We start from the raw sequence: 115343 nt of genomic DNA, 5'->3' as shown, positions 1-115343 counted from the left end.
CCCGGATGTCGTTGGCGACTCCCGCGATCGTCACCTCCTCGGACCGGCCACCGCTCGCACCGTGCGCACGCAGATCGAACCGCAAGCAGCGCACGCCCTCGCGGGCGAGCCCGGCGGCGAGCCGGGTGAAGAACCCGCCCTCCTGCCGGGTCACCCCGGCACCGTGCACGAGGACGGCCGCTCCCACCGCCGTGCGCTCGGGCACCGTCAGCGTTCCCTTTAGCGCAGTGCCGTCCAACGATCCGAACGCGACGTCCAACTCAGAGGTCATGGACAGATCGTAGAGAACACGCTCACCGGGGACGAGGGCGCAGAAGGATCCGCGGTTGCACGCGATCGAGCGGCTGCTTAGTCCTCGGTGACGGTTCGGGCTGCGGCGAGCAGCCTCTGCTCCGTGCGCTGGCCGACCTGGTAGCGCTCGGCGATCTCGGCGGTGGTCACCTGTTCCAGGAGGAGAAGGGCGGCTACCTCCGTGACGCGGGGGTCGTGCCGGTGGCGCGGGGAGCGGTTGCCGGGGTCGCCGGGCTGTCGGCCGGGGTTGTGGTGACGCTGGTCAGCGGAGTCGCGGCGGGCTTCGCCTCACAGTCCCGGACTCCCGAACCCTGTGAGGCCGAGCCAGCCGACACGGCAACGACAGTCAGCCACCCAAGCCCGTACTCCATGGCCTGGCCCGCTGCGTGCTGCGCACCTGACGTGGTGACGCTCAGGCCCAACTCCAGGAAATACGGGCGGCACCGTTCCTCTCGGGACTGCCGTTCCCCCCGGGACTGCCGCCCTGGCCGCCTGCGCCGCTGCCATCGCCCAGCTGGTTGTAAGCCAGACGGGAATCGCCGTCCGAGCACGGTTCGTAGATCGCCCCCCAGGGATAAAGACTCGCGCCCTGACCGCCGCCGCCACCACCACCACCGCCGCCGTAGCCCCAGCCGACACCGTCGTCGCCGCCGACCCCGCCGGCCCCGCCCGAAACGCCGGGGACGCCGGCGGCGCCAGCACCGCCGTTGCCGCCGGCCCCGCCGGCTCCGCCGGCGGTGTAGGCATTCCCGCCACCGATGGTGCCGTTGCCGCCGGAGGAGCCAGCGTAGAAGCCGGCGTAGCCACCACCGTTGCCGCCAGCGCCGCCAGGGCCTCCGGCGCCGCCGAACTTCCCATAGCCACCGCCGTTGCCGCCGGCGCCGCCGCCGCCCCCTCCTCCGGCGATGAGGTTGAACGCGTTGCTGTAGAAATAGGTGCAGTCGCCCGGGGCACCGATATGGACGCCGCTGGCACCTGGTACTGCGGTGGTTATCAGTGTGATATAGGCACCGTGGCCGCCCTCGCCGCCGGTGGCGCCGTGGCCGTCGTTGCCGTTACCGTTACCACCAGGTCCCCAAAGTTCGAGGGTGATCCGATTGGCTTCGTCGGGGATTGTGAATCTGGGGTCGCCCGGGTCGGTACACAGGGCCCCGCCATTACCCGGGGCGGTGACCCCGCTGAGGATGACTTCGCACCAGTTGGTGTTTTGGACGAAATAGCCAATGTCCTGGTACACGCCGTCCGGCTTCGCGGCGGTGACGACGTTTGTGGTGGCGGCCCAGGCGATGCCGTTGGTGAAGTCGGCGGTAAGACCGCTCCACGCGGTGCTGATAGGGACGGGATACTGGCTTTTGTCCCACTGGTAGTTGTCGTCAGCGACCGGTACGCATTGGGAACCATCGAAGAACCAGATTCTATGGTCATCCAGGGAGTACAGGGCAGCATCGATCGAACCGAACGCAAACACCTTCCCATTTCCATCACCGGAGTCGTAGCCGAAGACATCCTTGATGGAGCTGGTGAAACCCTGGGTCTTTAGCCGGCTTCCCGAGGGGTTGTTGATGGAGAAGGTGATGCAGTTCCCGCCCTGGAAGAGATAGACAGTGCTCACATCACCCAGGCACAGGGCGGCATCGACGGGCTTGCCGGCGTCCAGGAGGTTGCCAGTGCCGCCGTCGCTGAACAGGTCATACCCCCCGACCAGGTCATGCAGCGAGTGCGTGTCAACGGGCTGATCCCCCCACCAGGGCGCCGAGTCCCACTCATAGCGGTCACACATGACCTGTTGACTGTGGCCCGTCCCGTACAGGCAGTACAGACCAGGCAACCAGCGCTCACTGCCAGCGAACGGCGTATCAACAGCAGGGGCAGAGAAAGCCGCTAAAAGATTTCACGAGTAACACTCCTTTGGTAACCGGCCCCGCTTGACCAGCGCGTCCGTGACACCCTGGGAAGAGAGGCCAGGAGACAGGCGTCTCCCTTCTATCCGGGTTGTAGTCATGCCCGGACGGCTTCCCCTCGGCACATGGGGAAGCCGTGCACTTCTCCCCGACAGACCCAGGTGAGGTGACTCCCTTCATGTCACCAGGGCCAGGGCGACTCCGTTGCTCAATTGCTGGTCACGCGGTGAGTTTGGCCGCCGCCCGCCCGCTGCCTCCGGCTCCGGTCCCGGTGTCCCTGCCCCGGCCGGTGAGGCGCTGGGGACGCACGTATGTCGCGAGGCCGCGGCCCCGCCACGGCGCATTGGGCAGAGCGCGACGTCGTCCTTACTGCCGGGGCTCGCAGCGAGGGGTATCAGGCATCACCTGGCCTAGAAGGGAGGTGACGCCGGGTAGGTCGCGGGCCATCTGACGGATCACCGGCTTCGGGTCCGCAGCCCGGTACGCGGCAATCGCTCGCTGCCGCAACTCGGGCGGGTACTTCATCTGAGCAGCCATGACAAAGGCTCCCCTCTCATGGCCCATCAGGCCATCTCCGCAACCTTCCGCATCTCGGGGGAACCTCAGCTTGCCACGCGCCGCGTCAGCAGCGTGTTGCCCTGCGCGTCCATGACCAGGGTGTGGTGGTGGGTCTTGCCGCAGTCGGTTCCCGCCCATATCCGGCTCATCGCTCTCCATCAGGTCGTGTCTGCAGTACGCACCACGGACGACCTCGCCGGCATTGCCTTACACAGCGACTTGTTCGCACTTCCCAATCAGCGGCCCGGTCGTCGTGGGGTGCCGGGCGGCGAAGCATCTGAAGCCACGGAGGGCAGCCACTTGTCAGCCACACCCAGCACCCCTGGGTGACCCAACCCTACGAATGGCTCGGTCAACCCGTCCAAGAACGTAAGGCCACTTGTCACCCGGTCGCGGGCGTCGTCGGCGCAACGCGTTGGCGTAGGCCTGGCCGGAACTCCCCGCACCAGCGCCGGACCGTCTCGTAGGAGACGGTCACGCCCCGCTCCAGCATCATCTCCTCGATCTCGCGGAAGCTGAGGGGGAAGCGGAAGTACAGCCGCACAGAGTGCGAGATGACCTCCACCGGATACCGGTGATTCCTGTGCGACGGCACCACGTCGGACACAACGGCCCCTCCCCGGACACGACAACCTGAAGATCACCCCACCCCCGGCCAGACAACGTGACAATGCCCAACCACGGCATCAAAGAGCAGTGCACGGCGACAGCTCTTTAGGATTCCTTTACTAAAACATGCGAGGGGAGTCCGATTCTGGGCGACTAATCATTAGATGTAATACCGCACCCACCTGGCGGCGGAACGCGGACCTACCTGAATACCCGCTGGAAGCGTGGGGATGCCGACGCCGGACTCTCGCCGGGAAACCTGGGCGGTGGCCTGTATCGCGGTGGGATTAGTAACGCCCGCTCAAAGGCCCTGCCAGGCGATGGCCGCAAGTTCTGGCACGGTGGTTTATTGATCACGCCTGCCAGGATGGCGTGGCCGGGGGCTTCGAGGTCGGCTGCCGCCTTCCTGGCTGTCCAGGAGATGAGGTTGGCGAAACGCTGACCCTCAAATTGCCCAGTCCCGCAGCGAACCTACTGAACCGCCGCCACGAACCACTTGTGCAGCCCACATTCGCTAACCATGACCAGCTTTAACTGAGCGACATTGAGTCAATTTCCCTGCGGATAAACGATGTTGCGGTCCCGCAGGTCCCGATGTCGGCCGTGGGCATCTCGCGTCTTAGCCGGAGTGCTATCCAGACTGATCGACAACGGAGGGAACCCATGCGAAAGACTAACATAATATCTGGGATAATTTTAAATTTGGCCATTTTAACTCTTTTTTCCATTCGTGGCGAACCCGCTTCGGCAGCAGCTCCGGCGTGCGGGACGGATCGAATTATGAACATCGTTGCCCACGAGGATGACGACCTGTTATTCATGAGCCCGGACCTGCTGCGCGACGTAAGGCAAGGCGCTTGTGTCACTACCGTCTACCTGACCGCAGGGGATGCCGGGAAAGATGCAACCTACTGGGATGAGCGTGAGCGTGGCGCAAAGGCCGCCTACGCCAGGATGCGGCAGACAGCCGACAATTGGAGTGACGCCAAGGTGCCACTTCCCGATCGAACCCTCTCCATGTCGACTCTGCGCAACAACAGCCAGATCTCGCTTGTTTTCCTTCGGATTCCCGACGGATTTCGCGGCTCGGGATCGCCGCGATACCACCGGCAGAGCCTGCAGAAGCTCTGGGAGGGATCTCTCGCTGATGTCACGTCAGTCGACGGAGAATCCTCGTTCAGTAAGGTCGGGTTGCTGCGGACGTTGCAACAACTCATGGAGTATTTCCGCCCACTCGACATTCGCCTGCAGGATTACAAGGGCAGAATTGGAGTGATCGATGGTAATGACAGTGATGGCGACCATCATGACCATCACGCTGGAGCATTTTTCGGAGTTGAAGCGCAGAAGAGTTACCCGAGCGCTCACAGCGTCACCGGGTACCGGGGATATCCAATTTCCAGAAATCCAGTGAACGTTTCGGGCCGCGACTTAACCGAAAAAGTGGCGGCGTTCTACGCTTACGCTGAGCACGACAACGTGGTCGACTGTCACGACGACTATTCTTGCCACCACAGTGCGGCTAACCCGGCGAAGCCCTCAGTATATGAATCATGGCTCCGCCGGCAGTACACTGTGGAGAAAAATTCTGTTGGTACTGAGATCCGCGGCTATGGGGAAAAATGCCTTGATGTGCGGGATGCCAGTACCGCCAATGGGACGCCCGTTCAAATGTGGGACTGCGCCGGCGTAGCCAATCAGCGATGGACGCTGACCAGCGATGGTCGCATCGTTGGCTATGGGAAAAAGTGCCTTGATGTGCGGGATGCCAGTACCGCCAATGGGACGCCCGTTCAAATGTGGGACTGCGCCGGCGTAGCCAATCAGCGATGGACGCTGACCAGCGATGGTCGCATCGTTGGCTATGGGAAAAAGTGCCTTGATGTGCGGGGTGCCAGTACTGCCAATGGGACGTCCGTTCAAATGTGGGACTGCGTCGGCGTAGCCAATCAGCGATGGACCCTCGGAGTGACCGAGCGGATGACCTCCCTCTCCTGAGCTTGCTCCGCTTTGACGGACACCTTTGGTGTGTTGGTCAGGCCGCCAAGCCGGTTTCGTATTCGGCGGGACTGCGGTAGCCGAGGCTGCTGTGGAGCCGGTGCAAGTTGTACCAGCTCTCGATCCACTCGAATATCGCGGTGTGGGCGGCGGCCCGGGTAGGCCAGGGATGGGCGTCGCCCAGCTCGTTCTTCAGCGTGGAGAAGAACGACTCCGCGAGAGCGTTGTCCCAGCACTGGCCGGTGCGACCTACCGACAGCTTGATTTTGAACTGTGTTGCCAGTAGGGCGAGTTAGCGGCTGGTGTACTGGGCATCCGCGGTCGGAATGGAAGATCACCGGGCCGGCAGGGCGGCGGGTTCGGCAGGCGGCCGTGAGGGCATCGGCGACGAGTTCGGTTCGCAGATGGTCGGCCGTGGCCCAGCCGACCACGCGGCGGGAGGCGATGTCGATGACGGTCGCCAGGTAGAGCCAGCCCTCTTCGGTGGCGATGTAGGTGATGTCACCGCACCAGCGGGTGTCGATGGCGGCGGGGTCGGGCTGGAAATTGCGAAGGACCAGGTCAGGGCGAGTGCTTGCGCGTGGATCCGGGATCGTGGTGCGGTGTGGTCGCCTTCGGGTTCGGCCTTCGAGTCCGGCCTGGCGCATCAGACGGGCGACCCGGCGGCGTCCGCAATCGGTGCCCTCGCGCTTCAGGACGGCATGGACGCGCGGGGCACCGTAGGTGCCGAGAGAGCGCTGGTGCACGATGGTGATCTTCTCGGTCAGCTCGGCGTCCCGCACCTCGCGGGGCCCGGGGACGCCGGTGCGGCGAGCGTAGTAGGCGGTCCGGGAGACCTGGAGCAGTTCACACGCCCGCTTGACGTTGTGACCTGCGATTTTCTCCGCCTCGATGAACGGGTGCACCGTCACCGGGTCTCCGTCGCGAAGAAAGCCGTCGCACGCTTGAGGACCTCCACGTGCTCCCGCAGCCTGCGATTCTCCCGCCGCAGCGCGGCCCGCTCCTCACGTTCGCCGCTGGTCAGGCCGTCCTTCTCACCGGCATCGACCTGGGCCTGGCGGACCCAGGAACGGACCGCGGTCTCGGTCAGGTCGAAGTCCTGGGCGACCTGACCGACCGACCGGTCACCACGCCGGCACAGCTCAACGATCTCGGCCTTGAACTCCGCCGTGAACGAGCGCCGAGGTCGCGCCCTCTTCTTCCCCATGCTCTCCATGATGAACATCATCCTTCCGGGGCCCAAGCCCCTGATCTCCGATGTCCGTCAAAGCGGATCAAGCCCAGTGGTCTAGGTGGGCAGCCGGGAGGACAGCAACGGAGCGCTGTGGCTGAGCCAGCCACGACCACGGCGCTTGACACTCTCGACTCCAACCGTGCGGTGAGGACTCGCCCCCTGCACAGCCGAAGATCGGCGTTTCCGCAGGTCGCATGGGCTGCTTGCGGCATCGCCGCCTAATGGGTCCTCAAGCATCTGCCCTCTGCCGACGACGGCCCGCAGCACCGCGGCCGGACTGACCGGGCCTGGTGGTGGCAAGGGGGATGGAGAACGGGAACCGGAGCGCATCCCTCCGGCGGAGTACGCCGGATCAACCGCAGGCATGATCAGGCGTATGCCGGGTTCTGTCTATGCTCGTGGCTTCCGAAACAGACCGAAAAGGAACTTAAAGCATGCGAAAGTCTGTCATCGCTGTCTGTGCCGCATTAGCGGTCGCTGTCACCGCTACTCCGGCGGCCGCGATCATCGGCGGCGAGACCGCACATGACCAATACACGTGGATCGCCGATCTCGGCCATGACCCCGACGGCAGAGGCTGCGGCGGCGGGCTGATCGCACCCCAGTGGGTCGTCACCGCGAAACACTGCATGCCCAGGGCCGAGAGCACCGGAAAGATCCGGATCGGTTCCAACGACCGCACCCAGGGTGGTGAAATGGCCGCAGTGGAGAAGACCGTCGGAGGCAACTACGGCGACATCGCGCTGGTGAAACTCTCCTCGAAGGTCAGCGCCACGCCGCTGCGTGTCGGGCCGATGCCTGCGGGCGGCCCGGTCCGGCTCCTGGGCTGGGGCCGTGACGCACAGGAGAACCCCAAGTCGCCTCGGCTGCTCAAACAGCTCGACACCACGGTGCAGGGCCAGTGCGGCGGGGACGACGAGCTGTGCGTCGCGGTCACGAGGACGGCGACCGCCTGCTACGGCGACTCCGGCACCCCGGCCGTCGTGAACGGCGAGGTCGTTGCGGTCACCAGCCGTGGCTCGATCGGCGACTGCGGCGACGCCGGATTCGTCGTCTACACCGCGATCGCTCCGCATCAGGCGTGGATCGACAAGACCATCGCCGCCGGCTGAGGGGAGCGAGGGCGGCCAACGCAAGCACCATACGGCGAACTGCCGGACGGAGGCCACCGACACCTGCTCGGCGAAGGGCACCTTCGAGCAGGCCGTGTTCTCGCAGTACAGGCGGCGTATGGACAAGTCGACGCGCAGAGTTATGCCCTCGAGCGTGACGTCGGGTGTTGTCACGTTGTCGGTGGTGTGATCGTTTGATGGCGCGTCAGGGTGTGCCGAGACCCCGGTAGGGGTGTGGTTCAGGCGGGAACGGGCACACCGGCGGCGCCGGTGATGTGGTTCCAGATCGTGAACCTGATCGTCATTTCGAAGCGGTGGCGCCCGGCGCTCATCAGGTGTCGGTGGGGCCGGAAATGCGGCGAGATCCCCCTAAACGCGGACAGGAACCGCTGTGCCCCGCCGACGCTGCGGAATCCTTTCATCGCGCGTTCGCGCTGGCGGGTGGGCTGGTGGGAGTTCTCCGCCCGGTTGTTCAGGCCCTTGTGCGGTCGGTGTTCGGTCGAGGGCATCACCTCACGCAGGGCGGCCCCGTAGGAGCGGAGCCTGTCCGTGACGATCACCCTCGGCATCTGCCCGGTGGTGGTCAGGAGCCGGCGGAAGAAACACCTGGCCGCAGCCTTGTCACGCCGGTTCTGGACCAGGATGTCGAGGACGTTGCCGTCCGCGCCGACAGCCCGCCACAAGTACTTCTGCACCCCGTTGATCTTGATGAAGACCTCGTCCAAGTGCCACTTGTCACCAGGCCGCGGACGCCGCCGACGCAGCGCGTTCGCGTAGACCTGACCGAACTTCAGACACCACCGCCGGACCGTCTCGTAGGACACGGTCACACCGCGCTCGAGCATCAGCTCCTCGACCTCGCGGAAGCTGGGAGGGAAACGGAAGTACAGCCACACGCAGTGCGAGATCACCTCGACCGGGTACCGATGGTTCGCGTGCGACGGCACCACAGACGACACGACAGGCTTCCTCCCCGGACAGACAACCCGGAGATCATCCCACCCCCGCCCGGACAACGTGACAGCACCGGTCCGTCGGCTCTGGCGATGAAACAGAGTGAAGGCCAAGGATGTGCGGGACGTTCCGGCCGACCCGGTCTACATCAGGACCGCCAAGCGCATCGACTGAGCACCGCGGGCAAGGGCGGCGGCTGCCACGACACCTTCTATGCCGGAGGCAACGGCGCTGCCAACCCGACCGCGAACCCGCCGCCGTCCTCACCATCGCCAACGGCCTCACTTTGATCGCCGCCTACCTCCAGGAATCCCCCTGACGCGGTGAGGGGGGTGCGGGACTCTCGTCGAGGAATCCGCCCGACTGGTGCTGCCACAGCTTCGCGTACGTGCCTTCGCAGGCCAGCAGCTCGTGGTGCGTGCCCTGTTCGACGATGCGGCCGCGGTCGAGGACGATGAGCCGGTCCATGTGGGCCACCGTGCTCAGCCGGTGCGCGACCACGAGGGCGGTGCGCCCCTCCATGAGACGCCATAGCGCCTCCTGTACGAGGACCTCGCTCTCGGAGTCCAGGGCGCTGGTCGCCTCGTCCAGCAGCAGGATCGGCGCGTCGCGCAGGATCGCCCGTGCCAGTGCGACCCGCTGACGCTGCCCGCCCGACAGCTTGACCCCGCGTTCGCCGACCATCGTGTCGAGGCCGTCGGGCAGCGCGTCGGCGAACTCCGTGACGTGCGCCGCCTCGGCCGCGCGCCGGATCTCGGCCTCGGTGGCACCGGGCCGGGCGAACGCGATGTTCTCCCGCAGGGTGCGGTGGAACATCGCCGGGTCCTGCGGGACGTACGCCATCAGGTCGCGCAGATCGCGCTGGCGCAGCCTGCTGATGTCCCGGCCTCCGATCAGGATCCGGCCCGCGTCGATGTCCGTCATCCGCAGCAGCAGCCGGGTGAGTGTGGTCTTGCCGCCACCGGAGCGGCCCACCAGTCCGATCTTCGCCCCGCTGGGCACGTCCAGGTCGAGCCCCTCGAAGAGCGGCTCCGCGCCCGCGTGGGCGAAGCCCACCTTCTCGAAGCGCACCTCGCCGGCCCGGTCCGGCTCCGGCACCGGCTCGGGGAGGTGTGGGTCGAGTACGGTCGCAGGCGTCAGCAGCAGCTGCGTGAACTGCGCGGCCTCCGTCATCGAGCTCTCCAGACGACGGTAGATCTGGTTGAACTCGAACATTATCCGGGTGGCGTTGGAGAAGTACGTGAACGCGACCACGACCGCCTCCACCCCGTGCCCGCTTCCGCCCACGCCCTCTCCCCCGCCGCCGCCACTCCCGGCGATCGTGACGGCGATCAGCAGGCCCAGCGCGTTGGTCACGACGGACATCGGTGCGACCAGGGTGTCAATCCGCAGGTTGCCGTAGTCCCACGACCGCAGCGTGAGCGCGCGCGACTGCGCGACCCGGGACCGGTGCTCGGCCGCCTCACGCTCCTCCGCAGCGAACGCGCGGACCGTGTCCATGTTCATCAGACTGTCGGAGACGTGCCCCGACACCCGGGCAATCGCTTCCTCGCGCCGGGCAACGAGCGCCTGGCGGCGCCGGATCAGGGGCAGTACGCACACCCCCGTCACCGCGATCATCGCCAGGAGCGCCACGACGAGCAGCGGTTCGTAGTGCCAGAGCACCACCGACCCGAAAAGCAGCGGTACGAACCGGCCCACGACCGAGAAGGTCAGCGCGTCGACGAACTCCTCGAAGCGGGAGGCGAAGCTCAGCACCCGCTTGGTCAGCGACCCTGCGAAGTTGTCGTGGAAGAACGCGGCGTCCTTTGCGAACAGCTCGTCCATGCCGACGATGTACAGCCGCTCGATACCGAGGGCGTCGAGCCGGTTCAGGCAGTGCAGGCCGAGGCGCCACGCCGCCTCCGAGAGCAGCAGGACACCGGCGAAGCCCAGGACGTACGGGAGGCAGGCGCCGAGGCCGAGCCCGGCGCCGCCCGCGATGCGCCCGACCAGCTTCGCGACGACCAGCGGGGCGATGTAGCTGATGCCGATGTTGCCGAGGGCGGGCATCAGCATGGCGGGCGCGGTCAGCCACCGCAGCCGCGCCAACTCCCGCCCGTAGTAGCGGAGTGCGAGGACCACCGGCCCTCTGCCTGGCGGGCCCCCTCGTTCCAGAGACGCTTTCATGGACACCCTACGTATTCACTTGGTTACGGAGATCACAGTCTCCCGCGATGCCGTCCGCGCCGTCCAAGCGTTTTCCGTGTGGGTGACGACCGCCCCGTAACCGGCCGACGGCGGACCCGCCATCCGCCCGGGGAGAACGTCACCGGCAGGGTCAGCGGGCGCCCCGGCTCAGCACGGTCACGGTCTGGGTGGGATGCGGCGGCCAGACCGTCTCCGGCGGGGGGATCGTTCTGGTCAACGGCCGTCAGGTGCACCACGGTGGGCGGCGCGCCGACCGTCTGATGGCGACTGTGATGCCGGTCCCGTGGAGGACGTAGGCGCTTGTCGTAGCGGGTAGCGACGGCCCGGAGGTGTTTGAGCCGGTTGATGGTCCGTTCGACCTCGTTGCGGCGCTTGTAGAGCTCGCTGTCGAAGCCGGTGGGTCGGCCGCCGCCGCTGTCGCAGCGTTTGCAGTTGGTCCGCTGGTCCCTTGGTTCCGGGATGGTGTGCTTGATGTGGCGTCTTCGCAGGTGGCCGCTGTTGCGGCGTGAGCTGTCGTCATCGTCACGTGCACCTTGGTCGGAGCACATGATCAGACGAAGGCCGCCCCCACGTCCGGCGAATGCCCAGGTGAGCGACCCACCCACACCCCGGCCAGCGTCCACTTCGGCACCGCCGACGAGGTCCACGACCAGCGGGCCACCACCCTCGCCGAGGCATACGCCCGGCACCCCGAACGCTTCGGCCACCACTCCAGACCACCCCGCATCCCTCAACGCGCGTGGATCAACGACCCGGCCAAGCGCCGGGAACCCGCGCTACAAACCCCATAGCGACACAACCGTCTCACTTGACTTGAAGTCTTCCGGCCGGGCCGATGGTGACTCTGGGAAGCATGTGGGTTATCCGTGTACAAGGTGCTCCGGTGGGCAAGGCAGCCCGCCACGTAGCGCTGTCGAGAGCAAGGTCGACGCTCAGCCACCGTCTCCCGGGTGGGGCACGTTACGCAACCGCTCCTACGCAACTGTTCGACCTCGCCTGAGCCTCATCAGTCGTTGCACAGCTGCGTGGACACGCTGATCGACGAGGTTTTGGGCTGCTCAAGCCTCACTGTAACGAGCTGGTCATATTGCTCGGCAATATCAGGCTTCAACCAGGAGCAACGTGCCAGGATGCAAATCTACGCGGAGAGGGATCAACGTCCAGCGAACAACGATGAGTTGGCTGAACCTTGTACTCCCATCCGATTCCTGACGTCGAGGAGTCCTCGTGCTCGAAGGTGTGGCCGCCCTGGCCATGACAGGGGCGACAACCGTGGTGGCGACAATGGCCACCGATGCCTGGACGACGGCGCGCACACGCGTGGCTCTATTGTTCCGCCGCGCCGGAGTCGCCGAGCAGACAGCCGTCGAAGCTCAGCTGGACGGGCATGCCGCATTGGTGGCGCGGTCGGTGGATGCCGACAGCGCCCGGGAGGACCTGGTTCCCGTCTGGCGGCTGCAACTCGCGGAGTTCCTGCGCGAGCACCCTTGAGGTGATCCCCGTGGTGTGGACACACCTGACAATGGATCTTGTTGATCCTGGAAGGTGTAAATCCACGTGGCAAGGCCCTCGAAGTACAGTGCGGAGTTCCGGTCCGACGCGGTCGCGTTGTGGCGGGCCTCGGCCGGCAGGCGGACGTTTCGGGACGTCGCGGCCGATCTGAACGTCAACCCCGAGACGCTGCGGACCTGGGTGCGTGACGCCGAAGACCGTCCGGTCGCCTCCGGCGCGTCGCAGGACACCGAGGCCGAGCTGGCCCGGCTGCGGGCGGAAAACGCCAGGCTGGCCAAGGCGGAGAAGGAATGGCAGCTCGAGCGGGAGATCCTGCGACGGGCAGCCGCCTATTTCGCGCGGGAGATGAAGTGAGGACCGCCGCTTGGGACTTCGTCTCCGCCCACGCCGAGATGTACGGCATCAAGCGGATATGCCGGGTACTGGAAGTTTCCCGCTCGGGCTACTACCGGTGGATCGCCGGCGCCCAGGCGCGGGCCGAGCGGCAGGGAACCGAGGACGCCCTGGTCGCCGAGATCCGCGAAATCCATGCCGAACACCGCGGAAACTACGGCGCGCTCCGAGTCCATGCCCAACTGCGGGGCTTTGGGTACACGGTCAACCGCAAGCGCGTGGCCAGGCTGATGCGCAAGCACGGCATCGTCGGCCGCCACCTGCGGAAAAAGAAGCGCACCACGATCCCGGACCGCCTGGCGCCGCCGGTGCCAGACCTGCTCCAGCGGGACTTCACCGCCGGCACGCTGGACGAGAAGTGGTGCGGCGACATCACATACGTGCAGGTCGGAACCGCATGGCTCTACCTCGCTTGCGTCATCGACATCCGATCCCGCCGGGTACTCGGATGGTCGATGGCCCCGCACATGCGGGCCGAGCTCGTCATCGACGCACTCCAGGCCGCGGTCGCGACCCGCGGCGGCGACGTCACCGGAGTGATCTTCCACGCGGACCGCGGATCGCAATACACCTCGGCCGCGTTCGCCCAGGTCTGCGATCGGTACGGCATCCGCAGGAGCATGGGCCGGGTCGGCTCCAGTTACGACAATGCCCTGGCCGAGAGCTTCTGGCAGGGCCTGAAACGAGAAACGATGCACCGGAAGCTGTTCTCGACGTTCCGTCAGGCGAGGCTGGAGATCTTCCAGTGGCTCACCTACTACAACGCCCGCCGACGCCACAGCGCGCTGGACTACCTCTCCCCAATGGAGTTCGAACAGCAGCACCACAAGACAGTTAAACTCTCACTCGCAGCATGACCCCTGTGTCCACATTCCGGGGGTCACCTCATCATCACCCCTACTCCTGACCAGCGGAAACACCACAGCCACGACCGGAAAGACAACAACCACTTAGACGCATCGAGGCGTCCACGGGCTCGACAGGTGGTTGCGCAGCGGGTGCGTCGCGCTGGTTGGGCTCGGTCGGTGGGCCTCACGCCGGCTGCTGCGGCGCGCAGGTGGAGTCGCCGCTGCCCGCCGCTCAGCGGGTCGACGGCGTCAGAGTGGCGGCCGGCCAGGACTTCACGGCAGTTCAAAGAGCCCGGGCTCTCGCGCGGGGAGGTACGGAGGGTTTGGAGCGCCTCCCCGCGCGCTGGTCAGCGGCTTCCGTCGGTACCCGTTACCAGTGGATCACCGCGCACGGCTCCCCCTCCATTACGTTGAACTCGACACACAACCGCGTGCCGTGGGCAAACTTCTTGCCGCCCTTCCACTTCCAGCCGACCACGGAGATCTTGGTCAGGCCCCCGGTTACCGGGGTTGCGTCCTTCCACCCGGTGAGCTTCGACCGGTAGCCGTCCGGGTCGTACGTGATCAAGCGGGCGCGTAGCCCGGCCCTGTGGCCTTCCGTGGAGGCGGCTACGTCATCAACTCGCAGGCCCTTGCCCCGGACCGACAATCCGACCCCTCCGTCTTCGGCCCGCGTTGGCGTGCGCCGGTGTGGCAGCGAGCAGGAGGGCTGCCGCCGTCAGTGCGTAGATCGTCTTCCTCATGCCAGCTCAACCGGTGCGGGACGGGAAGGTCACCCGGAGGACGACCAGGGTCAGCTTGCGTCCTGTGGCGGACGGGATGCGGTTCGACATCTTGGGTCTTTCGTTTCTTCTCTTCGAAGCGCGCGAAGAGGGCTCTGCTCGTTTTCCGCTGTGCCGGGGGGCCTGCGATTCCGCCGGGCGGATCTGGCGGCGGGTACGGGTGGGCGGCCCGACGGCTTCTGGACGCCGGACGCCGGGGCAGGCACGGCGTCCGGCCGGGAGTTCCAGGGCGGGCGGCCGCGGCGACGATCCAGTTGCGGAACTCGACGGCGTAGTGCCGCAGGTGGTGGTCCAGGACCTCGTCCGGGCAGGTCACGGGGAAGTACACGGACAGGTTCGAGGTGAAACCGTCGGCGGTGTCGCCGAACTGGATCAGTGCCCGTCCGATGACGATGCCGTCGGTCAGGAAGAGGTTCGAGGACATCTTGCGCGGATATTCGGACTCCGGGAGGAGCTCGGCCGCGTCCTTGGCCCAGTCCAGGGCGTCGGTGCCCCAGCCGCCCACGTAGAAGGAAGCGATGTGGGGACCGATGTTCTCCATGTTCTCCACCACGCGCGCGCCGATCTCATCGGTGCCCATCGCGTAAAGCTCGGGGTGCGCCGCGAGGAGCGGCTTCTCGTCTCCGGCGAAGGCCTTGTCCATCCAGGCCAGGAACTCGCCCGAGGTCAGGCCCTTCGCCTGGAGCACGGTGGTGCCCCCCTTGAAGGCGCCGTCGGAGGTGCGGGCACTCTCGCGCAGGAAGGCGTTGCCTTCCTCGATGTCCGCGGCCAGGAGGTCGAGGAGCCCCTGGCGGCCCAGCAGGCTCCGGAAGCGGTCCACCGCGTGGCGGGCGTAGAAGAGCTCGAAGTCGTCGATGCTCCCGGCGCCGGCGGGTCCGGCTTCAAGCGCCGCCGACACGCCCCGTCAGGGTTGATCGGGGGCAGCGCCGAACAGGGAGTCGAGCGGATCACCCTCATAGCCGACTACGAGGCAGGCCGCCGCGACCGGTCCTCGGGAGAGCTCTGCGAGCCGGGCCAGGGCAGCCGCTTCGGAGGGCAGTCCAGCCGGATCGAGTCCGAGCGCCCGGGCCGCAAGGTCGCGTCGCCGGTCGAGGTCTGACATGTCCTGCCGGTACTCGTCGGCGATCTCCTGGAGTTCTCTGGCTGTCCGTCCGGGAGCATCCCGCCACCACGGTGCCACCAGACACAGCTGCACGAACTCCAGCAGTCCGACAGCAAGCGGTCCGGCCTCACCGTCAAGGCTGACGTACACCACGGGGCGTTCCTCACCGCCCTCACCAACGAAGCAGAACGCGTCCCCTGAACCCGCGCGTGCGAACTGCTCCAGCCGGGCCCCGGAGGCGAGCCGGACACCGTCTTCGAGCTCGTGATCGGCTGGGTTCGTCGCGTCGAGGTCCGCGACCCCGGCAAAGAAGTCGACGACTGGCTCGTCGGTAGCCAGGAGGGGCAGCAACGCGCCGGGGCGGGCCGGCACGCCGGCTGACGCATTCGATCCGTTCATCCGGCAACCGTAACTGCGGCATCCGACACCGGGGTGGCCTGACCTGTCCGTTCTCGTCCATCGTGCCCGGGAGCCATGTCGGCGAGCTGGGCAGTGACGACTGTCTTGAGACGGGACGGGCGAGCAATCCGGCTGGGATCAAGGGGCTTGGTCGTCACGGGGTCGGTGTCTCAATGGCCTTGTCAGTTCCGGTGAGCACCGACCGGGCAAGTGGCAGAACCACTGAGACTCCGCGTGGTGGATTCTCATCGATCCTGTCGGCTTTCCGGGTCAACGCTGCCTCATCGGAACGTGGCGTGGCCGCCGAACGGGCGCTCCAACGCGCACCGTGCGGCCTGAGCGGAGGTCGTCCAGCGGTGTCCTGCCGAACCGTGGTCCCTCTCGACGCGTGATGTGACGCCTACGGCTTGGCTGACGAGGTGATCGGCGATCCGGCCGGGGCTGCGGAGTCCGGCGTCCCCGCGTAGTCGGGCAGTTCGATGCCGTTGATCGCGCGCCCCACCAGCTCGGTGAACCATGCGCCGGCGAAATCGGGCGCGGCTCGGCGTCTGGCCCGGGGACGTCGCGGCTGCGGGCGTTCAATCGGCCGATCTCCTGGTTGGCCTCGACGAAGGAGCGCATCCGCGCCTCGTAGCGGGTGAACCCGGTGTCGGGGTCCCACTCGGCGGCGGCCAGCTCTCCGGCCAGCAGGTAGGCGCCGACCAGCGCCAGCCCGGTGCCCTGCCCTGACATCGGCGACGAGCTGAACGCCGCGTCCCCGAGCAGCCCTACCCGTCCGCTGGACCAGCGGTCCATCACCACCTGGGCGACCTGGTCGAGGTAGAAGTCCGGGGTGTCGTCCAGGTGCGCGAGGATGCCGGGGGCCAGCCAGCCCAGGCCCGCCATCCGTTCACGCAGCAGGCGCTTCTGGGCCGTGACGTCGCGGTGGTCGATGTCGAAGTCAGCCGAGGGGAGGTAGAACATGGCCATCGCACGGGTGGCGTCCTGGATGGGTCGCAGGAGGGCTGAGCGCCCGGACTCCTGGTCCTGGTACTCCAGCAGCCAGCGGTCCAGCCCGAACTCGTTGGGCACACTGTAGAAGGCCAGCACGTGCCCGAGGTGGCGGAGGAACCGCTCATGCGGCCCGAAGACCATCGTCCGCAGCTCCGAGTGCAGCCCGTCGGCCCCGACCACCAGGTCGAAGCGCCGCCGGTCGCCGCCCGCGAAGACCACGTCGACCCCGTCCGCGTCCTGGGCGAGCTCGGCGATCCGGTCACCGAAGATGTACTCGACGCCCTCGCGGGTGTCGTCGTAAAGCACCTTGGACAGGTCCCCGCGCAGGATCTCGATGTCCGCGATGAACCCGTCGCCACCGTCGTCGTCCGCGCGAAAGGTCTCCAGCACCTGCCCGTCCGCGTCCACGGTGTGCGCGCCGGCGGTGTCGGTGCACGCCGCGCGGACCGCCGCGTCCAGCCCCATGCGCCCGATGACCTCCTTGGCGACCCCGCGTGCGTCCACCGCCTGCCCGCCGGGGCGCAGCTCGGGAGCCCGTTCCACCACAGTCACCTCGGCCCCTCGCCGGCGCAGCCAGTGGGCCAGCGCGGGTCCAGCGATGCTCGCCCCCGCCACCAGCACCCTGGGACCGCTCACCCGCACCCCCGGCTCGCCCGTCCCGATCGTGCGCTCCTGCTCGGAGTCGTCGACGCCCATCACTGCCTCCATGTGCTTCCTCCCGCGCTGGACCGTTCCCGGCACGGGCCCACCGCTGTCGGTGGGGCCAGCAGTGTCGACTGCGGTTTCGCACAAGACTCATCGGTACGGCCGAAATCGCGTCCACGCTCCCGCAAACGCCCTGAACCCGGCATGCGCGCGCCGGGCATGGCCATGATCACCTCGACCTCGGCAGACATCGATGAGAAACGCCGGCTCCGATGAGACGCCCATCAGCCCAGACTGGTGTAGACCAGGCGACTCAGGTGGTCAGCCAGGCCGCCGCCTGAGACTTCGCCAGATCTGCGCGCAACACGGTGAGACTCGGAAAGGACCGGTGAGAACGGACATGACCTACAAGGTGGTGGTCAAGCTTGGCTGAGACGAACTGGGTGGTCGTCGAACTTCAGTGAGACCGGTCAAGGTCCGATGCGACAGGACACTTGGGCGCCCTGGCTGCTGATCGAGATGTGCGCTTCGGTCGCTGATTACGGAGATGACAGCGGGGTGTCCCTCGGGCCGACGGCAAGCCGTGTGGAACGAGGAGGGGTGGATGAACGAGCAACGAGCCCGGCTCTGGGCTGGCATCGACGCGTGTCAACGGACAGTAGGACATCCGGGTGAGCGGACAGCTCTGTTCCCTGCTGGCGGACAGTTGATCTCCCTGCCCGGTATGACAATGCTTCACCCGTGCAGCTCAACAACAGTGCAGCACGGAGGGGGAGCCATGACAGAAGTCGGTGGATGGATCTGGGAACGCAACCTGCGGTCGTTCCTGGAGCTGCTGTCGCACTACGTGGGCTACGGCTTCGATGCCACCGACTGGGAGACGGTGGCACTGGCGGTCGAGGGGACCGACGACGAGCGGTCCGACGGCTGGTACTCGTATCCCTTGGTCGGCGAGCATCGAGAGGTCGTGGTTCGGCTTGCCCGCGCAGTCGGCGGCCATGAGGTCATGCTGGCCGTGAAGGGAGCTCTGACTCCCGAACTGGAGGTCCGGGCGGACACTCTGCTGGCCGCATTCGCGGCTGGCTGACCCCATGCGAGGCAAGACCGGCCAGGACCGCACAGGCCGCGACCAGCAGCACCGACAGCAGAGAGTGACGACGCCCTCGACGGCCACGCGGGTCCGGCAGCGTCCGCAGCCGTCCCTCCAGCTCCACGATCCCACGTTGTTGACGCGTGGGTGACTTCACCAGGCAGACGGTGGCAGACTGACGACACACCGAAGCTCCGGTGATCAGACGACTTGGTAGGTCTCCCTGATCATCGGAGCTTCGTTGCATACGCACTGCCGTAATGAAAGTTCGTCACATTCCTGTGACCTGCTGGTTCTCCGAGCAGCCATGACTACGAATCAGCCCTGGGGGCTCGGTTCATCTGCTGTGTCCAGCATGTGGTTGCCGGGCGGTCAAAGCTCCACGCTACGCATCACAAGGATTGGATGGTCAATGTGACCGTTCCATTGTCGCTGGTGAGGCCTTGAGGGCTGTTGCAGGCGTTCTGCAGCACTTGGAGATTCGGTGCGATGCTGATGCGTTGAACGCTGCCACCAAGGTATTTGCCCTCGACTACCTTGCCTGTGGTGGTGGTGACGAGTGTGCCCAGGACGTTAGCGGCTGTGCTGCTCCACTCGTACCTGGTGATTTCGCCGGTGTTCCAGGTGACGGTGGTTGATCCGGTGACGGTGGATCCGAGGAGATCCACGCATGATGCCGCAGGCAGCAGCGCGTTGGTCAGGCCTGACGTGCCGGAGACCACCGCGCCACCGCCCAAGCAGTGTCCGCTGGGGGGACCGTAGGTATTGGAAGTGTTGTAGGTGACCTGCTGCGGAGTATAAGTCAGGCCAGGGCTGTAAGTGGTTGCGTATGAGCCTGTGCATGAGAGGAGGACCGGTAAAGCCGTCGCTGGAGACGCCTGGAAAAGGCAGGCCGAGATGGCGAGGGCGATAGTGACGAGGGCGGCGCGAATCTTGTTACGCCTTGCGGATATCCGGAAGGAAACGGGTGACTTACTTCTTAGCTGCATGATCGCAACTCCGATCTTTCTGGAACCCCTCAATTCCCTGAAGGATGAGAGGGGAGATGAGCCTTCATCCCTTTCTCGCACTTCAAGTTGCTAGTTCCCTGACGCCCGTCTCGAATTGACTGCTGGAGTCACGGGAAAATCATCGTGCGGCGAGGTGGTGTCCTTACAATGACAATGTTCATCAAGACCCCCGCGGGTGCCAGGGGGGTACACAGGGCGCGCGAGTCATTCAAGAGCGAGCTTGTGCTCCCAAGCGACCTGGCACGCTCCCTTCCCCCTTGCCCCCGATGATTGCTACCTGAGGCCGCAACTTCCGCTGAGAGTAATGCTGTTGCGTCGGACGTGTAGTCGGCCAGCAGCAGCGGCCGGCCGGGCTGGAGCCAGGAACGGTCGGCTGCAGGCGTGGAGGTGGGGCATCTGGTGGTCGCCCGGAGTACGTGCGCCGTGAGCGGCGTTCCGGCCTGTCCGAGGTGACAGCTGCTCCGGCGGTCGCCATCACCGCAGGATGTGACGGCGATGGGACGGCCGAGCCAGCTGATCAAGAGTGCAATGAAGTCCTGGCTGGAGAGTCTCGCCCGCCCCCGTCTTCCTGACCTTCCGCCCGCGACGGCCATCTCGAACCGGGTGCCGACGAATCCGTCTGTGATCAGCCGCCGGTAGGCACAGACGAAACCGGAGGTGCGCTCGTCCCCAGGCAGGATGGGGAACCTTGAGAAGCTCGGTGGGAAGCAGAACACGCTCGTGGCGTCGCAGAAGACACCCTCACCGAGCCAGGGGACCAATCCGCCCATCTTCCGGAGGCGTACCGGCCCGGTCGATCTGACGAACTCGCCCGGCTGTGCCGGCGGCCAGCACGAGTCGGCGAGTCTCCTGGGCCAGGAGAGGGCGCAGGTCGGCGATCGGGAATTGTGTCACCAGGAGCACCGGCGATCACCTCGTATGAAGGTCGCTGGGCTTCCCTCGAGTACGGCACGTCACCCTGCACAGTCCCGCCCGCCACCTTCCCGGTCGGCGACTGGGCAAGCACCTCGTCCGGGTGGGCTTCCTCGTAGGCCGCGATGGCGCGGAGCAGCCCGTCGTACTCGTCGTCACCGAGCCGGGGTTGGTCCCGTCGCCGTAGTACGCGGCCGACGCCGCCACGGCGGCGGTCACGGCCTCCGTGTAGGCGGCAGGGGAAGGCAGGGCCATGTTTTCGGTCATGAAGGTCATCATCCTGTCCCCCACGGACAACGCCGCCAGAGCTCGTCTTGCCACATCACGCAACCAAGCCGCTCCGGGTCACAGGGGAACGGCAACGGCGGTGAGCTAGCCTGTCCGGATGCGCAGACAGTTCACTGGCTGGCCTGAGCAGGCCATGGACGTGTTGTGGCAGCTCCAGGGCGAACCGACCCACGCGACCCGCGAGCGCTGTCGCGCGGACCGTGAACGCCTGGTCCGGCAGCCGATGATCGCCCTGCTCAACGCGGTCGCGGACACCGACCCCCGATACGAGGACTTCTCCGTCTGGCACTACCGCACCGACTCCTGGTGGTGGCAGCACCAGAGCGCGGTGATCCGGCTCGGCCGCAAGATCGAGATCGGTCTCCGGTTCTCCCTGGACGGCCTTCGGATCCAGGGCGCCTGGTGGTACCCAGATCCCGGCCAGGTGGACAGGTTCCGCAGGGCCGTTGCCTCGGAGGGGAGCGGCCGCGAACTGTCCACCATCGTCGAGGACGTGCGGAAGAAGGGCTACGACATCTCCGGGGATGTGATGAAACGTCCCCCGCGCGGCTATCCGACGGACCACTCCCGTACGAACCTGCTGCGCCACCGTTCTCTGATCGCCGCCCGTCCCCTCGGCTGCGGGGAATGGCTGCACACCCCCGAGACGGTCGACCGAGTCCTGTCAGCCGCCGCCGACCTGGACGCCCTGCTGATGTGGCTGGTCCGCCACATGAAGCAGACACCCTGACATCACGAAGGCGCCGCGCGGCACGGGAGCGTGGAAATCGTCTTTCCAGTGCTGGGTATCAGCTGCTGAGGTCGAACACGCCCCACGCGGTGAAGGGCTCGGCCTGGACGTAGATCCTGCTTCCTCGGCCGATGACCCGTCGGCGGCCCGGGGCGGTGCCATCGGGCAGGGTGAGCAGGCCGACGTCCGTTGGCTCGACCGATGATTCGGTGAGTTTGCCGTGAGCGAGTCGGTCCTGCTCCTCGCCGTAGCCGCCGTAGAAGGCCACCTGATCTCCGTGAACGGCCACTGCCTTGGCGCCCCGTACCTGGTTTGCCCAGACCCTCACTGACCGTTCGGGTCGGTCGGTGCGTATTTCGACGAGCGGGAAGTCCGTGTAGGTGCAGGCCCAGGCGGTGGTGCCCGACACGTTCAGGGCGTAGCAGTCGAAGAGACCGGGGATGTCGGCACCGTCCGACGTCCACAGGGGGTGGCCTGTAATGCTCCAGCGGCGGATGCCGGACGGGTTCTCGTCGAAGTGCCCGACCCAGATGCGGCCGGCCTCGTCCACGAGCAGGTGCTCGATGGCGTCTCCGACGGAGAAGGACGAGGTCTCCCGGCCCAGCGCGTCGAAGACCTGGACCTGGTTCCCGTCCTCGTACCGACGGGCGCGAGACGCGGCGACGACGAAGCCGCCGTCGGGCAGGCGGTCCAGGTGGGGCCAGCGGGCCCGCACGGCGCTCAGCTCGGTGAGTTCGACGTCGCCGCCCGGATCGACGGACACGACCAGGGCATCGAAGAGCACGCCATCGCCGCCGGGCTGCGGAGCGTGTTCGGCGAGCAGCCAGTGGGCGACACCGAATACGTCGACGGTACTGGTCAGGACGTGGTGCTCGTGGTGCGCTCGGGGGAGATGAGCGTAGGGAGTAAGGGCGGCCTTCTGCACAGGCGGGCTCTCCTGGGTGGGCGGTCACGGCCATCGGGCGCTGCCTTGAGCGGCGGCGCGCGAGCGATGGAGAGGGGAGCCTGGCGTCTAGACGGCATGGCCCTTTCTGGTCGTCATGAGGTGATCATCGTCAACGTCCCACCTCCTGACAAACCCTTTCGCCGCGCGGCCCCTATTGCGACTGCGGATCGACCTGGCCGGCCTCAGGGCTGGCGCACCAGCATGCACAGCCCGCCAGATCAAGTGCTCATCCGCCACCGGGACTGCGAACCCGCCCGGGATCGTGCGCGGGCACGGGCAGGTGGTGCTGTGACGCGTCACGAGGCGCATCACTGGTCACGGCAGCGGTCAGGCGATCGGCCGCGCCGTGGGGTTGTCTGCCTCAGCCCAAGGGTGAGGGGTCGGCGGGGACCGCTAGGGACTGGGGGCCGCAGCGCAGGCCCCAGCCCTTGCCCATGTCCTGTTCGTTGTAGGCGGCTTTGTTCTCGAAGACCTGGATGACGACCTTCTCCGGCGGGGTGTCGTCCATGGTTTTGGTGTGGGCGAGGGTGCAGACGAACTGGCTGAGCGCGATCTGGTCCAGTTCCCCGGTGGCCACGGACAGGGGCAGGTACAGGTAGACGGTGTTGCGCCCGGCGAAGGCCGAGGGCTTGCGGGGCAGCGGAGGGATGTGGTTGCTCAGTCCCCGGGCGCGTTCGGATGCGGTGGGGCCCTCCAGGAGCAGGGTCAGCGCCTGCTGTGCGGTGACGGTGCCGGTGGCGGGCCGGGAGGCCTGGCGGATCCCGTAGGGGCTGGCGAAGTACAGCTGGACGCTGCGGACCTCGCCCGTCTGTTGCGGTGCTCCGGTGGCCGGGCCACCCGCGCGGATCGGCCCGGTGGGAGTGATTCCGCAGCCCGCGAGGGACAGTGCCCCCGCCGCGGCGAACAACAGGCGGATGTGTCGGCGGTTCATACGGGCTCTCTCGGGGTCACGGGTTCCACGTCGGCCGGATCGTCCGGTGCGTCGTCGGACAGGGGCAGGGTGAGGGTGAACACGGCTCCGGCGCCATGGGTGTTGGCGGCCGTCAGCGAGCCCCCGTGCAGGCGGATGTTCTCGGCGGCGATGGCCAGGCCCAGGCCGCTGCCCTCGGACCGGGGGCGGGCGGAGTCCGCTTTGAAGAAGCGGTCGAAGACGTGTGGGAGCGCCGCGTCGGGGATGCCGGGGCCGGCGTCGGTGATGGTGAGTACGGCAGTGGCGTGCCGGGGGCAGGTCCGGCCGCGGACGGTGACCGGTGGGTGGCCGTGGTGGAGGGCGTTGGCGATGAGGTTGGCGAGGACGACGTCCAGGCGACGGGTGTCGATGTGCACGGGGAGTGCGTGAGGGATGTCCAGGGTGATGCGTGGGTCTGCCGCCCAGCCGCGCAGGCGCAGGGTGGTGGCGAGGGTGGTGCGCAGGTCGGTTTCCTCGGAGTGGAGTTCGGCGCGGCCGGAGTCGAAGCGGGCGACTTCCATGAGGTCTTCGACGGTGCGGGTCAGGCGCCGGGTTTCGGAGGCGACGAGGGAGACGGCCTCTGCGGTGTCCGGCGGCAGGACGCCGGAGGCGGCGTCTTCGTCGAGTACGTCGGTGACGGCGCTCATCGCGGCGAGCGGGGTGCGCAGTTCGTGGGCGACGTCGGCGGCGAAGCGGCGGGCGTTCTCCTCCAGGCGGCGCAGTTCGGTGTCGTCGTGCTGGAGTTTGGCGGCCATGGTGTTGAAGGTGGTGGTGAGGTGGGCCAGTTCGTCGTTGCCGGTGACGTCGAGGCGGGTGTCGAGGTGTCCGGCCGCCACCTGTTGCGCTCCGTGGTGCAGGCGGCGTACGGGGCGCAGGACGCGGCGGGCCGCGAGCAGGGCCGGTACGAGGGCCAGGGCGAGGGCCGGTGCGATGCCGACCTGTGCCGCCTTGACCAGGGCGGCGATGTCGGCGGCCTCCTTGTCCAGGGCGAAGACCGCGTACACGCGCAGGCCGGTGGGGTACGGGTGGCCGCCGACGGTGGCCTGGAGGGGGACGCCGACGGCGAGCCAGGGCTGCCCGTGATCCTCGAAGCGCTGGTAGGCGGCGTCGGCCCCGTCACGTACGGAGTCCCACAGCGCGTCGGGGACGGCGGGTGTGGCCGGGCTGACCCGCGCGGGAGCGGTGTGGTCGGCAACGGCCTGATTCTGTCCGGCGGTCACGGGAGCGGCGTCGCCGAGGACCGCGGTGACGGTCCACTCGCGCGAGCCGCCGACCAGGTCGAGCTGCTGGGTGAGGGTGCGCAGGTCGGCGGCGCTGGGCGGGATCGGCAGGTCGGGGGCGAGGGAGTTCAGCTGGGCGCGCAGGTCGCGTACGGCGGTGTCCTGGGTGCGTTGCAGGGTGCTCTCGCGGGCCTCGCGGAAGGTGAGGGCCGCGGTGAGCAGCGAGCCGAAGGCGGTAGCGAGGAGGAAGGCCACGACCAGGCGGGCCCGCAGGCCGCTGGTCCAAGTCGTGCGGCGGTGGCCGTTCACAGGGGGCCGAAGCGGTAGCCGAAGCCCCGTACGGTCTGGACCAGGACGGGGCGGCGGGGGTCGTCCTCCAGGCGGCTTCGGAGGCGTCGGACGCAGGCGTCGACGAGGCGGACGTCGCCGTGGAAGGTGTACTCCCAGACGCGCTCCAGGAGCTGCTGGCGGGTGTAGACCTGGCCGGGGTTGTCGGACAGGAACAGGAACAGCTTCAGCTCGGCCGGGGCAAGAGTCACCTCTGCGCCGTCCTTGAAGATCATCAGAGAGGCCCGGTCGACGGTGAGCGCGCCGTGGGTCTCGGGGCCTTCCTGGGTGCGGCGGGGAGCGGCTCGGTCGGGGTCGTCGGGTGCCGTACGCCGCAGGACGGCCCGCATCCGGGCCTCCAGGAGCTCGCCGCTGGCGGGCTTGACGAGGTAGTCGTCGGCTCCGGCCTCCAGGCCGACGATCATGTCGAGTTCCTCGCCCCGGGCGGACAGGATGACGATCGGGACCCGGGAGGCGGCACGGAGCCGACGGCACACCTCCAGACCGCTGATGCCGGGCAGCATCAGGTCCAGCAGGACGAGATCGGGGCCGAAGTCCTCGAAGGCATCCAGTCCCTGCTCGCCGGTGGCGGCGGTGGCGGTCTCGTGGCCGCGGCGGCGCAGTGCCAGTACGACGCCCCTGCGGACCGCGGGGTCGTCCTCGATGAGTAAAACGCGAGCCATGGAACCTTCCGGGTATTTAGGGATATTCATACCATTCTCGCTGATCGTCTTGGCCGGCTAGACCCCCTACGGGGCGACGACTGAGCCGGCCGTGCCCTCGTCCCCGGCGGAGTTCGCGGTGGCTTCGGCCGGGATCGGGCGGCCGGTCTGGAGGGCGTCCCAGACCAGCCCGGACTCCCGGGTGAGCGGGACGGCGCGGTTGGGGTCGCTGGTGTCCGAGGTCACCGGCAGGGTGACCATCTGCAGGTTGTCCGGGCCGATGCCCTTCAGGCTCTGGGTGAAGCCCATGAGGGACGTGATGTCGCCGAGCGCTTTGTCGGTGGTGATGGCCTTGGTGGCGGTGTCGGCGAGGTCGAGGAGCTGTTTGGGGTTGTCGAGGACGCCGATGCTCTTGACCTGCTGGATCAGGGCCTTGATGAAGGCCTGTTGGAGTTGTATGCGGCCCAGGTCGCTGCCGTCTCCGACGCTCTTGCGGGTGCGGACCAGGCCGAGGGCCTGTTCGCCGTCGAGTTTGTTGGTGCCGGCCGGCAGGTCGAGGTGGCTCGACGGGTCCTTGATCGGCTTGGTGGTCGTGACCTGGACGCCGCCGAGACTGTCAATGATCCCCTTGAAGCCGGTGAAGTCGATCTCCAGGTAGTGGCCCATGCGGATGCCCGACATCTTCTCCACCGTCGCGACCGCGCAGGCCGCCCCGCCGACGGTGTACGACTCGTTGAACATCTTGCGCGGGCCGCCCGGGTCGGTCCCGCCGCCCGATGTCTTACATGCGGGCCTGGTCACCAAGGTGTCGCGGGGTATCGACACGACGCTTGCCCTGGTGTGGCCCTCGTGGAGGTGGACGACCATCGCTGTGTCGGAGCGGGCGGAGCCGCCGTCATCGCGGCCGTAGTCACGGTTGGCACCGCCGCGGGAGTCGGAACCCAGGACGAGGATGTGCATCGAGCCGTTGTCGACGTTCGGCGGGCGGTCCTCGCCGAGAGCGGCATCGAGGTCGACCGTCTTGAGGTTGCCGTCGAGGGTGAAGTAGAGGACGCCTAGCGCCGCCCCGCCCAAGAGGGCCGCACCGGCGGTGGTCCGTCCGGCGATGGCGAGGGCTCTGCGGCGTACGGCCGGTTTGCGCCGGCGCCGGTTCGGGCGGGCTGCACTGTGGCCACGGTTCCTGTGGTGCTGACTCATGTTCTCCTGCTGCCCAGTGGTCCGTTGCCGTCGTGGTCGTTCGGCAGGGGTCAGAGGTTGGGGACTGCCGGGAACTCGTAGGTGTAGCCCTCCTGGTCGAACCAGTCCAGGAGTTCCTTCAGGGCGGCGACGCTCTGGGAGCGTTCGCCCCCGCCGTCGTGCAGGAGGACGACGGATCCCCGCTTGCCGATCTGCGCCTTCACGCGGTCGGCGATGACCGACGCACCCGGGCGCTTGTAGTCGTCGGGGTCGACGGCCCAGCCGATGTTCGCCATGCCGTGGTCGGCCGCCAGCTGTCGGGTCTCGGGGGTGAACGCGCCGCCCGGAGCCCGGTAGTAGGAGAGCGGGGCCCCGCCCGAGGCCCGGTCGATCATGGACTTCGCGTCGAGGATCTCCGCACTCTGGTAGGCGGCGTCCTTCTTGTCCATGGCCGTGTCGTGGTGCACCGAGTGATTCCCCAGACGGTGGCCCTCGGCGACGATGCGCTTGACGAGGTCGGGGTGGGCCTCGGCGTTCGGGCCGAGCAGGAAGAAGGTGGCCTTGACGTTGTGCGCGGCGAGGAGGTCGAGGACCTGGGGGGTCCACTTCGGGTCGGGGCCGTCGTCGAAGGTGAGGCTGACCCTCTTGTCGCCCGACTGGGTGCCGCTGCGGACGATTTCGGCGCCGACCGGCCCACCGACCGGTCCACCCGCTGTCTGGGAAGCGGACTGGGACACGGCTGTCGGGCGGGCCGGGTTGTCGGTGTCGGCGGCGGACATGGTCACGGCGGTCAGCACGAGGCCGGCCGACACGGCCGCGACGGCCATGCCCGTCGGGATGCCGCGCCGTGTGAAGTACGGGGAACGAGGGCGGACGGACACGGCTACCTCCGGAGGAGCATGGGACGGGGGGACGTCGCCATGCAAACACCACGAAATCGCTGTTCGGGCCTTCGTCATCGTCCCGTCACAGACCGGTGGAAGAGCCGTCAAATCGCACAGGGCGCGGTGCGTCGGCGCCGCTCCTCACATTGCCGCGGTTCGATCCGGCAGGGGTGCCCACGCAAATGCCCAGGGACCACCACCAGTGGGTACGGACACCCCGCGCATACGTCACTCCAAGCGGACTCGTGCGTTTCGGCCCGGGGCCACCGGAACATCCGGCACCCCACCGCTGCTGGCCCCGGCCACCGCACGCATCGTGGTCGAAGGCGCCAACAGCCGTGGTGAGAGCGACCGCATCACCGTCACGGTCCCCGTGCGCCGCTTCCTCCAGTCGAAGGTCGGCGAGCTCAAGGTCATGAGCTGGAACCTGTGGTTCGGCGGCACCAACGTCCGCCGCGCCAAGTGGCCGCGAGCAGCGCGTCGGCCAGCAGCAAGCCCCGGGCAGCGATCCGGTCCCGGCCCGACAGCTCCCGCCAGGCCGCCCGCACCCCGTCCATCCACACCCGGACGCACCGTCATCCGGGCGTTGGAGCCGCCCCGTCACCGTGTACGCGCCGCACCCTGGCCGGTACGGCCTGCCGCCCGTGGGCGGGGATCGCGGCTTCGGCCGGGGCCGGCACTCATAGGCGTCTTTGCCGGGCTGTTTCCAGCGGGGCCGTTACATCCCGCCGAAAACAGGCGCGACGCCATCCCGCCGATCCGCCTGCCGACAGCACGGCACGATCCGTATGGAAATGCGGTACGGCACCGCCTAGCATCCGGATCCCCTGCACAGACGGAGAGCCTGAGCCGTGTCAGGCGGAATCCGGGCCGGGCCGGGCACCGACAATTTTCAGACACACCAATGGACACATCGAACACTCCGCCGTCACTTCACCCCAGCAGGGCATTACGGAAAGTGATATTTTGCGGGTACATGAGATTTATCGAGCCGCACAAAAGAGACATACGGGCAAATAGAAGCCCTACCGCATGGATGGCAGGATATGTCCGCTGCACAGGTGTCGCATGCCACGATACGGACATTCCTTAACTCATCGAATATCGACAAAGGAATCGGCATGCGCAAGTCTCTGAGGTTCGCAGCTACTCCCCTTCTCGCACTTTCCCTGGCCGCTATTTCCTCGACCGCGATGGCCGAATCCAGGCCCGGCGAAGAGCAGGTGTTCTCGGCAGGCGGGGGGACTCGAGTACAGTCACTCGCGGAAGCCCGTAGGCAAATGCGAGAGTTCGAGTCGACCCATTCCGTACAGTGCACAGAGAGCTGGTCTGAGCAGCTTTTCCTGCCCCGCCACATGTGGGCTTCCTTCGTCTACGCCACGTGTGTGCCTGCGACTGACACGACCGCTTAGAGGTTGTCTCACGTGGGACAGGTTCCTGAGCTCCTTGCAGCAGGTCGGGGCGGTGACCACATCTGCACGGCTCCGCCAGTCACTGCGGACCGCGTACGGGATCTTGAGACCATGAGCAGCCCGTGGCAGGCTCGTGCCCCATGATCGATGAGTTCGCGAAGGACAACCTGCACAAGAGACTGCGGCGGGACCGTGAGGCGCTGCTCTGGAAGCTCGACGGCTTGTCCGAATACGACGCCCGCCGGCCGTTGACAGCGACCGGGACCAACCTCATCGGCCTGGTCAAGCACGTGGCCACGGTCGAGGCCAGGTACTTCGGTGAGGTCTTCGGCCGCCCTTCTCCGGAACCGCTGTGCCGGTGGCAGGACTCCGACGGCAGTGATCAATGGGCGGCCGAGAACGAGACACGCGATCAGATCGTCGGGTTCTACCGGCGCACGTGGCAACACTCGGACGCGACAATCAACGAGCTTGCCCTCGATGCCTCCGGCCACGTGCCCTGGTGGTCGGAGCCTTATCCGAAGACGAACCTGTTCGCCATCATGGTCCATGTCCTCGGCGAGACCATCCGGCATGCCGGGCACGCCGACATCCTGCGCGAGGGCGTCGACGGCCGGACCGGGATGCGCGCCGAAAACGAGCAGCCGATCGACGAGGAAGCCCGCGCGGCCTACTTCGCTAAGGTCGAGCAGGCCGCCAGGCCGACCGCACCAACCAAGGCCTAGAAGGCTGTCCCACGACGTGACGTGATGTTCGAGCGGCATGATGCCGGTCGTCAGTGCTGATCTGTCGAAACGTCTGGTTCCTGATGCACGCTGGGGGCAGGTTGCCTCGCTATTGCCGTCGTTCGCGACTCGAACGCAAGGTGGTGGACCGCTCCGTGTGACGAACGGGCCGTGTTCACGGCAGTGGTGTGAGTCCTGACCACTTGGTTGTGCCTGGCAACATCTGCCGCCCGACGCTCGGCACGTCCCCCGCCACCGCGCATCGGCGCTTCACGATATGGACCGAGGCCGGCTATGGCGTCGGCTCCACCGGGCGGTCCTGGACGGACTCGGGGCACAGGGCAAGGTGGATTGGATCTCGGCGCGACGCTGATCGTCAGGCGGCCGGCCCAGTACGAAGCCGCCGCACATCCCGCGCGAGCGTGTACAAAGCGCTGAGGAAGATCACAATCCCGGCCACGAGCCAGAGGACTGACGACCCCGAGCGGTACTCGCGAACGCCGAGAACGAGCAGCATCACGCTGGGAAGGACACAAAAGGCCGAGATCAGAGCACTGATGCGGTTGGTCACTGGGACATCATCAACGACAACCTCGACCAAGGGAACTGATCCAAACGAATCTGCCTAGTTGTCCCGCAGGCGTGCGTGGTACCTGGCCGGTTCCGCTGTCCGTGGCTCCCCGTAAGGTCTGCACATGGTTGATCAGCAGTGGAGCGGGGTCCTCAGCGTGTGCTCGCGTTGGGCGCCCAGCCATCGAGCGCCAAGGTGCCCGGCTCGCGCGGGCACGGATGGGTCCTAGAAGACCCGCTGGCGGATTACGGACTTGCCGAACTCGAAGCACAGGGAGTTGTGCGCCTGCCGGAGGATTACCGCAGCTTCCTCACCTGCGTGGGCGCCGGCGCGGGTTCTGCGTACGTCCTCTACCCCGGTCGCTGTGTCCAAGGTCGCTGGCGTTGGGAAGGAGACGGCGCAGATCGGGCCGATCTGACCATGCTCGCGCGACCCTTGCCTGACCGCGGCCCGGATCCCAAGGACCTCGACGCGCTTCTCGCTGTTCGTCCTGAGGAAGAGGACTTCGACGAGATCGCACGGCGCGTCGCCGTCGAGCTGTCCACGCCGCCGAGGAGTCACCACGAGCACCCCCGCCGCCCCGTCCACGCACGACAGACCGCAGCCTGCGACCTGGTCCCCCAGCCAGGCCGGAGCCTGCACATAATGCGGCGCTAACTGCACTATCGCCGATCGCGGCCTGCCCTGATCTACGCCTCTAGGAAGTGCGTGTCCCAGTACGCCGTTCTCGGGCCTGACGGGACCGCCGTCGCCACCGGCAGTGGCCGACTACACGTGCTTCCTGCATCGCGTCGAGGTCGCGGGCGAGACTCCTGAGCCGCTCGTCCGCCACCACTACGGGTCCCGCGTCCAGGCCGCCGTCGAGCCGGAGTTGTGCCGCCAGGGCGTACGGACCACGGTCATGGCGGAGAACGGGATGCGCGTCGACGTCGGCGGGCAGGAGACCTGGGCGCCGGTCGGGATCGCCCTGGCCCTGGCGGTGTGTGCCGTCGCCGGGCTCGTGCAGAGCGGATGGGCCAGGGCCGGCCGTCTCCTATCTGCCCGCCGCGTCGGGCCTGAGGCGAAGGCACGGGTCGGGCTGGCGGCCCTCTGCCGGATCGCCATACCCCACGAATCCCGGTCGGGAAGGCTCTGGCGGCCGGTTGTTGTCCAGCTCGAGCCCGGCGGTGGAGCGGGACCCCAGACGATCGGGCACCGCGTGGGTCTTGAGAGGATCGCTCCATGGCAGAACAGGATGATCAGCTGACTCAGGTTGCCTTCGGCGTGTCAGAAGCGACGGACGCAGCTCGCGACCGAGCCCTGACGCTGCTCAAGGCCGACACCGCTCTGCATTCGGAGTGGATCGTAGGGGTGGTCACGAATCGATCCGCGCCGGAGGTGATCCTGCGCCGCGTGTTCACACTCGACCCCCTGCCCGACGGCGTTCTGCGATGGCTCCGTCATGGCAGCCTTCCCCCCGTAGCGGTGGAGGCTGCCATCGCTCAGCCCGACCCTGAGCTCCGCAAGGACGTCGCTCAGAACCCCTTCCTGCCGCCGGACGCACTCGCCGTACTCACCGAGGACCCGCACCCGAAAGTGCGGTGGATCGCTGTAATGACGGCGGCCCAGTGCAACGTCACCCTGCCGACAGAGCTGACCGTTCGACTCGCCACGGCCCCCGAGGCCCGGGTACGGCAGGCCGCCCTCTGGCTTCCCGGCCTGCCGTACGAGACGCGGCTCTCACTGGTCGAGGATCCCGACCCCCGCGTCCGGGCCGCGGCCCTCGACTCCTGGAGCTGGCCCAAACTGCGCCCGGAGATCCGGGCCAAGGCCAAGGCGGACCCCGATCCCCTCGTACGTGAGGCGGCCGAGCGCGCCGCCCACGCCGATGCCGCCCTGCCGACGACGATCGCGGAGTTCCTCGAAGAGCCGGACGAACGCCGCCGCCACGACGCCGCATTCACCGCGCCCGTCGACGCGGCCCTGACCGCACACCTCGCCACGCACGACGACGACTTCCTACGCCACGGAGCCGCCCACAACCCGCACGTTCCCGCCGCGCTCGCCCTCACGCTGGCCTCGGACCCCGCGCCTTCCGTCCGTCTTGCCCTGTCCCTGCGCGCGGACATAACCGAGGAGCAGCGAGCTTCGATCGAATACACCGTGCCGGAACGCCGCTGCCCGGTACCCGCCTGGGTGGAGGAACGCTTCGACGACCTCGCTGCACTGCGAGAGATCTCGGCCTCCAGCCACGTCCTGCTGCGCCGGGCCGTCACGTGTGCACCCGAGCTCCCCACCGATGTGATCGAGCGGTTGGCGGCCGACGACGACTACTTCGTGAGACTGATGCTCTGCGAGAACGACCACGCCCCGCACGAGCTGCTCGTCGAGATGTACGCCGACTGGAAGGGGCTGAGCTGGGGGATGCTGGCCGGCCGCCGCAATTTCGCGCGCCCGGGCCTGGCCCGGTACGTGGACAACCCGAACTACCGGCTACGACTCGCGGCCCTGTCCGACCCACAGGCCACACCAGAGATCGTAGAGCGGCTCTCCCGCGACCCGGACGACATCGTGCGCCGCCAGGCGGCGGCCGACCCGCGCCTTCCCCACACACGGCTCGTCGAACTCCTGGGCAGCAACCACATGCCGTACACAGCAGCCCGCAACCCGGCACTGCCCGCCGAACTCATGCACCAGCTACTCGACATCGCAGGTGTCAAACGCTGAGCAGCGTGTGACGGCAACGTACGTGAACCCGTCGCATCGGCACAAAAAGAACGGCGCCAGGCCCGCTCATCGGGCACGAGGCCACGCCGCGGTGCATCAATGCGGGCAGGATGGCCGGACGCGGAGCAGCTCGGTCCGAAGCACGGGGGTGCCGTCGACCGGTGCCGGGGCCTCCGCGGTCGGCTCGATTCCTCCGGCGGCGACTTTGTCGAGTGTCGTCAGGCCGTCGGCGCCGACCGTGCCGAACACCGTGTAGTTCGGTCGCAGCGCGGAGTCGCCGTAGACGACGAAGAACTGTGAACCGTTCGTGTTCGGACCAGCGTTGGCCATCGCCAGCAGGCCGCGCCCGTAGAGGCGGCGCGCGCCGGTCGGATCGGTCGGAGCCGGCGGCAGGTCCACCGGCAGCTCGTCCTTGTACTTGTACCCGGGCCCGCCCTCGCCGGTAGCGGTCGGGTCGCCGCACTGCAGGACCTTCAGCGTCGGGTACGCCGTCAGACGGTGGCACACCGTTCGGTCGTAGAAGCCGTGCCGTGCCAGGTGCAGGAAACTCTGGACCGTGCAGGGCGCCTTGGCCCGGTCCAAGTGCAGCGGGAGCGGGCCCTGGCTGGTCGGAACAGCCATGTCGACCGTGCCACGACTGGGGGTGAGCCGCGGGTCGGGTGGCAGTGGAACAGAGCGCGCCGGCGGCTCGTCCGGGGTCTGTGCGTACTGGCAAGGGCCGTGCGTCGTGCGCGGCGGAGCACCATCGGAAGCAGTGGCGACACTCCCCCCGGACACGACTAACGCCACGGCCGCCAACGCGCTGATCAGTACCCGTTTCATCTCGCACACCCTCCCGATGATCGCCAAGTCCTGGAGCGGTCGCAGTCTAGGGCGTGGGCTGGTCCGCGGGAATAGTCAACGGCAGGAGGCTGGCCGGGCCGACCCCTGATGCACCGCCAACAACCGATGCCACCACCAGTCGTTCCGCAGATACCGAGAATCGCAGGGCATCAGCCGAATCTGTTGGCGGCTGTCAGCCCACCAGATCTTGAAATCGGCAACCGTGCCTTCCACTGGCCAGTACTCGATCTCGCCCGGCAGCCACAGTGCATCGACAAAGCCTCCGACGCTCAGGGGCTGGCGGGAACGCGAGTTCCCGCCAGCCCTGGTTGCTGCGGTTCGTGGGGCCGGACGGAGTCGTGGTCCAACGGCCGTGGCGGACCGCAGCCGGAGAGTCACGCCCCGTGGAAGACCTGAACGTGCGTAGTCGATCCTTCCCTCGGGGCCGGCGTGGGGCGGTTCGCCGGACGGGTCAGACGAGGTCGCTGCGGTACCAGTTCCAGGAGCTGCCGCGAGTGGCGCTGTCCCAGGCCATGGAGGGCGTGTTGAGGCCGGTGACGGAGTTGGTGAAGGTCCACAGGCCGGTGCGGTTGGTCCCCTGGGCGTCCTGGCCGTAGTTGTACAGCACGCCCACGCCGGTGCGGCCGTCGCCGTCGAAGTCCCCGGAGGTCACCCTGGAGGCGTCGGCGTTCCAGCTGTCGGTGCTCTCCCACTTCTTCACCGGTGCGCCGATGCCGATCCCGGTGCTGGTGAACGTCCACAGGGCCGTCCGGTAAGTGCCGTCCCCCTGCTCCCCCACGTTGTAGAGGACGCCGACGTCGCTCTTGCCATCGCCGTCGAAGTCACCAGCGGTGAGCCGCTTACGCAGGCGCGCAAGTGGCGCTGACCTGGGCGATCCACAGGTTCGACATGTGCCGCTGAGCGACCCGTTCAAACGTCCTCACGCACTCCACCGAGTTCGCCTCCTCGAACTCCCTCATCTGCTGACGGGCTTCCATCACCGACTCCAGGGGCGTCGACCGGGAGCCGCTGAACCACTGCTCACCGACGGTGCCCTGAGACGCCGCCATAGCGTTCGAGGAAATGCCGACCACCGAGAGCGCGAGAAGCGGAGCGGCCACAAACCTAAGAGAGTTGCGCATAGAGATTCCTTTGGTGCGATTTACCGTTCACAGACAGAACGCCGAAATCGTTGCATGCCACCCTCACAAGAGGTACATATCAGGCCAAGGAATCACTCACACATAACGCCCCTAAGTGCCCCGATCTGCACCCTTTTGGAAGCCTGGCGCGTTCGGACATCGGCACTGCCCGCAACACCTATGGCTGCAACGCAGAAAGCGGTCGGCGGCGCAGACGCTGGTTCGGGCGCGCTTGAGGCGCTGGCTCAGGGTGCTGGCGTTGACCTGCAGGGCTTCGGCGAGTGTCTTCTGTTCGACGCCCGCTTCGAGCAGGGCGAGGAGTACTTCGAGGGTGGAGCGTTACCTGAGCACGACTCCCGACAAATCGGCTGGGAAGCGCTGATGGCGCGATGGCACCGTGCTGTCGCCGATCCCGCCGTCCTGCTCGGGCACGATGAGCGGCACAATGATGGACAGGCCCAGGGTGTCGGGATGGGGTCGCAGGGTCCAGCCCACGTCCGGCACGATGTCCACGGGGCGGCTCGGCCGCGGGCCGGGGTGAAGTTTCCCCATGATCTTGAACATGTTGTTGTTACGCCGCGAGGGCTCGGTCTCGTCGGTAGCGCAGGCGTGTCTCGTGGGGCGTGAGGTAGTCCCAGTGGATGTGGTTGCGTAGGCGGCGTCTGTTGCAGAAGGTCTCGACGAAGTCGAAGATGTCGGCGCGGGCGGTGGCCCGGTCGGGCCAGAAGCGGGTGCCGATCCCCTCTTCGAGTACGCCCAGAATCTCTCCGCGGCGGCGTTGCCGAAGCAGCTCCCGGGTCCGTCCCACGCTCTGCCAGTGGTCCAACTCGTTGATTCTGTCGCGACGTTGTGCCGATGTGTATTCCGATCCGCGGTCGCTGTGGATCACGCAGCCGGGTTCCAGGCGGCCCAGTGCGGCGGCCATGTCCAGGGCGTCGAGTGATGTCCCCGACGATCTTCATGCCGGGGCGGACGGCGGTGAAGTATCGGCCGATCAGGTCCGGCGACGGGCAGCCTTGGTGTCGGCCTTGGTCAGGCTGCGGCGGCCGGTGCGCCGGCCGTTCCCGGCGATGCCGTTCTCCCGCAAGACCCGTGCCACCCGCTTGCGGTTGACCGGCCGGCCCTGCCGGCGCAGTTCGGCGGTGACGCGCGGGACGCCGTAGTTCCGCCGGGACGCGATATGGATCACCGTGGTCTGGTGGGCCAGGGCTCATCGGCCCGCCGCCTCGCCTCGCGGGCCTCGGCTCCGGCCCCGGAGGCGTATCTGGAAGGCCGAGCATCGGGCGGTGCGTAGCCTCGGCGATGACCTCGCCAACGGCCGGTGGGCCGAACGCAACCACGGCCTCGCCGACCTCAACACGGCAGACCTCGGCCTCCGCCTCCTGTCGGCTCCGGACCGCGGGCCGCCAGTTCGGCACATCCCACGACCCGCAACCTTCAACCCCGACAGATGCCCGCGGGCCACCGCCGTCGACAGCCCCGGAAGCGTCGGCGCACCCGGCGCACCGCCCTTCCCCTCACCGGACAGGGACGGCTTCGCGTCGGAACACGGAGTCCACCCGGTACGGCTGGTGGGCGTGTTTGAGGCGGAGGCAGGCGGGGCCGGGCTGCGGGCGCGGGAGTTGGCCGGGCGGCTGGGCCTGGAGTCGATGCCTGGCGAAGGTCGAGGGGGTGCGGTCGAGGGTGAAGCGGCTAGTGGAGCGGGGCTGGCTGGCCGAGGAGCGTCCCAGGGGGTTCACGCCGAGGCGGGCTGCCGGGTGACGTTTCGGCTCCGGTGGCGGGCGAGGCGGCGTCTCATGAGCATGGTCATCGACCACAGGACGGCGGCTTACCTGCTTTCGAGCCGGGTCTGGTAGTCCCGGGCAAGGCGCCGCGAGCGCATCAGCCAGCTCAGCGTCCTCTCCACCACCCACCTGCATGGAAGCACCACGAACCCGCTCACGTCGTCGGTGCGTTTGACGATCTGAAGGGTGAGCTGCTCTGGACGTCCCCTTGACCCCCATTTCCCTTCCTACGACCGTCTCCCATGGTGCAACGCGAGGGGAGAAGGCCGGATTCCAGGGTGGGGTGGACGTCGGGGTCCGTCAGACGAGGTGGATCGTGAAGCGCCTCACAACCTTGGGGGCCGTGGCGATCGTGTCGGAGTGGACCGAGCCGCGAGCCTTCTCGTACTTCCCGGTGCCGCCGGTGATCGCGTTGTCGAAGGGACCCTGGTCGAGGTAGTTGAAGTACATCCCCTGCACGGTGAGCTGGCCGCCCGGGAGGATGTAGGTCACGACGCACTGCTCCGCTTCATCGGCGCCGCCCCGGGTGGTGGTGCAGGTGCCGTGGGTCTCGCCGACCTTGTTGTGCGCCTCGTCGAAGAGGTCCGAGCGGACGACGACCTCATCGCCCTGCGAAACACTTCCGGGGGTGACGGGGAAGCGGGTCAGCTGCTGGACCTCGGCCAGGACGGTGATGATCCGGCCCTTGTCCCCGGCCTGGGCGGAACCGGTGTCCGTCGCGGCGGCCGCGACGGGGGTGCAGGCGAGGAGGGTGACCAGCGTGGCCGTGCCGAGGAAGGCCGCTCCAGTGGGGCGCATCATGCGACTCCTGAGGTTGATGTTCGGGAATGACCGGATAGCGAACTTCAATCCGATTCAGTTCGATTCCCTTCATAACCTCGACTCCGCCGCCGCACGGAGCACCCCGGCCCGAACCACCGGCACAACCAGCCGGTCGGACCAAAGTCAGCGCCGTACCCGCTCAGCGCTGATTCACGGGCGTCCCGACGCTGCACTCGCCCACCACCGCGATCTGGCACATGCTCACCGACAACGCCGCCTACCGGGAACTCGGCGGCACCTACTTCACCCAGCCAGACCCCGAACGCGCCACCCGCCGGGCCATCACCCAGCTCAACCAGCTCAGCTACACCGTCACCCTCAACCCCAGGGAAACCGCCGCCTGACGGCGGCAGCACCAACAACCCGGCGACCCAACAGCCACCGGGCACTCAGGCCTGCCCACAACCACGCTGACCTGCTGTTATTTACGCGTCAGACGGCTGGACCATTCCAAGCGTGCGCAGATTCACTGGTCCCCGACACCTGTCGTGGACAGTGAAACCCGTGTGGATCGCGAGCCAGAAGGCAGCTCGAGCAGGCGCAGCTCGCCCAATGTTGCCGACGGGCTTGGCGCGTCGCCATCTCGGCCGACGCTGCACGTCGGCACCGCGACTCGCGCCGGTCCGCGCCCCACAGACCATCAACATGTAGACAAAGATATTTTTACCAAAACATTCTTGATCGGCACGAAAAGTGGCAATTTATCCGAATTTTTCCTTGAGGTGTACCACGATCACCCCCGAATCCGCACAAAGAGCCGTGGTAAGCCTTCAGGGGGCGCTTGAGCCAGCTCACCGCTGGTGGCACTCCATCCACATCCGGAGCGATCAGGAGCTGGTCCGTGCTTCGCCCACCGAGCAAGCGGATCAGCATGAAGAAGGGCGCAGCATCATGACTTCCGTCCGAGTTGACAAACTCGAAGAGCGTCTTGCCGACAAGGAAGCCCCCAGAACGGCCCACGTTTCAGGCAAACGCGAGGGCTACCAGCGGGGCCTCGGCGCCCGTCAGATCCAGATGATCGCGATCGGCGGAGCCATCGGCACCGGCCTTTTCCTCGGTGCAGGCAAGGGCATCTCCAAGGCCGGACCCAGCCTGATCCTGGCTTACGCCATCGCGGGCTTGGTCATCTTCTTCATCATGCGCGCCCTGGGCGAGTTACTCATGTACCGTCCCGTGTCAGGCTCGTTCTCGGAGTACGCGCGAGAGTTCATGGGCCCCTTCGCCGGCTTCGTCACCGGGTGGACCTACTGGCTGTTCGGCGTCGTCGTCGGCATTACCGAGGTGGCTGCCGCAGCCACCTACATGACGTACTGGTGGCACATCCCCCAGTGGATATCCGCCCTGGCCTTCACCATTATCCTGTACGGCGCGAATCTCATCTCCGTGAAGCTCTTCGGCGAGCTGGAGTTCTGGTTCTCGATGGTCAAGGTCACCGCGATCGTTGGCATGATCCTGATCTGCGCTGGAATCCTCACGCTCGGTTTCTCCGACGCCGGCGCCACCGCCTCAGTCAGCCACCTGTGGGACGACGGGGGCTTCTTCCCGCACGGTGTCGGCAGCACGCTGATGACCTTGCAGGTGGTCATGTTCGCCTTCCTGGCGGTCGAACTGGTCGGCGTCACCGCCGGCGAGTCCAAGGACCCCGAGAAGACCCTGCCCAAGGCGATCAACACCGTGCCGTGGCGGATCGCACTCTTCTACATCGGCGCGCTGGTCATGATCCTGTCGGTCGTCCCGTGGCACGAGTTCCAGCCGGGTGTCAGCCCCTTCGTCGCCGCCTTCGAGAAGATGGGCCTGGCAGCGGGCGCAGGCATCGTCAACTTCGTCGTCCTCACCGCCGCCCTGTCCTCCTGCAACTCGGGCATGTACTCCACCGGCCGAATGCTGCGCGACCTCGCACTCAACGGCCAGGGCCCGAAGTCCTTCATCAAACTCACCAAGAACGGCACCCCGCTGGTGGGCACCACCTTCTCCGCCGTACTGATGCTGGTCGGCGTCTGGATCAACTACCAGTGGCCCGGAGAGGCGTTCAACTATGTGGTCTCCTTCGCCACCATCTCCGGCATGTGGGCCTGGATCGTCATCTTGATCTGCCAGATCCGCTACCGCCTCAAGGCCGACCGGGGGGAGCTCCCCCACTCTCCTTTCAAAGCCCCCGGCGGCATCTGGGCCAGCGCCTTCTCGCTCGCCTTCATCGGCATGGTCATCGTGCTCATGGGCATCGACAAGGACGCCCGCATATCGCTTTACTGCGCCCCGCTGTGGGCCCTGATCCTCGGGATCTCGTACGCGGCCCTCAAGGCGAGGAACCCGAATGTGGCGGCCTTCGCCAAACGCAGCTGAACCGCCGAAGCCTGGGCCATCGTCAAGGACGTGGTGCCGGGTATGGGGGTTCTTTGGGTGGTCATGCAGCGAGGGTGATGGTGGGAGTTCGTGTGAAGTCCCACGAGAAAGTGGACAGTGTGTACCGGACTGACCCTTGACGGTCCCACGAGATTTCCGAAGGTCTCGGCACGGCACTGTCACCCTGGTCGCTGGTCTGGGATGACCTTCGGGTTGACCCCTGTCCGGGAGGGGAGCCGGTTACGTCGTCCGGGGCGCCGTCGTACAGGAATCACCGTATCCCGTCGAGGTGATCTTTCACTGCGTGTGGCTGTACTTCCGTTTCCCGCTCAGTCTCCGTGTGGTTGAGGAGCTGATGCTGGAGCGCGGAGTCGTCGTCTCCAACGAGACCATCATTCGGTGGTGCCTGAAGTTCGGTCAGGCCTATGCCAACGCGTTGCGCCGGCGGCGCCCGCAGCCCGGTGACAAATCGCATCTTGAAGAGGTGTTCATCAAGATCCAGGGAGTCCAGAAGCTCTGCGCAGCGGTTCCTGTCCGTGTTCACCGGAATCTCACCCCACTTGCGTCTCCACCGCCACCTCATGACAGCCGCCCGCAACCGCTTCGAAATGGCCGTCGGATTTACGATCTGGAACCAGATCACCAGCGCCGCCGGTGTGCCCGCCACCGGCTGAACAGCGGGCCCTACCGGGCCCCCGGCATGCCCTGACTCACCATCAACCAGCGACAACGTGACAAGGCCGTTCAGGTCAAGACCCGCTCTCCGGCTTCCCCATGGCCTGGTCCATGACCCCGTCAAGTGGCAAGGAGTCCCCACCGCATACCTCGCCGGAACAAGGGGCACATGGACGACAACACGACTGCAATCCCAGCAAGACTCTCTTACCGTGACAACACAGGACAGACCCACATGGGTGGGGCAGAAGGTTCTTATCGTAGGGTGTGGTCATGGACCGTAATGAATCGGCGCCGTTGTTCGACGCCCACATGCACATCATCGATCCGCGTTTCCCGCTCGTCGTGAACAACGGCTACCTGCCGCCGTTCTTCACGGTCGAGGACTACCGGCATCGGACGGCTTCGCTGGGCATAGCAGGGGGCAGCGTCGTGTCGGGTTCGTTTCAGGGCTTCGACCAGGAGTACCTGCTCGATGCCCTACGACTGCTCGGGCCAGGATTCGTCGGTGTCACCCAGCTACCGGCCACCGTCACCGACGAGGAAGTGCTACGGCTCGACCAGGGTGGTGTGCGGGCGTTGCGGTTCAATGTGCGCAGAGGGGGCTCGGAGAGCCTCGCGCACCTCGACTCGCTCGCCCGGCGCGTCTTCGAGCTCGCCGGCTGGCACGTGGAGCTGTACCTCGACTCCGGGGACCTGCCCGATCTGGCGCCGGTCCTCACGGCCCTGCCGGCCGTGAGTATCGACCACCTGGGACTGTCGGAGGAGGGCCTGCCCCACCTCCTGCGCCTGGCCGAGCAGGGTGTCAGGGTGAAAGCAACCGGGTTCGGCAGGGTCGAGCTCGACGTTCCCAAAGCCGTCGGGGCCCTCGCTAAGGCCAACCCGCACGCTCTGATGTTCGGGACCGATCTGCCCTCCACTCGCGCACGGCTGCCGTTCGCCGACAGCGATCTGGGCCTGCTCGTCGACACCCTGGCAAGCGTCGACCCCTCACTCATCCGGGCGGTACTGCACGACAACGCCGCATCCCTCTACAGGACATCTGCGCGGTGACTCTCCTCTGCCCTCGCCTCCGGGGTCACCCTGAGCGCACCGCGGACCCCGAGCACCAGCACACGGCCGGCCTGGAGCTCCTGCGCGCCGCGGACCGCGACACGGGTCTTTCCGGACCCGGTCGCCATGATCACCTGTGTGCGCAGACCTCGGGCAGGGATTGGTGGCTGTGCTGGCATTTCCAGTGCGTGCAGTACCGCGTCCACTGCTTGACGCTGGTGAGGACGGCGTTCGTTGGCTATCCCCGTATCCTCCGTGGCGCGCTGACCGGGTTCGGCTGACTCTCCGCAGCACGCCAGAAACTCCAAAGCCTGAGTTACGCCGTTCTTTTGACCAGACCCTTCAGCCCGCTCGGCCGGCCGGCTGCTCGCTCGTCGCCAGCCGGAAGCCCACCGGGTAGAGCGGCCCAGGGAAGGCCCCATGTCGGCGGCGGGTGCGGGTGAGGTCGCCGAATCTCGAGAAACTGCCGCCCCGGGCGACCCGGTACCCGCCCATCGTCTCGACCAGGTGGTCGACGACGTACGGGCCTCCTGGGTACGGGACGTACAAGTCCGCCACATACTCCTCAACGTTGCCGCCCATGTCGCAGACGCCGTACGGGGAACGACCGGCCGGGAAGGCACCGACCGGTGAGGTGGTGTGGATGCCCGTCTCACGGGTGTTGGCCGCGTGCGGGCCGAAGGTGGCCCCCCAGGGGAACTCGCGCCCATCCGGTCCCTTCGCCGCGTGCTCCCACTCCGCCTCCGTCGGCAGCCGCCACGGATGCCCGGAGCGTTCGCCGAGCCAGGCGGCGTAGGCGTCGGCGTCCTCGGGGCTCAGCCCGGCCACCGGATGGTTGCTGCGCTCGTACGGGTACGCGCCGAGGTACCAGTGGCTCGGCCGCCCTTCCCGGCCGGTGTCCTCCAGGAAGTCCCGGTACTCACCGTTGGTCACGGGATACTTGGCGATCCAGAAGTCCTCCAGCTCCACAGTATGGGCCGGTGTCTCTTTGTCGATCCAGGACCGGACCACCCCTACGTCCGCCCAGTCGGCCACGACGGCCTCGACGGCTTCCGGCCGCAGGCCGATCTCCACCCTGCCGCCCGGCACGGCGCAGACAGTTGGGGCCAACGCGTCGATCCGCGGATCACCGGTCAGGGCCAGGATCCCGCCTGCCACGAGCCGCTCGGGCAACGGCACGGCTGGGTCCTCCACTCGGGCGGCCAGCCCGTCCGGCCCGAGCGCGGCAAGGGCCTGCGCGGCCTCCGGCGTCGGCCGCACCACGGAGGCCGACGCGAGGGCGGCGTGCTCCCTGAAGTGCGGGGAGTCGGCCACGTCGGACAGCTTCACTTCGCCCCTCCCACCGCGATGGTGTGGCCGCCGCGCAGCGCTTTGGCCTCCAGATAGCGGGCGTTCTCCGGGGTCACCCGGACACCCGTGGGGATGACCGACACCACGTCGACGCCGTCCCGCCGCAACTGAGCGACCTTGTCAGGGTTGTTGGTGAGCAGCCGGACGCGTTCAGTGCCCAGGGCGCGGAGCATGGCGCTCGCGACTCCGTAGTCACGTTCGTCCGGCTCCCGCCCGATCAGCTGGTTCGCCTCGAAGGTGTCCGCGCCCTGGTCCTGCAGGAGGTAGGCGTCGAGCTTGTTGTAGAGACCGATGCCGCGACCCTCCTGACGGAGATACAGCACAACACCGCCCTCCACCGCGATCCGCTGCAGGGCCTCGTCGAGCTGTGTACCGCAGTCACAGCGCGCCGAGCCGAGGACGTCCCCGGTGAGGCATTCGCTGTGCACGCGGACGAGGGGCACCTCGTTCCCTTGTCCAGGCACGACGATGGCAAAGTGCTCGCCTGGGTCCGACAGCCCGGAGAAGGTGACCAGTTCGGCCCTGCGGCCCTCGGCCCGGGCGAGCGTCACACCTACCTGCGCGCGCACCGTCACGGAGGGAAGAGCCACTGCCGGGTTCCGGGTGGGGGAAACGTTCATGCTGTCATGACCTCCTCGCGACTGCTGGCCAGGGCGGCCAATTGGTCGATGTGCCAGTCCTGCTGGATGCCTACCGTGCCGTCCGCGCCAATGCCGACGACCAGGATCCGGCCGTCCCAACCCGCGACCACGGCGCGCCTGCTGTCAAGCTGCGCCATGCACGAAAGTCCCTGGGCGAACTCGCTCAGCACCCGGCCCGAGGCCAGTGTCTGAGCTGTGGAGTCCCAATCGACATCCCACAGGTACAGGCCGAAGTCATACGATCCGGCGAGCACCACCGGGGCGTCACAGTCCCCCAGTATGCTCACGCACTTGACCGATTCGTCCGGCCCGAGGAGGGTCTGGACCGACCGGGTCCGCCAGGTGGCGCCTCCGGCCGCCGCGATCCGGCCGACCTTGACGGTGTGGTCGCGGGAGGCACTTGCCACCACCTGCCCCTTGAGCACCGCCACGGCGTTCACCAGATTGCCGTGCTCCCAGAGGGTGTCGCGTTCGTGGACAGTGCCTGCTGCGACCGTGCGGTCCGTGGACGCGGACAGGAAGCCGTCGTCCAGCGCGGTCAGGGATTTCACCGAGCCGCCGTGCGCGATGCGCCGGTCCTTGACGGTGAGGGTCAGCGGATCGAGCACGACCACTTCGCCGTTGTACGTGCCGGCCAGGAGCGAGTCGCCGTCGAAGCACAGAGAGGGCAGCGGGGCGCCGAGCTGCTCGCTGACGGTCCGGTGGCCGCCCCGCAGGGTGATCACGTGGCCCGAGTAGGTACCGGCGTGGACCGCGCCGTCACGGGCGGCGAGCGAGAGGACCGGGCCGTCTGTCATCGCGAGGGCTCGTACCCGTGGCCGGCCGGCCAGGCCGACGGGCGTCACCGCGAACACCGTCCCCGAATCGCAGCCGATGAACAGCTCCCCTTCACTGACGGCCATCGCGTTGGGGCCGTGATTCGCCGCGGCCGGTCCGGCGATCTCGGCGGCGTCGGCGAGCGCGTACAGGTGCGGGCCGTCCCAGAAACTCCCAGCGGCCACAATGCCGCGCGCCACGGAGACCGAGCGCGGCCAGACCCTGGCGTCGTAGACGCGGTGAGTGCGCTCCCCCGCGACGTCGAAGAAGTGCAGCGCGCCGTCGTACGCGCCCACGACGAGCGAGGCGTCGTCCTCGGCCCAGCCGACCGCACGGGCCGCGGCCTCGGACACCTCCAGCGTCCGCAGGTGCTCCAGCCGCCGCGTCAGCAGATCGACCGAACCGTCATCCCGGGCCACAGCCAGGATCTCACCCGAATGGGACCAGGCGCACCCCTCGATCGAGGAGTCGTAGTGCCGTACGGCGGAGTCCCCGTCGGTACCGGGGCGGGTCACCGCCACCATGCCGTCCTCGCCGACCGTGGCGACCAGGCCGTCGGCGCTCACCGATACCGCCATGCAGTGCGCGGTGTGTGAGCCGACCTCGGACAGGAACGCTCCGCTCAGTGCGTCCCACAAAGTGGCGCGTCCGTCCTCGGACACGCAGATGAGGCGCTCCCCATCGGGCATCCAGGCCACGGAGTTGATGTCGTCGGTGTGCCGGGCAAGGACGTTGATCAGTTCGCCCCGCCCCTCCTCCGATATCCGCCACACACCGACGGTCTTGTCCGCCGAGGCGGTCGCCAGCAACCCCGGGGCGGAAGGGTTCCACGCGGCAGCGTTGACCAGGCGCCGGTGCCGGAGCTGGGACAGCTGCCGGGGCTTCGCGGGCTCCGAGGTGTCCCAGATCAGGACGGTTCCGTCGTAGGAACAGCTCGCCAGGCGTACGCCGTCGGCACGGAGCGCCACGTGAGTGACCGGGGCGGCGTGGCCGATCGGGCCGGCGGGCAGGTTGATGGTGCGCATGGTCGGTCCCTTGCTGTTCGGCTACTTGACGACCGGGTCGGCGTTCGCGGGGCTGGTCGGTTCGGTGGCGTCCGCATCGCTCCAGTGCGGCCAGAAACGGATGAGGCAGATCAGTGACAGACCGGCGGCCAGACCCAGGAACAGCAGGACGGCAGTGCTGCCCCATGTCCGCTGCACCAGCGGGATCAGCAGCGGCGCCAGCAGGATCGGGGCCCCGCTCATGAGGTTGAACAGGCCTTCGGCCCTTCCGACGAACTCGGTCGGCAGGTACTTGATGATGATCATCGAGGTGACTGCCGTCATGGCCGACCTCGTGGTGAAGAAGGCTGCCATGCAGACCACGACGATCCAGGGAGAGGGCAGGGCCATGGCGAACAGCGCCGCCGTCATGACGACGGCCGACAGGGCCAGCACGACCCGGGGACGGGTACGGGCCCTGGCCGCGATGTAGACACTTCCGGCGAGTGCACCGACGTTCGCGACGGCCTGTACCGCGCTCACCTCCGTCGCGGGCATACCCCAGTGGTCGCGCAGGTAGAAGACCATGAACGCCAGGACTCCTACACCGCCCGCGAAGTGCAGCGGAAGCGAGGTCAGCTGTACGTACAGCACCCGCTTTTCGGCCCGCACGACCTGCCAGCCGTCCAGGATGTCGCGCACCAGGCTTGGCCGGGGGCCCACCCCCGCTGCCGGACCGCGCTTCCGCGCCGGCGGATGGATGCCGATCAGCCACACGGCGATCGGTGCCAGGAATGTGGCCGCGTTGAACCACATCAGCCCGAGGTATCCGATGAGCCCGACGCCCGCTGCGACGAGCAGCGGGCCCACGATGTTGGAGGTCACGAACAGACTGCTGAGGACGGCACGCGAACGGGCCGCGTTGTTCGGGAACATTCCGGGCACCCCGGTGATCCACCCCGCCCGGTACATCTCGCCGCCCAGTTGGACGAGCGCCGCCAGACAGAACAGCGCCGCCGTGGAGGAGTGCCCGGAGAACACGGTGAGGTTGAGCAGTACCGCGGCGGCGAGTTGCAGCAGCAGACCCGGGACGACGAAGACGCGAGGCCCCCAGCGGTCGACCACCGCGCCCATCCACGGGCTGAGCAGCAGCATCGCCGGGCCCAGTGCCGCGAGCAGCGACATGGTCAGGAGCGAGCCGGTGAGCTCGTACACGAAGAGCGGGAGCCCCACCTTGTACGCCGATTCGCCGAGGTTGTTGAGGAAGTTGCCGGTGGCGAAGACCAGGAAGCGGCGGTCCCTCCAGGGTGCGCTCGGCTGGTCGGCATGGGCTTGTGATGTCATACGAGCACCGTCTCAGCCGACCACGGTGTCGTGGTAATTCAGGGTGAATCGGGCAGCCCTGCGCGGGAGCCAGCGGTCCTCCAGTTTGGCGAAGGTACCGTCCTCGGCGGGCTTGTCCATCCGGTACAGGGACAGCAACCCGGTGCGGCAGCCGACGAGTAGGAGCGGATTCCCGGCTGTGTCGCGCAGGATGCGCAGGGCCTTGGGATAGTCGGGCAGGTCCTCCATGAACCCTACGAGCTCGCCGTCCTCGTAGGTGTAGGCGATCACCTGCATCCCGTACGAGCTGGCACAGACCATGCCGTCACTGACGGTGGCGTTCTCGGTGGTGTTCGACGCGAGTTCGGTCCACACCCGGGTCACACCCTGCCCGACGGCAATCTCCTTCACACCGCCATCGCCGACGACGTAGAGGTATCCGTCCTGTGCCCACATGCGCTTGGGGTACTCACCCTGGTCCAGCCGCCATACCGGTTCGCGGCCCTCCGCGCCGAAGACTGCGACGATGCCGTTGCGGGTCGCGAGCACCCGACTGCCGTCCGGCAGGTAGGCGGTCGCCCATACGGGAAGCCCGTCCACGCCCAGGGTCGAGACGACCTCTCCGCCGACGGTTTCGAGTTCCACCGCGCCCGCGTTGCCGGCGACCAGGGCCCGGGTGCCGTCCGGGGAGACCGCTACGGTGTGCAGCAGCGCCTCGGGCAGGTGCCGGCTCCAGGTGACCTCCCCGCCCCGCCGGGCCCTGAAGACCGTGCGGTCACGGCTGACGCCCAGCCAGCCGCCGTCGACGGCGGCGATCCGCCGGGTGAAGCCGAGGTCCGTCTCATGGTCCTCGACGAAGTGCAGGGTCGGTCCGCTCACGCTCTGGCGCACTTCGGCAACTGCCACACCGGAGTCCGTGGCGCAGTAGAGAACGGACGGGTCCTCGGCGGAGGGCTGGATGTCCCAGACCGCTTGCCGGGGAAACCCCATGGCCCGTACGAACGTGCCGTCCGCCGTGAGCTGGGTGATCTCGCCGTCCTGACAGAGCACGAAGACATCGCCCGCCGGGCTCACCGTGATATCGCTGAGCTGGTGGGAGAAGCCGGAGACCATGCGTTCCGCACGCAGCTCACGGTCAGAATTGTCGAAAATGTACAGTTCGCCGTCGAAACCACCCGAGTAGGCCCGGTCGAAGTCCGGCGAGAAGGCCACGAACTCGACATCGTCGCGGGCAAAGAGGAATTCATTCTCCCGGATACCGTCGAGCGAAACGGTGACCACACCGTTCGCGACGTCCGCGTTCTCCCCCTCCCCGAAGTCCTGGGTGCACCAGAACCGGTCGTGCCGGGCGTCGTAGCGGACCCGGTGGATATTCCCGTCGTCCAGTTTGACATGGTCCGGGAATTGCAGATCGGCGAAGCTCCCGAACCGGAGATTCCCCTCCTTGTCGGATACCGCATGGCGCGTCGGGTGATCCGTGGAGGCCCATTCCATCGGACTGCTTCCGCAGATGTTCGGCCGAATCTCCAACACATCGAAGCTTGCCAGATCGATGACCAGCATCTGGTGGTGGTAACCGCTGGTGACGAACACCCTGCCGCCCCACACTCCGATCCCGCGGGAGCTGACCGGGGACGGCTCCTCGCCTTCGAGCAGGGTCGCGGGGTCGCACACGGCAGCCGGATCCAGGCGGTTGAGCAGGTCGAGTGTATCGAGGGACCAGCGCAGCACGGCACCCATCCGGTCCTTGCCGATCACCCAGCCGTCCGCCACCGTCAGCCCGTAGAGCGGCCGGCCCTCGCGCACCCGGGGCGAGGACCGGATCACGTTCAGTTCCTCGTCGAGCAGGTGGACGCGGCCGAAAGAGTCCGAGACGAGCAGCCCCGAGCCTTCGACATACAAAATGCGCATCACGCGGTCCGTCAGCTTCACTGCGGCCTTCCTGCCCTTCAAATAACGTGTTCTCTATATTTTCTGCCGAATGCGACAGCCCGGCCGGCTGTTATCCGCACAGCCGGCCAGGCATCAGATCACTTGTTGTTGCGCACGTTGCGGCGAACCGGCTTCTTCATGTAAAAGCACCTCCTTCCGATAATCGGAGTGGATGTTCGGATAGAAGAATCACCAGGGGACCACTGCGCCAGCAAGACGATCAGCCAGTGATTAAGATCACGTCGATCTTGGCGCAAAACAGATGCTTGGCGGACTTGGCTGAAACACGTCTACGGAATTACTGGCTCCGGAAGAAAAGGTTTTGACCGGCGGCGTGTCACAAGAGACTGATGGGTAGGGTGAGCAGGATCCATGCCCAATGAAGATATCTCTGCAGTCAGTAGGGGGTAGCACGTGTCCCTGGAAATACCCGGACAGCTCTGGAAGAAGGCGACGAGCACCATCGGGCTCGTCGCCGTCCGCCATGACCACGGCGTGAACGTGATGTCCGCGGAGTGGTCGTATTTCGTCAACAAGGACCCGCTGTACGCGGCGGTCGTCCTGAGCCCTCGGGCGGACACTCGGGAACTCCTGCCGCTGCAAGGCGAGTTCAGCCTCACCCTGTGCTCCGAGGAGCAGGCGGAACTGGCGGACTTCGCGGGCAGCTTCTCTTTGGGTCAAGTCGACAAGACGGGCTCCGAGTTGATCGAATTCGGCACTCCCCAGGCCACCGACACCCCGTGGGTCACCGGCGGTGTGGTCGCCCTGGAATGCGTACTACGCGAAACGGTCCCGTTGCCGGTGCACACCATGTTCGTGGGCGAGGTGGTCGCCGCCCACCTCCCGGAAGCCGAACGCAGGCCGCTGGTGAAGCACGGTCCCATGCACGCCTTGGGCGCTCCCGTGCGCCGCACGGCCGTGGTGACCGCCGCCGAGATCACCCCGGACGGCACCCTTCGCGTCGCCGCCACCGGCCCCACGGCCCAGGGGCCGGACGTCTGGCGGGTGAGCCTGCTCGGCGCCGACGGCTCCTGGACGGACCTGGGCGAGCACCCGTCCGCCGAATACGGCGACTTCCTCGTCGACCTGCCCATGCCGGGCGGGCTACCGCCACTCCCCGGGGCCCGCGTCCAGGTGGAGCGCGCGGGTGCGAAGCCGGGCCATGCCCGCCTCCTGGACCGGCGCCCAACCGTATGAGCGGTTCCGTGACGGCCCTGCCCTCAGCCCCGTTGCGGCTCGCCGTCCTGCAGAGCCGGGCCACCCCCGGCGATGTGGCGGGCAACGCACGCGGCGCGGCCGAGCTGGTTCGGGCCGCTGCCCGGCGGGGTGCGGAGCTCGCCGTACTTCCCGAGCTGCACCTTTCCGCGTACGATCTGCCGACCTTGGCAGGCGACCCGGAGCGCTGTGAGGTCGCGGCCGACGGCGACGGCCGAGTCGAGGACGGCCGCTTGGGGCCGCTGGCCGATGCGGCCGCGAGCACCGGGACGTACGTCCTGACCGGAGCAGCGGTCCGCAGGTCCGACGGGCTGCTCGCCAACTCCGTACTCTCCGTGGACCCCGAAGGACAGGTCACTTCGGTCTACGACAAACAGCACCTGTGGCACGCCGACGAGGGCCGGATCTTCACCCCCGGCGACCGGGCGGGGACGGTCGAGGTCGCCGGCTGGCGGCTGGGCATCGGCGTCTGCTACGACATGTCCTTCCCCGAACACGCCAGGGCTGCCGCCCTGTCGGGCGCACACGCCTACCTGTGCCCCAGCGCTTTCGCGGCGGGAAACGAACACCGAGCGGCCGTCTACCTCGCCGCCCGCGCCCTGGAGAACACGGTCTACACGGTGTTCGCCAACCCTGTCGGAGGGCCGGAGAGCCGCCCCACCAACGGCGGAAGCGCCGTATACGCGCCTGACGGCACCCGGACGGAGGGCGAGATCGCCTCGGGTGAACAGACGATCCTCGCCGAGCTGGACCCCGCCCGAATGGCCCGCGTCAGGGGCTTCCTACACATGCTGGCCGAGGAGCGCGCCCGCTCCATCAGGGTGTGACGCGCCCCGTACTCGGCACGGCCCGCCCGTATGTATGCGGGTCTGGAAGGCGGCGGAGGAGACCCCCGAGGGGCTCCTCCGCGTCGTCGAATCCCAAGGCCGTTGGCCTCTCGAACCCGACTGCGACTCACACAAAGTGGGCGATGAGCACGTCGGTTCACCCTTCTCCTGCGGCCAGATTCGCGGAACCCGCGCGCCTTGGTTGGGCATGATCGCGCAGGTGGTCTGCCCGCCCTACAGGGCCATGGTGCGCGGTTTCAAAAGGGCGGTGAGGCCTTCGGGGCATGTTGCTGATGTCCTGATCACCGAACACGCACGAAGAACTCGATGGCAGCACCGTCTGGAAATATGCGAGTCCCCTTCTCCCAGATGGCCGATCGAGAAGACTGTGCGGCATGGCCAGGGCTGACCACCGTGCCCCGCCCCGCCGGCCCCGAACAACCTGCGCCCCTTGCGCTGCCGGCGGTTCAAGTGCTGCTGCTCGACCGCACCGTGAACGGCCGTCTCGTACGCAGGTGGTAGACCGACACCGGGGAGTGGATCTACGTGGTGGCGCTGCGCGCATGGGCCAGCCGCAGCGCCGCCACCGGCAGTGACCTCACCGAGGAATTCATAGAACTGCCCGTGCCCAGCAACCGTGTGCGGGCCGCCACCTGGCTGCCCAGGGACCTTGCTGGGGCGCGGTCATACGGTGGGAGATCCGGCGTACTCGTGCCGCTGATAGCCGTGTCCGTCGCCGTGCCAGTCCAGGAACAGCACCGAATCCGCGAGGGCGCCGGGCCCGGCGCGGTGGCTGATCGTCGGGTGCGGTAGCGGCCGTGGCTACGGTGGCGCCCGGAACTTCGGCGTGCAGAACATCCGATGCATGCCGAGGTGATACAGCTCAGGCTCGTTCCGGGCGACCCTCCGCTCCTACGCACGGGACCCGTCCTCCTGGACATCGACTTCAGTCCGCTGCGCGGCGATGTCCCCGGCGTGGACGGCTACGGCCAGGCGGCCTGACACACCTACTCCGTGGTCATCCCGTCACTTCCGCGGCCACGCCCGGTTGCGGCCGGGTCCGCATGCCCCAGCGGGCAAGCCAGGGGCCGGAAACGCCCAGCGCCGCGAAGAACAGCGCCAGCAGCAGCCACCCCGTGGTGCCGAGGCCGAGCACCACCGTGGTCAGGATGGCCGGGGCAAGGGCCTGGCCCGCGTTGAAGCCGAGGCCGAGGAGTCCTTGGTACTGGCCCTGGGCGTGGTCGGGGGCAAGACCGAAGCCGAGGGCGAAGCCCGCCGAGGACTCCCAGACCTCGGCCAGGCTGTGGACGAAGATCGCTGCCAGGACCAGTCCCGCAGCCGCCCAGACCGGGGTGTACGCCGCCAGCGCCATCAGCGGGCAGCTCACGAGGAAGAGCAGCCCCGCGGTACGGAACGCCCTGCCGCCGTCGTGCAGCGTTTCGATCCGGGAGCCGATCCTCGTCTGCATCAGCACGCAGAAGGCGGCATTGACCGCGAACAGCGCGGCGATCGTCCAGCGCGGCGCTTCGGTGTGTGCGGAGATCCAGATCGGCAGGAGCAGGGAGACCACCGGGTACTGCAGTCCCATGGCCCCGTAGAGAGCGGTGAACGTCAGGAACGGACGGTCCGAGAAGGCGATCCAACGACGCTGCTGCGGCGGCGCCGGCAGCACCGGATAGCGGGGCAGCAGGAGCAGCAGCGCCGCGCTCAGGGCGAAGCTCGCCGCGTTGCCGAGGATCAGCGTGACGTAGGCGCCACGGGTGTCCGCAGCCAGCGCCGCCCCGGCACCCACCGTTCCGAGGATGACGCCCAGATTGACGAAGGTGCGCAGCTTCGCCCGGAACAGGGCAGGGCGTTCACCCCCGACCCGGACCACGAGAGCGCCCCCGGCCGCCCCACCGGCCGCCGCGGCGATCTGGTCGACCGTCGCGATGATCGTGAACGCGGCCCAGCTCTCGACGAGGACGAGGGCAGCCATCGACAGCGCCTGGACCGCGAGGGCCACCATCATGATCGTGCGCGCCCCGCGCCGGTCGGCGAGATGCCCTCCCGGTATCCCCGCGCACAGGCCGATCAGCCCCGCGATGGTGAGTGCCGCGCCGACCTGCACCGCGGGCAGGCCCACGACCAAGGTGAAATAGAGCGCCGACGCCGCGTTGAACAGACCGTTGCCGACCCGGTTGACGAAACTGGCGGCGATCAGCACGCGCTCCGGCCTGCTGTCCCCCACCATGCCGCCTATCCGGCCTGCCAGGCCGCCCTTGATCATGGACGGCAGGCTAGCAGCGGTCGCAGAACCCGCCGCAGCTGCCCCAAAATCGCGCGCCCCTGGCTTTTGGCCTACCTCGGCGCTACCCCTTTCGGGCACAACGGCCCGCAGAGTCCATGCCGACCTGTTGCGGGAAACAGACACCACCCGATACGGCGTGACCCGCAGAACCGTGCTTCCACCGAGACTCACAAACAACAGGTAGTTCATCACCGCTGAGGTGACCCCCGGAATGTGGACACAGGGGTCATGCTGCGAGTGAGAGTTTAACTGTCTTGTGGTGCTGCTGTTCGAACTCCATTGGGGAGAGGTAGTCCAGCGCGCTGTGGCGTCGGCGGGCGTTGTAGTAGGTGAGCCACTGGAAGATCTCCAGCCTCGCCTGACGGAACGTCGAGAACAGCTTCCGGTGCATCGTTTCTCGTTTCAGGCCCTGCCAGAAGCTCTCGGCCAGGGCATTGTCGTAACTGGAGCCGACCCGGCCCATGCTCCTGCGGATGCCGTACCGATCGCAGACCTGGGCGAACGCGGCCGAGGTGTATTGCGATCCGCGGTCCGCGTGGAAGATCACTCCGGTGACGTCGCCGCCGCGGGTCGCGACCGCGGCCTGGAGTGCGTCGATGACGAGCTCGGCCCGCATGTGCGGGGCCATCGACCATCCGAGTACCCGGCGGGATCGGATGTCGATGACGCAAGCGAGGTAGAGCCATGCGGTTCCGACCTGCACGTATGTGATGTCGCCGCACCACTTCTCGTCCAGCGTGCCGGCGGTGAAGTCCCGCTGGAGCAGGTCTGGCACCGGCGGCGCCAGGCGGTCCGGGATCGTGGTGCGCTTCTTTTTCCGCAGGTGGCGGCCGACGATGCCGTGCTTGCGCATCAGCCTGGCCACGCGCTTGCGGTTGACCGTGTACCCAAAGCCCCGCAGTTGGGCATGGACTCGGAGCGCGCCGTAGTTTCCGCGGTGTTCGGCATGGATTTCGCGGATCTCGGCGACCAGGGCGTCCTCGGTTCCCTGCCGCTCGGCCCGCGCCTGGGCGCCGGCGATCCACCGGTAGTAGCCCGAGCGGGAAACTTCCAGTACCCGGCATATCCGCTTGATGCCGTACATCTCGGCGTGGGCGGAGACGAAGTCCCAAGCGGCGGTCCTCACTTCATCTCCCGCGCGAAATAGGCGGCTGCCCGTCGCAGGATCTCCCGCTCGAGCTGCCATTCCTTCTCCGCCTTGGCCAGCCTGGCGTTTTCCGCCCGCAGCCGGGCCAGCTCGGCCTCGGTGTCCTGCGACGCGCCGGAGGCGACCGGACGGTCTTCGGCGTCACGCACCCAGGTCCGCAGCGTCTCGGGGTTGACGTTCAGATCGGCCGCGACGTCCCGAAACGTCCGCCTGCCGGCCGAGGCCCGCCACAACGCGACCGCGTCGGACCGGAACTCCGCACTGTACTTCGAGGGCCTTGCCACGTGGATTTACACCTTCCAGGATCAACAAGATCCATTGTCAGGTGTGTCCACACCACGGGGATCACCTCACCGCTGCCCGGCCCACTTCCCCCAGCAGCACCCTGTCCCGGCCCGGGACAACCGGATTCAGGGCAGCGAGCGGAGAGCGGCGGCCCGCACGGACGGCGTACACCGCCCGCCAAGCGACATGAGGTCGAACGAGTCGAACGACAGGAAGCAGGGCTACGGACTCACCGGAGTACAGCGGCACCGTGGTAACACCGCCCTGTCGCTTGTAATCGATCTCCACCAGGGCGACCCAACCGAGCCTGACGACCTGGTCCAAGTCCACGCGGCGCACGCCCAGGCGCACCGCCCTCTGGTACGGGCCCAGGGGCACATGCCGGTCGAGGAGGGCGGGCAGGTCCCGGCGCGGCCGGGTAGCCGGATCGCACGTCCGTGTGACTGAGGGTCCTGTGTCAAGCGAACTTGGATCTTTGCCATCGAAGATTGATCATCAGTGGGTTCGTGTCACCGCAAAGAAGTCTGATCACCCTGTTCTTGGTCGCATGGTGTGGCGATCATGCTTCTGCTTGGCTCGTGCCATGCGCGAGAGAGTGCCCGGCTGGACCCGGCGAAGCCCGTCTCCGCCGCTACGGACTGGACTGCTACGCGCCTGATCGGGTCCAAGGCTCGCAAGTAGCGCGCTGGCCGTTACGGCGCGGCCTTCATCTCCTGCCATCCGAGCGGAGGGCCAGGCCCCGCTTTGTCATCTGCGCCATCCCTGGCATCCGCGCCAGCACCACCGGCACTAGCCGTGCGCCAGCGTGCAGGCAGGCAGGCAGGCAGGCAGGCAGGCAGGCAGTGACGTGTGCCACTCAAAGTTGGGTGGCACACGCTCAAAGATCGCTGTCACTCGACACTGAGCGTCGTACTTGGTTCTGACCGGGCTTCCGTGACGGGTACGCCGGACGGACAACCGCGTCCAGGCTGACAAGGCGTCACGTGACCACGTGAGCAGCGCGAACCGCCATGCTGAAAGCAGCCCTGGCCGGTGCCAGGACGGGCATTCACGGAAGCACGGTCACAACCAGGTACCCCGCCCAGTTCTCGGGCCGTCCCCGGTAGACCGGCAGTGGCAAGAGATCCCGTTTGCTCGTCGGGTCGGTGATCCTTTGAGTATGCGTGCCGCCCGTCTGATCCGTATGGCTCTCCTGATCCAGTCGAACCCCGGCCTGACCGCGGCCGCTCTCGCTCGTGAGCTGGAAATCTCCGAGCGGACCGTGATTCGCGACGCCCAGGCGTTGCAGGAGGCCGGCGTCCCCGTCCGGTCGGAGCGGGGCCGGGTGGGCGGGTACTTCCTCGCCGCGGGATACCGGACCCGGCTCACCACGCTCCATCCGAGCGAGGCGGAGACGCTCTTCCTGTCCGGTCTGCCCTCCGCGTTGCAGGATCTGGGACTGTCTGGCGCGGCCGAAACCGCGCGGCTGAAGCTGACCGCGACCCTGCTCCCGTCGGTACGCCAGGCCGCCGAGTCCTCGGTACGCCGATTCCACCTCGACGCCCCAACCTGGTTCCGCGAACCCGCCACTCCAGAACTGCTGCCGGAGCTGGCCCGCGCGGTGTGGGCGGACCGGGCCGTCCACCTGTCGTACGCGCGGCCGGGCCGGGCCGGCGCACCCCTGTCTCCCCTGGCGCGGGTGGTCGAGCCGTATGGGCTCGTGCTGAAGGCCGGCACCTGGTACGCCGTGGCCCGCATACCCGGTGAGCAGGAGGGTCAAGACGCCGGCTGGCGTACCTACCGTGTCGACCGGATCACCGCCCTCGGCCCCGCTCCCGGCGCGGAGGAACCGTTCGTGCGCGACCCGGCCTTCGAGCTGGCCGCACTGGGAGGCCAGCTCGGCCGCCTTCGCCCGCACCCTGCTGCGCACCACCGTCACGATCCGGCTGACCGGTCGAGGGCTGCGGCGGCTGCCTGCCGTCGTGGACGGGGCCGCCGTCGCGGACGCGCTCGCCTCCGCGAGTGCCCCGGACCCCGCCGGTCTGGTCACCCTGGACCTGCCGACGGAGTCCGAGGACGTCGCCTTCGACCAGCTGGCCCGGCTCGGCGCGGACGCCGAGGTGTTGGCCCCGGCCCGCCTGCGCGCCCGCTTCCGTGAGCGCGCGGCGGCCTTGGCCGCCCTCTACCGGGCCGACCCTCAGGACGCGGAAATCAAGGATCAGCGATAGTCCTCGGGGGAGCCTTCCCCGCCGCCGTGGACGACGTCCTCGAAGTAGGCCCAGGCGTCCGGCCGGCTGCCGTCCACGTCCGTCACCCCGTACACCCTGGCAAGCTCCCCGCTGGAGGTGGACTTGCCGTTCCACCGCTTCGCGCGGTTCGGGTCGGCGGCCAGCGCCGCGACCGTACGGGCCAGGTAGTACGGGGACTCCGCGATGGCGAACGCCGGCTCCTGGGCGATCGCGTCACGCCAGTTCTCCTCACTCACACCGAAGTGGGAGAGCATCTGCTCCGAGCGCAGGAAGCCCGGCGAGACCGCGACGGCCGCGCCCCCGTACTCAGCCAGCTCCTGGCCCAGCCCGAACGCGAGGCGGATCGGGGCGTTCTTCGCCAGGTCGTAGTAGATGTTCTCCCGGTAGCGGCGGTTGGAGTGCGCGGTGCCGTCGGTTACCTCCACGTGCAGCGGCGCGTCGGAGCGGATCAGCAATGGGAGCAGCAGCGCCGCCGTGATCACGTGCGAGCGCGCGCCGAGATCCAGGATCCGCAAGCCGTCAGCGAGAGGTGTCTCCCAGCTCTTCTTCCCGAACACCGAGGTGGCGAGAAGGTGCTCGCCGCCCCAGAGGTCGTTGACGAGGACGTCGAGCCGCCCGTACTCCCGGTCGATCCGCTCGACGAGGGCGTGTACCTGGGCTTCGTCGAGATGGTCGGTGGGAACCGCGATCCCGGTGCCGCCTGCTGCGGTGACGAGTTCGGCGGTCTCCTCGATGGTCTCGGTGGTCCGGCCGACCTCGCTGGCCCGGGCTCGGGTGGTACGGCCGGTGACATATACGGTCGCGCCGGCCCGGCCCAGCTCCACGGCCTGAGCCCGTCCCGCCCCGCGGGTAGCGCCCGCCACGAGCACGACCCGGCCCGCAAGCGGACCCGCCGAGCTCGGCTGAGCGATTTTCTGGGTGGTGATGCCCTCGTTGTTCATGTCATCCATCGTTCGTGTCAAAACTGACAGAACGCGTCACCCTTTACCGGGAGTGGCGCGCATCACCGCGACCACCGTGCACACACCGCAGGTGTGCGGGCATCGTCAACATGCGGGCCATCTAGAACGCGAATCGAGGCCAACCACGAGGTTCTGACCGTACTTCCGTGAAGACTCCTCCTGGCACCGGCCACGGCTGCTTTCAGCATGACGGTTCGCGCTGCTCACGTGGTTTCGTGACGCGTCGCCAGGGTGGACGTGTTCGTCCAGCCTGGCGTGCCCGTCACGGAAGCCCGGTCAGAACCTTGTAGTTGGCTCCTGTGAGCGTTCTAGTTGTCCTGCAGGCGTGCACAGCACCTGGCTGGCTCGCTGTCAGCAGCTCCTCGTACGGTCTGGGCATGGCTGATCAGCAGTGGAGTGGTGTCCGTCACTGTGTGGTCGCGTTGGGCGCGCAGCCGTCGAGCGGCGAGGTGTTCGGCTTGCACGGGCTGCAGACCGTCCGGTCAGAGTCCACCTCCACATTCTGCCGGGGTACGGGGATCCGGACACACCCCCACGAAGGCCGGTGCCCACCCGGGTAAGGGTGGGCACCGGCCTTCACGGTGTCACGGAGAGATCAGGGCCGGGAATCAGGGAGCCATCGAGGTGCCCTCGCCGATGCTGCCGGTTCCGGTGCCCCGGTAGAGGTGGAGGGTGCCGTCGGCCCAGCGGGCCACGATGTCGGCCTTGCCGTCACCGTTGAAGTCCCCGCGGTACAGGGAGTGCATGGTCCGCCAGGAGCGGTCGCTCCAGAACGGGAGGGAATTGCCCGCGAGCCCGCCCTGGGGCGTGCCGGGGTAGAGGCGGAAGGTCCCGTCGTTCCAGACGGCGGCGATGGAGGTGTTCCCGTTGGAGAGGAAGTCACCGGTGACCAGGTTCCACATGGTGCCCCAGGACTTGTCCTGCCACAGGTTGCGGGCATCAGGGGACAGGGTGCCGTCCGCACGGGAGTCGTAGGCGACGAGAGAACCGTCGCTCCAGATGGTGAGCAGCCCGTCCCGGCCGGTGGTGGGGTTCTTGGCGGGGGTGATGCGCGCCATGGTCCGCCAGGAGTTGTCCACCCACATGCGCTTGCCGGGCCCGAAGGCGCCGTCGGCCTGACCCGGGTACACCCAGATGGATCCGTCGTTCCAGAGGGCGACCAGGTCGCCGCGGCCGTCGCCGGTGAAGTCTCCGCCGATGATCTGCTTCATGCTGCTCCAGCTGGTGTCCGGCCAGAGCTTGCGGGAGTAGACGAGCGTGCCGTCCGGCCCGGGGACGTAACCCTGAAGGGTGCCGTCCTTCGCGATGGCGGCGATGCCGGTGCGGCCGCTGCTGTCGAGGGAGAGGGAGGTCATCCGCTCGGTCATCTGGTCGAAGCCCGGACGGGCCGCGATGCGGTCGGCGACCATCGTGCGCAGCCGCGGGAGTTCGGCGTGAAGGGAGTCACCGGGGCACGAGGTGGCGAGGACGTCACGATGTCCGGATATGACGTCGATGGTGGGATTGGTCCCTGCGGCCAGGGTCACCTTGGCCTTGGGGTCGAGCTTGTACTGGCTGCCCTTCCAGGCCAGTACGTCCGCCAGCCCGTTGAGGGCGGCATCGCCCACGGGCTCGTAGCCCGGCTCGCCAGGCTGGTGGTTGCCGAGCACGGCGACGGCGAGGGTGTCGGCGTTGTAGATGCCCGTGGCGGCGGAGTTGATGCCGACGTTCATCTTTCCGGGCCCCGCGTCGAGGCTGCCCTTGCGGGACTCCCAGACCTGACCGAAGCGGTCGGTGATGAAGTTGTAGGTGATGTCCTCGTAGCCGAGCGTGACGAGGTCGTAGTTCTGGATGTTGCGGAGGAGCTCGGGGACCTCCTCCTTCGCGTACGTGTTGCCGCTGACGGTGTGGTGGACGAACATCGCCTGCGCCGCGCCGGTCGGCTTGAAATCGATCGCAGTGCCGTCCGGCTTGGTCTCCTTGGCCCCCCACTCGGCACGGGTCTTGACTGCCGGTGCTCCCGCCGCGCCGAGCGCCCGGGCAGCCGGAGCGCCGCTGGACGGAGCGAGGCTCCGCGCGGAGCTCGAAGCCGGCACCTCGGGAGAGCCGAGCAGGGTCATCCGGAAGCCCTTGGGCGCCCGGTCGGTCCCCTTCAGCCGCAGCTCCACGCCCTTGGCCTGGCCCGTGAAGAACGGCACGGTGCCGGTACGGGTGCCCTCGGAGGCCCCGCCCTCCTCCACGTCGAGCGGTACGGGCTGCCAGTCGCTCCAGCGTCCGTTCTTCAGGAACCGGGCCTCCGCGGAGGCGTCGGCGGCGAGCTGCTCACCCTTGCTCCAGGACAGCCCGAGCAAGGAGAAGGGGTCGGTGGTCTGCTCGGACAGCTGTATCGCGCCGTCCTGGGCGGGCGCGGCGGCGGCGAGGCGCCCCCGGGAGTCCGCGATCTCCACGTCGGTGATGTGGGTGGCGTACTCCGAGGCGGGCTTGGCCACCGTCGCCACTGCGTCAGGGCGCGGCTGGGCCGGGCCCGAGGCGGAGGCAGTCCCGCCGCTCGCCCCGATGGCGAGCACAAGACCGGTGGCAGCGGCCATCGGTGCGCCCCGGAGCTTTCCTCTCACGTGCATGCGTGTTTCCTCCCCGTGGCGTCAGCCCATGAGGACTTCAGCCCGATTCGTCCCTTGTATCCCTCAACCCTGCTGACCGGCCCAGGGGGTTGTGCCCGAGCACGGTGGACAGACGGTCAACGATAGGCATGCCCGTTCGGGTGGCTGCGGGGAGGGTAGCCACAGATTGGTGCGGGTCACCGGGCGTCGGCGACCTCCACAGTGACCGGGGTCCCGGCTTCCTGGATCGTTCCGGGTTCGGTAGCAATGCCGCTCAAATAGCTGGGTTTGCGAGTTGAAGGATGGATAGTCCGGAATGTTGGTTGTTGATGTCGTAGGGGTATTTGATGCGGTGCGGGCTGAGGCGATGCCGTCCAACGGCACAGGTGCAGGTGCGGTGCCGGGCCGGGTTGGGCCGTTCGGCAATCTCGGCGAGAGCTCAAACCAGGGCGGTGGCCATGCGGTCAGGGGGAAAGTGCCGCTTGGTCCGTGACCAGGCGGCGGACGACGCGGAGACTGCGGATCAAGGACATCCGGTCCGGGTCGAGGCCGGCTCCATCAGCGGCTTGATGCATGAGGTTGCGAATCGCGTAATGCGTCGTCGGGCATTCCCCCGGCCGAGTCGGCATGGACCGGCCACCTCTTCAACCGCATCAGGAACCTCGTAGTGGAGAGATCGAGGTTGCAAGCCTGGCCGCCCGGGTACGCGAGAAATCTGCTGCAACGAATTTTTCTGCCCGCGGAGTATCCGACCGGGCATGGGCGAAGGAGGGAGCGCAACGGTTCGTCAAGGGCGCACTCTTGCAGCCGGACCGCGCTGATCCGGTTTACGTGATCCGTTGGGTATCCATTGCGAAAGTGCCCGCCCGAGACGGCAACCACAAGACCGTGGTGGAGTGACCTATCACCCCGCCTCCTGCTGACCACATCCTCGGAACCAGGGGCGTACTGGCCTGATGGAGGCCACGCTCGGCGCGTTCGCGCAGCCCCGGCCGCTCATCGACGGCGCCGAAGCGGCCGGCGACCCCATCGAGGTTCTTCCCGTCGTCCTCCACGCCCTGTGGCTCGGACAGCTGACGACACCGCTGCAAAGCCCTCCGCACGAACGCGTCCTCGTCGACCCGGGGAGCGTGAGCCGTTCCGGCACTTGAAGCCGCCCGAGCCGCCAACCGCGACCTGACCCGCGCCCTCGATCAGAAGAGCTGACGCAACTCCACACGGTATTCGCGGGCATTCGCCTGCGATGCCACGTCATTTCGGTCACCGTCCGAGTGCTCCGAGCGGCGCAACCAGTCGGTGGCCGTACTCGGTCAGAGCGAGTTGGCCGGTGCCCCGGGTCGGTGTCGAGGCATCGATGGACAGAGGGGTCAGCCCCAAGGCGCCGGCCAGCTTGGGCGCGAGGTCGAGGAACTCCCACATCCATTCGTCGGCGTCCTCCTCGGTGTCCACGTGGTCGGCTGCCAGAGCGGGGAGACCCAGCAGCGGCGCGCCGCTGCTGCTCGTACGCGAGCGGTTCTCCCAATTCCAGGTGCTGCACACCCTCGCCAGGGAAGTAGCCGAAGCGACGGACGACGACACCATCCTCGCCGATCAGGACAGCCGAGCCGCCCCTGTCAAGTGCAGCGCGTCGCAGGGGGCGGGCTCTGCGAGGCGGACAGTGGCGGCCTGGGAGATGGGTGACCCTTTAACTTCCCAAAGGGGTTGATTCGGGCAATCAGTATATTTAGCGTGGTACATAGCAGCGTTTCCGTGGCCGCAGGGGCGTCCAGCGGGGGATGCGCTGAGCAGGAGGCCCGGATGGGAATCCGAGAACCAATCCCACTTACCCCGGTGCACGACCCTGAGACCGGCCAGATCGTATACGTGGACCTCGAAGCCCGAGACGGGCGCCTCTATCCCACCAGCCCCGAGTCGGAAGACGGCTTGGCCGACTCCGTCCCCCTGAGCAAGCTGCCGGAAGGCACGATGGCAGGCGCCACATGGGAGGACATAGCGAAACAGCTGCGTGCGGCTGAGGAGGGCCGAACAGGAGGCACCGAGGTCGTACTGGGCCCCAAAGGCAGACTTGAAGTCGTCAAGCCTGAGCAGCCACGGCAGCCCTTGTCACAGCTGCCACCAGAAGTCATGGCCGCTGTGAATCCTGGACCCACCACTGCCGACACCGCGCTGCTGCGCCGCCTGGACCCGCAGAACGTCGAGGACTGGGAGCCGGTCACATCCGAGCTGATCGCCGGCTGGGTCTTCCGGTTCAACCCACCCTTCAAAGACTTGCCCCGGTTCGTCTTCTTCGCCTTCCGCTCACCGCCCGATGGAGGGCTCTATCGGATCTCCGTGCTACAGCCGGACATGGACAGCGAATTCGGCCACCTGCCCCACATGATCAATGCCTACCTCGGCGGACAGAAAATCCCCATCATCTGCGGCCCGAGGGGGAAGCCCGCCGCCGACCTTGCCGCAGTGCGCACCCAGGCAGCGAAATGGATGTTCTACACCGCCTGCAGAATGAGCGGGCTCAACCCGGGCTTCAGCCTATGAGTGCCATCGCCACCGACCGGCATGCGGCGCGGGCGACGACTGCGATCGTCCGTCTTACCGACGGTGTTCTCGATGCCATCTGTGCACGCCTTGCCGCGGTGCCGCCAGAGCGGGGTGGAGCCCTGCTGGCCGTCAGTGATCTCCTGTACCTTCTCGTCGAGGACACTCATGGCCGCTATACCGGAGTCAGTTGGCAGATCAGCCGCGAGCTCTCTGCGACTGTTGGCAAGCTTGAGGCGGCAGAACACGGAACACTCGCAGGGACTGTTCACTCCCACCCGGAAGGTGTCCCCGACCCCTCCCCCTTGGACGTTTCGACCACCACCAAAGCGCTCGCCCTCAATCCGCACCTGGATGCTCTGGTCATCGCAGTCGTCACCAGAGGGGCCCCGCGCGTGGCCGACCTGCCGGTAGGCGGCCAGCATCGGATGTCGCTGCACGTATTGCGCCGGGCCAACGAGGGTTCGCCCCAGCTCATACCAGCTCGTGGCGAGGTGGTGCCCATCGCTGCCGATCTTGCTGGTGGTGGCGTCGTACTGCCCTCGGCAACCGATGTACGTGCGTGGCTGCCGTCCCGGTATCCTCCGCGATCCCGGCAGCTAACACCACTTCCCACCGTGGTACGAGTGAACAGGCGACCGCGACTGGTCGTCCCCTTGGAAGCCGAGCGACCCGCCGCGCTGTTCATCGATCCCGATTACCCCCAAGTTGGCCCACTTGCGGTTGTCTCAACGGAGAACCACACCGACGAGCTTCCTGCCCTGCTGTCGTTGTCTTCTCCTTGGGATCCGATCGCCCCGGCCGCTCCACAGCTCACTGCCCTGGTCCGGACAGCCACCGGACGCCATATTGACGGAGCCACCGATCGTGTGTGGCCCTTGATCGGCACGCTCGCCGAGCGCCAGGTCCTTCTCGCAGGTGCGGGATCGGTCGGCAGTCGGATCGCCGAAGACCTGGTGCGCTGCGGCGTCGGCGCGCTAACCGTCATCGACCCGGATCTGGTCGAGCCGTCGAACTTGGCTCGCACTGTGTACTCGGCTGCAGACGTGGGCACAGCCAAAACGGACGCGCTCACCCGGCGGTTGTGCTCGATTGACCCTGCGGTCCGCGTCGCCGGGTACACAGAGCCCCTCGGTGCGCTCGACCTCCACGCGCTCTTGGATGGCGTCGACCTTGTCATTGCGGCCACCGACGACATGGGTGAGCAAGCACTGCTTGCCCACCACGCATAGGCCGCCGGCATCCCGCTCGTCTCCTGCGCGCTGTACAAGGTAGCCGCGGCCGGTGAAGTCGTGATCAGCGTCCCCGCTGCGAACACCGCTTGTTGGTCATGTGCGGTCGGCGAACGCAGCTCAATCACTGGTTATCGCCCGGACCCCGACTATGGCATGCATGGGCGGCTTGTTGGTGAAGCCGCTCTTGGCCCCGCAATCCACCTGGTCACCGAGGTAGCCGCTATGACCGCCATCGGACTGCTAGCCGGGCCGGACTCCCCCGCAGGAGCCCATCTCAAGCCATTGGTGGCCCAGGATCGCACTCTCGGCCTCATCTCGACCGTGCCCGGCTGGGAGTTCTTCCCCAAACTGTTTGACGGCATGAGTCATCAGCACGCCCCGCAAAGCGTTTGGGTGCGCGTACATCCTAATCCGGGCTGCCCAGTGTGCGGCACGAACAGAATGTCACCGCTGACCACTCAAGAGGGAACGGCCTTCGCAAAACTTCTCACCACTCTACGCTATCAGAAAGCCGACGCATGGGGCACAAAATCAGCCCTATCGATAGACCACGACAAGAGTTCGACGGCGCCTGACGTTGATCCCACACTCTGATCCATCCTCGAATAGCGAGGGTTTGGCACCGGATTTACCTGTGCCGCAGCAAAACCCATTGAGTCGCGAGTTGAGCAGGAGAGTAAGATGCACACTCCTCTCGACAGGATACGGGAACAGATCGGGCTAAGAAGCAGCCACCCCCGACAGCCGCCACAAGCACATCACGCACCTCAAGGGCGGCGGACGAGACCGGCAAGGCCATGGCTGTTCTTACTGATTGCTACAGCTCTTTTGGCTGGTGGATTTCTCTTTTTCACCGGGATACTGAACGGCGGATCCGAGACGGCAGTCCGCCACAATCTTCCGCCGGCAACTGCCTCCGCCAGCACGAAGCCAACGCAGTCCGCGCCATCCGTGTTTCTCTACGAGGGGGCCTGGCAAGGGACCGTGAAGCAGGGGGACAGCATCTACTACCCTGTGAAAGTCGTGTACTCGGGCGGCGCGGTCGGGGAGATCGTGGCAACGGTCAAATATCCCACGCTCGACTGCAGCGGCCACTGGGTGCTCATCTCGCGGACCCACGAGAGCCTGGCAGTGGAGGAACAGATTACCGCCGAAGGCGCATCCGACTGCGTCGACGTCAGAATCACTCTCACTCCGTCAGCGGACGGGACCCTGCACTATGCCTTCCATGAGCCGGAGAACGGTCAGGCCGCTCTCCGTCGGGGCTGACTAACCTGCCTTCTGTTTGTTAAAACTCAAAACGCCTGTGGCCATTTGACGGGCTCCATGCGGCGAAAGTCCCGAGTCGCGGAAAATGGCCGGATGAGGGTGTGAATACACACGCGAGGGCCGACCAGGAGAAGTAGATGGATACCCCACTGGACCGAATCCGAGAAAAGGTGGGGCTTAGGCACAGTAGGCCGTCAGAGAAGCCTTCCGGGCAGCCTCAGCAGAGAGCCAGACAGAGACCCCGAAAGGCGCCCTGGATCCTCATGGGCCCCCTAACCTCGGTGATGATTAAGGGACAAGTGGGCCAAAAGTGGCCACAGTGAATCCAGGCGCTCACAATCCGCCTTCCAACGCTGGGCAAGTATTTGCGGATCCCCTGACCTCATCCCACCACGACCCTAATTGGCCAATCAATGATTCCGGCTGCAAAATAGAAGCTGACGGCCTTCACATGGAAGGCGATGACGGAACGTGCCGGGGGCCAAACATATCCATATCCGACCGTGAGAATATCTCAGTCAAAGCCGAGTGGGTTAGTGGCAACTCTCCCGAAAAACTAGGGATAACCTTGTCGTCAGAGTCGATCGACGGCTACATATTTGCCATCTTGCGGTCTGGGGAGTGGCAAACCTACGGACCGAGTGCCGCAGAGCAGTCGGAACCCAAATTCAACTCAGCGATCAACCGTGAAATTGGCTCATCGAACAGTCTCATGGTCAAAGTGAGGGAGTCTCGCTTGATTTTCCTGGTGAATGGACAGCGAGTCACTTCGGTTGAAACCGGCCTTTCACAGTTCTCGGTCGGCTTGTTCGCCTATAACGGCGGGTATGGCGGGAACAACGAGGTGTCGTTCACTGATCTGTCAGTGGACGCTGCATAACTTGGCGTTGGCGCCTGCGGGGTCAGTCGGCGGGTGGCGGTTGCTGGGTAGGGAGATCCGGACGACGGGCGTGGGAAGACGTGAACTGCTGGCGCAGCGGACCGCTCGCCACGATGGCACGTCGTACGCCCGAACAAGGACTGCCCCCGTCGCCGTGCCAGTCCAGGAACAACACAGAGTCGCCCAGCGCCCCGGGGCCGACCCGACAGCTGACGTTGGCGAACGGTACAAGCCGCCTACGCGTCCGCGAGGTCCGGGACCACGCGAACGGGTGAACCGCGGGGCTCCTAAGCAGGTGCCAGCCTGGGGGCGCCACCAACGGCGGCACCCCCAGGCTCCCGGGCAGGCCATGCGGCCCGGGAACCCGCCGATTCGGCTAGCTGCGCGGGCGCCCGCCCCGGCCCCGGCGGAGCCGGAGGGCGACCCGTGCAGTCGCGGCCAAGGCCTGCGCCGCCTCGACGGCTAGTGCCGGCCACCCAGCCCGCCAGTAGGCGCCCACCGATCCGGCGGCGCGGAGTCGACTCCCGGGCCGACTCGGCCGCCGCCTCCTGGCCGGACTCGTCGCCCGTCGACTCCCCGCCCGTTTCGCGCACGCGCTACACCGCCGCACCTCAAGCCCCGCAACCCTCCCCAATGTGACCCGCGCCCCCTCTTCCGGCGACGTCACCGGTCGCCCGCGCCCGCCCTCGGGGTCCGCGAGGCGACTTCCCACAAAAATCGAACACACACCCCAATAGACGGGTGAGAGCGCCATCCCGTTTCCCCGACGATCTCCTTGCCCTCCAACGGGCGGAGCCGGCCGCCTACGCCGAACTCGCCCAGAGCGGCACCACGACCGGGACGACCACGCAGCGCCGCCGGCTGATCATCCTGTCCCGGCCTCTGCACACCCACCCGTACTGGGAGTCCCCCGCCGCGCAGCGCACCGGCGCGGTCGCGCTGCGCCGCGCGGCCCGCGCGCTCGCCCTCACGGAACGGAGAGCGGCATGAGCAGACCCGCGGAACCGCCGCGGCCACCCGTCGTGGTGGCCGGCTGGACGCCGTCGCGGCCCGGACCGTGTACGCAGTGGCGTGTTGACTGCACTTTCTGCGCATCGACCTGACCCTCGCCTTCCGCAGCGGGCAGGCCGACGCCTTCTGAATGATTCCGAGGCGCGTAACTTTGATTGATCAAATGCGTGTGAAGTGGGACGGCACCGGCTGCCGCACACAGATCCCTCGCAGTGTCTCGCGCCCCTTGCCCGTGTTGCTTCAGCACCTACTGAGGTTTTCAGGGTGGGGTCGGTGGGTTGATGGCCAGGCCGGTGGCGGTGAGGCAGCCGTCGATAAGGTGGGGTCGGAGCTGGATTCTGCGTAACTCGCGGCGGAGTTTGCGGTCGAGGTCGTCTGGGGTTCCGAAGGCGGTGTTGGCCGTGGCTCTGCGCACGAGGGACCAGACGGCTTCGACCGGGTTCAGGTCTGGTGCGTATGCCGGGAGGCGGATGGTGGTGAGCCAGTCGTGTTCGGCTTCGTAGCGTTTCAGCCCGGCGGCCAGATGGGTGTTGAGATTGTCCCAAATCACCACGATGGGTCCGCCGAGCTGGATATGTGCCCGTACCAGCAGGTCGCGGTAGTCCTGCCAGGAGAAGCTCTTGCGGGCGCCCTTGAGCAGGAGATGGTTGCGGGGCCGGTGGATGAGGCGGCTCGGCTCGCCGGGTTTGTAGCAGCACAGGGCGGCGACCGAGGTCCGGCGGCGGGAGCGGCCGCGGACGCGGATGACGGGGGTGTGTCCGCGCCGGCCCCAGGTGTGGGCACGCGGCGGAGTCATGGAGAAGCCGGCTTCGTCCTCGAAGACGAGCCATGCCCCGGACGCCGCCGCGAGGCTTTTACCTGCGGCCAGACCTCCTTCTTCCACAGCTCGATCGCGTGCTCGTCGCGCTCGAGTGCTCTGCGGGCGGGCGCCTGCCAGGACCAGCCGTGCCGTTTCAGCAGCCGCCACACCGTCGCGACCGACAGCGTCAGCCGCAGCCGGCGACGGATCACCGTCTGGACCCGGACCAAGGTCCAGCGTTCATCCTCGAAGCCGTGCGCTGAGGGGCCCTTGCCGAGTTCCTCCTCGAGCACGGCGAACTGGGTATTGGTGACGGTCGGGGAGTTTGCCGGGCCCGTCGAGCGCAGGGCCTCGATGCCGCCCTCGCGCCAGGCACGACGCCAGCGTTCCACCGACCGCACACTCACCCGCAGTTCCTTCGCGATCACGGCGGTCTTCTCACCCGCCACGAACCGCTCGCCGGCCTGAAGCCGGATCCCCTCACGAAACGCCCGACGCTCAGCAGTCAGGCCCCCACCCTCCGGATAACGCATACCACCTGCATACCGCAAGGATCATGAACCGTCACCACCCGACGACAACCCGAAATCCTCAGTAACCCCCTGATGACCGGATCGGTCCGCTGCCGGACCCGGTGCGGCCTGTCTCCCAGAGCCCACGCGGGGCAGGCTTGGGGACATGAACCGAGCACTGATCGTCATCGATGTCCAGGAGTCCTTCCGCGCCGAGCCGCTGTGGGAAACGATCTCCGACCCGAATATCGCCGAGAAGGTGAACCGCCTGGTCCGGCTCTCCCGGCAGGCCGGGGACCTGGTGGTGTGGGTGCTGCACTCCGAGCCCGGTACCGGCGATGTCTTCGACCCGGCCCTCGGCCATGTCCGGCTGATGGCGGAGCTGGAGCGGGTGGACGGGGAGCCGGTGATCCACAAGACCTCGCACAACGCCTTCACCACCACCAACCTCCAGCAGCTCCTCACCGGGCACGGCATCCGCGAGCTCACCGTCTGCGGGATCCGTACCGAGCAGTGCGCGGAGACGACTACCCGCGTCGCATGCGATCTCGGCTACGAGGTCACCTTCGTGATCGACGCGACCGCGACGCATCCCATTCCCCACCGCGACGCCCCCGCCGACCAGAGCGTCGCCGAGCTGCTTGCCGACCCCCGCACGCTGCCGTCCGCGGAGGTCATCAGGCGCACCGAGTACGCGCTCGCCGGACGCTTCGCCACCATCGCGACGATCGACGAGCTGGAGGCCACGGCGGAACCCGTACGATGACCGAATCGTGAGCCTCATCGTCTTCTTCCTGGTTCCCGGAGTCCAATTGCTGGACCTGGCCGGCCCTGCGCAGGTGTTCTCCACCGCGGCCGACTTCGGGCACGCCTACACGCTCGCCTACGTCGCCGAGCAGCCGCGGGTCTCCACCGCCCAGGGCCTGCCGCTGCTGGCGGAGCTCGAGTGGCCCGAGCTCGGGCCCGAGGATCTGATCGTGGTGCCCGGCTGGTGGCCGGGTGTCCTGGCCGATGGCCCCGCCATCGGCCAGGCCTCCCTCCAGGTCCTCCGGGACCACCACGCACGGGGTGGGACGGTGGCCAGCATCTGCGCCGGAGCCGACGCACTCGGCCAGGCCGGCCTGCTCGACGGCCGCCGCTGCACCACTCACCACGAGCTGCAGGACGAGTTGGCCCTGCGCCACCCCCGGTCGGTGGTCGTCCGTGATGTCCTGTTCACCGCCGACGAACGGGTGATCACATCGGCCGGTATCGCCAGCGGCATCGATTTGGCCCTGCACCTGGTCGCGACCCGGCACGGCCCGGCCGCCGCCGCCCAAGTGGCCCGGGACATGGTCGTCTACGCCCGCCGCAACGGCCACGACCCGCAGTCCAGCGCGATGCTCCGGCACCGGTCCCACCTCGACGACACCGTGCACCGGGCCCAGGACCTCATCGACACCCGCTTCGACCAACCTCTCCCCCTGCCGACCCTCGCCGCGGCCGCCGGCGTGAGCGAGCGCACCCTCACCCGCCTCTTCAGCCGTGCCACCGGGCTCACCCCCCTGCGCTACCAGCAGACCCTCCGCCTTGAACACGCCCAACACCTCATCAGCCAAGGTGCCACGATCGATGCCGCTGCCCGCGCGGTCGGATTCGAGGACCCCCGCATGCTGCGCCGCCTCCGCGCCCGCACGGCCTAACCTGCCAGCGAACCCAACGCCCCAGCGCACGACCACTGCCTCCCTGCCCACCTGCCGGGGCCGATCAGTGCAGAGAAGCCACAAAACGACCTGCCTTTACGGGACTGGGGCGTCACCGCCTTCTCTCGGGTTGGATCAGCTGTTGTGTGACGTTGGGTGAGGCCGGAAACCTTTCGATCCGCTCCTCGCCCCCGACCCTCGAAGCACGCCCCACGACGGTGTAGGCCATCGTTGACGTGTCGAGGTTGAAGCCCCGGTCTGTGGCTAGTTGCGCGCTGAGTGCAGGAGCTGGTTGAACGACTTCTTCTCGAAGAGCCAGCCGTACTGGGCGCTCGTGATTTGCGTACCGTCGATGGCGACCGTGGGGTACCAGGCCCACGTGGGGCGACGCCTCCGGCTGCCTCGTACGTCTTCTCCGATGCGGCGACGAAGTCGTTGTACTTCATCATCTCCACGGCGGAGTCGAAACTCTCGTTCCGTAGCCCTTGGACCTGGGCGGCCAGGTCCAGCAGGGAGGCCGTGGTGTATCCGCCTGCGCGTTCATTCTTCGCCATGTTCTCGAACAGCACGGCGTGGTACTCAGTGAACTTGCCCGCGTCGAGCGCCGCGCGCAGGGCGTTGACCGCCCTCTTCGATCCGTCGCCGCCCACGCGGTCGTCCCTGAAGGACGCGAGGGTGTACTCGGCCCTGGCCTCGCGGCGCAGCGTCATGGCACGGAGCGCTGGGGCGCCGGTTGCCTCGAATTCCTCGACGACCGGACAGCTGGGTCCTCGTACAGCTGGACGGTGGTTGTCGCGGCCGGGTCGCCCACCACGATCGTTGTGCCATCCGCTGCCAGCGCCTCCGGCAACTCTTCGACACCGGCGTAAGGCACCGGCCGAGGTGCGCCGGCAGCCTTGTCGTTCGTGGACTGCGGCTGCGGTGCACGGCCGGCCATCACGAGCACAGCAATTGCGACCGCGGTCGCGGCGGCCGGCCCTCCTACGTTCCTCACCGGTGAATTGCCTCCCCCTTGGTCGCGCAGACTCCACGCGCCTCAAGTCACGCATCGCACGCTGTTTTCGATCTTGCAGGAGCCGCTCAGTTGTGGTGCACGGTTCGTGTGGCGGTTACGTCTGTTTCGGGGTCGCGCACTTACGACCGGAATCGTCCCTGCCGACGAGTTGACCGTCGGTGTCGTAGGGATCGAATACGGGCCACTTCGGGGCGTTGGCACGCTCCTTCGCGAAGAGCGGGTGGAGGTAGCCGTCTTCCGGCACACGGCAGTCGTCGTTGGCAGCCCGCCATTGCGCTTCGCGTACGCTCAGGCGTCCCTCACTGCTCGCCACCAATTCCAGGCGCCGTCGGACGACGACCCGGGTGACCTCCTCGGCTCCCGGCACTACCTCTGTACCGCCCGATTGCTTCACCAGCGGATAGACGAAGGTGTAGTCGGCGTGCACCACCAGCTCACCCGCCGGCGAGGCCTCGTAGGTCATCGTGCCGCGCGTCTTGATCACGGTGTCGTGCAGTGCGACCTCCGCCGGGTCGAAGCGCGTGAAGAACCACAGCGGACTGCGCCTTCCACCCGACTGCCCGAGTACCTCCTCCACTTCCGCACCGGGCTGCGCGCCGAGCAGAGTGCGAGGGGTCAGGTTCGATTCGACCAGCAGCTCACGGGTCTTGCGCAGCACGTCACCCACCTGCACGGAAGTGAGCGTGCCGGCGGCCTTCGCCACCGGAAGATCGATACCGGCAGCGCCGCCGGCCCATGCGGCCGACGGCGAACCACGGAACGGCATCCGCACCGTGGCCGGCCATTCCGGCGGCCACATCTCCTCCTTCAGCATCTGCGCGGCATACGGCTCGTCGGCGGGCCGCTTGCCGGTCGAGTTCACGATCCAACCCCCGACGGCAGCGAGCGCGAGCGCGGCGGCCCCGGCCGCCAACACTCCCCGGCGGCGTCGAGTACGACGGTCCAGACGCAGAGCTTCACCACGCCCAGGAGCCTGCTGCTCCGCACGCAATCGGGCGACAAAATCCGACGGCTCGGACATGAATGCAGTTCCCTCCCCTTGGGCGCGAGCTCCCCACCCGTGCGCCGAGCGCCGACTCTCGCACAGGGTTGAAGGCGCTGGTCGGGCGGGGTGGGGGCAAGACGAGGAAAGGATCGTCCGCCTCTACCTCTGATCTTGGCCAGTGCTCTGCTTTAGGGCGGGGGTGAAGGCCATCCTTGGTCCGGAGGCGCGAAGCGCCTGAGTTCGCTGCGCCTCCGGGGTAACGGTCAGGTGGGCTGCTTCTGGTTGTCGATGTACTGCTTGACCACGGTAAGTGGTGCGCCACCGCAGGACCCTGCGAAGTAGGAGCCGGACCAGAAGTGTCCGCCCCACAGGTATCGGCGGACATGCGCGCTGTACTCCTGGCGCAGCCTTCGGGAACTGACGCCCTTGAGCGAGTTGACCAGCTTGGAGAGCTGGACCTTCGGCGGGTAGTGCACCAGCAGGTGCACGTGGTCGTCCTCGCCGTTGAATTGTTTCAGCTCGGCCTCGAAGTCGGCGCAGACCTCTCGCATGATCTCTTCGGTGCGGGTCAGCATGGCATCGGTCATGGCCTTGCGCCGGTACTTCGTGATGAAAACCAAATGGACATGCAGGTTGTGGACGACGTGTCGGCCGGTGCGTACGTCAGGGTTTGGGTTCCATCGTGGTGACATAAGCCAACTGTAGTACGGTGATCCACGTGCAACTCCGGTACAGCTTCCGCCTGTACCCGAACGGTCCTCAGCACATCGCTTTGGCCAGGGCATTCGGGTGTGCGCGTGTGGTTTTCAACGATGCGCTTCGCGTACGTGAGACCGCCCGCTCTGCGGGGCTGGCGTTCGTCCCGTCGGGTGAGCTGTCCAGGCAGCTCACGGCGTCAAAGAAGACGCCGGAACGCACATGGCTCGGCGAGGTTTCCTCCGTGGTCCTCCAGCAGTCCCTCCGGGACCTGGACACTGCATACCGGAACTTCTTCGAGGGCCTCAAGGGCAAGCGCCCCAAGACGGGACTGCCTCGGTTCAAGAGCCGTAAGGACAGCCGGCAGGCCGTCAGGTTCACCGCGAACGCCGGATGGAAGATCACGGCAAGCCAGAAGCTGCGGCTCCCCAAGGTCGGGGATGTGCGGGTCAAGTGGTCCCGCACCCTGCCCTCTGTGCCGTCCACGGTGACCGTGGTCAAGGACGCGGCCGGCCGCTACTTCGCCTCGTTCGTGGTCGATACCGAGACCGAGGCGCTGCCCATCACGGACGCCATGGTCGGAATCGACCTCGGTTTGTCGCACTTCGCGATCCTCTCCGACGGCACGAAGATCGACAGCCCCCGCTTCCTGCGCCGGGCCGAGAAGAAACTCAAGCGCGAACAGCAGCGCCTCGCCCGTAAGGCGAAGGGCAGCAGCAACCGGACCAAGGCCCGCATCCAGGTCGCCCGTGCTCACGCACGGGTGGCCGACGCACGGCGCGAGTTCCACCACCAGCTCCCCACCAGGCTGATCCGCGAAAACCAAGCGGTCGCAGTGGAAAACCTGGCGGTCAGGGGACTTGTCCGGACGCGCCTGGCCAAGTCCGTCCACGACGCCGGATGGGCCACGTTCGTCGCGATGCTGGAGTACAAGGCCGCCCGGTACGGGCGCACCTTCCACCGCATCGGCCGCTTCGAGCCGACCTCTCAGGTCTGCTCGCAGTGCGGCGTCAAGGACGGCCCCAAGCCCCTGCACGTCCGGGAGTGGACGTGCGAGGCGTGCGGGTGTGTCCTTGACCGGGACATCAACGCGGCGGTCAACGTCGCCAAGGCCGCCGGACTGGCGGTGTCAGCCTGTCGAGCGCAGGTAAGACCGGGACTTGTCCCGGCACAGCGCAGAGAAGCAGGGACCCACCCGGAGCCCCGCCGGACAACGGCGGGCCAGACGGGAATCGCCCTCCTTTGGGTGGGCGAGGATGTCAATGCAGCCCTGCACACCTAAAGATCACAAACACGACCGTGGCTGGCTGCACTTCAACGTTCAGGCCCGGGAAGTTCACTGCCGGCGATGGCGGATCGCCGCTCTCAGATGTGGAGGTCGGGCGGGAAACCGGTCCACCGCAGGTCGGCGGGGAGGTGGCCGGTGTCGTTGAAGAGGAGAACGGACGGCGGTCGGCCGGGCGCGTAGCGGATGACGGTGAGCGCGGCGTTGGCGTGGTTGATGCCCATCCAGCGCCACGTCGGTGCGACGAGGGCGGCCCGGATGAGCCAGCCGATGAGGAAGTTGTGGGTGACGACGAGTTCGTGGCACGGCTCATCGCCGGCGACGGGCCCCGTGAACCGTGCGAGGGCCTCCTGGGCCAGGCCGGGGCCCTGTTCGCGTTCCTCTGCTGGGAACCGGGCCAGATGACCGAGCATGGCGTCGGCCGATTCCGGCGGCAGCTCCTCGCGCTGCGGCATGTAGGGGATGTAGTCGCCGGCCGGTCCGGAACGCCGCAGGGGAACCCCGTCGAGCTGCTCGCCGACCAGCTGCGCCGTCTGCTCCGCGCGCGAGCGGGCCATGGTGGATCGCCGTGAGAGGGGCCCCGCGGAGCCGCTCTCCGAGCAGGACGGCCTGACGGCTGGGCGAGTCCTCCGTCAGGGGTCATGATCTCGTCAACGTCTGGATGGACGGCGGCAAGCGCCATGTGGTTGCGCAGCCGACGGACTCATCACCCTCCGGGTTCGGTTCTGAACTGGCTTCGGAGTGCACGAGGCGATGGTTGGTCCGCCCGTCCGTGCAGCCAGCCCTCACAAGAGTCGCCTGGGCCCCACCGAACCTGCCATGACGGCACTTCTTTGCGTGCGCTGCGATCTCCACTATGATCGATCATAAGTAAGTACTTACTTGCGAGGGGTGAGACATGGACAGTCGTACGCGCGTCGTGGCGGAGGCCATGCGGCTCTTCGGCGAGCGGGGCTACGCCAAAACGACGATCGCCGAGATCGAACGGGCCGCCGGGCTGTCGCCGGGTTCCGGAGCCCTCTACCGGCACTTCCGCTCGAAGGAGGAGCTGCTGGCCGAGGGTGTGCGTTCGAAGATCGCCGAGAACTCCGGACTCCTCACACTTCTCGGTGACATGCAGGCCGTAGCCGCGCTGCCGTTGCGCGAGCGGCTGGCGACACTGGCTCGCGCCGGTCTGCGCCGTCTGGACGAGGAGCGCGACCTCAACCGGATGGTAGTGCGCGACCTGGCCGCCTTTCCGGCGCTGCTGGACGAGGTCCGCGAGGGCGAGATGCGCCGTATCCACGCCGCGGTGGCGCAGTGGCTGCGGATGCAAGCCGGCCCCGCGGAACGGGACTGGGACGCGCTGGCCGTGGCGCTCGTGGGGGCCGTCTCGCACTTCTGGCTGCTGCGGGACGTGTTCGCCACCCACCCCAGCGGCCTCGACGAGGACCGCCTGGTGGCTGCCTTCGTGGACCTCGCCGAAGGGCTCCTCCAGCGGCCCGGCTCCTGAGCAGTGCCAGCACAACACATCAACCGGTACAGAAAGTCGGAGTAGCTCGATGAACATCGCATTGTGGATCGCGCAGGGTCTGCTGGCCGCCGTCTTCCTGGGCTCAGGATTCCTGAAGTCGACCCAGACGAAAGATGAAGATGATCGCGACGGGCCAGACCGGCGTCGCGCCTTTCCCCCTGCCGGTGATCCGCGTGGTTGCCGCACTGGAGATCGCGGCGGCGCTCGGGCTCATCGCTCCCCGGCTGACCGGTATAGCCCCGGTCCTCACCCCGATGGCCGCCGTCGGCCTCATCGCGGTCATGATCGGCGCGGCAGTCGCGCACTGGAGCCTGCGGGAGTACAAGCAGGTCTTCGGCGCCAACATGCTCCTCCTGCTCATCTGCCTCTTCGTGGCCCTCGGCAGGTTCTGAGCACCGGCACTCCCCAGACCTGTTGGTGCTCACCAGCACAGCTACGCGTTCCTCAGAAGCCGTATCCGTGTGCGGGTTGAAGGGCTGCGGGAGGAAGCCGCCCGGCTGGCCGGGGTGTTGGAGGTCGCCGAGATCGAGCTGGACCGGCGGGTGATCGCGCGGGAAGAGCTGGTCGAGGCCCCGGCAGCCTCGGCTGCCGAGACCACCGCCGCGACCGAGGCGGAGGCTGAGCGGAAAACCGTGCCCTCGCCCGCGCCGGTACCAGGCTCAATCGTGCCGCCCTGGCGCGAAGGATTGCCGGTGACGGTGCTGGCGCCGGACTACCAGCAAATTCTGGGCGTGCTCGACGAGCGGCAGCCAGCGGGTCAAGGACCGATGAAGGCCAAGGACATCACGGCGAAGCCTTCAGGCGACGTCGGCGAAGGTCGAGGGGGTGCGCTCGAAGGCCAGGCGGCTGGCGGAGCGCGGGTGGCTCATGCAGGAGACGTCGGGGATGTTCAGTGCCGGCCGGCGGCCCGTGGCCGTGCCAGGCGCCGCCCCATCCGCGTGACCATCGACCACCGGATCATCGCCTCGCTGCTGGCCGGCAACGTCTCGTAGTCCCGGGCCAGCCGGCGCGAATGCATCAACCACGCGAACGTGCGCTCTACCACCCAGCGCCTCGGCAGCACCACGAACCCCTCCATATCGTCGGTGCGCTTGACGACCTGAAGGGTGAGCGCGCGTTTGTCCCGGGACCAGTCGACCAGGCCGCCGGTGTAACCGCCGTCGGCCCAGACCAGGCAGATGTCACGGTGCAGGCGGCGCAGCCGCTGCAGCAGGCCCGCCGCGGCATCCCGGTCCCCGACGTTCGCGGCGGTCACCGCGACGACCAGCAGCAGACCGAGGCAGTCGGTCACGATGTGCCGCTTGCGGCCGCCCACCTTCTTCCCACCGTCGTAGCCGCGCGAGGCGGACGGCACCGAGGCCGCGGCCTTCACCGACTGCGCGTCGATGATCCCGGCCGTCCGCTCCGCCTCACGGCCCTCCCGCTCACGCACCTGTCCGCGCAGCCGGTCGTGGCACTCTGTGATCAGCCCGTGCTCGCGCCAGCGGCGGAAGAAGGCGTAGACCCGCCCCCAATCGGGGAAGTCCACGGGCATCGCCCGCCAGGAGATCCCGCCCGCGACCAGGTAGCGGACCGCGTCCAGCAGCCGGCGGTGGCAGTAGCCCTCGGGGCGTCCGCCCCGCCCGTTCAGCCAGGCCGACACCGGCAGCAACGGCCGGATGGCCGCCCACTCCGCGTCGGACATGTCGGAGGGATACCGGCGTTCCCGGTCCGGATGACCGGCCGCGTTGCCGTACACGTGCGCGAGGCAATCACACGATAGAGCAGCCGAGTTGAAGTGAACGGGCTCGGACGCGTACAACATAGACACCAGGGCCTCCCGGCACTGCTCGGTCAGATTCGCATCCCCGAGCTACCGAGAGGCCCTGTCTTCATGCGCGCACAACGGGAAGATCACCCCGGCGGGAAACCTGTTCGACCCGCACGTTCCATGATCGGTTGAGATACGGCTTCTCACGGCCCCAACCGCCTGGCTTACGCACTGCCAGCACCACTGGCATACCTCAACTCACCTGCCCCATCAACAACTTGATAACGCCTTTTGGAGGAATGTCCTGTCTCCGGCCGCCGCGAGGCGGCCGGAGACCTGGTCACAGGGTGGTGATGGTGCGAGTGAGATATTCGGTGGTGCCGGTCAGGCCAGGGGCGGTAAGGCATGCGGTGAGGCCGGCGATGGTGGGTCCAGTGGCGACATCGAGAACCTGCGCTCCCTGGAATCGCCCGGCCGTGACGGTACCCGTCCTGGTGACGACGGTGTTGCCGTCCACGGTGGCCACGGTCGACGTTCCGGTGATTGTGCTGGTGCTCCCGTCGTTCCAGGTAATGGTCGTAGTGAAGCCAACGCCGACGGCGCTCAGGCAGCTTCGGCTATTGGTAGCAGTGAAGCTGGTGTGGCCTGAGGTCACCTGGCCGCCGGTGCAGGCATAAGTGGTGTCGCCGGTCGTGGTGACCGTCTGGTTGAGCAGCCGTAGCCCTGGCGAGTACGTAATGTTTTGAGTACCTGTGCACTGGGCGTCGACCGTTACGGCATGAGCGGTGGTGCTCCATGGGACGGTAACGACTATGGCGAACACAGCTACAAGTAGCGCCTTGACGGCCCGATGGCACACATGCGGTATATGTCCTAGCAGTGACATGGTGGAGCCCCTTCCACGATGGAAAGCGTAAGGCGAGCCCGTCGGCACGCCGCCTGGCATAGCCACGAGCCTCATCCCCCGGCACAACACACACCAAACAGGCCAACACTCACTCACACATCGGTGATTACGTCCCTGCGCGTTGTCAAGTTATTGATGGGGTAGGTGAGTTGGGAAGCCGTATCTCAACCGATCGTGGAACGTGCGGGTCGAACAGGGTTCCTGATGGGGTGATCTTCCGGCGGTATGCGCATGAGGGCAGGGCCTCTCGGTAGCTCGGGGATGCGAATCTGACCGAGCAGTACCAGGAGGCCCTGTTGTCACATGTGTACGCCGTTGCGCCTGTCAAGTTCAACTCGACCGTCATGTCGTGCGATTGTCTCGCGCACGTGTACGGCAACGCTGCCGATCATCCCGGGCGGGAGCCGCGGTATCCGTCGGACATGTCGGACGCGGAGTGGGCGGTGGTGCGGCCGTTGCTGCCGACGCCGGCCTGGCTGGAGGGCCGGGGCGGGCGGCCCGAGGGCTACTGCCACCGCCAGATGTTGGACGCGATCCGCTACCTGGTCGCGGGCGGGATTTCCTGGCGGTCGATGCCCACGGACTTCCCCGCCTGGGCCCGGGTCTATGCCTTCTTCCGTCGCTGGCGCGAGAACGGGCTGGTCGCGGAGTTCCATGACCGGCTGCGCGGACGGGTACGGGAGCGCGAGGGGCGCGAGGCGGAACCGACGGCGGGGATCATCGACGCGCAGTCGGTGAAGGCCGCCGCGACGGTGCCGGCCGCCACACGCGGGTTCGACGGCGGGAAGCCGGTCAACGGGAGGAAGCGGCACATCGTGACCGACTGTCTGGGCCTGCTGCTGGTCGTGGCCGTGACCGCCGCGAACATCGGGGACCGAGATGCAGCCGTCGGCCTGCTGACCAGGCTGCGGGCCCTGCACCGGGACATCTGCCTGGTCTGGGCGGACGGTGGCTACACCGGCGGCCTCGTCGGCTGGGCGAAGGAGAAACTCACCCTGACGGTGGAAATCGTCAAGCGCACCGACGACATGGAAGGGTTCGTGGTGCTGCCAAGACGCCGGGTGGTAGAGCGCACGCTGGCGTGGTTGATGCACTCGCGCCGTTTGTGCCGGGACTACGAAACGCTGCCCGCGACCAGCGAGGCGATGATCCTGTTCTCGATGATCACGCGGATGGGCCGCCGCCTGGCCCGGCCACACGCCTGCGGCCGGCGCTGAACGCCCCCGACGCCTCCTGGAGCAACCAGCCCCGCTCGGCCAGGCGTCTCGCCTTCGAGCGCACCCCCTCGACCTTCGCCGCCACCGCCGCGTCGATGCCCATCACGGCCGCAATGTCCTTGGCCTGCAAGGGTTCCAGACCCGGCCGGTCCTGCAGCACATTCAAGATCCGCTGATTGTCCGGCGAGAGCACCGACACCTGAAGCCCCTCCCGCCAGGGCGGCACCACCGCCCCCGGAACCGACGCGGACGCAGGCGCGGGAACGGGGGCGGGCACCGTTGCGCCCTCGCCCTCGGCCTCCGTCGCGGCAGTGGTCCCGGCGGCGGATGCAGCCAGGGCGTCGACGAGCTCTTCCCGTGCGATCACCCGCCGGTCCAGCTCGATCTCACCGGCCTCCAACGCCACAGCCGCACGGGCCGCCTCCTCCCGCAGGACCTCCACCCGCTCGCGGGCAGACGCTTCCCGCGCCTCCAGCAACCCCAGCACCGACGCCATCACGCACCCCTCGACGAACAAGCGGAAGCAGAACGCCGGATGCCTCCCTCACCCCGACCGAAACCATGCCTGACCAGCAGGAATCAAGCGATCACGTTCGGTTGAGATACGGCTTCTGAGACCCGAAGGGAAGCGACTGGGCCCGCTGGGTAGATGCCTTGATCAGATGAGAGCCGTCAGCAGATGGGGAAGGACAGCCTCCCAAGGCCTACCAGGTGAGGACGACGAGGCCTGGCCCGCCGTCGCCGTTGTCGCCGCCGAGGCCTACCGTGGCAGCGTGCCCAGGCTGGTCGGTTCCGGCAGACTGCTTTCCGTTGCCACCCAGCCCCATGCAGTTCTCCCAGCCACCATGGCTACCACCACCAGCACCCCCGCCGCCACCGCCCCGCTGCCAAGGGTCATCCTGCGTGGGTCCGTTGAAGAGGGATTTGCCTCCCTGCCCGCCAGGTCCGCCCGCACGGGCTCCAGCCCCGCCGCTTCCGCCGTTCCCGGTACCATTCTGCGACCCGTGGCCTGGCGCCCCCGCCCCGCCAGTGCCTGCACCACCCCGGCCGCCGTTGGATCCCTCAGCGTCGCCGCCGTCTTCACTGCCGGCTCCAAGATCACCGGCAGTAAGGCCACCGGTCTGGGGTACACCATGAGCCCGCGATGCCCCCTCCCAACCGCCAGCGCCTCCATCCCCTCCCCGCATACTCGTCACACTCTGGCCGCCACCGCCGCCACCACCACCGCCTGCTCCCACGACCAAAGCCTGTCCCGTCCCCGACGTCGCAGAGGTCAGACCGCCCGCACCCCCTCCGGCCCCCGCGTCACCCGCGCTGCCCGCTTGCCCGTCCTTGCCGACGAGAACACTCACCGGTGTGCCCGGAGTCCAACGCGTAAGAAGGCCGGTCATGTAGGCGCCACCGCCTCCCTTACCTCCTGCACCGCCCTTGCCCTGTCCTCCCGCGCCTCCTCCGGCGCCCCATAGGCGTGCGGTGAGCCGCATGTTGCCATGGGGGAAGAAGGCGTACGTACCGGGCTCGCTGAAGGTCTTTTGTCGCATGTCGTGCCAGGTGTCGTTGGTGAAGGCGGTGGGTGGCCGGTTGCGTCCGGTGGTTCCGTCCTGTGCGGTGTGGTGGGGGTCGGTTTCGGCGTAGGTGTCGGAGGTGCCGTCGTTGCCGAAGAGGTAGAGGGTGCTGGCGTCGGGGTTGGGCAGGGCGTAGTCGACGCGTGCGCCGAAGTTCTGGCTGAGGAGGGGCCAGAGGTCGGCGATGTCGTACGGGCCGTCGGCGCTGCCGTCGTCGAAGCCGCAGCGGTAGACCTGCCGGCCGCCGAAGAGGTAGCACCGGCGCTCCGCGCCGCTGTCGCCCGCGCCGTCGAAGGCGACGGTGGAAGTGACGGCGAAGTCGGCTGGGACGGCACTGAACAGGTTGTCCGGGCCGCAGAGCGGCTGCGGATCGGCCTGCTGCAGCTGCTTGTTCTGGAAGTCGTAGATGATGTACATGCCGTTCTTGACCAGATAGATGTGTGCCGGGTTGTAGCCGCACGCGGCGTCGAGGTCACGGGAGTAGTCGTCCGGCAGCCCCGGCATCAGGTCGGCGATCCGGCCGAAGGCCGCCCGCTTCCCCTCCTGCCGGGCATTCGCGGTATCACCCGCGCCCCACTGGTAGCGCACATAAATGCCATCCGACAGGAAATACCCCGACGACACCGACCCACCCGGATCAGGAATCGTGAAGGCCGCATCAAACAACGCCCGAGACGTCATCACACACTCCTTGCATTCAAGGCGAAACAGATCAGTCCTTCACCACCTGTCTATGTCATCGCTTCTGCAGTACCCCTCGCCCGGGAAACAGTTCCTTTCGGTGGGCTTCCGTCCCTTGACCTCGGGCTGTGGTGGTGCCCCTTTCAATCGGTTCGGCGTGTGCGATGGCCTTTGGCCCGCCGGCAGTGGGGCCAGAGTGGTCGGCCGAATGGCCGCACATGCTGCGAGAACGCGCATTTGCGAATCCTTGCGCCTGATGGGTGTGGGCGGGTGGCTGCGCTCGACCGTGCGGGCCTGGGCGAATCACCAGGCCCGTGGCAGCAGACTGCGGGCATGGCTACCTTGAACGGGTCACCCGTCGGCCTCGCCGACCTGCAGGCCCTGGCGCTCACGAACTACGGGCACTTCACCACCATGGTCGTGGAGGACTGCGCGGTACGGGGGCTCTCGCTCCACCTCGACCGGCTGATCGGCGACTGCCGGACGGTGTTCGGCGCTGAGCTCGATCCCGAGTGGGTTCGGGAGTGCGTACGGCGGGAAGCGGGCGGGCACTCCGGCAGGCGTACCGTGCGCGTCACGGTGTTCGGCCCGGGGCTGGATCCGGCTGCCCCGGAGCGGGAGGCCCGGCCCCGCTTGCTGGTGACGACGCGGCCCGCGGGCGGCGCCGCGGACCCGCTGCCCGCACTGCGGGTACAGCGCCTCACCTACCGGCGTGACGCACCGGCGGTGAAGCACGTGGCGCTCTTCGGGCAGCTGCGGCTGCGGCGCTCGGCGCGGCTCGCCGGGTTCGACGATGTGCTGTTCACCGGTGCGGACGGGCTGGTCTCCGAGGGCTGCACCTGGAACGTGGGCTTCGTGGACGCGGCCGGGACCGTGGTGTGGCCGGAGGCCGAGGTCCTGCCCGGGGTCACCATGCGGCTGCTTCGGTCGGCCCACGGCCGGCATGTCACCGCGCCGATGACGGACGGTCTGCTGCGGTCGATGCGGGCCGCGTTCGCGACGAACACGGTCGTCGGTGTGCGGTCGGTGGGCTCGGTGGACGAGGTCGTCTTCCGCGGCGACGACCCGGTGGTCACCGCTCTGCGGGAGGCGTACGCGCGCGTGCCGCTGGAACGGCTGTAGTGCCATCGGGCGTCCGTCCCTACGAGTTTCACTAGCCCCGCCGTACATAGCCTCGAGACCTGGTCACCAGGAGAGGGGTGGTGTCATGGCGCCGGTCGAAGAAGCGGGCGTGCAGGGGCTGCTGGCCTGGGTGTGTGATCTGCACTCGCTGAACTCCGTACTCGCGTCGGCTTCCGCGCCCGTCGCCGTGCCGCTGCCGCCAGCGGAGCCCCCGCCGATGGCGGACGGCCCGCAGTGGGCCATCCATCTGATCCGTGTCTGGTCGCAGTTGGCCCCTCCTGCGAGCGGCCACGCAGAAGTGGGATCTACGTGATCAAGCGTATTCTCCCGCAGTGCGTGGTGGGTGTCGACGCCTTCGAAGATTTGCCGCAGGCGTCCCTGCACCCCCTGGAGGCTCTGGTCGTCCGGCATGCGATCGGCGCCCGTCGGCGGGAGTTCGCGACCGGTCGGTGGTGTGCGAAGCAGGCGCTCGCCGAACTGCACGTCCCGGAGGCGCCGTTGCTGCCCGGCCCGCACCACTCCCCCCGCTGGCCGGAGGGTGTGGTCGGCAGCATCACGCACTGCGCGGGGTACCGGGCGGCCGCGGTGGCCCGCAGCTCGGACGTGCGCCTGCTCAGCGTGGACGCGGAGCCCCATGCACCCTTGCCCGCAGGGGTGTTGGAGAGCATCGCGTTGCCCGAGGAGCTGGTCATGGTGCGCGAGTTGGGGATCGTCTCGCCGGGCGTCCACTGGGACCGCCTGCTGTTCAGTCTGAAGGAGACCGTCTACAAAGCCTGGTTCCCGGGGACCGCTCGTCGGCTCGAGTTCGAGGATGCGCGGATCACGATCGACGTTTCGGCCGCGGCCTTCTCCGCGCGGATCCTGGTGCCGTCGCCCTTGCGGCAGTGCGGCCGCCCGCTCGACCTGCTGAAAGGCCGGTGGCTGCTCAGCGGTGGCCTCCTGGTGGCCGCACTCGCGGTTCCCGCGGCGCAGGAGACGGCCGCCGGGCCCGCGGCCCCGGCCTCCCCCGTGCACACCCCGGTGCCGGCTACCTGACGAAGTCCTGGACGACCTTGGGCGGCCACACACCCACCTTCAGCACGCCCATGGAGTAGGCGCGCGAGACCAACGCCGCCCGGTTGGGCACCCGTAGCTTCCGGAACAGACAGGTCACGTGGTATTCGACTCCCTGCCGACTCAGGTAGAGCCGCGCGGCGAGCGGAATCGTCGAGACTCCGGCGGCGATGCCTTCGAGGATCTGGGCGTCGATCTCGCTCAGAATCTTCTTCCGGCTGGGCATGACCTCACCGTCCACCGGCTCGTCGCCCGATGCCATCATCACCCAGATCGCCGACACGTCGGGGGTGCCGCTGCGTACGGCGCACGCCGAGAGGGAGGCCGTGAAGGCCCGGCCATCGGGTCCGACGGCGAGCACCTCACTGGTGAAGCGGTCCCTCTTGCCCTCGGTGAGCCCGGCGAACTTCCGCAGGAGGGGCTGCTGGACGCTGGGGTGCACCAGGTCGGTGAACGGCCTGCCGCAGGGCTGCGTCGATTCCCCGCCGAACCTTCCGAAGAACTCCTGGTTCGCCTGCCGCACGGTCAGACTCCGGTCGAGGCAGGCCATGGTGAGACCCGGCCGGCTGAACAGCGGGTGCTCTTCGACGGGGCCCGTCGGACGGGCGGTGAGGTCTTCGGGCCTGGTCTGCGCCAGGTCCCCCGGCGCGGGTATGGAAGTCGCCATGGAATATCTCTGTCCTTTCATGGCGTGAGGTGTTTCGAACGACTGCTGCGAGCCCCCCGCGAGCCCAGCGGGACCTTTGTGAGAATTCTTTGTCCGGACTGGACTCCGCGGTGAACACTAGGTAGTCGACTTCGCCTTGGTCAACGCTGGAGGACCCCTTGAGGCCAACACCGTGGTGATCGGATCCAAGGGTTCGGTACGTCTCTTCCGCTTCGGTGGTTCGGTACGGTGCGGTCGCCCTCCGCCTCAGGTCAGACGGCATACGGGACGTGGCGGGGCTTTGGCGGGCGGGGTCGGGCGGTGCACCGAAGCGGTCTGCCGGGACACCGAACCATCCCCCCTCCACCGAAGCGTCACCGGTGCGGTAAAGGTTCCGCAGAGGTCTTCCCCGCGCCTCCCAGAATGGCCTTGAGTTGCGGCCGTCCGGAAATGCCGAGTTTTCGATAGGAATTCGTCAAATGCTTTTCCACCACCCGGGAACCGACCCCGAGTTCCGTGGCGATCTCCTGGTTGGTGCGGCCGCTGCCTGCCAGGGCCGCCACCCGGGACTCGGTGCGGGTGAGGGACGTTGGGGACGGAGCGCCGGCCTGGCCGGGTGTGCCCGAGCGGGCCCGCTCCGACTTCCAGGGGACCCCACAGGCCATCGCGAGCGCCGCCGACTCGCGCAGCAGGTCCCGCGCCTCCGGGGCATCGCGCACCGAGCGGGCCAGCGCCCGCAGGGCCCGGGCCAGTTCGAGCTCATTGGCCGAACCTCGCAGTACGTCCACGGCGTCCCGCAGCAGGGCCGTACCCTCGCTGTCGCCGCGGAGCCGGCCCCGTAGCCTCTGGGCGCGCCCGATCGCGACCGGAGCGCCCCAGATCCGGGCCTGTTCGTACTCCTCCTCGGCGAGCGCCCAGGCGGTGTCGAGGTCACCGCGACGGTGCATGAGGCGGATCGCCCAGGGCCGCCACGGGAACAGCACGGGGTTGCGCCAACCGGATGCCTCCAGTTGGCGGCCGCAGGCGAGGACCGTGTCCAGGGCTCGGTCCAGCTCGCCCCGTTGGGACTCCACCTGCACCTCCGTCAGTCGCAGCATGGTGGTGCAGAGCAGGTTTCCGGCGGCTCGCTGTCCGCCGGTCTCGGCCCTCACCCGCTCGCGCAGTGCCGGGTCCCTGCCCTCCAATGCCACGGCGGCCAGCACGGCGACAGCCATCGCGGCGCCGTCCGGCCAGTGGCCCGCGGCATCGTCGAAGGCCCGCTCGGCATGCTCCCGCGCGTGTGCCAGCCGGCCGCGGGCCAGGAAGACCATCGCCAGTTCGACCTGGACCAGCGGCTCCGGCCCGTCCCCGTCCCGGCGCCGGTGCTGTTCTCGTGCCGCGAGCCAACCGGCGAGGGTGTCCACTTGGTCCGCGCCGGTGAACACCGGCGCCAGCAGTGCCAGGACGGACGAGGATCCCGTCCCGGTGGCCGGTACCCGCTCCAGGATCCGCTCGGCCTGCCGGGCCGCTTCGTACGCGGGCATCCGACCGCTGAGCGTGGCCGCGTGCAGGACTACGGCGAGCAGTTCGCGTTCGGCTCCGGTGCACACGGCCGGTTCCTCGGGTCGCTCACGCAACCAGCGGACGGCTTTGGCGAGTTCGGTGGGGTCCCGACGGGCGCTGTGGCTCAGTCGGGCCTCCAGCCGCAGGGCCAGGCCGCGTGCCGATCCGGTCAGCCGGTCCGGGGCGCCGAGGTCGGCGGCGGCCTGTCGGAGGATGTCCGCGGCGGAGGGGCTGAGGGTGGAGAGGAAACCGGGTGAGATCTGCAGCGCGGCCACGGCCCGGTCGTGCGGCGTCTCCAGCAGGGCCATCGCCTGGGCGGTGTGGCGTTCGCAGGCGGCGTTGTCATAGGCGTTCTCCGCCGCCGCCAGGTCGATCAGCAGGCGCGCGCGGTCCTCGTCCTGTTCGGGGCTGTCGAGCAGGGCGCGGCGCAGGAAGCGGGCCGCCTGCCGGGGATCCCCCCGGCGCAGCGCCGCGTCCGCCGCGGTGCGTAGGACGGCGGCGGACCAGCCGTCGCCCGGGGCGGCGGCCGCCGTGAGCTGGGCCGCGACCTCTTCGGCGGAGTGTCCGGTCTCGTGCAGCAGGAGGGCCGTCCTTTCGTGCCAGCTGCTCCGTTCGGCCATGGTCATGGCCGCTTCGGCCGCGTCCTGGACCACCGGGTGGACGAATCTGGGGACGTCGTCGGCCATGAGCAGTCCGAGCCGGTGCAGAGCGCGCAGTGCTCCGGACGCTTCGATCGCGTCGAGTCCGGCCAGCCGGGCGGCGAGGCCGGGACCCCTCTGGTCGCCCAGGGTCGCGATCGCGGCGGAGAGGCATCGGACCGGCCGGTTCTGTGCGCGCAGGCAGCCGGCGAGCCGTTCGCGCAGCGGCGCGGGCCGCAGGGTACGGGCGGTTCCGGCGTGCTCGGCGGTGGGCCGCAGTCCGGCGGCGTCGAGGGCCGGCAGCAGTGAGCGCAGGAACACCGGGTTGCCGCCGGACGCCCTGTGGCAGGCCCGGACGAACTCCTCCTCACCGCTCTCGCCGAACTGTTCGCGCACCAGTTGCCCGGTCGCGTCGTGTGACAGCGGGGCCGGCCGCATCACTTGTGTGGCGGCATCGGTCACCGCGCACACCAGCGGGTGCGCCGCGCGTGCGTCGCCGTCGCGCAAAGTGCAGACCAGGACCGCCCGCAGGCCCTGCGGACGGCCCGCCAGGTGGGCCAGGCAGCGCAGCGACCAGGTGTCGGCCCACTGGAGGTCGTCGACGAGGATCAGCAGGGGCCGTTCACGGCCGAGCCGGGCCAGCATCTCGCGCAAGTCGGGGAGGGCCGCGTCGAGGGGCGCCGCCGGGTCCTGCGCACCGGTCGGCAGGAAGTGTTCGGCCAGGGCGTCCTCGTCGAACGGGGAGCCGGCCGCTTCTTCGCCCGACGCGGCGAGGGGCAGGCTGTCGAAGAGCTGACGTACTACGCCGAAGACGAAGTCCTGTTCCATGACGGCCGCATTGGCGCGCATGACGCACACGTCCTGGTCGGCGAAGCGTGCGGGCAGCTCCCTCAGCCAGGCGGACCTGCCGATGCCGAGGGGGCCGGTGAACAGGAGGAGCGAAGACCGCCCGTCGGCCGCCGCGTGCAGGGCCTCCCGCACCAACCCCGTCTCGGATGTCCGTTCGAGCAGCATCGCCTCATCGTCCTTCCATGTCGCACACGAGGGCGCGGAGTTCATCCCGGCTGCCGATCCGCAATTTGCGGTAGATCCTGCTCAGCCGGAGCTCGACGGCACGCCGCGACAGGGACAGCAGTCCGGCAATCTGGGTGTTGCTGTGCCCGTGGGCGGCGAGTGTCGCCGTACGGGCTTCGGGCGGGGAAAGCTCCGTCCATGCGGCGGCGGTCCCGGCTCCGCCGGGATTCCCGGTGGGCGCGAGTTCCGCCGCGATCCGCCGGGCACGCCGGGCCATCGGGCCCTGCGGGTGGGTGGCGGTGAGCGCCTTGAGCCGGGCGACGGCCGCGGCGGCGGCCTGCCGTCTGCCGCCCGCGGCGAGTTCCGCGGCGGCGAGGTCGGCGAGCGAGCGCTGGTAGGCCGGGCCGGCCGGGCCGCGGCCGAGCAGGTCCGTCGCGTACCGGGCCCGGGCCGGGTCCTTGTGGGCGGCGACCGGCCCGGCGTTCAGCTCGGCCCAGCCGACCGGGCCGACGGCGCCCCACCTGCGGGCCAGCCGCAGCTCCTCGGAGCCCAACCGGTGCGCCTCGGCTTCCTGCCCGGTCGACCTCAGGATCCTGGCGGCGGCCGATCTCCAGGGCAGCAGGGCGGGGTTGACGTGGTTGCGGTGCAGGAGCAGGCGGCCGCATTCGCGCAGCAGGTGCACGGCCTCGACGGGGTCGTGGTCGGCAGCGGCCACCATGGCGCGGGCGAAGAGCAGATGGGGCCAGTACGGGCTGTGGCGGGCGGCTTCCGGTGCCGGTTCGGCGGCGAGCGTCCCGGCTCGTACGGTCTCCCCCAGTTCGAGGTCGACGACGATGCGCACGGCCCGTAACTGTGCTGTCGCGGCGGGGTGCCGGCCGGACCGGGGCAGCGCCCGTTCGGCCTCGCCGATGTCCTGCTCGGCGGCGGCGAGCAGGCCGCGGCGCAGGTTGAGTTCCGCGCGTGCGGCGAGGATGTGGGGGCTCACGACCTGGCGGCCATCGGCCCGTGCGCCGCTCAGCAGGGCGCTCAGTCCGGCGTCGGCCTCTTCGTGGTCCCTGGTCAGGCACAGCGCCTTGCAGGCGGCGAGGTAGGGCAGGAGCGGGGTGCCGCGCGCCGGCCGGGCAAGGGCGGTGCGGGCGAGTTCTCTCGCCGCGGTCAGGCCGTCGCCGGCCAGGGCGAGTTGCCAGGCTCGGGGCCCGGCCTGGAGGGCGCCGGCCGGGTGGGCGGGCAGCGGGGGCATCTCGGGAACCGTGCGCTCGGCGTGTTCCCGGTCGGCCGGGTCGGCCGCCCAGAACAGAGCTACGAGGTCTTCTTGTTCCTCCGCGGCGACGACGGGGCGGACTTCGGCCGCGGCCCGGCGCATCCCGTCGGTGTCGCCCGCGGCGAGCCCCAGGTCCAGGGCGTGCAGCCGCAGGGCGGCCCGTCCGCCGTTGCGGGGCCGGGTGAGCTCGCCGAGCCGACGGATGCCGGCTTCGGGAGCGGTGACGAGTTCGGCGGCGGCGAGATCGAGGGTCAGCAGCTCGTGCCGCTGCTCGTCGAGCGGTTCGCGCAGGGCGCGGGCCAGGAAGGCCACGGCCCGGGCGTGGTCACCGTCCCGCTGGGCCGCTTCGCAGCTGCGGCGCAGGACCGGAACCGTCCAGGGCGTCCCGAGGGGGCGGGAGTTCAGCAGGAGTCCGGCGACCGCCCGGTCGCAGGCGCCCGCGTGGTGGGCGAGTGCGGCGGCGGCGCCGTAGAGGCCGGACCGCTCCGCCGGGTCCATCTCGGCCAGGATCCGCGGGCGCGCCTCGTCGACGACGTGGGTGTCGGCGCCGCCCGTACGGACGAATCCGGTGGCGTCCAGCACGGCGCGCAGCCGGGCCTCCCTGAGGTGGCCGAGTCCCGCGAGGGCGCAGACGCCCGGGAAGTCGAGGACCCGGCCGCCGACGGCGAGGGCGCGCAGCGCCGCGACGGTCTCGGCCGGGAATCCGCGCAGGACCCGGCCGATGTGGTCGTCGAGCACCGTACGGCCGATGGTTTCGAGTTCGGGAATCCGCCCTGCGACCGGGAGGTGACCGTGCCGTGCGAACTGCCGCAGGGTGGCGTGGAGTACGGCCGGGACCTCTGTCGACGCGCGCAGGGCGGCGGCGGTGAACTCCGGCTCGCCCTCGACACCGCACACGGTGCGTACGGTCAGTGCGGCGTCGGCGGGGGTCGGCGGTGCCAGCACCAGTTCGTGGGCGGCGGCCGGGTCCGGGGAGGACCCTGTCAGGGAACGCCAGTCGGGGCCGAGGGCGCAGGCGTCGCTGCCGCTGGCCAGCACGGCCAGCGGGGCGGTGGCGGAGCGCCGTACCAGCGCGTGGAGCCAGTACAGCGAATCGGGGTCGGCCCACTGGGCGTCTTCGAGGACCAGCAGGAGGGGGTGCTGCCGGGCGGCGCGCAGCACCGGAGCGAGCCGGTCGGGGAAGGGGGCGCCGAGAGTGGTCTGCAGCTGGGCGGCCGCTGCGTGGCGCAGCCCTGACTCGGACCGGACCGCCCGGGCGCTGAGCACCCGTGGGCCGCGGGACCGGGCGAGCCCGGCGGTCCAGCGGGCCAAGGCGTTCTGACCGTAGCCCGGGCGTCCGGTGAGGGTGACGACGGCCGACCGTCCCGCGGCGAGCCCGTCGAGCAGGTTGCTCAGGGTGTCCTGCTCACGGCTGTGGTGCGGCAACGGACCGCTGGTGGCGCGTGGTTCGGGTACCGGCCGGGCGACCGGGCGGCTGGGGTCCGGGAGTGCCGAAGGAGACATGGGTGTGCTCAGGTTCTGGGGTCGGCGGTGCGTGGAGTGCGCGGTCGGTGCGTGCGCATGGGCCGGCGCCGGTGTCAGCCGCTCCATGCGGGTGTGCGGGCCGCGACCGCGGCGGGGGCCGGGGTGCGGAGGGTGGTGGCCAGGGCCCCACGGCGGCTGACACCCAGTTTGCGGTAGACGCTGGTGAGGTGGGTCTCGACCGTGCGCAGGGTGACGCACAGGGACTGGGCGATCTCCCGGTTGCTGGCACCGTTCAGGACCATGCCGACGACCTTGCGTTCAGCGCCGGTGAGCAGGTCCTCCCTCGATCCGGTGAGCTCCGGCATGCGCCCGCCCGCGGCGATGAGCAGCCGGCGGGCCCTGTGCGCGAGGGACAGCGCGCCGCAGCTGTGGGCGAGGTCGGCGGCGGCGCGCAGGTGCGGGCGGGCCTTGGCCTGTTCGCCGTGGGCCAGCAGGCGTCGGCCGAGTTCGAAGTCGGCCCGGGCGTGTTCGGTACGGGCCGGCGAGACGGCCAGCAGGTCGGCGGATTCGGCGAGCAGTTCGACGCCCGCCCGGCCGGGGGTGATGGCTCCGCGGGCCAGGGCGGCGATTCCCAGGGCGTGCGGGGTGCCCCAGCGCTCGGCCAGCTCGGCGCCGTACTCGGCATGGGCGCGGGCTTCCTGCGGTCGGCGCAGGGCGGCGAGGGTGTGGCACGCCTCGGCCCACCAGGGGGCGAACACCGGGTTCGCGAGGCCGGCTTCCCGCTGTGCCCGGCCGGCGGCGAGCAGCAGCCGCAGCGCCCCTTCGCGGTCGCCGAGGGCGCGGCGGGCGCGGGCGCGGACCATCAGGTGGAGCTGCTGGTCGATGACGGGGCCTGCCGGTGACGACGGGGTGACGATCCCGGGGACCAGGTACTCGGCGCGGGCTGCCTCCCCGCGGTCGCTGAGGGCCGCCGCGAGGACCACGCGGGGGAGGGTGAGGTGCACTGCCGTGCGGCCGGCCGCGGCGAGGGCCGCGCGGGCGTCGGCCATCGACTCGGCGATCGCGCCGGTGCCGTACAGGACGAGCGCGCGGGCCGAGTGGGCGAGGGCGCGGCTCCAGCCGATGTCCGGGTCCTGTGCCTCGGCTTCGGCCTCGGCCCGTGCCACGGCTTCGTTCAGGGTGGCGAGGGCTTCGGCGGTCTCGCCGGCCAGGGCGAGCACGGTGCAGGAGGCGAGCACGGACCAGGAGGTACCGGGCCCCGGGACGTCCAGCGCGTGGCGGGCGTGGGTGGTCGCCGCCTCGCGCGAGCTGTCGTAGAGCGCGGTGACCAGGGCTCTGACGGCGTTCGTGTGGGCGGGCAGCGGCTCGGGCGCGCGGTCGGTGCGTCCGGGCGGCGTCGTGGTGCGGTCGATGCGGTCGGGCCGCGCAGTGGCGTCGGTGCGTCCGATGCGTCCGGGCCGCGTCGTGGCGTCGGTGCGGTCGGCGGATCCCATGAGGAGCAGGGCCGATTCCAGGGCCAGGGCCGGTTCCCGGAGGCCGGTCGCGGAGCGCAGTTCGGCCAGGACCTCGGTGGGGCTGTGGCCCCCGGGTACGCCCCGTCCGGCGGCCAGGCAGGTGGTGGTGTACTGCATGGCGACCGAGGCGCGGGTGCGCAGGTCGGGCGCGCGGTCGAGGGCGTCCCTCAGCAGCAGGATGGCGGCGTCCGGGTCGGTCTGGGCCACGAGGCCGGCCAGCCGGAGCCGCAGGGTGTCGTCCTCGGGCGTGGCTTCGAGCACGCGGCGCAGGTAGCGCGCGGCGGTGCCCGGGGCGCCGCGGTCCTCGGCTGCCGCGGCGGCGTCCCGCAGCAGCGAGACCATCCAGGGCCGGGGGGCGCCGGGGATGGCCAGCAGGTGTCCGGCGACTTCTTCGGCCGGGCGCCCGGCGTCGCTGAGCAGCAGGGCTGCCCGGGCACGCAGCCGGGCGAGGCGAGCGGGGCCGAGCGGTTCGAGCACCGCCGCGCGTATCTCGTCGCCGGCGAGGTCGGTGCGGCCGGGCGCCAGGACTTCGGCCTGGCGCAGTACGCGGACCGCGTCCTCGACCTGGACGGTCGCGACGCCGGCCAGGGCGGCAACGTGGTCGGACAGGTCCCCGCCGAGCACGGCCATCGCCGTGGCGACGTCCTCCACCCAGCCGGGATTCCTGTCGAAGAGGGCGCGGACGGACAGTGCGACCAGGCGGCCGCCGAGTGCGGTGACGCTACGGGCGCCTTCGTGGTCGGGCCGGACACCCGCGCGGCGCAGTTCCGTCAGGAGTCGGGACGCGTTGCCGGGGTTGCCGCCGCAGGCGTCGGTGACCCGGGCGGCGAAGGCCGGCTCGACCGGGCGGCCGAAGGTACGGCGGGCCATCTCGGTGACCGCGGCCGGGCTCAGCGGGCTCAGGGGCACCGTGGTGCACGAGGGGTGGGCGGCGAACTCCGCCCAGGGGGTGCCGTCGGCGGGCTCGGTCTCGGAACTGCGGGCCAGGACCAGCAGCAGCGGCAGCCCGTCCGCCCGGCGCAGCAGGAAGTCGAGCCAGCGCAGGGTGTGTTCGTCGCACAGGTGGGCGTCGTCCAGTACGAGGGCGAGGGGGCGGTGGGTGGCCAGGTTGGCGATGAGGCTGTAGAGCCCCTGGAACACCGGGTAGTCGGCATCGAACGCGAAGGGCCGGCTGTGCGCCCCGGGCATCACTGCGGGCAGGGCGCGGCGGGCGGCGCCACGCAGCAGCGGGTGGCGGGTGGTGCTCTCCCCCACCAGGCCGAGCGGGCGCAGCATGGCCCGGACCCCGTCGTAGGGAGTGGTGACGGTGTCCGCACCGCACACTCCGTGCAGCGCCGTCATTCCCCGCACTCCTCCGCCCGTTCCCCCACTTCCGCCGTTGCCGGGGTTCTGGAGGAACGCCTGAATGAGGCTGCTCTTTCCGATGCCGAGCGGTCCGGTCAGGACCACAATTCTCGAGTGGCCGGAGCGGGCCGCCGCGGCTTGCCCGGAGAGTGCGCGAATTTCGCCATCGCGGCCGAAAATAGTTCCGCACACAGGTGACGGACCCGGCAGGCCAGACAAAGAAACCCCCTCATGGAAGGGAAAGGACCGGACCCCCACCCGGCGCTCTTTTCCACAGTTATCCAAGCGGTCATCGAATCATGGAAGCGTACCTGAGCCAGACAACATGATCCGTACGAAATCCGTCAAGGAACGGAATGATGACGCCATCCTGGCGGCGTGAATCGTCATGCCTTCAGCATGCGCCTCGCAGCCGGCCTGCCCCGGCCCCCGGAGTCTAAGGATTTCCCTGCGCAGCCCATGAGACCAAGTAGGTGTGCAGCCAACCCCACCGGGCGATGACGCCCCCAGTAGCCCGATGAGCGCCACCAAGCGGCCGGTCCTCTTTGTCAGCCTTCCGGAAAGTGGCCTGCTCAACCCGCTTCTCGTCCTCGCGGCCGAGCTCGCGCGGCGGGGCGTGCCGGATCTCTGGTTCGCGACCGACGAGCCACGGCGGGCCGATGTGGCCCGTGTGTCGGAGGGCTCGGACGTCGGGTTCGCCTCGCTGGGCGAGGTCTTCTCCGAGCTCTCGGCGGTCAGCTGGCCGGACGAGGTGTACCGCGAGGTGACACAGGCCTCCCGTTTCAAGGCGCACCGCGCCGTGATTCGGCAGTCCTACCGACCCGACCTCCAGGCGGAGAAATTCCGGCGCCTGGATTCCCTCGTCGAGAAGATCAACCCGTCGCTGATGGTAATCGACTGCGTCGCTTCCTTCGGTGTCGACGTGGCACTTGCCCGCAACATTCCCTTTGCACTCAGCGTGCCCTTCCTGCCGACCAACGTACTCACGTCCCTCAATCCTTTCGGACCGTCCGGAACTCCCCGGGGTTTCCCTGTACCGCATTCCGGTCTGCCCTATTCGATGAATTTCCGCCAGCGCCTGCAGAACGAGCTCTTCAAATACCGGACGCTGGGCATTTTCCTCCAGCCCGCCATGGGCAAGGTCCTCTCCGAGGACGCCGGCATCCGTGCGGAACTCGGCCTGCCCAAGCCCAGTCCGATGACCAGAATCGACCGGGCCGAACTCGTCCTGTGCAATTCCGTCGCCGAACTGGACTACCCGTTCACGGTCCCGGACCGGATGAAGCTGGTCGGGGCCATGGTGCCGCCGCTGCCGGAGGCTCCGCGCGGCGAGGACGACGGCGGGCTCGCCGACTGGCTCGACGCCCAGTCCTCGGTGGTCTACATGGGTTTCGGAACCATCACCCGGCTGAACCCGGAGCAGGTCGCGTCCCTGGTCGAGGTGGCCCGCCGCATGCAGGACCGGCACCAGTTCCTTTGGCGGCTGCCGGCCGAGCAGCAGCACCTGCTGCCGGCCGCCGGCTCCCTGCCCGAGAACCTGCGGATCGAGAGCTGGCTGCCCTCGCAGCTCGACGTGCTCGCCCACGCGAACGTCCGGGCGTTCTTCACCCACGGCGGCGGCAACGGCTTCAACGAGGGCATGTACTTCGGCAAGCCGATGGTGGTCCGCCCGCTCTGGGTGGACTGCTACGACCAGGCGGTGCGCGGCCAGGACCTCGGCCTGAGCCTGACCCTGGACCGGCCGCGGGAGGTCGACCCCGACGACGTCGTGGACAAACTCACCAGGGTCCTGGCCGACCCGCGGTTTCGTGAGCGCGCCGAACGGATCGGGAAGCTCCAGCGCGCGGCCGGCGGGCGGCAGGCCGCGGCCGACCTGCTCCTCGGCCTGCCCGCCCTGTCCTGACCGGCCCCGCCGGGCACCCCCGCACCCCCTGCTCCTCCACCTCCCACTCCGAGCGAGGATGACATGTCCGTCAAATACCCCGTTTCCCGGCCCAGTCTGAAAGGCCAGGAACTCGCCTATGTCACCGAAACAATCACCGACGGCTGGATATCCTCCCAAGGGCCTTATGTCCGGCGCTTCGAGGAAGCGTTTGCCAAGTACAGCGGAATCGCGCACGGCGTCGCCTGTTCCTCCGGGACCACGGCCCTCACCCTGGCGCTGCGCGCCCTCGGCATAGGCGCCGGCGACGAAGTGATCGTCCCGGAATTCACCATGGTGGCCTCGGCCTGGGCCGTGAGCTACACCGGTGCCACACCGGTGTTCGTCGATTGCGCCGATGACCTCAACATCGATCCCGCCAAGATCGAGGAGAAGATCACCCCCCGGACGAAGGCCATCATGCCCGTCCACGTCTACGGCCGCCGCTGCGCCATGGACGCCATCATGAATATCGCCTACGACTACAACCTGCGCGTGGTGGAGGACTCCTCCGAGGCGCACGGCATTCCCGTGGTGGGTGACGTCGCCTGTTACTCGCTCTTCGCCAACAAGATCATTACGGCGGGCGAGGGCGGCATCTGCCTCACCGACGATCGCCGGCTGGCCGAGCAGATGGCCCATCTGCGCGCGATGGCGTTCACCAAGGACCACAGCTTCCTGCACAAGAAGCTGGCCTACAACTTCCGCATGACCGCCATGCAGGGGGCCATGGCGCTCGCCCAGGTGGAGCAGCTCGACGACTTCCTCGCCCGCCGCCGCGAGATCGAACGCCACTACGACCAGGGTCTGAAGGACATCCCCGGCATCACCGTGATGCCGCAGCGCGACGTGCTGTGGATGTACGACGTACGGGCCGAGCGGCGGGACGAGCTGCGCACCTTCCTGGACGCCGAGGGCATCGAGACCCGGGTGTTCTTCAAGCCGATGAGCCGCCAGCCCGGCTACCACGACCCCATCTGGCCGTACCTCAACGCCAGCCGGTTCAGCGACGACGGGCTCTACCTGCCGACGTACACCGAACTGACCCCTTCGGACCAGGAATACGTGACCGGAAAGGTCCGCGCCTTCTACTGCGCGGCCTGAGCCCGCACCGACAGACGGAGGACGAAGACCATGGCCGGCACCGCCGAACCGAAAGTTGTCCCCTTCCCGCTGCGGGTCCCCGGCGAACCCTTCCCGCCGCCCCGCTACGAGGAGTACCGCCGCAGCGACGGGCTGGTGCTGACCCATCTACCGAACGGCAACCGGGTCTGGCTGGTGACCCGGCACGCGGAGGTGCGAGCGGTCCTCACCAGCAAGAAGATCAGCGCGAACCCCGACCGTGCGGGCTTCCCGCACATCAGCGACACGATGGGGGTACCCCGCCAGGAGCAGATCCCCGGCTGGTTCGTCGGCCTCGACTCGCCCGAGCACGACCGGTTCCGCAAGGCCCTGATCCCGGAGTTCACCGTGCGTCGCGTGCGTGAGATGCGCCCGGCGATCGAACGCACCGTGGACGGGCTGATCGACTCCATGCTGGCCGCCGGCGGCTCCGCCGATCTGGTGGCGGACTTCGCGCTGCCGGTGCCCTCCCTGGTGATCTCGTCACTGCTCGGCGTACCGCCCGTGGACCGCGACTTCTTCGAGTCCCGCACCCGCACCCTGGTCTCCATCCGCACCTCCACCGAGCGGCAGCGCGACACCGCCGCCAAGGAACTGCTCCGCTACATCAACCGGCTCGTCGGCATCAAGGCGATGTGGCCCGGCGACGACCTGGTCAGCAGGCTGCTAGCCACCGGCGCCATCAGCACCCAGGAGATGACCGGGGTCCTGATGCTGCTGCTCATCGCGGGCCACGAGACGACGGCGAACAACATCGCGCTCGGCGTGGTGACCCTGCTGCTCAACCCGCAGTGGATCGGGGACCCGCGGGCAGTCGAGGAAACGCTGCGCTTCCACTCGGTCGCCGACCTGGTGTCCTTGCGCGTGGCCGTCGAGGACGTGGAGATCGGCGGCCGGCTGATCCGGGCCGGCGAGGGCATCATTCCGCTGGCCGCGGCCGCCAACCACGACACGGAGGCGTTCGCCTGCCCGCACGCCTTCGATCCGGGCCGCGTCGAACGCCATCACGTGGCCTTCGGCTACGGCGTGCACCAGTGCCTGGGACAGAACCTCGTCCGGACCGAGATGGAGATCGTCTACCAGCGGTTGTTCGAGCGGATCCCGACCCTTCGGCTCGCCGTGGGGGCGGAGGACCTCCCGTTCAAGTACGACGGCGTCCTGTTCGGACTGCACGAACTGCCCGTCCGCTGGTAGGCCCTGCCGCCCGGTCCCGCCTTCCCGAAAGAGAACCCATGCGTATCACCGTGGACACCGACCGCTGCGTCGGCGCCGGACAGTGCGTGCTGTCCGCACCCGGCGTGTTCGACCAGGACGAGGACGGAGTGGTCCACGTCCTCGACTCCCACCCCGCACCCGGGGAACACGCCGCCGTGTGGCAGGCGGGCGACCTGTGCCCGGCCCACACCATCACCATCACCGTCGCCGAGGACTGATCCCCCGGCGTCGCCCCGTACCCGCCGGCCCCGCACCCGCCCGGCCCGTATCCGCCCGGCCCCTCCCCGTCCTCCCCCTTTGCTCAGAAAGGACCGCGCCTTGAACAGCACGGACCACTCCTCGGCCCTGTGGCTGCGCCGCTTCCACCCGGCCCCGGACAGCCCCGTCCGGCTGGTCTGCTTCCCGCATGCCGGTGGGTCCGCCAGTTTCTTCCACCCGGTGTCGGCGCGGTTCTCCCGCGCCGTCGACGTCATCGCCCTGCAATACCCCGGCCGCCAGGACCGCCGCAAAGAGCCCTGCGTCCAGGACATCGGCACGCTGGCCGATCTCGTCGTCGACGAGCTGCTGACGCTGGACGAGAAGCCGACCGTGTTCTTCGGGCACAGCTTGGGCGCCGTGCTCGCCTTCGAGACGGCCTGGCGGCTGGAGCAGAAGGGCGCCCACGAGCCGAGGTCCGTGATCGCCTCCGGCCGCCGGGGCCCGTCCACCGTGCGCGCCGAGACCGTGCACCGCCGCGACGACGACGGCATCATCGCCGAACTGCGGCTGTTGAACGGCACCAGCCCGGACCTCCTCGGCGACGAGGAGATCCTGCGCATGGCGCTGCCGGCCATCCGCGGGGACTACGAGGCCATCGAGAAGTACGGCTGCCCGCCCGGCCGCAAGCTCCGCTGCCCGGTCACCGTGCTCACGGGCGACGCCGACCCGCGCACCTCGTGGGCCGAGGCCCGGGCCTGGCAGGAGCACACCGAAGGCGCCTTCCGGATGGAGGTCTACCCCGGCGGCCACTTCTTCCTCACCCACCACATCAGGGCCGTGGGCGACGAGATGGCACGCGAACTCGGGATCCTGTGATGCGCACCCTCCTCGTCGACAACTACGACTCCTTCACCTACAACCTCTTCCACTACCTCGCCGAGGTCAACGGCCGGGAGCCGGAGGTGATCCTCAACGACGACCCCGCCTGGCGGGAGGGACTCCTCGACGGGTTCGACAACGTCGTGCTGTCGCCCGGCCCCGGCACCCCGCACCGCCCGGCCGACTTCGGCCTGTGCGCGCGGATCGCCGAGGAGGGCCGGCTCCCCGTGCTCGGTGTGTGCCTCGGCCACCAGGGCATGGCGCTGGCGCACGGCGGCGAGGTCGGTCCGGCCCCGACACCGCGCCACGGCCGGACCTCCCTCGTCCGGCACGACGGCACGGGACTGTTCGAGGGCGTCCCCGACCCGTTGGAGGTGGTGCGCTACCACTCGCTGGCCGTCACCTCGCTCCCTCCCGCGCTGGAGGCGATCGCCCGCAGCGCCGACGACGACGTGGTCATGGCCCTGCGCCATCGCACCCTGCCGCTGTGGGGCGTGCAGTTCCACCCCGAGTCGATCGGCACGGGCAGCGGCCATCGCCTGCTGGCCAACTTCCGTGACCTGACGTACGCGTACGGACGGCGTGGCCGTGCGCGGCGCCCCGCCCGAGCGGCGCTCCCGGCCCCGTCGTCCCCGCCCGCGCCGGCGCGGGTCCGGCGGCTGCGGGTACTCGCCGAGCAGCTCGGCACCCGCTGGGAGGCCGAAGCAGCCTTCGACCGGCTGTTCCGGGCCGGCGAGCACCCATTCTGGCTGGACAGCAGCCGTACCGACGCCCGGCTCGGGCAGATCTCGGTCATGGGCAACGCCTCCGGGCCACTGGCCCGCACCGTCACCGCCGACGTGTCCGACGGCACCGTGACCGTCACCGCGAACCGGCGGCCACGGACCGTTCGCAGCCCGTTCCTCGACTGGCTGGAGCAGGATCTCGCCACGCTGAGCAGCGAAGTCCCCGAGCTGCCCTTCGAGTTCGCGCTGGGCTGGGTGGGCTGCCTGGGCTACGAGCTCAAGGCCGAGTGCGGTGGCGAGACGGCCCACCACTCCCCCGACCCGGACGCCGTGATGGTCTTCGCGGACCGGGCCGTCGTCCTCGACCACCGTACGGACACCACGTACCTCCTCGCGCTCGCCGAGGACTGTGACGAAGCCCCGGCCCGCGCGTGGCTGCGCACCACGGCGGTCGAGCTCGCGCGGCTCGTGGAACAGGCGCCCGTTCCGTGCCCCGCCCCGGCCGGACCCACCGGGCCGGAGCTGCGGCCGCGCCACGACCGCGACGCCTACCTCAAGCTCATCGACGTCTGCCAGGAGGAGATACGTGCCGGCGAGACGTACGAGGTGTGCCTGACCAACATGATCGAGGCACCGACCGCCCTCGACCCGTGGCAGGCCTACCGTCACCTGCGCCGGGTCAGTCCGGCTCCGTTCGCCGCGTTCCTCGGTTTCGGCACCCTCTCGGTGCTGAGCACCTCGCCGGAGCGGTTCCTGCGCATCGGCGGGCAGGGGCTGATGGAGTCCAAGCCCATCAAGGGAACCCGTCCCCGGCACGCCGACCCGGTCGAGGACGCCCGGCTCGCCGCCGACCTCGCCTCGAACGAAAAGGACCGGGCGGAAAACCTGATGATCGTCGACCTGGTCCGGCACGACCTGGGCCGGTGCGCCGAGGTGGGCTCGGTCGTCGCCGACCCGGTCTTCCAGGTCGAGTCGTACGCCACCGTGCACCAGCTCGTCAGCACCGTACGGGCGCAGTTGCGCGCCGGAACGAGCGCGGTGGCGGGCGTCCGCGCGGCCTTCCCCGGCGGTTCCATGACGGGCGCGCCGAAGATCCGCACCATGGAGATCATCGACCGGCTCGAAGGCGGCCCCCGCGGCATCTACTCGGGGGCGATCGGCTACTTCTCCCTGACCGGCGCGGCGGATCTCAGCATCGTCATCCGCACGGTGGTGCTCAGCGAGGGCACCTTGCGCTACGGCGTCGGCGGTGCGGTGATCGCCCTGTCGGACCCGGCGGCCGAGTACGAGGAGACGCTGGTCAAGTCGGCGCCACTGCGGGCGCTGCTCTCGCCCGATCCGTCTCCGGACCAGGTCTAGGGCTTTTCCCGGTGGGCTCGGGCCGAGCATGGAGCGGCAACACGCCCCACGGCCGGCCTTCTCGGGAGTAATGGTGTCCGTCCATGTCGATGACTACGCGGTCGAACCGGCCGCCGGGCCGCTCGGGGCGCTGCGCGGCCTGACGCTCCCGGCCGTTTTCCGGGCCGCCGCGCAGGTGGAACCGGAGGCCGTGGCCCTGAGCGACGGGGACCGGCACCGGACCTGGCAGCAGTGGGCGGCGGAGGTCGACGCGCTCGCCCGCGGACTCCAGGAACTGGGCGTCGGCGTCGGTGACGTGGTCGCGGTCCAGCTGCCCAACTGCTGGGAGTACGAGACCCTGCACCTGGCCGTCGCGGCGATCGGCGCGGTCATGATGCCCGTGCACCAGGGCCACGGCAGCGCCGACGTGCTCGCGCTGGTGGAACGGGTGGCGCCGGTCGCGATGGTGCTGCCCCCGGACTCCGCGCACACGGCGGACGCACCCGCCCTCGCCGCGCTGCGGTCGGCGGTTCCTTCGCTGCGGTCGGTCCTGGTGGCGGGCCCCGACTCCGGCCGAGGGGGCCTCGTAGGCGTCGACGCGCTGCTGGAGCGGTGGGCGGGCGCGGCCCCGCACCCGGCCGAGGTACGGCCGGAGATGCCGTTCGTGCTGCTGCCGTCCTCCGGGACGACATCCGCCCGGCCCAAGATCTGCCTGCACAGTCACGACGGGCTGCTGTCGAACACGGCGGCCGTGACGGAGGAAGCGGCCGCCTCCTTCGGCGGCGCGGTGCTGACCGCGTGCCCGCTCACCCATCTCTTCGGCCTCCAGTCCCTGCACTCCGCCCTGTTCGCCCGCTGCCGGCAGGTGCTGCTGCGCGGCTGGGACCCGGACCGGTTCCTGGAACTGGCCCGTCGGGCGCGCCCCGGCGTGGTCTTCGCGGTGCCGGCACAGCTCCACGACGTGGTGGCCCGGCTCGCGGACACCGGGGAGCGGGCCGGATTCCGGCCGCGCGAGGTGCGGACGGCCGGAGCGGCGGTTCCGGCCGCGCTGGTGACGCGGGTGCGCGAGGTCCTCGGCAGTCCGCTGGTCGTGGTGTGGGGCATGTCCGAACTGGGCACCGGCACCTGCACGTCCGCCGCCGACCCCGTCGGCGTGGCCGCGCGCAGCGTGGGCCGGCCGACCTTCGGCGCGAGCGTGCGCGTCCTCGGCGAGGACGGCGCCGAGTCCGCGACCGGCGAACCGGGCGAGCTGCACTACCGCAGCCCCGGCATGTTCCGCGGCTACTACGGCGAGCCGGAGCTGACCGCGACGGCGGTCACCGGGGACGGCTGGCTGCGCACCGGGGACCGGGCGAGCGTGGACGGCGACGGACGGGTCCGCTTCCTGGGCCGTTCCGCCGAGCTGATCAACACGGGTGGCCGGAAGTTCGACGCGACCGAGATCCAGGGGCTGCTGGCGGACATGCCGGGCCTCGGGCCGGCCGCCGTGGTCGCGCGCCCCGACCGGCGCCTGGGCGAGTACCCGTGCCTGGTGGTGAGCGGGCGCGCCGAACGCGCCGTCACGCTGGAGCGGGTGACCGCGTTCCTGCTGGAGCGCGGGGTCGCCGACTACAAGATCCCGCTGGAGCTGGTGGTGGTCGAGGAGCTGCCCCGCACCCCGGCCGGCAAGCTGCACCGGCGGGCGCTGGAGGCCCTGCTGGCGGAACACGGACCGGCCGTCGCGGCGGGCGGCGGCTCCGTGCCCGCGTCCTACGCGGCGGCCCTGGAGCTGGTCCGCACCTGCGTCACCAAGGCACTGGAGCCCGTCACCGGAGCCGCGCCCATCGGAGCCGGCACGACCTTCCGCGGCCACGGCCTGGACTCCGTGCGCAGCATCCGGCTGCGGAATCTGCTCGCCGAGGCGACCGGTCTCCCGTTGCCCGCCTCCCTCGCCTTCGACTTCCCCACGCCCGACGCCGTGGCCCGCCACCTGCGGGGCGAGGCGGTTCAGGACACCGTGCCGCCCTCCCCCGCGGTGCCCCGGCCCGTTGGGTGCGACGATCCGGTCGCCGTCGTGGGCATGGCCTGCCGGCTGCCCGGCGGGGTACGCGGCCCCGAGGACCTGTGGGACCTGGTGACGGAAGGCCGGGACGCGATCGGGAGCTTCCCCGAGGACCGCGGCTGGGACCTGGACCGGCTCTTCGGCGACCCCGAGCGCCCCGGTACCTCGTACGCCCGCGAGGGTGGGTTCCTGGCCGGCGCGGGTGCGTTCGACGCGGGGTTCTTCGGGTTCTCCGACCGGGAGGCGCTGGCCGCCGACCCGCAGCAGCGGCTCCTGCTGGAGACCGCCTGGGAGGCCCTGGAACGGGCCGGAGTCGACCCGTCCGCGCTGCACGGCTCGCACACGGGGGTCTTCGTGGGCGCCATGTACCACGACTACGCGCAGTCGGTTTCCGGCGGCGACCGCCCGGAGTTGGAGGGGCTGCTCGCCCTGGGCACCGCCGGAAGCGCCCTGGCGGGCCGGATCTCGTACACCTTCGGTCTCCAGGGGCCCGCGCTGACCGTGGACACGGCCTGCTCGTCCTCGCTGGTCGCGCTCCATCTGGCGTGCCGCTCGCTGCGGTCCGGCGAGTCGTCCCTGGCGCTGGCGGGCGGTGTCGCCGTGATGGCCACCCCGGCATCGTTCACGGAGTTCTCCCGGCTGCGCGGACTGGCCCCCGACGGCCGCTGCAAGTCCTTCGCGGACGCCGCCGACGGTGCGGCCTGGTCGGAAGGGGTCGGCCTGCTCGTACTGGAACGGCTGTCCGACGCCCGGCGCAACGGGCATCCGGTCCTCGCGCTGGTCCGCGGCTCGGCGGTGAACCAGGACGGTGCCTCCAACGGGATGACCGCCCCGCACGGGCCCGCGCAGCGGCGGGTGATCGGGCAGGCACTGGCCGACGCCGGGCTGACCGCCGCCGACGTGGACGTGGTGGAGGCGCACGGCACCGGAACGAAGCTCGGCGACCCGATCGAGGCGCAGGCGCTGCACGGCACGTACGGCGCCGCGCGCGATGCGGCCAGGCCCCTGTGGCTGGGCTCGGTGAAGTCGAACATCGGGCACGCTCAGGCCGCGGCGGGCGTGGCGGGCGTGATCAAGAGCGTCATGGCGCTGCGGGGCGGCGTACTGCCCAGGACCCTGCACGTGGACGTGCCGACCTCGCACGTGGACTGGTCGGCGGGCACCGTGCGACTGCTCACCGAGGCCCGGCCGTGGCCCCGGGAGACCGGGCGAGCGCGCCGGGCGGGGGTGTCCTCGTTCGGTATCAGCGGGACCAACGCGCACGTGATTCTGGAGGAGGCCCCCGAGGAGGCTCCCGAGGGGTCCGCCGGCGAACGGCCGGCGGCCGGCTCCGGCCCGGTGGCGTGGGTGCTGTCGGCGCGCAGTGCGCCCGCCCTGCGCGACCGGGCCCGCGGGCTGGCGGCGCATGTGGAGTCCCGGCCCGGACTACCGGCCAGGGACATCGCCTACTCGCTGGCCGTGAGCCGCGCCGTGCATCCTGAGCACCAGGCGTTCGCCGTCGGTACGGACGCGGGTGAACTCCTCGGATCGGTCCGGGCATTGGCGGAGTACGAGTCCTCGGCCGCTGACCGGAGCGACGGCGATCTGGCGTTCGTCCTCGCCGGGCAGGGCAGTCAGCGGCCCGGCATGGGCCGCGAACTGGCGCGCACGTACCCGGTGTTCGCAGCGGCGCTGCGGGAGGTGTGCGGCGTGCTCGATCCGCTGCTGGACCGGCCGTTGACCGAGGTGATGTGGGCGGCCGACGCCGCGCTGCTGGACCGTACGGAGTACACGCAGCCGGCGCTCTTCGCCCACGGGGTGGCCCTCCACCGGCTGTTGGAGTCGTGGGGTGTTGCACCCGGCCGGCTGGTGGGGCATTCGGTGGGCGAGATCACCGCCGCGCACCTCGCGGGGGTGCTCTCCCTCGCGGACGCGGCCCGGCTGGTCGCCGCCCGGGGGCGGCTGATGCAGCGGCTGCCGGAGGGCGGCGCCATGCTGGCCGTACGGCTCCCGGAGGCCGAGCTGGGCCCGTGGCTGGAGGTCCTGCAGGGTGGTCCGGTCGTAGTGGCCGCCGTCAACGGTCCGCGTTCCGTAGTCCTTTCCGGTGCGACCGAGCCTCTGGAGGAGCTGGCCGGGAGGCTGGCGGCCTCCGGTGTCCGGGCCAAGCAGCTCGCCGTCAGCCACGCCTTCCACTCCCCGCTGATGGATCCGATGCTGGACGAGTTCCGGGAGGTCGTCGCCGGGCTCGCCTTCGCCGCCCCCGCCGTACCGGTCGTCTCCTGCCTGACCGGGGCGCCGCTCACCGCCGCCGAGGCGTGCGATCCGCATTTCTGGGTGCGCCACGTCCGGGAGCCGGTCCGCTTCCACGACGCGGTCGGCCGGATGCTGGCCGACGGCTCCGGGGTGTTCCTGGAACTGGGCCCCCAGCCCGCGCTGACGCCGATGCTGGAGGAGTGCCTGGCCGTACGTCAGGTGCCCGGGGCCGTCATCGCGGCCGGCGGCGCCGCCGAGGAACGTTCGATGCTCGCGGCGGTCGCGGGGCTGCACCTGCGCGGGGTGCCGGTGGCCTGGAAGTCGGTGCTGCCCGGCGCGGTGGCGGTGCCGCTGCCCACGTACCCCTTCCAGCACCGCACCTTCTGGGCCGCGGACGGTCCCCCCGCCGCAGCTCCCGAGCCGACCTCCACGGTGCTCGCCGGCCGGCTCGCCGGGCTGGGCGGGGCCGCACAGCGGGCGCTGCTGACCAGGCTGGTGCTGGACGAGACCGGATCCGTGCTCGGCGGCCGCCGTCTGACCGCCGGCGACGCCGACGTGTCCTTCTCCGACATGGGCATCACCTCGGTCAGCGCGGTCGAGCTGCGCAACCGGCTGCGGGCAGCCACCGGAACGCGGCTGCCGACCACCCTCGTGTTCGACCACCCGACCCCGGCGGCCGTGGTCCACCTGGTACGGCAGGACCTGGCGGGGGAGCTCACCGGGCCGGCCGGCCGTACCGTGTCCGGCCTCGTGGCCGAGCTGGACGCACTGCTGTCCGCGGGCTCGGAGATCGACCCGGACACCGCCGCCCGCCTCGGGGCACTCGTACGCGACCTGCGGTCCGTGCCCCTCGCCGACCACTCGGCGGCCACACCCTTCGACCTCGACAGCGCCAGCGACGCGGACCTGTTCCGGCGCTTGGACGGCGTCGACCGCTGACGGACCGGCTCGGTCCCACACCACAGCCGACCGGCACCCGTGCCGGTCGGCTGTTCCCTTTCCCGAACCCGACGACCCTGGAGAACTCCCATGAACGGGCTCCCCATCGAGCCTCCCGAGAACATGATCGAGGCGCGGGACCTCAGCAAGACCTTCGGCCCGGTGCGCGCATTGGACTCGGTGGACATCTCCGTCCCCCGGGGGTCCGTACTGGGCCTGCTGGGCCACAACGGCGCGGGCAAGACCACCCTGGTGGGCATCCTCACCGCCGCGCTCCCGCCCACTTCCGGTACCGCCACGGTCGCCGGGTACGACGTGACGCGCCGACCGCGCGAGGTACGTCGGCGCATCGGGCTGACGGGACAGTTCGCCTCGGTGGACGGCCGGTTGAACGGCCGGGACAACCTGATACTGATCGCCCGGCTGCTGGGCGCCGGCCGCCGGGCGGCCCGGGGGCGCGCCGATGAACTGCTGGAGCTGTTCGCGCTCCAGGACGTGGCCGGGCGCCGCGCCCGCACGTACTCCGGCGGTCTGCGCCGACGGCTCGACCTGGCGGCGAGCCTGGTCGGCCGTCCGGAAGTGGTCTTCCTGGACGAGCCGACCACCGGTCTGGACCCGGCGGCCCGGCTGGGCCTGTGGGAGATCGTCGAGGGCCTGGTGGCCGAGGGCGCCACGGTGCTGCTCACCACCCAGTACCTGGAGGAGGCCGACCGGCTCGCAAACTCCATCACCGTGCTGTCCGGCGGGCGGGTCATCGCGAGCGGTACGGCAGCGGAACTGAAGGCGGCCGTGGGCCGCCGCACCGTCACCGTCACGCTCGACGCGGCGGCCGACCGGGAGAGCGCGGTCGGGGCGCTGCGCCGGTCCTCCCTGGACCCGGCAGTGGACCCGCAGAGCGGCTGCCTCGTCATCCCGATCGACACGTCGAAGGACGTGGCCACGGTGGTCCGCGCCCTGGACCAGGCCGGGGCCGAGGCCACCGAGCTGTCCTTCGGCGAACCCACCCTCCACGACGTCTACCTCGCCCTGGCCGGACGGACACCCGTAACCGCCGAGCCCCCTGTCCCCCATGTGCCCGCGCTGTCCGCTCCGTACGGAGGACCTGCCGCATGACCGCCACCGCCGTCACCACCACCACGCCGCCACGGTCCGTGTGGCCCGACAGTTCGGTGTTCCTCCAGATCCGCGTGCTCACCGCGCGTTCGCTGCGCTCGATGGCCACCGACCCGGGCGTGATGCTGTTCGGCCTGCTGCAGCCGGTGATCATCCTGTTCGTGCTGACACAAGTGTTCAGCAAGATGGGTGCACCCCCGCATTTCCCCGCCGGAATCACCTACCTCGACTTCGTGCTGTCGGCGGTGCTGGTCGACAACGCGGTGCAGTCGGCGGTCCAGTCGGGCGTCGGTCTCGTCGACGACCTGAAGAACGGGGTGGTGGCCCGCCTCCGGTCGCTGCCGATCATGCCGTCCTCGCTGCTGATCGCCCGCAGCCTCGCCAACCTGGTGCGCAGCGCGGTACAGGCCGGAGTCATCCTGGTGCTGGCGATCGGTGCGCTCGGCTACGCACCGCACGGCGGAGTCGCCGATGTGGCGGCATCCGTGGGGCTGACCCTGTTCATGAGCTGGTCCCTGGGCTGGCTGTTCATCGCAGCCGGGGCCTGGCTGCGGCGGGCCGAGCCGATGCAGAACCTCGCGGTCATCGCGGTCCTGCCGCTGATGTTCGCGTCCAGTGCCTACATGCCGGTCAAGGACCTGCCGGACTGGCTGGCCGCGGTCGCCGGGGTCAACCCCCTCACGTACGCGATCGACGCGACCCGCGCGCTCGCGCTGGGCATACCGGGCACGGACGCGATCGTCCCGGCTCTGGTCATCGGCGGTGTGATCGCCGCCGTGGGCGGCGCCCTGGCGGTGGTCGGGTTCCGCCGGCCGATGCAGTAGCCGACGCCGCGGAACGGCACGGAGCCCCTGGGCCCGGACATCCTTGGAAGTCCGGGCCCAGGGGCTCCGTCCTGACCGGCGCCTACAGGCCGAGCTGCTTGTCCAGCAGGTCGAACACCTCCTCGTCGGAGGCCGTGTCGAAGTCGAACCCGCCCTCGCCTTCCGCGGGTTCGCCCGAGCCCGCGGCGCGCAGCGCGCCCCACTTCTCCTTCAGGACGTCGAGGCGTCCCGCGACCTGCGCGAACACCTCGTCGCTGACCTCCGTCTCCGTGAAGGCCAGTTCCAGTCGGGCCAGTTCGGCCAGCAGGGCGACGGAGGCGTCGGGCCGCCCCTGCGGTGCCAGGTCGAGAAGCGCGTACAGGTGGTCCACCAGTTCCCCGGTCGTCGGGTAGTCGAAGACCAGGGTGGCGGGCAGCCGGGTCCCGGTCAGGACTCCGAGGCGGTTCCGCAGCTCGATCGCGGTCAGCGAGTCGAGGCCGAGGTCCTGGAACGAGCGCTGCGGGTCCAGGTCGGCTGCCTGCGCGTGCCCCAGGACCGCCGCGGCCTGGCCGCGTACCTCCGCGAGCAGGGCCTCGTACCGCTCCGCCTGCGGCAGGGCCGCGAGCCGGTCGGTCAGCCCGCCGCTCCTCCCGTCCGTCGCCGCGACGCGGCGTACGGTCGTCCGGATCAGGCCGCGCAGCAGTGCCGGCACCTCCCCACGGGCGCGCAGCGCCGCGAGGTCGAGCCGGACCGGCAGTGCGGCCGGCTCGGCGCCGCCCGCCAGCGTGTCGAACAGTTCGAGGCCCTGCTCCGGGGTGAGCGGCGGGAGGCCTGCCCGCGCCATGCGTTCCGCCTCGGCGTCGGTCAGTTCGCCGGTCATGCCTCCGGTGCGCGTCCACGGACCCCAGGCCAGGGAGGTACCGGGCAGGCCTTGGGCGCGCCGGTGCCGGGCGAGCCCGTCCAGATAGGCGTTTGCCGCGGCGTAGTTGGCCTGGCCGGCGTTGCCGAGGGTTCCGGCCGCCGAGGAGAACAGGACGAACGCCTCCAGGGCCAGGCCCCGAGTCGCCTCGTGCAGGTTCCAGGCCGCGTCCGCCTTGGGACGCAGGACCTCTGCGAGCCGCTGCGGAGTCAGGGATCCGACGACACCGTCGGCCAGCACGCCCGCGGTGTGGATCACCGCGCGCAGGGGGTGGCGGGCGACGAGCCGTGCCACCGCGGCCGGATCCGCGACGTCGCAGGCCTCGACCACCGCGCGGGCACCGGACCCGGCGAGTTCGGCTACGAGTTCGGCCGCTCCTTCGGCGTCGGCGCCGCGCCGGCTGACCAGCACCAACTCGCGTACGCCGTGTTCGGCGACCAGGTGCCGGGCCAGGAGTCGGCCCAGGCCGCCGGTACCGCCGGTGATCAGGACCGCGCCCTCGCCGGCCCAGGCCGGGGCGGCCGGCGCCCGGTCGGGGATCCGGGCGATGCGGGCGGCGAGTACGGCACCGCCGCGCAGGAGCAGCTGCGGCTCCCCGGTGGCGAGGGCCTGCGGCAGCAGGGCCGCCGTGTCCGTACCGTCGAGGTCCACCAGGCCGAAGCGGCCGGGGTTCTCCGAGATCGCCGAGCGCACCAGCCCCGAGACGGCCGCGGCCGCGAGGTCCGCGCCCGAGGCCGCGCCCCGGGTGAGGAACACCAGGCGTGCGTCGGCGAACCGGTCCTCGGTCAGCCATTCCTGGGCCAGTTCCAGGGCTCGAACCGTGTGGCCGTGCACCGCTTCAGGCGCACCTCCACCCGATCCGCCGTCCGCTCCCCCGTCCGTCAGCGGTACGAGCACCACGTCCGGGACCGGGTGCGTCTCGTCGGCGGCCAGCTCGGCCAGGCCTGCGTAGACCGGGAAGTCGCCCGGGATGGACGTGACCGCGTCACCTGACGTGGTGAGCACCACGGTCCGCGGGGTCCCTCCGGCGTCGCTGTCGATGTCGATGTCGACGGGTGTCCAGTCCAGGTGGAAGAGGGAGTCCCGGACGCCCCGGCCTGCCGCGCCCAGCTGTTCGGCGCCGAGGGGCCGTACGACGAGGGACTCCACGGAGGCCACCGGCGCGCCGGTGGTGTCCGCGAGGACGAGGGACACCGCGCCACCCGTACCGGACCGGCTCAGCCGGGCCCGAACCGCCGAGGCGCCCGAGGCGTGCAGCGAGACACCGGTCCAGGAGAACGGGACCCCGCCGCGTTCCTCGGCGGCGCCCCCTTCGCCGCCGCCCAGCGCGAACGCGTGCAGGGTGGCATCGAACAGCGCCGGGTGCAGGGCGAAGGCCGATCCTTCGACGCCGTCGGGCAGGGCGACCTCCGCATAAACTTCGTCGTCGAGCCGCCAGGCCGCGCGCAGCCCCCGGAACACCGGGCCGTACTCGAACCCGGCCCCGGCGAACCGCTCGTACACCTCCGCCACATCGAGGGCCTGTGCTCCGGCCGGCGGCCAGACCGCGGCGTCGAGCGGCGTACCGGAGCGGGCGGGCCCGTCGGCGAGCACCCCACTGGCGTTGAGCGTCCACGGCTCGTGGACGCCTCCGGCGGCGGGCCGGGAGTGCACGGTGAGTGCACGGCGCCCCGAGGCGTCGGGCGCGGCCGCGACCACCTGCAGTTGCACGGCGCCGCCCCGTTCGGGAAGGACCAGCGGCGCGGCGAGGGTCAGCTCCTCGACGGTTGGGCAGCCGAGCTCGTCGCCCGCCCGGACGGCGAGTTCGAGCAGGGCCGTACCGGGTACCACCACCGAACCCATGACCGTGTGGTCCGCCAGCCACGGGTGGGTGCCCACCGAGAGCCGGCCGGTGAACAGGAACCCGTCGGATCCTGCCAGCTCCACCGCCCCGGAGAGCAGCGGATGTTCGGCGGACCGAAGCCCGATCGCCTCCGCCCCGCCCCGGCCCGCGGGTGTCCCGGTAGGCCAGTAGCGGCGGCGCTGGAAGGCGTACGTCGGCAGATCCACCGAACGGGCTCCGGTGCCCGCGAAGAGGGCGGTCCAGTCGACCTCGGCGCCGCTCACGTGAAGCCGGGCCAGAGCCTGGAGAGCCGATTCCTCCTCGTCTCGGTCCCTGCGCAGGACGGGGACCAGCACGGTCGTGCCGTCCGGGACGGATTCGGCGGCCAGCGCGGTCAGGACTCCGTCCGGTCCCAGTTCGAGGAAGCGGGTGACGCCGAGGCCGGTGAGTGCGCGGATGCCGTCGGCGAAGCGGACCGTGTCGCGGACGTGCCTCACCCAGTACTCCGGGTCGCACACCCTGTCCGCGTCCACGGTCATGCCGATCCGCGGAGTCGCGAACGACAGGCCCGACACCACCGCACGGAACTCGTCCAGCATCGGATCCATCAACGGCGAGTGGAACGCGTGCGAAACACGCAGACGGGTCGTCTTGCGCCCCGCGCCCTCGAAGTGCGCACGGATCGCCTCCACCGCGTCCTCGGCCCCCGAAACCACCACGGCCGACGGACCGTTCACCGCCGCGATCGACACGAACTCACCCAACAGTGGCCGGACTTCGTCCTCCGTTGCCGCCACCGCGAGCATCGCGCCGCCCTCAGGCAGCGCCTGCATCAGCCGCCCGCGCGCCGCGACCAACCTGCACGCATCGGCCAGCGAGAACACCCCGGCCACGTGCGCCGCGGCCACCTCACCAATGGAATGACCGGCCACGAAGTCCGGCGTCACACCCCAGGACTCCACCAACCGGAACAACGCCACCTCGACCGCGAACAGCCCGGCCTGCGCGAACACCGTCCGGTTCAGCTCATCGGCATCCTCGCCCCAGACCACATCCCGCACCGGCACGTCCAGCTCCGCGCAGACCGCGTCGAAGGCCGCCGCGAACACCGGGAAGCGGCCATACAACTCCTGGCCCATACCCAACCGCTGCGAACCCTGCCCGGAGAACAGGAACGCCGTCCTGTCAGCGCTCGCCCGGCCCTCGATCACCTGCTCGCCGTTCAGCACCACCGCGCGGTGGGCGAAGACCGACCGGCCGAGAGTGGACAGACCCACATCCACCGGCCGCAGCCCCGCCCCCTCCACGTACGAACACAGCCGCGCGACCTGATCCTGAAGAGCCTCTTCCGTCTTGCCGGACACCAACCACGGCACCACAACCGGTACCGGCGAGGGCTCCTCGGCCTCCGGGGCCGCCAACTCCGGCTGTTCCAGTACCACGTGCGCGTTCGTCCCGCTGATGCCGAACGAGGACACACCCGCCCGGCGCACTCGGCCCGACTCCGGCCAGACACGCTGCTCCGACAGCAGCTGCACCTCGCCCGCCGCCCAGTCCACGTGCGAGGACGGAGCATCCACGTGCAGGGTCTTCGGCACGACGCCGTGGCGCATCGCCATGACCATCTTGATCACACCGGCAACACCCGCAGCCGCCTGCGCATGCCCGATGTTCGACTTCACCGAACCGAGCAACAACGGCAGTTCACGATCCTGCCCATAAGTCGCAATCAGAGCCTGCGCCTCGATCGGGTCACCCAGCGTCGTACCCGTACCGTGCGCCTCCACCACATCCACATCCGACGTGGACAGACCACCACTCGCCAACGCCTGCCGGATCACCCGCTGCTGCGAAGGACCATTCGGAGCCGTCAAACCATTGCTCGCACCGTCCTGGTTCACTGCCGAACCACGCACCACCGCCAGCACCCGGTGCCCATTCCGCACCGCATCCGACAACCGCTCCAGCACCACCATCCCCACGCCCTCGCCCCAGCCCACACCATCGGCGGCCTCGCCGAAGGCCTTGCAGCGGCCGTCGGCGGCAAGACCCCGCTGGCGGGAGAACTCGATGAACGAGGTCGGGGTGGACATCACAGTCACACCTCCGGCAAGCGCGAGCGAGCACTCGCCCGAGCGCAACGCCTGCGCCGCCAGATGCATCGCCACCAGCGACGACGAACACGCCGTGTCCACCGTCACCGCCGGACCCTCAAAACCAAAGGTGTAAGACACCCGACCGGAGGCGATGCTGCCCGCGCTGCCGCTGCCCTGGTGGCCCTCGAACTCCCGGCCGCCGAGCAGACTCGCGTAGTCCCCGTACATGACACCCGCGAAGACACCCGTCTGCGAGCCGCGCAACGACACCGGATCGATCCCGGCCCGCTCCACCGCCTCCCACGTCGCCTCCAGCAGCAGCCGCTGCTGGGCATCCGTGGCCAACGCCTCACGCGGGCTCATCCCGAAGAAGCCGGGATCGAAGTCCCCGGCGCCTGCCAGGAAGCCACCGGAGCGGGTGTAGCTGGTGCCCAGGTGGTCCGGGTCCGGGTGGTAGAGCGACTCCACGTCCCAGCCGCGGTCGGCCGGGAAGCTGCCCACGGCGTCCACACCGTCGGCGACCAGCTGCCACAGGTCCTCGGGCGAGGACACCCCGCCCGGGTAGTGGCAGGCCATACCCACGATCGCCACCGGATCGTCCGCGATCGGCGCCGCTGCCGCCCGGGTGGCGGGCAGCTCCCCGGCCGCGGCGGATTCGTTCCCGGACAGCTCGTCGAGCAAGAAGCGCACGAGCACGTCGGCGTTCGGGTAGTCGAAGACCAGCGTGGCCGGCAGCCGCAGCCCGGTCGCCGCGTCGATCCGGTTGCGCAGCTCGACCGCCATCAGGGAGTCGAAGCCCAGGTCCTGGAAGGCCCGGGCCGGATCCACCTCCGCCGCGCCCGCGTGCCCGAGTACGAGCGCGATCTGCGTCCGTACGAGATCGAGCACCGCCTCGTGGCGCGCCTGCGGGTCGAGACCCCTCAGCCGCTGGGTGAGTCCGGTGTCGGCACCGGCTGCCGCTGCCGAACGGCGGGCGGGCTTGCGGATCAGGCTGCGCAGCAGCGCCGGCACCTCACCCTGCGCCCGGATCGCGGCCAGGTCCAGGCGGACCGGCAGGACGACCGGGCGTTCGGCCGCGAGAGCGGCGTCGAAGAGTGCCAGCGCCTGCTCCGGTACCAACGGGGGCATGCCCGCACGCGTCATGCGTTCCGTGTCCGTCGCGGTGAGGGCGCCGGTCATGCCGCCGCCCGCACCGGCCCACGGTCCCCAGGCCAGGGAGGCAGCGGGTAGACCCAGGGTCTGCCGGTGCCGCGCGAGGGCGTCCAGGAAGGAGTTTCCGGCAGCGTAGTTGGCTTGACCGGCGTTGCCGAACGTGCCCGCCGCGGAGGAGAACAGGACGAAGGCGGCGAGGTCGTATCCCGTGGTCGCTTCGTGGAGGTTCCAGGCCGCGTCCACCTTGGGACGGAGTACGGCGGCCAGCCGCTCAGGGGTGAGCGAGCCGAGCAGCGCGTCGTCGAGCACACCCGCGGTGTGTACGACGGCCCGGACCCGGTGGCGGGCCAGCAGCCCGTCCAGGGCGACCCGGTCCGTGAGGTCGCACGCCTCGACGAACACGTCCGCGCCCGCCTCGGCGAGCTTTGCGACGAGCTCCGCAACACCGTCCGCCTCGACACCCCGCCGGCTGACGAGCAGCAGGCTGCGTACGCCGTGCTCGGCCACCAGGTGCTGGGCGACGGCCCGGCCCAGAGCACCCGTGCCGCCCGTGATCAGGACTCGTCCCTCGCCGTTCCACTCGGGGACGGACGGGGTTGCGGGCTTCGCGACCCGGACCAGCCGGGCCGCCAGCACATGGCCGTCCCGGACGAGCAACTGGGGTTCCCCGAGGGAGGCCAGCGACTTCAGGGTCCCGGCCTCGGGTTCCACCCCTGTCACGTCCACGTCCACGAGCACGAAGCGGCCCGGGTACTCCGACTGCGCCGACCGTACGAGGCCCCACACCGCTGCCGCGGCCGGGTCCTGGCCCGAGACCGCGCCCCGGGTCACGACGACCAGCGGGGCGCCGGAAGCCGGCCGCTCCTCCTGTACGAGCTCCAGCGCCCGCGCGGTCAGCGCGTGCGCCGATCCGACGACATCACCGGAGTCGGCGGAGTCGGCGGAGTCGGCGGCTCCGCCCAGCCGGACCAGTTCCACATCCGGCGCCGCGATTCCGGCCACATCGATCGGTGTCCACTCCACCGCGAACAGCGCATCGCGCGCGGCCGCCCCCGCCTCCCCCAACTGCCCTGCCGATACTGGTCGTACGGCGAGCGAGCGGACGGAGGCGACGGGCGCCCCCGTCCCGTCCGCGAGCGCCACTGACAGTGCACCGTCACCGCTCGGGGTCAGCCGGGCCCGCAGGGCCGACACCCCGGACGCGTACAGCGACACGCCGGACCAGGCGAACGGCACTCCGCCGCCCGCCGCCCCGGCCGCCCCCGCCGCGGCGGCGGCCGCATGCAGGCTCGCGTCGAACAGGGCCGGGTGCAGACCGAACACCCCGCCGTCCACGTCCTCGGGC

Annotated in this window: 90 protein-coding genes and 9 pseudogenes (2 of these 99 cut by a window edge); 44 read left to right on the top strand and 55 right to left on the bottom strand. The window is 69.0% G+C overall.

Annotated features, from left to right (window positions below; genetic code table 11):
• From AC3IYJ_RS38575 to AC3IYJ_RS38565, 3 genes and pseudogenes are all read right to left on the bottom strand, one after another.
• Positions 1 to 271, bottom strand: partial view of an alpha/beta hydrolase gene (locus AC3IYJ_RS38575; RefSeq protein ID WP_489399160.1) — the 5' portion only. 545 nt of this gene lie to the left of the window's left edge; the window shows 271 of its 816 coding nt (coding positions 1–271); the start codon lies at positions 269 to 271; its stop codon lies beyond the left edge, outside the window.
• A 432-nt stretch (positions 272 to 703) separates the two neighbouring features.
• Positions 704 to 2119: a hypothetical protein gene (locus AC3IYJ_RS38570; protein WP_489399159.1), complete on the bottom strand. Its 1416-nt coding sequence runs from the start codon at positions 2117 to 2119 to the stop codon at positions 704 to 706.
• Positions 2120 to 3125: 1006 nt separating this feature from the next.
• Positions 3126 to 3357, bottom strand: a pseudogene (locus tag AC3IYJ_RS38565) (IS6 family transposase); the annotation flags it as partial.
• A 782-nt stretch (positions 3358 to 4139) separates the two neighbouring features.
• Here AC3IYJ_RS38565 and AC3IYJ_RS38560 point away from each other — a divergent pair.
• On the top strand, positions 4140 to 5357 hold the full coding sequence (locus AC3IYJ_RS38560; RefSeq protein ID WP_489399158.1) for an RICIN domain-containing protein: 1218 nt from the start codon (positions 4140 to 4142) through the stop codon (positions 5355 to 5357).
• Here the strand turns inward: AC3IYJ_RS38560 and AC3IYJ_RS38555 are convergent.
• Together AC3IYJ_RS38555 and AC3IYJ_RS38550 are read right to left on the bottom strand one after the other, a co-directional pair.
• Positions 5309 to 6268: an IS3 family transposase gene (locus AC3IYJ_RS38555; protein WP_489399157.1), complete on the bottom strand. Its 960-nt coding sequence runs from the start codon at positions 6266 to 6268 to the stop codon at positions 5309 to 5311. The genes AC3IYJ_RS38560 and AC3IYJ_RS38555 overlap by 49 nt on opposite strands.
• Positions 6265 to 6564 carry a transposase gene (locus tag AC3IYJ_RS38550; protein WP_489399156.1) on the bottom strand — a complete coding sequence of 100 codons (300 nt, stop codon included), beginning with the start codon at positions 6562 to 6564 and terminating at the stop codon, positions 6265 to 6267. Before AC3IYJ_RS38550 ends, AC3IYJ_RS38555 begins: the two co-directional genes overlap by 4 nt.
• Before the next feature lie 461 nt (positions 6565 to 7025).
• Here AC3IYJ_RS38550 and AC3IYJ_RS38545 point away from each other — a divergent pair, with 461 nt between their 5' ends.
• Positions 7026 to 7703: a S1 family peptidase gene (locus AC3IYJ_RS38545; RefSeq protein WP_489399155.1), complete on the top strand. Its 678-nt coding sequence runs from the start codon at positions 7026 to 7028 to the stop codon at positions 7701 to 7703.
• A gap of 239 nt (positions 7704 to 7942) precedes the next feature.
• On the opposite strand, the gene AC3IYJ_RS38540 is transcribed toward AC3IYJ_RS38545, so the two are convergent.
• The 3 genes and pseudogenes from AC3IYJ_RS38540 to AC3IYJ_RS38530 all read right to left on the bottom strand — a co-directional run.
• Positions 7943 to 8662 (bottom strand): IS6 family transposase, encoded by a 720-nt coding sequence (locus AC3IYJ_RS38540; RefSeq protein WP_489399154.1) that lies wholly within the window; start codon positions 8660 to 8662, stop codon positions 7943 to 7945.
• 292 nt (positions 8663 to 8954) lie between these two features.
• Complete coding sequence (locus tag AC3IYJ_RS38535) at positions 8955 to 10826, bottom strand: ABC transporter ATP-binding protein (protein WP_489399153.1); 1872 nt, start codon at positions 10824 to 10826, stop codon at positions 8955 to 8957.
• 244 nt (positions 10827 to 11070) lie between these two features.
• Positions 11071 to 11386, bottom strand: a pseudogene (locus AC3IYJ_RS38530) (IS5/IS1182 family transposase); the annotation flags it as partial.
• Here AC3IYJ_RS38530 and AC3IYJ_RS38525 point away from each other — a divergent pair.
• The 3 genes from AC3IYJ_RS38525 (at position 11381) to AC3IYJ_RS38515 (ending at position 13609) form a co-directional block, all read left to right on the top strand.
• Positions 11381 to 11638 (top strand): hypothetical protein, encoded by a 258-nt coding sequence (locus AC3IYJ_RS38525; protein ID WP_489399152.1) that lies wholly within the window; start codon positions 11381 to 11383, stop codon positions 11636 to 11638. The pseudogene AC3IYJ_RS38530 and the gene AC3IYJ_RS38525 overlap by 6 nt on opposite strands.
• A gap of 436 nt (positions 11639 to 12074) precedes the next feature.
• Complete coding sequence (locus AC3IYJ_RS38520; protein WP_489399151.1) at positions 12075 to 12338, top strand: hypothetical protein; 264 nt, start codon at positions 12075 to 12077, stop codon at positions 12336 to 12338.
• 66 nt (positions 12339 to 12404) lie between these two features.
• A protein-coding gene (locus tag AC3IYJ_RS38515) for an IS3 family transposase (protein ID WP_489399112.1) occupies positions 12405 to 13609 on the top strand; the annotation gives its coding sequence in 2 pieces (ribosomal slippage) (positions 12405 to 12645 and positions 12645 to 13609; 1206 coding nt in all).
• 361 nt (positions 13610 to 13970) lie between these two features.
• Here the strand turns inward: AC3IYJ_RS38515 and AC3IYJ_RS38510 are convergent.
• The 4 genes from AC3IYJ_RS38510 to AC3IYJ_RS38495 form a co-directional block, all read right to left on the bottom strand.
• Positions 13971 to 14168, bottom strand: coding sequence for a hypothetical protein (locus AC3IYJ_RS38510; RefSeq protein ID WP_489399150.1), 198 nt, complete (start codon positions 14166 to 14168; stop codon positions 13971 to 13973).
• Between the two features lie 41 nt (positions 14169 to 14209).
• Positions 14210 to 15280: a hypothetical protein gene (locus AC3IYJ_RS38505; protein WP_489399149.1), complete on the bottom strand. Its 1071-nt coding sequence runs from the start codon at positions 15278 to 15280 to the stop codon at positions 14210 to 14212.
• A 6-nt stretch (positions 15281 to 15286) separates the two neighbouring features.
• Positions 15287 to 15883, bottom strand: coding sequence for a hypothetical protein (locus AC3IYJ_RS38500; RefSeq protein ID WP_489399148.1), 597 nt, complete (start codon positions 15881 to 15883; stop codon positions 15287 to 15289).
• Between the two features lie 270 nt (positions 15884 to 16153).
• On the bottom strand, positions 16154 to 17584 hold the full coding sequence (locus AC3IYJ_RS38495; RefSeq protein WP_489399147.1) for an FAD-dependent monooxygenase: 1431 nt from the start codon (positions 17582 to 17584) through the stop codon (positions 16154 to 16156).
• A gap of 715 nt (positions 17585 to 18299) precedes the next feature.
• Between AC3IYJ_RS38495 and AC3IYJ_RS38490 the strand changes: the two genes are divergently transcribed.
• Positions 18300 to 18608, top strand: coding sequence for a hypothetical protein (locus tag AC3IYJ_RS38490; protein WP_489399146.1), 309 nt, complete (start codon positions 18300 to 18302; stop codon positions 18606 to 18608).
• A gap of 395 nt (positions 18609 to 19003) precedes the next feature.
• Here the strand turns inward: AC3IYJ_RS38490 and AC3IYJ_RS38485 are convergent, their stop codons facing one another.
• Together AC3IYJ_RS38485 and AC3IYJ_RS38480 are read right to left on the bottom strand one after the other, a co-directional pair.
• Entirely contained in the window at positions 19004 to 19333 is a 330-nt protein-coding gene (locus tag AC3IYJ_RS38485; RefSeq protein ID WP_489399145.1) for a hypothetical protein, read from the bottom strand.
• Between the two features lie 395 nt (positions 19334 to 19728).
• A pseudogene (locus tag AC3IYJ_RS38480) lies at positions 19729 to 20460 on the bottom strand (hypothetical protein); the annotation flags it as partial.
• A gap of 458 nt (positions 20461 to 20918) precedes the next feature.
• Here AC3IYJ_RS38480 and AC3IYJ_RS38475 point away from each other — a divergent pair.
• Positions 20919 to 21551 (top strand): DUF2461 family protein, encoded by a 633-nt coding sequence (locus AC3IYJ_RS38475; RefSeq protein WP_489399144.1) that lies wholly within the window; start codon positions 20919 to 20921, stop codon positions 21549 to 21551.
• A 58-nt stretch (positions 21552 to 21609) separates the two neighbouring features.
• Here AC3IYJ_RS38475 and AC3IYJ_RS38470 read toward each other — a convergent pair whose 3' ends face one another.
• The 6 genes from AC3IYJ_RS38470 to AC3IYJ_RS38445 all read right to left on the bottom strand — a co-directional run bounded on the left by AC3IYJ_RS38470 (position 21610) and on the right by AC3IYJ_RS38445 (position 27712).
• Positions 21610 to 22476, bottom strand: coding sequence for a hypothetical protein (locus tag AC3IYJ_RS38470; RefSeq protein ID WP_489399143.1), 867 nt, complete (start codon positions 22474 to 22476; stop codon positions 21610 to 21612).
• A gap of 382 nt (positions 22477 to 22858) precedes the next feature.
• Positions 22859 to 23428 carry a GerMN domain-containing protein gene (locus tag AC3IYJ_RS38465; protein WP_489399142.1) on the bottom strand — a complete coding sequence of 190 codons (570 nt, stop codon included), beginning with the start codon at positions 23426 to 23428 and terminating at the stop codon, positions 22859 to 22861.
• Positions 23425 to 24975: a sensor histidine kinase gene (locus AC3IYJ_RS38460; protein ID WP_489399141.1), complete on the bottom strand. Its 1551-nt coding sequence runs from the start codon at positions 24973 to 24975 to the stop codon at positions 23425 to 23427. The genes AC3IYJ_RS38465 and AC3IYJ_RS38460 overlap by 4 nt, the downstream gene beginning before the upstream one ends.
• Positions 24972 to 25676, bottom strand: a complete 705-nt coding sequence (locus AC3IYJ_RS38455) for a response regulator (RefSeq protein WP_489399140.1) — start codon at positions 25674 to 25676, stop codon at positions 24972 to 24974. The genes AC3IYJ_RS38460 and AC3IYJ_RS38455 overlap by 4 nt, the downstream gene beginning before the upstream one ends.
• 66 nt (positions 25677 to 25742) lie before the next feature.
• Positions 25743 to 26852: an LCP family protein gene (locus AC3IYJ_RS38450; RefSeq protein ID WP_489399139.1), complete on the bottom strand. Its 1110-nt coding sequence runs from the start codon at positions 26850 to 26852 to the stop codon at positions 25743 to 25745.
• Positions 26853 to 26902: 50 nt separating this feature from the next.
• Positions 26903 to 27712, bottom strand: coding sequence for a polysaccharide deacetylase family protein (locus AC3IYJ_RS38445; RefSeq protein WP_489399138.1), 810 nt, complete (start codon positions 27710 to 27712; stop codon positions 26903 to 26905).
• Between the two features lie 1555 nt (positions 27713 to 29267).
• Between AC3IYJ_RS38445 and AC3IYJ_RS38440 the strand changes: the two genes are divergently transcribed.
• Positions 29268 to 29852: a DinB family protein gene (locus AC3IYJ_RS38440; protein ID WP_489399137.1), complete on the top strand. Its 585-nt coding sequence runs from the start codon at positions 29268 to 29270 to the stop codon at positions 29850 to 29852.
• Positions 29853 to 30228: 376 nt separating this feature from the next.
• Here the strand turns inward: AC3IYJ_RS38440 and AC3IYJ_RS38435 are convergent, their stop codons facing one another.
• On the bottom strand, positions 30229 to 30423 hold the full coding sequence (locus AC3IYJ_RS38435) for a hypothetical protein (protein ID WP_489399136.1): 195 nt from the start codon (positions 30421 to 30423) through the stop codon (positions 30229 to 30231).
• A gap of 225 nt (positions 30424 to 30648) precedes the next feature.
• Complete coding sequence (locus tag AC3IYJ_RS38430) at positions 30649 to 31011, bottom strand: hypothetical protein (RefSeq protein WP_489399135.1); 363 nt, start codon at positions 31009 to 31011, stop codon at positions 30649 to 30651.
• Positions 31012 to 31183: 172 nt separating this feature from the next.
• Here AC3IYJ_RS38430 and AC3IYJ_RS38425 point away from each other — a divergent pair, with 172 nt between their 5' ends.
• On the top strand, positions 31184 to 31669 hold the full coding sequence (locus AC3IYJ_RS38425; RefSeq protein ID WP_489399134.1) for a hypothetical protein: 486 nt from the start codon (positions 31184 to 31186) through the stop codon (positions 31667 to 31669).
• Between the two features lie 17 nt (positions 31670 to 31686).
• Positions 31687 to 33129 (top strand): hypothetical protein, encoded by a 1443-nt coding sequence (locus AC3IYJ_RS38420; RefSeq protein ID WP_489399133.1) that lies wholly within the window; start codon positions 31687 to 31689, stop codon positions 33127 to 33129.
• Positions 33130 to 33225: 96 nt separating this feature from the next.
• Here the strand turns inward: AC3IYJ_RS38420 and AC3IYJ_RS38415 are convergent, their stop codons facing one another.
• From AC3IYJ_RS38415 to AC3IYJ_RS38390, 6 genes are all read right to left on the bottom strand, one after another.
• A complete protein-coding gene (locus tag AC3IYJ_RS38415; RefSeq protein ID WP_489399132.1) occupies positions 33226 to 33750 on the bottom strand; it encodes a peptidylprolyl isomerase in 525 nt (174 codons plus the stop codon).
• 673 nt (positions 33751 to 34423) lie between these two features.
• Positions 34424 to 34750, bottom strand: coding sequence for a hypothetical protein (locus AC3IYJ_RS38410; RefSeq protein WP_489399131.1), 327 nt, complete (start codon positions 34748 to 34750; stop codon positions 34424 to 34426).
• A 61-nt stretch (positions 34751 to 34811) separates the two neighbouring features.
• On the bottom strand, positions 34812 to 35093 hold the full coding sequence (locus AC3IYJ_RS38405; protein WP_489399130.1) for a hypothetical protein: 282 nt from the start codon (positions 35091 to 35093) through the stop codon (positions 34812 to 34814).
• A gap of 339 nt (positions 35094 to 35432) precedes the next feature.
• On the bottom strand, positions 35433 to 35657 hold the full coding sequence (locus AC3IYJ_RS38400) for a hypothetical protein (protein WP_489399129.1): 225 nt from the start codon (positions 35655 to 35657) through the stop codon (positions 35433 to 35435).
• Positions 35658 to 35664: 7 nt separating this feature from the next.
• On the bottom strand, positions 35665 to 35919 hold the full coding sequence (locus tag AC3IYJ_RS38395; RefSeq protein WP_489399128.1) for a hypothetical protein: 255 nt from the start codon (positions 35917 to 35919) through the stop codon (positions 35665 to 35667).
• 168 nt (positions 35920 to 36087) lie between these two features.
• On the bottom strand, positions 36088 to 36282 hold the full coding sequence (locus AC3IYJ_RS38390; RefSeq protein ID WP_489399127.1) for an IS3 family transposase: 195 nt from the start codon (positions 36280 to 36282) through the stop codon (positions 36088 to 36090).
• Between the two features lie 82 nt (positions 36283 to 36364).
• On the opposite strand from AC3IYJ_RS38390, the pseudogene AC3IYJ_RS38385 reads away from it, so the two are divergent.
• Positions 36365 to 36484 (top strand): annotated as a pseudogene (locus AC3IYJ_RS38385) (MerR family transcriptional regulator); the annotation flags it as partial.
• 437 nt (positions 36485 to 36921) lie between these two features.
• Here the strand turns inward: AC3IYJ_RS38385 and AC3IYJ_RS38380 are convergent.
• Positions 36922 to 37065: pseudogene (locus AC3IYJ_RS38380) on the bottom strand (transposase); the annotation flags it as partial.
• 112 nt (positions 37066 to 37177) lie between these two features.
• Positions 37178 to 37678 carry an allene oxide cyclase barrel-like domain-containing protein gene (locus AC3IYJ_RS38375; protein ID WP_489399126.1) on the bottom strand — a complete coding sequence of 167 codons (501 nt, stop codon included), beginning with the start codon at positions 37676 to 37678 and terminating at the stop codon, positions 37178 to 37180.
• A gap of 218 nt (positions 37679 to 37896) precedes the next feature.
• Here AC3IYJ_RS38375 and AC3IYJ_RS38370 point away from each other — a divergent pair, with 218 nt between their 5' ends.
• The 4 genes and pseudogenes from AC3IYJ_RS38370 (at position 37897) to AC3IYJ_RS38355 (ending at position 41770) form a co-directional block, all read left to right on the top strand.
• Positions 37897 to 38043 carry a hypothetical protein gene (locus tag AC3IYJ_RS38370; RefSeq protein ID WP_489399125.1) on the top strand — a complete coding sequence of 49 codons (147 nt, stop codon included), beginning with the start codon at positions 37897 to 37899 and terminating at the stop codon, positions 38041 to 38043.
• Between the two features lie 547 nt (positions 38044 to 38590).
• Positions 38591 to 40042: an amino acid permease gene (locus AC3IYJ_RS38365; RefSeq protein ID WP_489399124.1), complete on the top strand. Its 1452-nt coding sequence runs from the start codon at positions 38591 to 38593 to the stop codon at positions 40040 to 40042.
• A gap of 191 nt (positions 40043 to 40233) precedes the next feature.
• Positions 40234 to 40547, top strand: a pseudogene (locus tag AC3IYJ_RS38360) (hypothetical protein); the annotation flags it as partial.
• Positions 40548 to 40990: 443 nt separating this feature from the next.
• A complete protein-coding gene (locus AC3IYJ_RS38355) occupies positions 40991 to 41770 on the top strand; it encodes an amidohydrolase family protein (protein WP_489399123.1) in 780 nt (259 codons plus the stop codon).
• Here AC3IYJ_RS38355 and AC3IYJ_RS38350 read toward each other — a convergent pair.
• From AC3IYJ_RS38350 to AC3IYJ_RS38325, 6 genes are read right to left on the bottom strand one after another with little or no spacing between them, the layout of a single operon-like run.
• Complete coding sequence (locus AC3IYJ_RS38350; protein ID WP_489399122.1) at positions 41749 to 42192, bottom strand: DEAD/DEAH box helicase family protein; 444 nt, start codon at positions 42190 to 42192, stop codon at positions 41749 to 41751. The genes AC3IYJ_RS38355 and AC3IYJ_RS38350 overlap by 22 nt on opposite strands.
• Positions 42113 to 43099 carry a formylglycine-generating enzyme family protein gene (locus AC3IYJ_RS38345; RefSeq protein ID WP_489399121.1) on the bottom strand — a complete coding sequence of 329 codons (987 nt, stop codon included), beginning with the start codon at positions 43097 to 43099 and terminating at the stop codon, positions 42113 to 42115. The genes AC3IYJ_RS38350 and AC3IYJ_RS38345 overlap by 80 nt, the downstream gene beginning before the upstream one ends.
• Complete coding sequence (gene ribA, locus AC3IYJ_RS38340; RefSeq protein WP_489399120.1) at positions 43096 to 43740, bottom strand: GTP cyclohydrolase II; 645 nt, start codon at positions 43738 to 43740, stop codon at positions 43096 to 43098. Before ribA ends, AC3IYJ_RS38345 begins: the two co-directional genes overlap by 4 nt.
• Positions 43737 to 45602, bottom strand: a complete 1866-nt coding sequence (locus AC3IYJ_RS38335) for a WD40 repeat domain-containing protein (protein ID WP_489399119.1) — start codon at positions 45600 to 45602, stop codon at positions 43737 to 43739. Before AC3IYJ_RS38335 ends, ribA begins: the two co-directional genes overlap by 4 nt.
• Positions 45603 to 45623: 21 nt before the next feature.
• On the bottom strand, positions 45624 to 46904 hold the full coding sequence (locus tag AC3IYJ_RS38330; protein ID WP_489399118.1) for an MFS transporter: 1281 nt from the start codon (positions 46902 to 46904) through the stop codon (positions 45624 to 45626).
• A gap of 12 nt (positions 46905 to 46916) precedes the next feature.
• Positions 46917 to 48794, bottom strand: a complete 1878-nt coding sequence (locus AC3IYJ_RS38325; protein ID WP_489399117.1) for a WD40 repeat domain-containing protein — start codon at positions 48792 to 48794, stop codon at positions 46917 to 46919.
• Positions 48795 to 49229: 435 nt separating this feature from the next.
• On the opposite strand from AC3IYJ_RS38325, the gene AC3IYJ_RS38320 reads away from it, so the two are divergent.
• The 3 genes from AC3IYJ_RS38320 (at position 49230) to AC3IYJ_RS38310 (ending at position 51859) form a co-directional block, all read left to right on the top strand.
• Entirely contained in the window at positions 49230 to 50012 is a 783-nt protein-coding gene (locus AC3IYJ_RS38320) for a flavin reductase family protein (RefSeq protein ID WP_489399116.1), read from the top strand.
• An 8-nt stretch (positions 50013 to 50020) separates the two neighbouring features.
• Positions 50021 to 50857, top strand: a complete 837-nt coding sequence (locus tag AC3IYJ_RS38315) for a carbon-nitrogen hydrolase family protein (protein WP_489399115.1) — start codon at positions 50021 to 50023, stop codon at positions 50855 to 50857.
• Between the two features lie 861 nt (positions 50858 to 51718).
• A complete protein-coding gene (locus AC3IYJ_RS38310; protein ID WP_489399114.1) occupies positions 51719 to 51859 on the top strand; it encodes a hypothetical protein in 141 nt (46 codons plus the stop codon).
• 16 nt (positions 51860 to 51875) lie between these two features.
• Here AC3IYJ_RS38310 and AC3IYJ_RS38305 read toward each other — a convergent pair whose 3' ends face one another.
• Together AC3IYJ_RS38305 and AC3IYJ_RS38300 are read right to left on the bottom strand one after the other, a co-directional pair.
• Complete coding sequence (locus tag AC3IYJ_RS38305) at positions 51876 to 53126, bottom strand: MFS transporter (RefSeq protein WP_489399113.1); 1251 nt, start codon at positions 53124 to 53126, stop codon at positions 51876 to 51878.
• Between the two features lie 247 nt (positions 53127 to 53373).
• Positions 53374 to 54578 (bottom strand): IS3 family transposase gene (locus AC3IYJ_RS38300; protein ID WP_489399112.1). Its coding sequence is split into 2 segments (ribosomal slippage): positions 53374 to 54338 and positions 54338 to 54578, totalling 1206 coding nucleotides; the frame shifts between segments, so codons are not numbered across the junction.
• Between the two features lie 1160 nt (positions 54579 to 55738).
• Between AC3IYJ_RS38300 and AC3IYJ_RS38295 the strand changes: the two are divergent.
• Positions 55739 to 56786: pseudogene (locus AC3IYJ_RS38295) on the top strand (helix-turn-helix transcriptional regulator).
• Here AC3IYJ_RS38295 and AC3IYJ_RS38290 read toward each other — a convergent pair.
• The 3 genes and pseudogenes from AC3IYJ_RS38290 to AC3IYJ_RS38280 form a co-directional block, all read right to left on the bottom strand.
• Positions 56777 to 57748 (bottom strand): SDR family oxidoreductase, encoded by a 972-nt coding sequence (locus AC3IYJ_RS38290; RefSeq protein ID WP_489399111.1) that lies wholly within the window; start codon positions 57746 to 57748, stop codon positions 56777 to 56779. The pseudogene AC3IYJ_RS38295 and the gene AC3IYJ_RS38290 overlap by 10 nt on opposite strands.
• Before the next feature lie 629 nt (positions 57749 to 58377).
• A complete protein-coding gene (locus AC3IYJ_RS38285) occupies positions 58378 to 60369 on the bottom strand; it encodes an N-acetylmuramoyl-L-alanine amidase (protein WP_489399110.1) in 1992 nt (663 codons plus the stop codon).
• 443 nt (positions 60370 to 60812) lie between these two features.
• A pseudogene (locus tag AC3IYJ_RS38280) lies at positions 60813 to 60947 on the bottom strand (IS4 family transposase); the annotation flags it as partial.
• Positions 60948 to 61304: 357 nt separating this feature from the next.
• Here AC3IYJ_RS38280 and AC3IYJ_RS38275 point away from each other — a divergent pair.
• Positions 61305 to 61499: a hypothetical protein gene (locus tag AC3IYJ_RS38275; RefSeq protein ID WP_489399109.1), complete on the top strand. Its 195-nt coding sequence runs from the start codon at positions 61305 to 61307 to the stop codon at positions 61497 to 61499.
• 109 nt (positions 61500 to 61608) lie between these two features.
• Here AC3IYJ_RS38275 and AC3IYJ_RS38270 read toward each other — a convergent pair whose 3' ends face one another.
• Positions 61609 to 61887, bottom strand: a complete 279-nt coding sequence (locus tag AC3IYJ_RS38270) for a hypothetical protein (protein WP_489399108.1) — start codon at positions 61885 to 61887, stop codon at positions 61609 to 61611.
• Positions 61888 to 62211: 324 nt separating this feature from the next.
• On the opposite strand from AC3IYJ_RS38270, the gene AC3IYJ_RS38265 reads away from it, so the two are divergent.
• From AC3IYJ_RS38265 to AC3IYJ_RS38245, 5 genes are all read left to right on the top strand, one after another.
• The gene (locus tag AC3IYJ_RS38265) at positions 62212 to 62883 is read left to right on the top strand and encodes a hypothetical protein (RefSeq protein WP_489399107.1); all 672 of its coding nucleotides are present in this window, start codon (positions 62212 to 62214) and stop codon (positions 62881 to 62883) included.
• The gene (locus AC3IYJ_RS38260; RefSeq protein WP_489399106.1) at positions 62880 to 64115 is read left to right on the top strand and encodes a ThiF family adenylyltransferase; all 1236 of its coding nucleotides are present in this window, start codon (positions 62880 to 62882) and stop codon (positions 64113 to 64115) included. Before AC3IYJ_RS38265 ends, AC3IYJ_RS38260 begins: the two co-directional genes overlap by 4 nt.
• Before the next feature lie 225 nt (positions 64116 to 64340).
• Positions 64341 to 64712 carry a hypothetical protein gene (locus tag AC3IYJ_RS38255; protein WP_489399105.1) on the top strand — a complete coding sequence of 124 codons (372 nt, stop codon included), beginning with the start codon at positions 64341 to 64343 and terminating at the stop codon, positions 64710 to 64712.
• A 357-nt stretch (positions 64713 to 65069) separates the two neighbouring features.
• On the top strand, positions 65070 to 65387 hold the full coding sequence (locus AC3IYJ_RS38250; protein ID WP_489399104.1) for a hypothetical protein: 318 nt from the start codon (positions 65070 to 65072) through the stop codon (positions 65385 to 65387).
• A gap of 1621 nt (positions 65388 to 67008) precedes the next feature.
• Positions 67009 to 67257: a hypothetical protein gene (locus AC3IYJ_RS38245; RefSeq protein ID WP_489399103.1), complete on the top strand. Its 249-nt coding sequence runs from the start codon at positions 67009 to 67011 to the stop codon at positions 67255 to 67257.
• Positions 67258 to 67537: 280 nt separating this feature from the next.
• Here AC3IYJ_RS38245 and AC3IYJ_RS38240 read toward each other — a convergent pair.
• Positions 67538 to 68610, bottom strand: a protein-coding gene (locus AC3IYJ_RS38240; RefSeq protein WP_489399102.1) for an IS630 family transposase whose coding sequence is annotated in 2 segments (ribosomal slippage) — positions 67538 to 68161 and positions 68164 to 68610 — 1071 coding nt in all. Because the reading frame shifts where the segments join, the coding sequence is not laid out codon by codon here.
• Between the two features lie 145 nt (positions 68611 to 68755).
• On the opposite strand from AC3IYJ_RS38240, the gene AC3IYJ_RS38235 reads away from it, so the two are divergent.
• Both AC3IYJ_RS38235 and AC3IYJ_RS38230 read left to right on the top strand, forming a co-directional pair.
• Complete coding sequence (locus AC3IYJ_RS38235) at positions 68756 to 69355, top strand: cysteine hydrolase family protein (protein ID WP_489399101.1); 600 nt, start codon at positions 68756 to 68758, stop codon at positions 69353 to 69355.
• 7 nt (positions 69356 to 69362) lie between these two features.
• Positions 69363 to 70271, top strand: coding sequence for a GlxA family transcriptional regulator (locus tag AC3IYJ_RS38230; protein WP_489399100.1), 909 nt, complete (start codon positions 69363 to 69365; stop codon positions 70269 to 70271).
• Between the two features lie 1109 nt (positions 70272 to 71380).
• Here AC3IYJ_RS38230 and AC3IYJ_RS38225 read toward each other — a convergent pair.
• Together AC3IYJ_RS38225 and tnpA are read right to left on the bottom strand one after the other, a co-directional pair.
• Positions 71381 to 72307, bottom strand: coding sequence for a hypothetical protein (locus tag AC3IYJ_RS38225; protein WP_489399099.1), 927 nt, complete (start codon positions 72305 to 72307; stop codon positions 71381 to 71383).
• A 227-nt stretch (positions 72308 to 72534) separates the two neighbouring features.
• A complete protein-coding gene (gene tnpA, locus AC3IYJ_RS38220) occupies positions 72535 to 72963 on the bottom strand; it encodes an IS200/IS605 family transposase (protein ID WP_489399098.1) in 429 nt (142 codons plus the stop codon).
• A gap of 26 nt (positions 72964 to 72989) precedes the next feature.
• On the opposite strand from tnpA, the gene AC3IYJ_RS38215 reads away from it, so the two are divergent.
• Positions 72990 to 74249 (top strand): RNA-guided endonuclease InsQ/TnpB family protein, encoded by a 1260-nt coding sequence (locus AC3IYJ_RS38215; protein WP_489399097.1) that lies wholly within the window; start codon positions 72990 to 72992, stop codon positions 74247 to 74249.
• An 83-nt stretch (positions 74250 to 74332) separates the two neighbouring features.
• Here the strand turns inward: AC3IYJ_RS38215 and AC3IYJ_RS38210 are convergent.
• Positions 74333 to 74888: pseudogene (locus AC3IYJ_RS38210) on the bottom strand (histidine phosphatase family protein).
• 262 nt (positions 74889 to 75150) lie between these two features.
• Between AC3IYJ_RS38210 and AC3IYJ_RS38205 the strand changes: the two are divergent.
• From AC3IYJ_RS38205 to AC3IYJ_RS38195, 3 genes are all read left to right on the top strand, one after another.
• Positions 75151 to 75744 (top strand): TetR/AcrR family transcriptional regulator, encoded by a 594-nt coding sequence (locus AC3IYJ_RS38205; RefSeq protein ID WP_489399096.1) that lies wholly within the window; start codon positions 75151 to 75153, stop codon positions 75742 to 75744.
• A 134-nt stretch (positions 75745 to 75878) separates the two neighbouring features.
• Entirely contained in the window at positions 75879 to 76157 is a 279-nt protein-coding gene (locus AC3IYJ_RS38200) for a DoxX family protein (RefSeq protein ID WP_489399095.1), read from the top strand.
• A 69-nt stretch (positions 76158 to 76226) separates the two neighbouring features.
• Positions 76227 to 76757, top strand: a complete 531-nt coding sequence (locus AC3IYJ_RS38195; protein ID WP_489399094.1) for a hypothetical protein — start codon at positions 76227 to 76229, stop codon at positions 76755 to 76757.
• Here AC3IYJ_RS38195 and AC3IYJ_RS38190 read toward each other — a convergent pair.
• Positions 76655 to 77449 carry an IS5 family transposase gene (locus AC3IYJ_RS38190; RefSeq protein WP_489399093.1) on the bottom strand — a complete coding sequence of 265 codons (795 nt, stop codon included), beginning with the start codon at positions 77447 to 77449 and terminating at the stop codon, positions 76655 to 76657. The genes AC3IYJ_RS38195 and AC3IYJ_RS38190 overlap by 103 nt on opposite strands.
• A gap of 406 nt (positions 77450 to 77855) precedes the next feature.
• On the bottom strand, positions 77856 to 78338 hold the full coding sequence (locus tag AC3IYJ_RS38185) for a hypothetical protein (RefSeq protein ID WP_489399092.1): 483 nt from the start codon (positions 78336 to 78338) through the stop codon (positions 77856 to 77858).
• A 506-nt stretch (positions 78339 to 78844) separates the two neighbouring features.
• Here AC3IYJ_RS38185 and AC3IYJ_RS38180 point away from each other — a divergent pair.
• Positions 78845 to 79639 (top strand): IS5 family transposase, encoded by a 795-nt coding sequence (locus tag AC3IYJ_RS38180; RefSeq protein ID WP_489399091.1) that lies wholly within the window; start codon positions 78845 to 78847, stop codon positions 79637 to 79639.
• On the opposite strand, the gene AC3IYJ_RS38175 is transcribed toward AC3IYJ_RS38180, so the two are convergent.
• Together AC3IYJ_RS38175 and AC3IYJ_RS38170 are read right to left on the bottom strand one after the other, a co-directional pair.
• Complete coding sequence (locus tag AC3IYJ_RS38175; RefSeq protein WP_489399090.1) at positions 79587 to 80135, bottom strand: hypothetical protein; 549 nt, start codon at positions 80133 to 80135, stop codon at positions 79587 to 79589. The two genes, AC3IYJ_RS38180 and AC3IYJ_RS38175, sit on opposite strands and share 53 nt — an antisense overlap.
• Positions 80136 to 80343: 208 nt before the next feature.
• Positions 80344 to 81885, bottom strand: coding sequence for a hypothetical protein (locus AC3IYJ_RS38170; protein ID WP_489399089.1), 1542 nt, complete (start codon positions 81883 to 81885; stop codon positions 80344 to 80346).
• Positions 81886 to 82218: 333 nt separating this feature from the next.
• Here AC3IYJ_RS38170 and AC3IYJ_RS38165 point away from each other — a divergent pair, with 333 nt between their 5' ends.
• The 3 genes from AC3IYJ_RS38165 (at position 82219) to AC3IYJ_RS38155 (ending at position 84042) form a co-directional block, all read left to right on the top strand.
• A complete protein-coding gene (locus AC3IYJ_RS38165) occupies positions 82219 to 83007 on the top strand; it encodes an aminotransferase class IV (protein WP_489399088.1) in 789 nt (262 codons plus the stop codon).
• A gap of 85 nt (positions 83008 to 83092) precedes the next feature.
• Positions 83093 to 83320, top strand: coding sequence for a hypothetical protein (locus tag AC3IYJ_RS38160; protein WP_489399087.1), 228 nt, complete (start codon positions 83093 to 83095; stop codon positions 83318 to 83320).
• The gene (locus tag AC3IYJ_RS38155) at positions 83317 to 84042 is read left to right on the top strand and encodes a 4'-phosphopantetheinyl transferase family protein (protein ID WP_489399086.1); all 726 of its coding nucleotides are present in this window, start codon (positions 83317 to 83319) and stop codon (positions 84040 to 84042) included. The genes AC3IYJ_RS38160 and AC3IYJ_RS38155 overlap by 4 nt, the downstream gene beginning before the upstream one ends.
• Here the strand turns inward: AC3IYJ_RS38155 and AC3IYJ_RS38150 are convergent.
• From AC3IYJ_RS38150 to AC3IYJ_RS38135, 4 genes are all read right to left on the bottom strand, one after another.
• Positions 84035 to 84610 carry a LuxR C-terminal-related transcriptional regulator gene (locus AC3IYJ_RS38150; RefSeq protein ID WP_489403050.1) on the bottom strand — a complete coding sequence of 192 codons (576 nt, stop codon included), beginning with the start codon at positions 84608 to 84610 and terminating at the stop codon, positions 84035 to 84037. The genes AC3IYJ_RS38155 and AC3IYJ_RS38150 overlap by 8 nt on opposite strands.
• Before the next feature lie 470 nt (positions 84611 to 85080).
• Positions 85081 to 87900 carry a helix-turn-helix transcriptional regulator gene (locus AC3IYJ_RS38145; protein WP_489399085.1) on the bottom strand — a complete coding sequence of 940 codons (2820 nt, stop codon included), beginning with the start codon at positions 87898 to 87900 and terminating at the stop codon, positions 85081 to 85083.
• 4 nt (positions 87901 to 87904) lie between these two features.
• Complete coding sequence (locus AC3IYJ_RS38140) at positions 87905 to 90586, bottom strand: AAA family ATPase (protein WP_489399084.1); 2682 nt, start codon at positions 90584 to 90586, stop codon at positions 87905 to 87907.
• Between the two features lie 152 nt (positions 90587 to 90738).
• Entirely contained in the window at positions 90739 to 93675 is a 2937-nt protein-coding gene (locus AC3IYJ_RS38135; protein WP_489399083.1) for a helix-turn-helix transcriptional regulator, read from the bottom strand.
• Between the two features lie 325 nt (positions 93676 to 94000).
• Here AC3IYJ_RS38135 and AC3IYJ_RS38130 point away from each other — a divergent pair, with 325 nt between their 5' ends.
• The 9 genes from AC3IYJ_RS38130 to AC3IYJ_RS38090 all read left to right on the top strand — a co-directional run bounded on the left by AC3IYJ_RS38130 (position 94001) and on the right by AC3IYJ_RS38090 (position 108030).
• Positions 94001 to 95386 (top strand): glycosyltransferase, encoded by a 1386-nt coding sequence (locus AC3IYJ_RS38130; RefSeq protein ID WP_489399082.1) that lies wholly within the window; start codon positions 94001 to 94003, stop codon positions 95384 to 95386.
• Positions 95387 to 95449: 63 nt separating this feature from the next.
• The gene (locus tag AC3IYJ_RS38125) at positions 95450 to 96508 is read left to right on the top strand and encodes a DegT/DnrJ/EryC1/StrS family aminotransferase (RefSeq protein WP_489399081.1); all 1059 of its coding nucleotides are present in this window, start codon (positions 95450 to 95452) and stop codon (positions 96506 to 96508) included.
• A gap of 30 nt (positions 96509 to 96538) precedes the next feature.
• Positions 96539 to 97720 (top strand): cytochrome P450, encoded by a 1182-nt coding sequence (locus AC3IYJ_RS38120; protein WP_489399080.1) that lies wholly within the window; start codon positions 96539 to 96541, stop codon positions 97718 to 97720.
• Between the two features lie 38 nt (positions 97721 to 97758).
• Positions 97759 to 97959: a ferredoxin gene (locus AC3IYJ_RS38115; RefSeq protein ID WP_489399079.1), complete on the top strand. Its 201-nt coding sequence runs from the start codon at positions 97759 to 97761 to the stop codon at positions 97957 to 97959.
• Between the two features lie 100 nt (positions 97960 to 98059).
• A complete protein-coding gene (locus AC3IYJ_RS38110) occupies positions 98060 to 98815 on the top strand; it encodes a thioesterase II family protein (RefSeq protein WP_489399078.1) in 756 nt (251 codons plus the stop codon).
• Positions 98815 to 100902, top strand: a complete 2088-nt coding sequence (gene pabB, locus AC3IYJ_RS38105) for an aminodeoxychorismate synthase component I (protein ID WP_489399077.1) — start codon at positions 98815 to 98817, stop codon at positions 100900 to 100902. Before AC3IYJ_RS38110 ends, pabB begins: the two co-directional genes overlap by 1 nt.
• Before the next feature lie 70 nt (positions 100903 to 100972).
• Entirely contained in the window at positions 100973 to 106093 is a 5121-nt protein-coding gene (locus AC3IYJ_RS38100; RefSeq protein ID WP_489399076.1) for a type I polyketide synthase, read from the top strand.
• A 90-nt stretch (positions 106094 to 106183) separates the two neighbouring features.
• On the top strand, positions 106184 to 107206 hold the full coding sequence (locus AC3IYJ_RS38095; protein WP_489399075.1) for an ATP-binding cassette domain-containing protein: 1023 nt from the start codon (positions 106184 to 106186) through the stop codon (positions 107204 to 107206).
• Entirely contained in the window at positions 107203 to 108030 is an 828-nt protein-coding gene (locus AC3IYJ_RS38090) for an ABC transporter permease (RefSeq protein ID WP_489399074.1), read from the top strand. Before AC3IYJ_RS38095 ends, AC3IYJ_RS38090 begins: the two co-directional genes overlap by 4 nt.
• An 82-nt stretch (positions 108031 to 108112) precedes the next feature.
• Here AC3IYJ_RS38090 and AC3IYJ_RS38085 read toward each other — a convergent pair whose 3' ends face one another.
• A protein-coding gene (locus tag AC3IYJ_RS38085; protein WP_489399073.1) for an SDR family NAD(P)-dependent oxidoreductase crosses the window boundary here: on the bottom strand, positions 108113 to 115343 show its final stretch. Its footprint extends 23600 nt past the window's final position; the window shows 7231 of its 30831 coding nt (coding positions 23601–30831); its start codon lies beyond the right edge, outside the window — the gene reads right to left on this strand; the stop codon is at positions 108113 to 108115.

Source organism: Streptomyces sp. GL_140 (genome assembly GCF_057834465.1).
The sequence above is the reverse complement of the archived record's forward strand: the minus strand, read 5'-3'. Positions and strand labels throughout refer to the sequence as shown.

What these genes read in the sequence shown, in the direction of transcription:
- AC3IYJ_RS38095 (WP_489399075.1), top strand. Translation starts at nt 106,184, where the DNA reads ATGAACGGGCTCCCCATCGAGCCTCCCGAGAACATGATCGAGGCGCGG.
- AC3IYJ_RS38150 (WP_489403050.1), bottom strand. Translation starts at nt 84,610, where the DNA reads ATGGCCTGCCTCGACCGGAGTCTGACCGTGCGGCAGGCGAACCAGGAG.
- AC3IYJ_RS38160 (WP_489399087.1), top strand. Translation starts at nt 83,093, where the DNA reads ATGGCGCCGGTCGAAGAAGCGGGCGTGCAGGGGCTGCTGGCCTGGGTG.
- AC3IYJ_RS38285 (WP_489399110.1), bottom strand. Translation starts at nt 60,369, where the DNA reads ATGCACGTGAGAGGAAAGCTCCGGGGCGCACCGATGGCCGCTGCCACC.
- AC3IYJ_RS38490 (WP_489399146.1), top strand. Translation starts at nt 18,300, where the DNA reads ATGACAGAAGTCGGTGGATGGATCTGGGAACGCAACCTGCGGTCGTTC.
- AC3IYJ_RS38335 (WP_489399119.1), bottom strand. Translation starts at nt 45,602, where the DNA reads ATGCGCACCATCAACCTGCCCGCCGGCCCGATCGGCCACGCCGCCCCG.
- AC3IYJ_RS38235 (WP_489399101.1), top strand. Translation starts at nt 68,756, where the DNA reads ATGAACCGAGCACTGATCGTCATCGATGTCCAGGAGTCCTTCCGCGCC.
- AC3IYJ_RS38310 (WP_489399114.1), top strand. Translation starts at nt 51,719, where the DNA reads ATGCATGCCGAGGTGATACAGCTCAGGCTCGTTCCGGGCGACCCTCCG.
- AC3IYJ_RS38205 (WP_489399096.1), top strand. Translation starts at nt 75,151, where the DNA reads ATGGACAGTCGTACGCGCGTCGTGGCGGAGGCCATGCGGCTCTTCGGC.
- AC3IYJ_RS38350 (WP_489399122.1), bottom strand. Translation starts at nt 42,192, where the DNA reads ATGGGGCCTTCCCTGGGCCGCTCTACCCGGTGGGCTTCCGGCTGGCGA.
- AC3IYJ_RS38475 (WP_489399144.1), top strand. Translation starts at nt 20,919, where the DNA reads ATGCGCAGACAGTTCACTGGCTGGCCTGAGCAGGCCATGGACGTGTTG.
- AC3IYJ_RS38450 (WP_489399139.1), bottom strand. Translation starts at nt 26,852, where the DNA reads ATGAGTCAGCACCACAGGAACCGTGGCCACAGTGCAGCCCGCCCGAAC.
- AC3IYJ_RS38455 (WP_489399140.1), bottom strand. Translation starts at nt 25,676, where the DNA reads ATGGCTCGCGTTTTACTCATCGAGGACGACCCCGCGGTCCGCAGGGGC.
- AC3IYJ_RS38365 (WP_489399124.1), top strand. Translation starts at nt 38,591, where the DNA reads ATGACTTCCGTCCGAGTTGACAAACTCGAAGAGCGTCTTGCCGACAAG.
- AC3IYJ_RS38325 (WP_489399117.1), bottom strand. Translation starts at nt 48,794, where the DNA reads ATGCGCATTTTGTATGTCGAAGGCTCGGGGCTGCTCGTCTCGGACTCT.
- AC3IYJ_RS38400 (WP_489399129.1), bottom strand. Translation starts at nt 35,657, where the DNA reads ATGTTCAAGATCATGGGGAAACTTCACCCCGGCCCGCGGCCGAGCCGC.
- AC3IYJ_RS38125 (WP_489399081.1), top strand. Translation starts at nt 95,450, where the DNA reads ATGTCCGTCAAATACCCCGTTTCCCGGCCCAGTCTGAAAGGCCAGGAA.
- AC3IYJ_RS38330 (WP_489399118.1), bottom strand. Translation starts at nt 46,904, where the DNA reads ATGACATCACAAGCCCATGCCGACCAGCCGAGCGCACCCTGGAGGGAC.
- AC3IYJ_RS38415 (WP_489399132.1), bottom strand. Translation starts at nt 33,750, where the DNA reads ATGGCTGTTCCGACCAGCCAGGGCCCGCTCCCGCTGCACTTGGACCGG.
- AC3IYJ_RS38500 (WP_489399148.1), bottom strand. Translation starts at nt 15,883, where the DNA reads ATGAACGGATCGAATGCGTCAGCCGGCGTGCCGGCCCGCCCCGGCGCG.
- AC3IYJ_RS38290 (WP_489399111.1), bottom strand. Translation starts at nt 57,748, where the DNA reads ATGAACAACGAGGGCATCACCACCCAGAAAATCGCTCAGCCGAGCTCG.
- AC3IYJ_RS38465 (WP_489399142.1), bottom strand. Translation starts at nt 23,428, where the DNA reads ATGAACCGCCGACACATCCGCCTGTTGTTCGCCGCGGCGGGGGCACTG.
- AC3IYJ_RS38375 (WP_489399126.1), bottom strand. Translation starts at nt 37,678, where the DNA reads ATGATGCGCCCCACTGGAGCGGCCTTCCTCGGCACGGCCACGCTGGTC.
- AC3IYJ_RS38305 (WP_489399113.1), bottom strand. Translation starts at nt 53,126, where the DNA reads ATGATCAAGGGCGGCCTGGCAGGCCGGATAGGCGGCATGGTGGGGGAC.
- AC3IYJ_RS38200 (WP_489399095.1), top strand. Translation starts at nt 75,879, where the DNA reads ATGAAGATGATCGCGACGGGCCAGACCGGCGTCGCGCCTTTCCCCCTG.
- AC3IYJ_RS38535 (WP_489399153.1), bottom strand. Translation starts at nt 10,826, where the DNA reads ATGAAAGCGTCTCTGGAACGAGGGGGCCCGCCAGGCAGAGGGCCGGTG.
- AC3IYJ_RS38170 (WP_489399089.1), bottom strand. Translation starts at nt 81,885, where the DNA reads ATGACGTCTCGGGCGTTGTTTGATGCGGCCTTCACGATTCCTGATCCG.
- AC3IYJ_RS38550 (WP_489399156.1), bottom strand. Translation starts at nt 6,564, where the DNA reads ATGGGGAAGAAGAGGGCGCGACCTCGGCGCTCGTTCACGGCGGAGTTC.
- AC3IYJ_RS38100 (WP_489399076.1), top strand. Translation starts at nt 100,973, where the DNA reads ATGGTGTCCGTCCATGTCGATGACTACGCGGTCGAACCGGCCGCCGGG.
- AC3IYJ_RS38255 (WP_489399105.1), top strand. Translation starts at nt 64,341, where the DNA reads ATGACCGCCATCGGACTGCTAGCCGGGCCGGACTCCCCCGCAGGAGCC.
- AC3IYJ_RS38090 (WP_489399074.1), top strand. Translation starts at nt 107,203, where the DNA reads ATGACCGCCACCGCCGTCACCACCACCACGCCGCCACGGTCCGTGTGG.
- AC3IYJ_RS38175 (WP_489399090.1), bottom strand. Translation starts at nt 80,135, where the DNA reads ATGGCGTCGGTGCTGGGGTTGCTGGAGGCGCGGGAAGCGTCTGCCCGC.
- AC3IYJ_RS38495 (WP_489399147.1), bottom strand. Translation starts at nt 17,584, where the DNA reads ATGGAGGCAGTGATGGGCGTCGACGACTCCGAGCAGGAGCGCACGATC.
- AC3IYJ_RS38440 (WP_489399137.1), top strand. Translation starts at nt 29,268, where the DNA reads ATGATCGATGAGTTCGCGAAGGACAACCTGCACAAGAGACTGCGGCGG.
- AC3IYJ_RS38225 (WP_489399099.1), bottom strand. Translation starts at nt 72,307, where the DNA reads ATGTCCGAGCCGTCGGATTTTGTCGCCCGATTGCGTGCGGAGCAGCAG.
- AC3IYJ_RS38165 (WP_489399088.1), top strand. Translation starts at nt 82,219, where the DNA reads ATGGCTACCTTGAACGGGTCACCCGTCGGCCTCGCCGACCTGCAGGCC.
- AC3IYJ_RS38370 (WP_489399125.1), top strand. Translation starts at nt 37,897, where the DNA reads ATGCTCACCGACAACGCCGCCTACCGGGAACTCGGCGGCACCTACTTC.
- AC3IYJ_RS38180 (WP_489399091.1), top strand. Translation starts at nt 78,845, where the DNA reads ATGTCGGACGCGGAGTGGGCGGTGGTGCGGCCGTTGCTGCCGACGCCG.
- AC3IYJ_RS38190 (WP_489399093.1), bottom strand. Translation starts at nt 77,449, where the DNA reads ATGTCCGACGCGGAGTGGGCGGCCATCCGGCCGTTGCTGCCGGTGTCG.
- AC3IYJ_RS38260 (WP_489399106.1), top strand. Translation starts at nt 62,880, where the DNA reads ATGAGTGCCATCGCCACCGACCGGCATGCGGCGCGGGCGACGACTGCG.
- tnpA (WP_489399098.1), bottom strand. Translation starts at nt 72,963, where the DNA reads ATGTCACCACGATGGAACCCAAACCCTGACGTACGCACCGGCCGACAC.
- AC3IYJ_RS38355 (WP_489399123.1), top strand. Translation starts at nt 40,991, where the DNA reads ATGGACCGTAATGAATCGGCGCCGTTGTTCGACGCCCACATGCACATC.
- AC3IYJ_RS38145 (WP_489399085.1), bottom strand. Translation starts at nt 87,900, where the DNA reads ATGCTGCTCGAACGGACATCCGAGACGGGGTTGGTGCGGGAGGCCCTG.
- pabB (WP_489399077.1), top strand. Translation starts at nt 98,815, where the DNA reads ATGCGCACCCTCCTCGTCGACAACTACGACTCCTTCACCTACAACCTC.
- AC3IYJ_RS38130 (WP_489399082.1), top strand. Translation starts at nt 94,001, where the DNA reads ATGAGCGCCACCAAGCGGCCGGTCCTCTTTGTCAGCCTTCCGGAAAGT.
- AC3IYJ_RS38405 (WP_489399130.1), bottom strand. Translation starts at nt 35,093, where the DNA reads ATGCGCAACTCTCTTAGGTTTGTGGCCGCTCCGCTTCTCGCGCTCTCG.
- ribA (WP_489399120.1), bottom strand. Translation starts at nt 43,740, where the DNA reads ATGAACGTTTCCCCCACCCGGAACCCGGCAGTGGCTCTTCCCTCCGTG.
- AC3IYJ_RS38560 (WP_489399158.1), top strand. Translation starts at nt 4,140, where the DNA reads ATGAACATCGTTGCCCACGAGGATGACGACCTGTTATTCATGAGCCCG.
- AC3IYJ_RS38120 (WP_489399080.1), top strand. Translation starts at nt 96,539, where the DNA reads ATGGCCGGCACCGCCGAACCGAAAGTTGTCCCCTTCCCGCTGCGGGTC.
- AC3IYJ_RS38275 (WP_489399109.1), top strand. Translation starts at nt 61,305, where the DNA reads ATGGAGGCCACGCTCGGCGCGTTCGCGCAGCCCCGGCCGCTCATCGAC.
- AC3IYJ_RS38545 (WP_489399155.1), top strand. Translation starts at nt 7,026, where the DNA reads ATGCGAAAGTCTGTCATCGCTGTCTGTGCCGCATTAGCGGTCGCTGTC.
- AC3IYJ_RS38115 (WP_489399079.1), top strand. Translation starts at nt 97,759, where the DNA reads ATGCGTATCACCGTGGACACCGACCGCTGCGTCGGCGCCGGACAGTGC.